The organism is Sphingobacterium sp. UBA5639, from assembly GCF_002421245.1.
GTDB classification, from domain to species: Bacteria; Bacteroidota; Bacteroidia; order Sphingobacteriales; family Sphingobacteriaceae; genus Sphingobacterium; species Sphingobacterium multivorum.
Map to the genome: position 1 here is coordinate 1 of NZ_DIJR01000030.1, position 82,697 is coordinate 82,697.

Annotated in this window: 62 protein-coding genes, 1 tRNA gene and 2 riboswitches; of the genes, 25 read left to right on the forward strand and 38 right to left on the reverse strand. The window is 40.0% G+C overall.

Features of this window, described 5'->3' with window-relative positions:
- The first annotated feature begins 299 nt into the window (after nt 1-299).
- Complete coding sequence (locus tag B4Z90_RS19250; protein ID WP_286803006.1) at nt 300-1,514, forward strand: transglutaminase-like domain-containing protein; 1,215 nt, start codon at nt 300-302, stop codon at nt 1,512-1,514.
- Between the two features lie 474 nt (nt 1,515-1,988).
- On the opposite strand, the gene B4Z90_RS19255 is transcribed toward B4Z90_RS19250, so the two are convergent.
- From B4Z90_RS19255 to B4Z90_RS19270, 4 genes are all read right to left on the reverse strand, one after another.
- Nucleotides 1,989-2,828, reverse strand: coding sequence for an AraC family transcriptional regulator (locus tag B4Z90_RS19255; protein WP_286766867.1), 840 nt, complete (start codon nt 2,826-2,828; stop codon nt 1,989-1,991).
- A 79-nt stretch (nt 2,829-2,907) separates the two neighbouring features.
- Complete coding sequence (locus tag B4Z90_RS19260; protein ID WP_286766868.1) at nt 2,908-3,609, reverse strand: peroxiredoxin-like family protein; 702 nt, start codon at nt 3,607-3,609, stop codon at nt 2,908-2,910.
- Between the two features lie 160 nt (nt 3,610-3,769).
- Nucleotides 3,770-5,068, reverse strand: a complete 1,299-nt coding sequence (locus B4Z90_RS19265; RefSeq protein WP_286766869.1) for a spondin domain-containing protein — start codon at nt 5,066-5,068, stop codon at nt 3,770-3,772.
- Nucleotides 5,069-5,170: 102 nt separating this feature from the next.
- Nucleotides 5,171-5,734: a dihydrofolate reductase family protein gene (locus B4Z90_RS19270; RefSeq protein WP_046672970.1), complete on the reverse strand. Its 564-nt coding sequence runs from the start codon at nt 5,732-5,734 to the stop codon at nt 5,171-5,173.
- Between the two features lie 290 nt (nt 5,735-6,024).
- Here B4Z90_RS19270 and B4Z90_RS19275 point away from each other — a divergent pair, with 290 nt between their 5' ends.
- Complete coding sequence (locus tag B4Z90_RS19275; protein WP_286766870.1) at nt 6,025-7,134, forward strand: serine hydrolase domain-containing protein; 1,110 nt, start codon at nt 6,025-6,027, stop codon at nt 7,132-7,134.
- Nucleotides 7,135-7,211: 77 nt separating this feature from the next.
- Here B4Z90_RS19275 and B4Z90_RS19280 read toward each other — a convergent pair whose 3' ends face one another.
- The 7 genes from B4Z90_RS19280 to B4Z90_RS19310 form a co-directional block, all read right to left on the reverse strand.
- Nucleotides 7,212-7,982: a tryptophan-rich sensory protein gene (locus tag B4Z90_RS19280; protein ID WP_112376248.1), complete on the reverse strand. Its 771-nt coding sequence runs from the start codon at nt 7,980-7,982 to the stop codon at nt 7,212-7,214.
- 53 nt (nt 7,983-8,035) lie between these two features.
- Nucleotides 8,036-8,503: an SRPBCC family protein gene (locus B4Z90_RS19285; RefSeq protein ID WP_070570553.1), complete on the reverse strand. Its 468-nt coding sequence runs from the start codon at nt 8,501-8,503 to the stop codon at nt 8,036-8,038.
- A gap of 174 nt (nt 8,504-8,677) precedes the next feature.
- Nucleotides 8,678-9,316, reverse strand: a complete 639-nt coding sequence (locus B4Z90_RS19290) for a hypothetical protein (RefSeq protein ID WP_070570550.1) — start codon at nt 9,314-9,316, stop codon at nt 8,678-8,680.
- A 202-nt stretch (nt 9,317-9,518) separates the two neighbouring features.
- On the reverse strand, nt 9,519-10,373 hold the full coding sequence (locus tag B4Z90_RS19295) for a GNAT family N-acetyltransferase (RefSeq protein ID WP_286766871.1): 855 nt from the start codon (nt 10,371-10,373) through the stop codon (nt 9,519-9,521).
- A gap of 333 nt (nt 10,374-10,706) precedes the next feature.
- Nucleotides 10,707-10,877: a hypothetical protein gene (locus B4Z90_RS19300; RefSeq protein WP_286766872.1), complete on the reverse strand. Its 171-nt coding sequence runs from the start codon at nt 10,875-10,877 to the stop codon at nt 10,707-10,709.
- A 109-nt stretch (nt 10,878-10,986) separates the two neighbouring features.
- Entirely contained in the window at nt 10,987-11,589 is a 603-nt protein-coding gene (locus B4Z90_RS19305; protein WP_286766873.1) for a GrpB family protein, read from the reverse strand.
- Between the two features lie 140 nt (nt 11,590-11,729).
- Nucleotides 11,730-12,620 (reverse strand): DMT family transporter, encoded by an 891-nt coding sequence (locus tag B4Z90_RS19310; RefSeq protein WP_286726792.1) that lies wholly within the window; start codon nt 12,618-12,620, stop codon nt 11,730-11,732.
- A 112-nt stretch (nt 12,621-12,732) separates the two neighbouring features.
- Between B4Z90_RS19310 and B4Z90_RS19315 the strand changes: the two genes are divergently transcribed.
- On the forward strand, nt 12,733-14,145 hold the full coding sequence (locus B4Z90_RS19315; protein ID WP_286803008.1) for a PLP-dependent aminotransferase family protein: 1,413 nt from the start codon (nt 12,733-12,735) through the stop codon (nt 14,143-14,145).
- A 65-nt stretch (nt 14,146-14,210) separates the two neighbouring features.
- On the opposite strand, the gene B4Z90_RS19320 is transcribed toward B4Z90_RS19315, so the two are convergent.
- On the reverse strand, nt 14,211-16,847 hold the full coding sequence (locus B4Z90_RS19320) for an alpha-L-rhamnosidase (RefSeq protein WP_286775247.1): 2,637 nt from the start codon (nt 16,845-16,847) through the stop codon (nt 14,211-14,213).
- 159 nt (nt 16,848-17,006) lie between these two features.
- A riboswitch (TPP riboswitch) is annotated at nt 17,007-17,102 on the forward strand.
- Between the two features lie 60 nt (nt 17,103-17,162).
- Here B4Z90_RS19320 and thiS point away from each other — a divergent pair.
- The 8 genes from thiS (at nt 17,163) to B4Z90_RS19360 (ending at nt 24,423) form a co-directional block, all read left to right on the forward strand.
- A complete protein-coding gene (gene thiS, locus B4Z90_RS19325; RefSeq protein WP_286753927.1) occupies nt 17,163-17,369 on the forward strand; it encodes a sulfur carrier protein ThiS in 207 nt (68 codons plus the stop codon).
- A gap of 46 nt (nt 17,370-17,415) precedes the next feature.
- On the forward strand, nt 17,416-19,230 hold the full coding sequence (gene thiC / locus B4Z90_RS19330) for a phosphomethylpyrimidine synthase ThiC (protein ID WP_286769879.1): 1,815 nt from the start codon (nt 17,416-17,418) through the stop codon (nt 19,228-19,230).
- Nucleotides 19,227-19,844 carry a thiamine phosphate synthase gene (locus tag B4Z90_RS19335; RefSeq protein ID WP_112376242.1) on the forward strand — a complete coding sequence of 206 codons (618 nt, stop codon included), beginning with the start codon at nt 19,227-19,229 and terminating at the stop codon, nt 19,842-19,844. The genes thiC and B4Z90_RS19335 overlap by 4 nt, the downstream gene beginning before the upstream one ends.
- On the forward strand, nt 19,805-20,422 hold the full coding sequence (thiE, locus tag B4Z90_RS19340) for a thiamine phosphate synthase (RefSeq protein ID WP_286803010.1): 618 nt from the start codon (nt 19,805-19,807) through the stop codon (nt 20,420-20,422). The genes B4Z90_RS19335 and thiE overlap by 40 nt, the downstream gene beginning before the upstream one ends.
- Entirely contained in the window at nt 20,419-21,189 is a 771-nt protein-coding gene (locus B4Z90_RS19345; protein ID WP_286766878.1) for a thiazole synthase, read from the forward strand. The genes thiE and B4Z90_RS19345 overlap by 4 nt, the downstream gene beginning before the upstream one ends.
- 9 nt (nt 21,190-21,198) lie before the next feature.
- Nucleotides 21,199-22,323 (forward strand): 2-iminoacetate synthase ThiH, encoded by a 1,125-nt coding sequence (gene thiH / locus B4Z90_RS19350; protein WP_070570527.1) that lies wholly within the window; start codon nt 21,199-21,201, stop codon nt 22,321-22,323.
- A 4-nt stretch (nt 22,324-22,327) separates the two neighbouring features.
- Complete coding sequence (locus tag B4Z90_RS19355) at nt 22,328-23,035, forward strand: HesA/MoeB/ThiF family protein (RefSeq protein WP_286767069.1); 708 nt, start codon at nt 22,328-22,330, stop codon at nt 23,033-23,035.
- A gap of 146 nt (nt 23,036-23,181) precedes the next feature.
- Nucleotides 23,182-24,423 carry a YaiO family outer membrane beta-barrel protein gene (locus tag B4Z90_RS19360; RefSeq protein WP_286767070.1) on the forward strand — a complete coding sequence of 414 codons (1,242 nt, stop codon included), beginning with the start codon at nt 23,182-23,184 and terminating at the stop codon, nt 24,421-24,423.
- Here the strand turns inward: B4Z90_RS19360 and B4Z90_RS19365 are convergent.
- The 9 genes from B4Z90_RS19365 to B4Z90_RS19405 all read right to left on the reverse strand — a co-directional run bounded on the left by B4Z90_RS19365 (nt 24,420) and on the right by B4Z90_RS19405 (nt 38,412).
- Nucleotides 24,420-27,842: a sulfatase-like hydrolase/transferase gene (locus B4Z90_RS19365; RefSeq protein ID WP_286767071.1), complete on the reverse strand. Its 3,423-nt coding sequence runs from the start codon at nt 27,840-27,842 to the stop codon at nt 24,420-24,422. The two genes, B4Z90_RS19360 and B4Z90_RS19365, sit on opposite strands and share 4 nt — an antisense overlap.
- Nucleotides 27,836-28,903 (reverse strand): hypothetical protein, encoded by a 1,068-nt coding sequence (locus tag B4Z90_RS19370; RefSeq protein WP_286767072.1) that lies wholly within the window; start codon nt 28,901-28,903, stop codon nt 27,836-27,838. The genes B4Z90_RS19365 and B4Z90_RS19370 overlap by 7 nt, the downstream gene beginning before the upstream one ends.
- Before the next feature lie 4 nt (nt 28,904-28,907).
- On the reverse strand, nt 28,908-29,264 hold the full coding sequence (locus tag B4Z90_RS19375; protein WP_070570518.1) for a response regulator transcription factor: 357 nt from the start codon (nt 29,262-29,264) through the stop codon (nt 28,908-28,910).
- Nucleotides 29,265-29,268: 4 nt separating this feature from the next.
- Nucleotides 29,269-33,189 carry a response regulator gene (locus B4Z90_RS19380; protein WP_286767073.1) on the reverse strand — a complete coding sequence of 1,307 codons (3,921 nt, stop codon included), beginning with the start codon at nt 33,187-33,189 and terminating at the stop codon, nt 29,269-29,271.
- Nucleotides 33,190-33,515: 326 nt separating this feature from the next.
- The gene (locus B4Z90_RS19385; RefSeq protein ID WP_112376237.1) at nt 33,516-34,670 is read right to left on the reverse strand and encodes a TIGR03364 family FAD-dependent oxidoreductase; all 1,155 of its coding nucleotides are present in this window, start codon (nt 34,668-34,670) and stop codon (nt 33,516-33,518) included.
- 32 nt (nt 34,671-34,702) lie between these two features.
- Nucleotides 34,703-36,043 carry a DUF5690 family protein gene (locus tag B4Z90_RS19390; RefSeq protein WP_286767074.1) on the reverse strand — a complete coding sequence of 447 codons (1,341 nt, stop codon included), beginning with the start codon at nt 36,041-36,043 and terminating at the stop codon, nt 34,703-34,705.
- A 184-nt stretch (nt 36,044-36,227) separates the two neighbouring features.
- Nucleotides 36,228-36,827, reverse strand: coding sequence for a helix-turn-helix domain-containing protein (locus tag B4Z90_RS19395; RefSeq protein WP_254667692.1), 600 nt, complete (start codon nt 36,825-36,827; stop codon nt 36,228-36,230).
- A gap of 144 nt (nt 36,828-36,971) precedes the next feature.
- On the reverse strand, nt 36,972-37,796 hold the full coding sequence (locus B4Z90_RS19400; RefSeq protein ID WP_286803013.1) for a glycoside hydrolase family 16 protein: 825 nt from the start codon (nt 37,794-37,796) through the stop codon (nt 36,972-36,974).
- A 130-nt stretch (nt 37,797-37,926) separates the two neighbouring features.
- The gene (locus B4Z90_RS19405) at nt 37,927-38,412 is read right to left on the reverse strand and encodes a nuclear transport factor 2 family protein (RefSeq protein WP_070565661.1); all 486 of its coding nucleotides are present in this window, start codon (nt 38,410-38,412) and stop codon (nt 37,927-37,929) included.
- A 363-nt stretch (nt 38,413-38,775) separates the two neighbouring features.
- Here B4Z90_RS19405 and B4Z90_RS19410 point away from each other — a divergent pair, with 363 nt between their 5' ends.
- From B4Z90_RS19410 to B4Z90_RS19420, 3 genes are read left to right on the forward strand one after another with little or no spacing between them, the layout of a single operon-like run.
- On the forward strand, nt 38,776-39,702 hold the full coding sequence (locus B4Z90_RS19410; protein WP_286803015.1) for a ring-cleaving dioxygenase: 927 nt from the start codon (nt 38,776-38,778) through the stop codon (nt 39,700-39,702).
- Nucleotides 39,703-39,740: 38 nt separating this feature from the next.
- Entirely contained in the window at nt 39,741-40,040 is a 300-nt protein-coding gene (locus B4Z90_RS19415; RefSeq protein WP_046672947.1) for a GNAT family N-acetyltransferase, read from the forward strand.
- Between the two features lie 24 nt (nt 40,041-40,064).
- The gene (locus tag B4Z90_RS19420) at nt 40,065-40,682 is read left to right on the forward strand and encodes an alpha/beta hydrolase (protein ID WP_070565331.1); all 618 of its coding nucleotides are present in this window, start codon (nt 40,065-40,067) and stop codon (nt 40,680-40,682) included.
- Nucleotides 40,683-40,767: 85 nt separating this feature from the next.
- Here B4Z90_RS19420 and B4Z90_RS19425 read toward each other — a convergent pair whose 3' ends face one another.
- Complete coding sequence (locus tag B4Z90_RS19425; RefSeq protein ID WP_070565333.1) at nt 40,768-42,051, reverse strand: Gfo/Idh/MocA family protein; 1,284 nt, start codon at nt 42,049-42,051, stop codon at nt 40,768-40,770.
- Between the two features lie 574 nt (nt 42,052-42,625).
- On the opposite strand from B4Z90_RS19425, the gene B4Z90_RS19430 reads away from it, so the two are divergent.
- Both B4Z90_RS19430 and B4Z90_RS19435 read left to right on the forward strand, forming a co-directional pair.
- Nucleotides 42,626-42,817, forward strand: coding sequence for a cold-shock protein (locus tag B4Z90_RS19430; RefSeq protein ID WP_046672944.1), 192 nt, complete (start codon nt 42,626-42,628; stop codon nt 42,815-42,817).
- A 186-nt stretch (nt 42,818-43,003) separates the two neighbouring features.
- Nucleotides 43,004-44,128, forward strand: coding sequence for a DEAD/DEAH box helicase (locus tag B4Z90_RS19435; RefSeq protein WP_070565335.1), 1,125 nt, complete (start codon nt 43,004-43,006; stop codon nt 44,126-44,128).
- A gap of 63 nt (nt 44,129-44,191) precedes the next feature.
- On the opposite strand, the gene B4Z90_RS19440 is transcribed toward B4Z90_RS19435, so the two are convergent.
- From B4Z90_RS19440 to B4Z90_RS19450, 3 genes are all read right to left on the reverse strand, one after another.
- A complete protein-coding gene (locus tag B4Z90_RS19440; RefSeq protein WP_286803017.1) occupies nt 44,192-46,459 on the reverse strand; it encodes a cation:proton antiporter in 2,268 nt (755 codons plus the stop codon).
- Between the two features lie 177 nt (nt 46,460-46,636).
- Nucleotides 46,637-47,359 (reverse strand): LytR/AlgR family response regulator transcription factor, encoded by a 723-nt coding sequence (locus B4Z90_RS19445; RefSeq protein ID WP_286803018.1) that lies wholly within the window; start codon nt 47,357-47,359, stop codon nt 46,637-46,639.
- A complete protein-coding gene (locus B4Z90_RS19450) occupies nt 47,349-48,089 on the reverse strand; it encodes a histidine kinase (protein ID WP_083295901.1) in 741 nt (246 codons plus the stop codon). Before B4Z90_RS19450 ends, B4Z90_RS19445 begins: the two co-directional genes overlap by 11 nt.
- A gap of 294 nt (nt 48,090-48,383) precedes the next feature.
- On the opposite strand from B4Z90_RS19450, the gene B4Z90_RS19455 reads away from it, so the two are divergent.
- The gene (locus tag B4Z90_RS19455; protein WP_046672939.1) at nt 48,384-48,602 is read left to right on the forward strand and encodes a hypothetical protein; all 219 of its coding nucleotides are present in this window, start codon (nt 48,384-48,386) and stop codon (nt 48,600-48,602) included.
- 123 nt (nt 48,603-48,725) lie between these two features.
- Here B4Z90_RS19455 and B4Z90_RS19460 read toward each other — a convergent pair whose 3' ends face one another.
- A complete protein-coding gene (locus B4Z90_RS19460) occupies nt 48,726-49,904 on the reverse strand; it encodes a thiolase family protein (RefSeq protein ID WP_286803021.1) in 1,179 nt (392 codons plus the stop codon).
- 318 nt (nt 49,905-50,222) lie between these two features.
- Here B4Z90_RS19460 and B4Z90_RS19465 point away from each other — a divergent pair, with 318 nt between their 5' ends.
- Both B4Z90_RS19465 and B4Z90_RS19470 read left to right on the forward strand, forming a co-directional pair.
- Nucleotides 50,223-51,398 (forward strand): acyl-CoA dehydrogenase family protein, encoded by a 1,176-nt coding sequence (locus tag B4Z90_RS19465; protein ID WP_204991081.1) that lies wholly within the window; start codon nt 50,223-50,225, stop codon nt 51,396-51,398.
- A 28-nt stretch (nt 51,399-51,426) separates the two neighbouring features.
- On the forward strand, nt 51,427-53,538 hold the full coding sequence (locus tag B4Z90_RS19470; RefSeq protein WP_286803024.1) for a 3-hydroxyacyl-CoA dehydrogenase NAD-binding domain-containing protein: 2,112 nt from the start codon (nt 51,427-51,429) through the stop codon (nt 53,536-53,538).
- Between the two features lie 201 nt (nt 53,539-53,739).
- On the opposite strand, the gene B4Z90_RS19475 is transcribed toward B4Z90_RS19470, so the two are convergent.
- The 11 genes from B4Z90_RS19475 to B4Z90_RS19525 all read right to left on the reverse strand — a co-directional run bounded on the left by B4Z90_RS19475 (nt 53,740) and on the right by B4Z90_RS19525 (nt 68,284).
- On the reverse strand, nt 53,740-55,191 hold the full coding sequence (locus tag B4Z90_RS19475) for a bifunctional 2-methylcitrate dehydratase/aconitate hydratase (RefSeq protein WP_070565347.1): 1,452 nt from the start codon (nt 55,189-55,191) through the stop codon (nt 53,740-53,742).
- A gap of 121 nt (nt 55,192-55,312) precedes the next feature.
- The gene (gene prpC / locus B4Z90_RS19480; RefSeq protein WP_286803026.1) at nt 55,313-56,464 is read right to left on the reverse strand and encodes a bifunctional 2-methylcitrate synthase/citrate synthase; all 1,152 of its coding nucleotides are present in this window, start codon (nt 56,462-56,464) and stop codon (nt 55,313-55,315) included.
- Nucleotides 56,465-56,474: 10 nt separating this feature from the next.
- Nucleotides 56,475-57,350 carry a methylisocitrate lyase gene (gene prpB, locus B4Z90_RS19485; RefSeq protein WP_070565348.1) on the reverse strand — a complete coding sequence of 292 codons (876 nt, stop codon included), beginning with the start codon at nt 57,348-57,350 and terminating at the stop codon, nt 56,475-56,477.
- Nucleotides 57,351-57,785: 435 nt separating this feature from the next.
- Nucleotides 57,786-59,297, reverse strand: a complete 1,512-nt coding sequence (locus B4Z90_RS19490; RefSeq protein ID WP_070565667.1) for a SusD/RagB family nutrient-binding outer membrane lipoprotein — start codon at nt 59,295-59,297, stop codon at nt 57,786-57,788.
- Nucleotides 59,298-59,342: 45 nt separating this feature from the next.
- A complete protein-coding gene (locus tag B4Z90_RS19495) occupies nt 59,343-60,173 on the reverse strand; it encodes a hypothetical protein (RefSeq protein ID WP_286803027.1) in 831 nt (276 codons plus the stop codon).
- 63 nt (nt 60,174-60,236) lie between these two features.
- Nucleotides 60,237-62,576: a SusC/RagA family TonB-linked outer membrane protein gene (locus tag B4Z90_RS19500; RefSeq protein ID WP_286803029.1), complete on the reverse strand. Its 2,340-nt coding sequence runs from the start codon at nt 62,574-62,576 to the stop codon at nt 60,237-60,239.
- 271 nt (nt 62,577-62,847) lie between these two features.
- Nucleotides 62,848-63,471: a peptide chain release factor H gene (gene prfH, locus B4Z90_RS19505; protein WP_115049285.1), complete on the reverse strand. Its 624-nt coding sequence runs from the start codon at nt 63,469-63,471 to the stop codon at nt 62,848-62,850.
- Nucleotides 63,472-63,476: 5 nt separating this feature from the next.
- Entirely contained in the window at nt 63,477-64,868 is a 1,392-nt protein-coding gene (locus tag B4Z90_RS19510) for an RtcB family protein (RefSeq protein ID WP_115049628.1), read from the reverse strand.
- Nucleotides 64,869-65,396: 528 nt separating this feature from the next.
- Complete coding sequence (locus B4Z90_RS19515; RefSeq protein ID WP_286803033.1) at nt 65,397-66,710, reverse strand: PDZ domain-containing protein; 1,314 nt, start codon at nt 66,708-66,710, stop codon at nt 65,397-65,399.
- A 642-nt stretch (nt 66,711-67,352) separates the two neighbouring features.
- Nucleotides 67,353-67,432, reverse strand: a tRNA-Leu gene (locus B4Z90_RS19520).
- Nucleotides 67,433-67,546: 114 nt separating this feature from the next.
- A complete protein-coding gene (locus B4Z90_RS19525; RefSeq protein WP_046674621.1) occupies nt 67,547-68,284 on the reverse strand; it encodes an SIMPL domain-containing protein in 738 nt (245 codons plus the stop codon).
- Between the two features lie 95 nt (nt 68,285-68,379).
- Here B4Z90_RS19525 and B4Z90_RS19530 point away from each other — a divergent pair, with 95 nt between their 5' ends.
- Nucleotides 68,380-71,199 (forward strand): S9 family peptidase, encoded by a 2,820-nt coding sequence (locus B4Z90_RS19530; protein WP_286803034.1) that lies wholly within the window; start codon nt 68,380-68,382, stop codon nt 71,197-71,199.
- Between the two features lie 175 nt (nt 71,200-71,374).
- Nucleotides 71,375-73,564: a glutamine synthetase III gene (locus B4Z90_RS19535; protein ID WP_070565356.1), complete on the forward strand. Its 2,190-nt coding sequence runs from the start codon at nt 71,375-71,377 to the stop codon at nt 73,562-73,564.
- A 108-nt stretch (nt 73,565-73,672) separates the two neighbouring features.
- Here the strand turns inward: B4Z90_RS19535 and B4Z90_RS19540 are convergent, their stop codons facing one another.
- A complete protein-coding gene (locus B4Z90_RS19540) occupies nt 73,673-76,123 on the reverse strand; it encodes a TonB-dependent receptor domain-containing protein (RefSeq protein WP_286803037.1) in 2,451 nt (816 codons plus the stop codon).
- A 342-nt stretch (nt 76,124-76,465) separates the two neighbouring features.
- Between B4Z90_RS19540 and B4Z90_RS19545 the strand changes: the two genes are divergently transcribed.
- The 4 genes from B4Z90_RS19545 to B4Z90_RS19560 all read left to right on the forward strand — a co-directional run bounded on the left by B4Z90_RS19545 (nt 76,466) and on the right by B4Z90_RS19560 (nt 82,650).
- Nucleotides 76,466-78,493 (forward strand): FUSC family protein, encoded by a 2,028-nt coding sequence (locus B4Z90_RS19545; RefSeq protein ID WP_286803042.1) that lies wholly within the window; start codon nt 76,466-76,468, stop codon nt 78,491-78,493.
- 182 nt (nt 78,494-78,675) lie between these two features.
- Nucleotides 78,676-78,788, forward strand: a riboswitch (SAM riboswitch).
- Nucleotides 78,789-79,043: 255 nt separating this feature from the next.
- Nucleotides 79,044-80,354, forward strand: coding sequence for an O-acetylhomoserine aminocarboxypropyltransferase/cysteine synthase family protein (locus tag B4Z90_RS19550; RefSeq protein WP_046674616.1), 1,311 nt, complete (start codon nt 79,044-79,046; stop codon nt 80,352-80,354).
- Nucleotides 80,355-80,387: 33 nt separating this feature from the next.
- Entirely contained in the window at nt 80,388-81,431 is a 1,044-nt protein-coding gene (locus tag B4Z90_RS19555; protein WP_286803047.1) for a homoserine O-acetyltransferase family protein, read from the forward strand.
- 37 nt (nt 81,432-81,468) lie between these two features.
- Nucleotides 81,469-82,650, forward strand: a complete 1,182-nt coding sequence (locus tag B4Z90_RS19560) for a homoserine dehydrogenase (RefSeq protein WP_046674614.1) — start codon at nt 81,469-81,471, stop codon at nt 82,648-82,650.
- The last annotated feature ends 47 nt before the right edge of the window (nt 82,651-82,697 follow it).

Here is an 82,697-nt window from a genome sequence, read left to right on the forward strand (position 1 = left end):
CATTGACCTCCGTTATAGACATTTGTTGCATTTTCCAGATAATTTCCGCTTAATATTCATTCTCCTAATCGCGCAGCGCTTAAATGGATTAAAGACGATATTCGATCACAGCGAATTAAGCGATAATTATTTAAAAAGTATTTGGATAATATTATACGAGCCAGATGTAATAATTCACATGGTATAACTGTCTTAAAGCAAATCCTATTTTATAAAATCATAGGACAACGCTTTTCAAGCACAAAAATTACAGTTGACATTGATATAATAAAACTATTTACTTTAACTAAAAACCTCCAATGAAACTATTTAACCTTCTTCTTTTCATGCTATTGACCACCTGTGTATCCGCGCAGACAGCTTCTACGACATGGCATAAATTCCTCTCAGACTTTAAGAAGTTAGAACAGGAATATAATAATTATTACCCGGCAAAGGATTATCAAAAAGCAGCCACAGTATTAAATGCCATATCGGCCAAAATGGACAGCTTACAGCTATCTGAAAAAGAAAAGCAGGAATATCAAACTACGATAAGTGAAATCAATGCGAATATAAACTTCAACCTTGCTTGTTTACAATCATTACTCAATCAAAAAAAACAAGCTGTTTCAAGTTTTGAAAAGGCAATTTTGTGGGGATATACCGACTATCGTAATGCTTTAAATGATCAGGATCTAGATAATATTCGAAAGGAAAGCAAATTTGTAAAAGCATTGGTCCAACTGAAGCAATACGATAAATTAACCCTGTTGCAGCAATCAGGAGGATACGTTTCAGCAAATAGTGACTCTTTGCCGATATTTACCTACGAGGTAGCGAGCGATCGTAATTTATTAGCAGTAAAAAATTTTTTCAACCTGGACTCGATAGCTGGTAATGGCGACGAAATTTCCAAAATCCGTAATATCATGTTTTTCGTGGCAAATAGCATTAAATATGACGGCAGCAATTGGGCGCTATGTGAATTTGACGCAATTGATTTTTACAACTACCACAAGGCAACGGGAAAGGGTATCAACTGTCGGCACAAAGCGATGACGTTAAATGAAATGTACCTCGCTATGGGATTTAAGTCACGCTATGTTACATGCATGCCAAAAGACGACAAAGATACTGATTGCCATGTGATCAATAGCGTATATGCTGAAACTCTAAAAAAATGGCTGTGGATGGATCCTTCCCATGGTACATTTGTGATGGACGACAACAACAATTTACTGAGCATTGAAGAAGTTAGGGAGCATTTAAAAAATAATCAATCGCTCAAGCTAAACGCAGAGACCAAAGTAAGCAAACTTTGGTATCTGGATTATTATATGGCAAAAAATTTATACTGGATTCAATGCACGAATAAAAGCCAGTTTAACACAGAAAGTAGATATAGGCCTGCCGACCCCAATCTGCAGTACATTTCTTTAGTTCCAAGTGGGTTTGACAAAAGCAATAACAAATATTTAAAACACAAGGTGATTACGTTTGATCCCGCCTACTTTTGGAGATCTCCGCAATAAATAACAACATACCCGTCTTTATTAACGATTTTTGCAAATTGTGCATTCGCTAATTGGCTTACTACAATGAAAATTAGTGCTAGGAGATTTTTGTGGTTCATTTTTTATCATATTATTGCTCATCATAATTTGGCAACGTTTCGAAATAGAATTTTAATTTCTCGCTCAGACTCATTCTGGTACGTCCCACCCGGATAAACCGAAATTGCAATGTACATAAAAATCAATGCAATGATCATCCCTATCAACACAAAATACCGTTTTAATAAATTCATTTACAGAATATTAATAATTTGTTATATTGGGCTTCAATTTTCTAGCGCCAGTTTACCAATGGCATATTTTTTATTGTAAGAGCAAATTCACTTATTTTTCATAAGGAAACCTTAATCGCATATTCATTAAAAGGTATAAAATCAAATTCCCATACAATATAGTCTTTCTCTAAACGGCAACCCGCGCCTTGAATTATGATCAAAGGTTCTTAAAAGCTGAAACATTTGTTCCAGAATACTTTTTGAAAAACCGGCTAAAATGGGCAGGACTTTCAAAACCAAGTTCGTAGGCTATTTCCTTCGCTGACTTCTCGGTATAATGGAGGTACCTTTTAGCCTCAAGAATTATTCGGTTACGGATAAGAACAGATGGCGCTGACTGTTTCAACAGACCAAATACATTGCTCAGTGTTTTTGGTGATTTGTTGAGTGCAGCGGCATAGAACCTGACTTCATGTTCCTCTTTAAAGTTACATTCCAGTAGCAATGCAAACTTTCTCACAATATCCATTTTTTCGTCGGGAAATAGCTGATAGCTTTCACTTTGGAGCTTTGCAATTCTTGTGGTATTGATAATAACTCTCTTAAGAAGGGTGCGCAGCATTTCACCCTGAAAATTATCTTTTACCATCATCTCATTGGAAAACACATTCTCCAGATGAGACATTTCTTCGACAGCAGTATCATTTAATACAATGAACATTGGATGTCGAATACCATAGAACAGAAAACCAACACAACCGACCTCAGCATCGTGGTCAACGATACAATAGAACTCCCTATTAAACTGCCAGGCAGTCAGCGCATCGGGCTGCTCAAATACAAAATGCTGATTGGAAACCAAAGGAAGTATACACCTTGCTGGCATCGTATAGCTAATCTCATCGATCGTCACTTTCTGTTCGCCGCCCTTGTTGTAGATAAATGTGTTGATAGGCAGACAACCCGCATTACGAAGTCCCCTACCTGAAAACTGGTTGTTGTCACTATGCATCACAAACCGTGCTGCGGTCACGTTATCATTATACTCCCTAATCATGTTGTCGTTTACTTACAGCATTTCAATTCGCTTAAATTTAATCATTTTCTTAAGAGTCTACGACCCAAAAACTAGAAATTTAAAGGTCTTCTTTAATGCTGCTTGCAGCTGCAAGCAGCAGATTGGAGGACAATCTCTGTTTAAAATTGGGATTGATAAATTCGAAGTGTATGGTTCCCATTTGATCGACTATAAAAACCGATGGCACTGGGAGCAATAACTCGCTGTCCTTACCTCCAGTTGTTTTCGGAAGCATCTCCCAATAGTCTTTTGGAGCTTTATATGCAATCCCCATTTGTTTCGACAGCGCAAGATCTGAATCCGATAAAAGTGTATAGCTTAATTTTTCTTTTGCTGCAGCTTCCATTAGTCCTTCAGATTCGTCTGTGCTTATGGCAATCAACTGATACCCCATTTCTTCCAATCCTGAAAAGGCCTCTTGTAAGCCCGAAAGTTGTCTGATACAATAAGGACACCAGCCACCGCGGTAGAAAACCAAAATGGTCGGTTTTTGGGAAATCGCCCTATTGAGATCAAATCGTTTACCGGAAACGTCAAACAATACGGCCATCGGTATTTTTTCTCCACACAATAGCGGGCTGATGTCTTCCGGATTTTGCGGAATATGATAAGGGGATTGCTTCATTTCGATTTTATGTATCACGCCGTCAGCTTTACTCATGCGAGAAGGCTCTTGCGCATTGGCTATGCCTGCGATGCACGTCGTGAATAACAGCAACGCAATAAACGCAGCTAATTTTGTTTTTATATAATTTTTCATTTTACAACACATTTACTACTTATTAAACTGAATCTATACTTTTTCCCATGGAAACTCAATCGATACTTTAGCCCCGCATGTAATAGGTTGCTGATTGTCCTGTCTCCAGTAAGGACAATAATATCCATGAGATTTTCGCCCGTATAACCGGACTCAAAAATTAGTTGATTGTTACTTTAATCATGCTGGAAATTGATGGCAGTGTGGTGAACCCATTTGGATTAGGCACTTCTATAACAGGTTTACGTTCTGTCGCAGGAGTGCCGCCTAATCCTGCTTGCCCATTGCCGGCTCCGGGAAACTGATTAATCGCTGTCCCATTGTCAAACAATCCGATTGAATAGGATACATCTCCTTTTACTGTTGCATCAATTCCATTATCTTTTGTGGCGAAGAACCAATCGTTGGAAAGCCCGTACATGCTTGCAATGGCAATTCGGTCTCCACTTGCTACACTTAACTGCTGCGAAACGCTACTTCCCGCCTGCGCTCCGATTTTAGGAAGTAATACAGTTGAGCTAGCCGCCGGAAGGATATAAACAGCTTTTACACCTGCGAGTGTTTTAAGATAAGTCGCCAGGCCTGATGCATCACCTTTTTGCGCTAAATCCTTCAGTCCTTTTCCACGGTCATTTTCACCGGTTTTATATATCGGGTTTTCGATGTCTTTATACAACACCACCAAAACCGGAGATAATGGTGTAAAAATACCTGTTTGTGTATTGATATAATTTCCTAAAACGCTATTGTCTCCCATTTCCGCAATATTTGTCATCCCATTTGCACTTGGTTTTCCTGCCTCAAATAATGGATTAGAATTTATCAGCTTGCCTCCTGCGATATATGAAATCGCCCAAACTCCGGGACTGAAGGGAGTCGGATTGCTCGTACCGCCAGAGGTATTCGTGATTATAAGTGTAAAATTGGAATTCCCTTCATAATGAAGTGTTGCCTTCATTAAAGTAGAAGCTGCAGCATAAGTATTGCCCTGTGCATCGGTTCCATTTACTTCGCTAATAGCTTTTGGAGCAGTTTCTGTGGTTCCCGGGTGCATTACAGCTGCGCCTGGTTTCTGATTGATACGAGTACCATTATCCCATAATTTGATCTGTACCGAAACATCGCCCTCAACCGGAGTTCCATTGTCCTGATACAGCTTTATGCCAGGATTTTCTGGAGCAAAAAACAAATCATTCGACCAACCATACATCGTTGCAAAGCTAAGCGCTTGTCCTTTGGCTGCAGAAAACTTAATTGAAATTGCTTCACCAGGCATAATCACTGGCGAAGCACCATTGTTTTTAAAACGACCAGACTCGACCAATGGTTTCGAATCCAATACATTTTCTATCGTGATGGTCGTCTCCGACATCGATGGCATAGCATCATTTCTTTTGCAAGCGGTAATTAGCGAGGGGAGTGCTGCTATAGCCCACAAAATTGAATGTTTATATTTCATAATGAATTCTTTTTAAATTACATTACAAATGTAAATTTCATCAGAGGAGCTGCAGGTATCTGGATTTCCCGCTGTGTTGCCGATATTTCCCGATGGAATAGTTTATAGGGAAGTAGGTGTTGGACTGTATTGATAGTACAAGAGGACTGATCCGCCAGAAAAAGGCTTTGTTTTTAATAATTTAAAAACTTTTCTATCGATTATATTTTCAAAAAGTGAAAGCCCCTGTCCTACAACAACTGGATAAATGCACAGCTGAAATTCGTCGATCAAATTGAGATTCAACAACTGTACAATTAAACTTCGACTCCCAACCAAAATATCCCTACCGGATTGCTGTTTCAATTTCAATAATTCATCTTTAAGTATACCATCGGCCAATTTTGCACTTGCCCAGTCTATATTTTTCAGGCTATTTGAAAAAACAACTTTTGGAATTTTATCGATAGCCAATGCAAAGTCATCCATTGATTTTTCACCTGAGGGACTTTTTACAAAAGGCCGCCAATATTCCATAAGCTGATAAGTAATCCTACCATACAAAATGACATCAGCGTTATTTAATAGATGCGTATAATGAAGATGTATTTCCTCATCGGGAATGCCTGCTGTATGATCACAAAACCCGTCAAGGGTCATATTGAATGCTGCAATTACTTTTCTCATATCCTTACGATAAGCTTCTTTTACACCATAAATCTAACATTTTATATATTGAAAAGACTTTGCATACGACAAGAAATAAAACTGATGTGCTATTTTACATTTTTCACCATCAAGATTATTATTTTAATTCTTATTTTCACAAGCGCAACAGGAAGCAAAATCCGTTAATCCTACTGTAGGATCAATGCTTTCGCAGGTGCAGTGGCGTCTGTTAGTGAAGTAGTAAAGAAATATACTTAGCAATGCTCAGACAGTTTCTGGATCTGAGATACACGTTTAGAAAAGCACATATGAAAAAAATCGTGTTATTAAATACCATGTTTATTCCATTAATCGGATGGGCTCAATTACAGCCAGTTTTTAAGCATAAAATAGATTCTATTTATGATAAAAATAAGGATGCAATCGGGATTATTGTTCATGTAGAAGCACCGAAACACAATATTTCCTGGAGTTATGCAAGAGGAGTAGCAGATACCAGCACGAACCAAGCGCTGGAAGACCAACAGCCTGTTTTGATTGCTAGCAACACAAAACCTTATGTTGCTGCAGCAATGCTAAGATTGGTAGAAAAAGGTGAATTTTCTATTGATCAACCGATTGCCAATTTATTATCAAAAAAAACACGTCACCTATTTGAAAGCGATGGCTATAATCTAGCGGGAATTACTATAAAGAACTTGCTGTCACATACTTCGGGAATTCAAGATTATGTAGATGAAGCTTATTTTGAATTCGTCAATCAGCATCCTAAATATAAATGGAAAAAAGACGAGCAGATCAAAAGATCCATCGATATCGGGAGCCCACAGCCTGTCGGGGAAAAGTTTAGTTACGCTGATATTAATTATTTGCTCCTCACCGAGATTATTGAGCAAAAAACGCATCTGCCATTTTATACAGCTATTCGAAATTTACTGAAATACAAAGAATTAAATCTTACAAAGACATGGTTTATAAACTTAGAGCATTATCCTGAAAGCACCTTGCCACTCGCCCATCAATACGCTAACAAATACAACTGGGACTCTTATGCTATTGATCCTTCCTGGGATCTGTACGGAGGCGGCGGAATCGCAGCAACAGCCAAAGAGACTTCCCTGTTTTTCCAATATCTATTTAACGGGAAAATCATTCAGGATAAAAAGCTTCTAGAAGCGATGCATACCTATGTTCTTTCGTCGGATAAATCTAAATATTGTTTGGGAATTTATCATTTTGACATGGGATTCAACGCCTACTATCATGGGGTTTGGTGGGGAACAGATGTGATCTATTCGTCGGAGTCTGATGCGACTATCACTGTCTTTACATTGCAAAAAGGATTTCAGCACGTCATCAATCCATTTATCGGAAAAGAATTTCAAAAGCTATTGATTGCAAAATCAGCAATAAAATAATAGTTGGTTTCGCTGCATTACTATGGAAAGCTTAAAATTCGATTGCCAACAGAATCATGCACTTTATTAGGCAAGGACTAGAAAGGCTGTCGCTTACGATATTGAATAAAGTACACAATTACATTTAGCAAAACAATAATGGCTGCCATTATAGCCGCTGCATATACAGTGCTATTAACTAATTTATTAGCAGCTGCAATGGCTATTAAAGCCCATACGGCGACAAGTCCAAATACCGGCAAATGACGTTGCCAGATCATCAATAAGTGAAGAATTAATGCAATTGAAAACATGATAATAGCCCACATGGTAGCTGATAATCCAAAACCTCCCCAGCCTATCTTCGTCAGATAGGCTGCAATATTGGCAATCAAAGCGACAGAAATCCACCCTGCATAAAGTTGAAAAGGGATCTTAAGAAATATACGCTTGCTGCGTGCAGCATGAAACGCAATAGTTTGTGTATAGTAAATTATCTTTAATAGCGACACAAAAAGTAAGACCATCAATAAAATAGTTAAAAAGGTATAGTCATACAACCAGGTAATGACCCATAAACTATTTGCTAGACAAGAAATCAAGAACCACCATCCGACTTTTAAAACTACTTTATCTTTTTCATTTGTCTGTCTGACAAAAGGACCAAAATAAATTACAAATCCAAACAACCCCAAATAAATGAGACCCCATATGGAAAAGGCATATCCCGCAGGTGTAAATAGATTTTGATATTTAGCAGAAATTGTTGCCATGGTCTCCCCATTAAAAATCCCCGTATTGGATAGGTAATTAATGATCACAGTGATGACCAAAGCAACTCCATTGCTTATTTGATAAAATTTCTTCATTGTAGACTACTTCTTTCTTTTCGGTCACGTGAACTGCAATAGATTCGTTACCACTAATTCTGAGTTTGATTAAATAATTTTTCTAAAACCTGATGACGGTAATCGAAGATTCGCTCCAACTTCCTTTTAACAAAAATTCCATGCGCAATTGTGCCTAGAATCCCCAAAGGCAATTCATAGTCAACCCTGTCTTTCATGAGTACCCCATTTTCGTTTGGAATAAATTCATGAAAATGATTCCAATAGGCATAAGGTCCCTTTAGTTGGAAATCAGTAAAACTTTTATTCTTTTCCACCTGCGTTATTTTGGTCTTCCACTTCAGCGGAAACCGAAGAATCGGAGATACCAAATAATCGATGATCATTCCTTCAAAAATTTCTTGTTGATCACAGTCTGAGGTGACTACAAAACCCATATCTTTTGGAGTAATTTCTGAAAGATTCATAGGTGACGAAAAAAATGCCCATGCGGTATCCATATCGCAGGTCAATTGCTGTTCTCTATATAATTTGTACCTCATCTGATTTGAGCTAACTTTATTGCTTGCCAATATAACAATATTAATGCAATTTAGTTTATTATTACACCATAAAACACCTTTACGAGGTACTGAATCGGTGTTATAAAGAATATTTTTACACAAATACATTATTTAAATTGAAGCTAGCTTTTAAAGCATACTTTTTATCAATGGCTATTTAGCAGCAATATCCTTTTCCAATGCTTTTACGAGCGCCTTTGTATAACTTTTAGAAAAATCTGCTAAGCTGGAAGGGTTGATCGTTTCAGACTGTACACTCCAAAGCAGTTGTTCGGAGCTAACATCATATAGATTGCTTTCCAGATAGTACATTTTATCCGTCGTGTAATAACCAGGATCGTATGCAATGGGGTACCAATGGGAGTAATAGCTCCAAAAATTACCATACCAACCAAATCTCGGATAAGGCATATAAGGCCCATTTCCCGGTACATATCGGGTCTCGCTGGCTTTGTCGATCAGGGTAACAGTGAAAATGGCATCTGCATTCAAACTGTGTACTGCTTTCATCACTAAATCTTTGTTTTGACTTTCATCTTTGGTAAACGTCCGTTTAAAAACGTCGCTGCTTTTAATAGCCTTGTAGCCATGCATGGAAGCTGCTTCTGCCAAATTGGATTCAATGACCTCCTTTGCTTTAGCGTGGTTTGTCATTGCAATAATGAATATTGTTTGATATTGTTTGGGAGTAAGGTCTCTATTTTTATAGATATCTGTTATCCTTGTTGAAGTGCTACAAGCCAACAACAATAAGCTTGAGACAATTGCGATTAAAAATGACTTCGATTTCATATGTTTTAAAAATTAGTGTCGTTTAAATTGTTGAAGAGCGTCTTTTCCGAGGGATGGTAAAATTACACCAGTAAATAGAATTATAATGGACAGTTTAATAGCACATCCTATCTAACCTTTTGTTAAACAACACTTTTACAACAACATTTGTTTTCACAATTATTGATCGTAAATGAAATACTTTAATTTTTAATTGATATTATCAGAAAATCATCTTGACCATTTCAATCTGGTTGATTGTGTTGACCAGGCCTTGTCTTTGTAGAAATAGTTGCAAGTTTTTGGCTTTTTCATCAACGTTAGTAATTTGTACCTTTGCGCTGGACACAAACACTTTCAGCTCGGATAAAAGCTGTGTTGCAATACCTTTCCGCCTATGCTGCTGTGCTACCGCAATTTGGTAGATCCGTCTATTGGACGAATTGAACAAGATATATCCCACCAAATCGGAGCCAATAAATGCCCCCAACCCTTTAAGCTGAATTAATTCACTACGCTCACTTCTATTTTGCCAGCTGGGTTCAACATCCCAAAAAGACTGCAAAATATCCCAAGAAAAGTCATGGATAGACTGTATACGGATAGGCTGTGTTCTGCCAGATAAAGCACCCATCTTTACATGAAGTTCTCCTCCAAAGCACAGTAATCTACGGCCTTTAACAAAACCATTTTTTTCATATACCCGAACAGCACGTCGATTACTTTCTATCACTTCCAATAGTAATTTTTTCACGCGATACTCTCTGAAGGATGGCTGCATAAATCTGTACATTTCACCGACTAATCCGCTGTTCCGATAGGCGGGCAAAACACCTGTACCAGCATTGTAGATCACTTTACTACCCTCAATTTCTCGCATGCCATGCATAATAAAAGCTACCAGTTGTATTCCGTCAAAAACACCAACTGACAAGTCCATTAAAATATCCTCGCCTCTGATCTTCGACTCCAATTGCAATGCGTCTAACTGAAATGGTACAATATAGTCGGCAAAAGCTCCATTAATTGCCTTTAATAAGTCAGCACTATCTCCCGCTTTCAATTTCCGTATCTCCATCCCTTATTTTTTATGGACTATTAAATTTACTGATGCCTGAACAAAGAGCTCTCATGCTATCCTTTCCTAAATTTTTTTATTCGGACAAAATCTGATTTCTGTGATGCTTCAAATGCACCACATAGTCAAGCATTAAAAATTCGAGGCTATGGTCATTACAAGTCCTTTGAATCAATTTGTTCGCAATTACCTGCTTAAACAAAAACAACAATTGTTCGTTTACCGATCGCCATAGATTGCATAATTTCTCGGTCTCAGCATGTTGGTAACCTGCAGATGCACAATAGGCTACCTGATCATAGTATATTTTTGGATTTTCTTCAAATTGAGCTCTTATAAACCGTTGGTAATTAACAAAGCGCTATCGACTAGATGACCCAGAATCTCTTTTTTGCTCCATTTATCTGGTCCTAATTTGCGATTAAAATCGTCATCATTTATTACCAAAATTTGCGAAGAAAACTTCTGAATAATATGCTCAAATTCTTCCAATAATGTATTCATACCTAAATCTAGCTAGTATAACCTTAATTTCTTACCAATTTAATCCGATGCATCCACGCTGCTTTATCCAAGGTTCTCATTGTAATACGATTCTATTGTTCCGCAACCTTTATTGTACCATTCCACTATTGTACCATTCCACAGCTTTTGCTTCATGCTCTTTCAAAAATTCATCTTTCGCATCATTATAATCGTTACCATCTTTCCATTGCTGCAGTACCAATTTTTCTTTGAGTGCCTGATAGCGATCTCTTACATTGTCGTGCGCACGCAGGTAATCGCGAAAGGCTATATGGCGCAACCAGTGTTTTGATTGCAAGGGTATGCTATGGATATGTGCTACTCGTAACGAATGGTCATGCAATCGTGCTGGAATTTCATCGCCAGGTGCGATGTGCTCTGGTAATCCTAATACTTCAGGACGATCAATCAGGGCGATAAAAAAACGTCTGTAAGGCATATCCGCATTGTATTTTTCATAATATACATAGCACTTGTCCCGCAACAGGAGCGGAATGCGATCAAGATCGTTTTCTTCCTCTAAACCGATCAATATATCAATGATTGGTTTGGCAGACAATCCCTCAACGGCCGTACTGCCTATGTGATCAACCCTCGACCTTATTGGTTTCAACAACGTAAAAAGTTCATGTTGAATACTGTCAAAATTCGCTTTCCATATCGGATTATAAGGTTCAAACGGTAAAATCATACGCTGTTGTCTTTGCCAATACAAGATAAATACACATCATTCGATCAAATACGCCTCGAATGATACCCTAAAAGTTAAAGTTAATAAATTTATCGTTTTCCGAGAGAGCCTATAATCCAGTTCTCTTTTTTCTAATGCATTTATCGGGCAAATCTCTTCGTTCCAACGACACAAAGAATAACAGCAACTGTTACGGCCAGCATGCCAACACCGACTTGTTCATGAAGAAGCCCGGCGGCTAAAGCCAGACCGAAAAAAGGCTGTAGTAACTGTAACTGCCCAATGGTCGCCGTGCCACCTTGGGCGAGTCCTTTATACCAAAAAACAAAGCCAATAAACATACTGAACATCGACACATAGGCTAAACTGGCCCAGGCCCCGATAGGCACAGTGTCAAAAGACGATGGAAGGTAGACAAAGGTAAGTGGCAACATCAACGGCAGCGACAAAACCAAGGCCCAGGAAATGACCTGCCAGCCCCCTAGCGTCTTGGTCAATTTTGCACCTTCAGCATAGCCCAAACCACAGAGAATGACCGATAAAATCATTAAAACATCGCCTAAAGGTGAGGCTGTTAGTCCTTGTGCCAGCGCATAGCCGATCACCAGTAGACTCCCTAAAGCAGAGAACAGCCAAAAAATTGGCTTCGGACGCTCGCCACCGCGTATAATACCAAATACGGCTGTCGATACGGGCAAAATACCGATAAAAACGATGGAATGCGCGGACGTGATGTGCTGCAGAGCCAAAGCGCTCAGTAAGGGAAATCCAACGACACATCCTATTGCCACGATGCATAGCGACCCCAATTGCTTTCTTTCTGGACGTTTTTCCTTAAAAACCATCAATGTTATCAGTGCCAATATGCCTGCAATGGAAGCCCTTGCTAGTGTAACGAATACAGGATCAAACGCTAAAACGGCCATGCGTGTTGCCGGCAACGAACCACTAAATAATACCACACCAATAAAACCATTTAACCAACCGCTTGTTGTATTTTCCTGTAATTTACTTATACTTAATTGCGCCATGTATCAATCTTTTACACAAAGTTCGTCCATTACAAGAATTAAGCACAGTCACAGTTTTTGATAATTCAATGGACACAGTTACCTTTAAAGACGAACACTAATCCTTATTTTGATGAAAAAAGATTATTTGTATAATGAAATAGCAGACAATATTGCCAATAAGATTAAATCTGGCGTCTTAAAAGCTGGCGAAAAACTACCTTCGGTGAGGAACCTAAGCGCTGAACACGGTATCAGTATAAATACCGCAAAAAGGGCATTTCTAGCATTGGAAGAACGTTCTCTTATACAGTCCAAGCCCCAATCCGGCTACTTCGTTAGTCCTCCAAACTATTTGCAACTTCCGTTGGCGGCAGCCAGTCAACCTATTTCAATCGCCAACAACCGAGAACCGGATCAATTGATGAATAAGGTGTATTCAACCATGGGACGTCGGGACTTAACCTTATTTTCAATCGGTGTTCCTTCCGGAAGTCTCCTACCTACCGCAAAATTAAAAAAAGAAATCGTCCTCGCTACACGGGAGCTCAGCGATGGTGGCACAGCATATGAACCCTTGCAAGGCAATATAAAATTACGTCGTATGGTGGCCGTACGTTCATTGGCCTGGGGTGGAAATCTAAATGAAGATGATGTCGTTACCACCAACGGCTGTATCAATGCTTTAGTTTTGTGTCTGATGGCCTTAACCAAACCTGGAGATACACTGGCTCTGGAAAGCCCCTGCTATCCGGGTATCCTCCAACTTGCCGTCAGTCTAGGGCTTAAGGTGCTGGAAATAGCTTCGGACCCCATCATAGGAATAGACATTGAAGCCCTCAAAAATCTATTGCCCCAAATTAAAGTCTGTTTACTGGTCCCCAATTTTAACACCCCTTTGGGTTATTGCATGCCGGATGAGCATAAGCGGGAAATTGTGGCATTGCTGTCAAAACACCAAATTCCGCTAATCGAAGATGACACCTACAGCGACCTCCATTTTGGCCCCCAACGCCCCAAATGTTGCAAATCTTTTGACCGGGATGGCAATGTCCTCTGGTGTGGATCCGTTTCAAAGACGTTGGCTCCAGGCTTCCGTGTCGGATGGGTTGCTCCTGGAAAATACAAAGAACAGATTATCAAACTAAAACTGATCCATTCCCTGTCATCTACGGCGATCATCAATGAGGCGGTTGGAAATTTTCTATTAACTGGAAAGTATGAAAACCACCTGCGTAAACTTCGTAGATCATTAACGGAAAACTACCAGCGCTACGCTGCTATCATTTCGGACCATTTTCCGGAAGGCACTAAAATTAGCCGTCCACAGGGTGGACTTGCCCTATGGGTCGAGTTTCCAAAACACATCGATACAGGCAAGCTATATAACTATGCGCTTAAACTACAGATTAGCATTTCACCGGGGCGGATTTTCACCTTGCAGGATCAATTTCACCATTGCATGCGTCTCTGTATTGGTTTGCCCTGGAGCAATGAACTCGCTTTAAAATTAAAACAGCTGGGCAAACTCGCGACAGCACTCTAATACATAACATGATAAGAGCATAATCCAACAGTCGGGGCAACGAAACGACAGGTCGGAGCCTATGATTACTTGAGTTCCAGCTCCAGCCTGTGTTTACCCGCCTCCAATTGGACGACATTGCTGCTGCTAACATTATCCGGTGGATAAAATGTCGCCGTGGCATTTGCGGGTATTTGGATATTATAAACAATCTTTTTATCCTTTAACTTCCATTCGGAAACAATTTTACCGTAGGGTGAATCATAAGAAATAGAAGATTCTTTCAGTTCCTGGGGAAAGATGGGTTTTAAAAGCACATGTTTAAATCCAGGTTGTTTAGGATCTGGCAGAATCCCGCCGATAGATTTAAAAAACCAACCACCGATTTCGCCAAACATCATGTGGTTGTCTGAAATATCACGGGTTGCTTTTAAATCCCAGTTCTCCAACAATGTTGTTGCGCCATTTACAATCCACCATCCCCAAGACGGATAAGTATCTTGTACCGCAACCTTATAGGCTGTCGTTGCATAACCGTTATCTTTTAACGCATTCAATAATGCTTTTGCACCCAATACTCCTACATCTAAGTGAAAGTTGGTCTCTTCCACTTTCTTATTCAGGTTGGCTGCAACCCGGGCTTTCATTTCGTCAGGTACCACACCCCAATAGAGTGGAACACTCAGTTCAGTCTGTGTTCCATTGCTATAAATACCCTTGGAAGCATCTAAAAATTTAGCGTTGATGGCCGTCTTAATTTTTCTGCTCAGCAGTTCATATTTTTGTTGATCTGCTGTGTATCCAAACAATTTAGCCGTAGCAGCCAAGATGGTCGCATCCACATAAAAATAAACCGAGGAGGTCAACTCCAGATTCGACTGTGACTTCACTGGCACCCAGTCTCCACGCCCAAAAGTCGTCAACCCAGATGGGCTGATTCCGTCGACATAATCGACATAGCGTTTGATATTAAGATAGCATTCTTCTAATGCACGTGGGTCTCCATAAAACTGATAGATCTGCCAGGGAATGATGGCAATGGTACTTGTCCAATCCAAACCATTCGCTGTACCATAACCCCATCCCCCAGTTGGAATAATATCGGGTAAGACACCGTTCTCCTGTTGCTCATCACGATGATCCGCCATCCATTTTTCATAAACTGTTATCCCGTCAAAATTGTACAAAGCTGTTTCAATCGCAAGGTGCCCATCCCCTGTCCAACCGTTCTTTTCGCGCTGCGGACAGTCTGTAGGATACCCCATCAAATTGGACAGGTAGGCATTGTTGGTCGCTTCCCATAGTTTGTTGACCAACGCCGATGATGTCTTGAGCTGTCCAATAGCATGCACATCACTGTGCATAAAATAGGCGGTCACCGCCGAACTATCCAATGCAATTGCTGCACTACTGCTAATTTCGACGTAACGAAAACCCTTGTAGCCGAACTTTGCCATAAACTCATCATCCCGACCGCTTAAAGTCAATATGTCCGTCTGAAAGGGCTCCTTTTCTTTATCGCCCCGATAATAAACATCAATATTGGACAGGTCAAGACGCCCATCCGCCTGCAATCGTTCACCATGCTTGATACGTAGCATAGTACCTGCAGCTCCCTTGACTTTAACTTTTGTAATCCCAGCCATATTCTGACCCATATCGAAAACATAAGTACGTTGGTCTATCTTTGTCACTGATTTGGGCTTATAGGACTTCACGAGCCGAATCGGTACCATCTGTTGGGATACGATATGTGCAGATGGCGTATTTCTGTACTGAACAGCCTCCCAAGTTGAATCATCGTATTTCGGTTTGTCCCAGTTGGGTATTTCCAGTCTTGCATCATAATGTTCACCAGTATAAATATTATTATAGGTAATTGGTCCTGAAGTTGTTTTCCACTGCTTATCTGAAACAATAGTTTCTACTGTACCATCTGTATAAACGATTTTCAACTCTAAACAGAATGCTGGCCGTGCCCGCCATGGTGCTTTATCAAAGTTCCAAACGGCCAGTGGTTGATGATTATACCATCCATTCCCCAAAACAACGCCAATAGCATTCTCTCCTTTTTGAAGCTGCTGGGTTACGTCCGTCACGACGTACAACGTGCGTCGGTCAAATCGAGTATACATTGGATCCAGTCGATGGTCTCCTACTCGCTGACCATTCATAGAAAGCTCATATAGCCCTGCTGTGGCAATATACGCGCGCGCAGACTTTATCGGCTTATTTATCTTAAATTCTGTTCTAAAATAAGGCGTTTCCTGCGCATGAATATCCCTATTGTCGCTAATCCATTTTCCTTTCCAAAGGTCCATTCCCATCATTCCCGTTTCGAAAGATGCTATTTCAGAATTTGTTGATACACCATCCTTATCCCATACTTTAACCTTCCAGAAGTACTTGGTCTGTGGCTTTAACTGTATACCATTATAGGGTACTAATATAGACGAGCTGAGCTGTTTGCCACTATCCCAGTTATCTTTCGTCTCCTTCAGCAGTGCCAGCGAATCTTGCCCTAGAAGGATCTGATAAGCCTGTTGTACCGCACCTTTCCGTTGATCCTCAAGTCGCCAGCTAAGTCTTGGATGAATTGCATCGATACCCAATGGATTGACCAGATGTTCACATGTCAACTGTACCGCGATGCAGTTGCTTTTAGGTTGGGCATAAGTGCTGTTCGTTATACACAACAGTATTGTCAATAAAATCCTACGCATGAAAAGATACTATTCTTGGTGGTTGTTAAATTGTTTTAGCTGATTTAAAAATCTAATATATCAAATATTTTCCACATGGTGACCTGTACTTTCCTGCACGATATACCTCAGGCAGCAAAATAAATTCTTGTAACTTTCATAAAAATAACCTTATATTAGTCGCAACTTTAGGGGTGTCTGCTCATGCAGGCTGAGATTTTACCCTTAGAACCTGATCCGGATCATACTGGCGTAGGGAAAAGTGAGCTGTCTACAAGGTGCATTGCTGCGCCTTTGTGTAGCCATTCCTAAAGTTTTACCAAAAAAAATTAAGGAATGGAACTTACAATAAACCATCAAATTCGATTTTTCGATCCCGCACTTACGTCACTAGAAGGCTTGTTACTTTTGGAATTATCTGGCAAAACCCAGGGTGTGGCTGTAGCCATCAACAACCAAGTCATCCCCAAAAAGGACTGGGCTACGACAACACTTAAACCTTATGATCAGATTATCTTAATCACTGCATCTCAAGGCGGCTAGCCTTTCAAAAAAAATCAACCGAGTAATTCACCACAATACAGAAAAAATGACAGCTGAAACAATTACGCAATCCCCCTTTCCAAATGCAAAGAAAATTTTTGTAGCCGGAAAACTATTTCCTATTCAAGTCGCTATGCGTCAAATCTCCTTGAGCCCAACCAAATTAACGAATGGACAGATCGAAATTAATCCGCCGGTAACAATCTATGATACTTCTGGGCCTTATACAGATGACACCATCCATATCGATATCCGCAAAGGACTCCCTCGCCTTCGCGAGCAGTGGATCTTGGATCGTCAGGATGTCATACAGTTGGCTGGCATCAGCTCTGAATATGGACAAAAACGACTTTCTGATCCAACGTTGGACGAACTCCGATTTGCCTATAGCCACAAACCGAAAGTAGCCTCCGCCGGCAAGAATGTCACCCAATTACATTATGCAAAGCAAGGCATCATTACCCCGGAAATGGAGTATGTTGCTATCCGAGAAAACCAACGTATTGAGCAGTTGGAAGCTAGTACCCCTGGAATGGATCATCAGCATCGGGGGCAAAACTTTGGTGCGAGAACACATAATAAAGCTATTACACCAGAATTTGTCCGTGAAGAAATCGCCGCCGGAAGAGCGATCATACCCAATAATATTAATCACCCTGAAAGTGAACCCATGATTATCGGACGCAACTTTCTTGTTAAAATCAATGCCAATATTGGCAATAGTGCCGTAAGTTCAAGCATAGAGGAAGAAGTTGAGAAAGCGGTATGGGCCTGTCGTTGGGGGGCTGATACCATCATGGATCTATCCACTGGCAAAAATATTCACGAAACCCGCGAATGGATTATCCGTAACTCGCCAGTCCCAATCGGTACAGTACCGATCTATCAGGCGCTCGAAAAAGTAAAGGGGGTGGCCGAGGATCTTACCTGGGAAATATTCAAAGATACCTTGATTGAACAGGCCGAACAGGGTGTTTCGTACTTTACCATACACGCCGGCGTATTGCTTCGTTATATCCATCTCACGGCATCCCGAGTTACTGGAATTGTCTCCAGAGGCGGCTCTATCATGGCCAAATGGTGTCTTTTTCATCACAAAGAAAATTTTCTCTATACCCATTTTGAGGAAATATGCGAAATTATGAAACAATATGATGTGGCTTTTTCACTTGGCGACGGTCTTCGCCCCGGAGCTATTGCAGATGCAAACGATGCAGCTCAATTTGCGGAGCTCGAAACCCTGGGCGAACTCACCAAAATCGCCTGGAAACATGATGTTCAGGTGATGATCGAAGGGCCAGGACATGTTCCTATGCAATTGATCAAAGAGAATATGGACAAGCAATTGGCCTGTTGTGACGAAGCGCCATTTTATACCTTAGGTCCATTAACAACAGATATTGCTCCAGGCTATGACCATATCACATCCGCCATTGGAGCGGCTATGATCGGTTGGTATGGCTGTGCAATGCTTTGCTATGTTACCCCCAAAGAACACCTGGGTCTACCAAATAAAAAAGATGTCAAAGATGGTGTAATCACCTATAAACTAGCTGCCCATGCGGCCGATTTAGCCAAAGGACACCCTGGTGCACAATATCGTGATAACGCCTTGAGTAAAGCCAGATTCGAATTCAGATGGGAAGATCAATTCAACCTTTCCCTTGATCCAGATACCGCACGGGAATATCATGACGAAACATTGCCGGCAGATGCGGCTAAAGTTGCGCACTTCTGCTCCATGTGCGGTCCCAAATTTTGCTCGATGAAAATAACGCAGGAAATCAGGGATAGTGCCGCCCAGGGGATGCTGGAAAAATCACAGGAATTCATCGCACAAGGAAAAGAGATCTATTCATGATTATTGCATTGACAGCAGCAGAAACAATCCGTTCTGAACAGGCGATTATAGCAGCGTTGTTTAAAGAAGGTCTTGATATTCTGCATTTGCGTAAGTATCATTTTACAGACTTACAAATGTCGCGATATATAGAAACTATAGCTCCTATATACCGCGACAGATTGGTTCTACACTCACATGCGCATCTATCGGCTGAGCTTGGGATTGCACGAATCCACCTGAACGATAAAAGTAGACTGCATGAATCTGCAAATCAACTGGGGCCTACAACAATCTGTTCAACATCTGTGCATGATATTGATCAATTCAATAGCCTTGATGAACGTTGGGCCTATGCTTTTTTCAGTCCATTATTTCCGAGCATCTCAAAAGTGGGGTATGGAACGCATAATGCAAGACTAGGTCAACTCCCGTCACGCGCCAACTTTGCTGTTCGTCTCATCGGTCTTGGAGGGATAAACCAAGACAACTGTCTTATTCCGATGCAGCAAGGTGCAGATGGAATTGCCTTATATGGCACTTTATGGAAACATCGGGATCCTATTCAAAATTTTATTGCATGCAAACAAAAACTATGGAAAGACTCCAATATATCTCACAAGGTAAAACTATAAGGGAACAAAAAAACAACATGCTGAAAGCGCTGGATTCGGGGGCCAAATGGATACAGATCCGATGGAAGGAAGCCGAGGAAAAAGATCTTTATGCGCTCGCCGAAGAGATCAGGCAGGCTTGTTCCGAATTTGGTGCCAGCTGTATCATCAATGACCATCCTGCGCTTGCAGCGGCTGTAGACGCTGATGGGGTGCACTTGGGACTGGACGACTGCAGTGTAGCAGCTGCCCGGCACCTATTGGGTGCAGGAAAAATAATCGGCGGTACAGCCAATAGCTTTGCCAATGTAAAGCAAAGAATAAGTGAACATTGTGACTATATCGGGCTCGGGCCATTCAACTATACCACGACAAAACAAAAACTAAGTCCCCTACTGGGGATTGCAGGATATGAAAACATCATCCAACAAGTCCGCCGAGAAGGCCTAACCCCTATTCCAATATTCGCAATTGGCGGTATAAGCCAACTTGAAGATATCCAACATCTATTAGAAATTGGCGTCTACGGTGTAGCACTCTCGGGAATCGTAACCAAGACTCCAAACATTGTTTCATCCATCAATAAAATTTTACTATGAGCAACCTACATATAGCCGATCGCGTATTTGAATCCAGATTATTTCTCGGTACGGGCAAATTCGGTAATCTCACGGAAATGAGCGATGCCATTGTGGCTTCGGCTTCCCAATTGGTCACCGTCGCCCTCAAACGAATCGACCAGACCGGCTCAGACGACAGCCTCATCAGCGCGCTCGATCTGGCGGCAATCCATTTGCTTCCCAATACTTCGGGAGCACGAACAGCTGAAGAAGCAGTACTTGCGGCTCAACTTGCTCGCGAAGCACTGGAAACAAACTGGGTGAAATTGGAAATTCATCCCGACCCACGTTATCTGCTGCCCGATCCTATTGAAACCTTACGCGCAACCGAATCACTTGCTAAATTGGGTTTCGTCGTCATGCCCTATATTCACGCAGACCCGGTACTTTGTAAACGTTTAGAAAATGCAGGCACAGCTGTCGTTATGCCTTTAGGTGCCCCTATTGGAAGCAATAAAGGGCTGCGTACCTTGGACTTTCTCGAAATTATTATTGAGGAAAGTAATGTCCCAGTGGTCGTAGACGCTGGAATCGGAGCGCCTTCCGATGCCGCTAAAGCCATGGAAATCGGAGCTGATGCGGTGCTTGTCAATACGGCAATTGCAGTCTCTAATAATCCGATACGTATGGCCGAAGCTTTCAGAGAGGCCGTTATCGCTGGACGGAAAGCTTATGAGGCCGGATTGGGAAAGATAGGCTCCCACGCAATCGCTTCGAGCCCCCTAACTTCATTTTTATTTGACTGATAATTCACTATGACAGATTTCAAAATGATACGCGATGAATACTCCTGGGATGAGGTCCATGCACAGATTTATGACGCTACCGATCAGGATGTACAACATGCGTTAGAAAAAGACCATTTAACGCTCTCTGACTTTAGAGCGCTCATCTCACCGGCTGCAGCACCATATCTGGAGCAAATGGCACAAAAAACCCAACAAATCACGCAACGTCGTTTCGGTAAAACCATACAGCTCTATGCCCCGCTTTACCTGAGCAATGAGTGCCAAAACATCTGTACATATTGCGGTTTTAGCATGGACAATAAAATCAAACGCAAAACACTGAGCAACACCGAACTATTACTGGAAGCAATGGCACTCAAAGCCATGGGAATCAATCATATCTTACTGGTCAGCGGAGAAGCCAACAAAACTGTCGAGATCACTTATTTCCTAAATGCTATTCGGCTTTTAAAACCTCATTTTTCACAGATATCCATTGAAGTACAGCCATTGGAAGAATCCGAGTACCGATTACTGCAGGCAGCCGGAGTCTATGCAATATTGGTCTATCAGGAAACCTACCATCGCGAAGTTTACAAACAATATCATCCGAAAGGAAAAAAGTCCAATTTTGATTATCGTTTGGATACGCCTGACCGTATAGGCCGGGCGGGAATCCATAAAATCGGACTGGGCGTATTACTTGGGCTGGAGGACTGGCGGGTGGACAGCTTTTTCACCGCGGCACACATCGCCTATTTACAAAAACGATATTGGCAAACACGCTATTCGATTTCCTTTCCACGCCTGCGACCAGCCGCAGGTTCTGTTGAGCCAAATTTTCATTTGGCAGACCGCGATCTACTGCAGTTGATCTGTGCATACCGCCTGTGGAATGAAAATTTAGAAATCTCCATTTCCACCCGAGAGAACGAAACCTTCAGGGATCATATCATACCTATTGGCGTAACGACCATGAGTGCCGCTTCAAAGACCAATCCGGGAGGCTATGTTGTTGATCCGCAAGCTTTGGAACAATTTGAAGTAAGTGATGAAAGAGATATGGAAACAATAAAAAATCAAATCCGAAAGATGGGCTATTCTCCAGTGATGAAAGACTGGGAGAGCAATTATGCCGGTATAGTACGTTAAATACATGAAAAATAACATTTTTGATCGCTATAGCAGACAGATTTTTATTGAAGAGATCGGCGTTGCCGGACAACGGAAGATTATGGATGCCAAGGTATTGGTCGTCGGTGCGGGCGGACTCGGGAGCCCTGTCGTTCAATATTTAGCCGCGGCCGGTATAGGGAAACTTGGCCTGGTTGATTTTGACAGGGTTGAAATCCACAATCTAAATAGACAGATCATTCATTCCGAAGATAATATACACCAGGCAAAAACAGAAAGTGCCACAGCCTATATACTGCAGCACAATAGCACAATTGATTTTGAGCCCTTTCAGGTAAAAATAGATGCAGACAACGCGCTAGCATTGCTCGCTCCCTATCATATCATTGTCGATTGCTGTGATAACTTTCCGACACGCTACCTGCTTAATCATACGTGCCTACAACTCGATAAACCTTTGGTGTACGGTAGCATCTATGGTTTTGAAGGACAGCTGGCTGTCTTTAACTATCAGGGTAGTAAAAACCTATTGGATATCTTTCCAACGCCCCCCGATCCGGAACAGGTTCCAAATTGCGATAAAAATGGGGTGCTGGGTCCTTTACCCGGTATTATCGGCAGTATGATGGCCATGCAGGTGCTTAAAATAGTAACCGGATTACCCGTAGACAGCAACCAGTTAACGGTTGTTGACACATTCCATTGGCGTTTTTCGAAACTCTCCTTCTAAGGATTATTTCGGAAGGCGTTCCGCAAAAAGAGATAGAACGCTTTAAAAGAGCTCAAAAATTTATTTTAAAACAAAAGCAGACAAACAAAATTTGCTAATTTTAGTTTATATATTAGCAAGCTTAAATGTCAACTTTACGATCTGGAATGAAAAAAGTAATTTATCCATTACTCTCCCTCTCTTTATTACCCTTATTTTCAATTGCGCAAGAGACGAAACTCACTGCTGACGATCTCTTTGTAAAAGCGCGAAAGGTAGCCTTTGATTCAAAAGATTATCCGCAAGCCATTCAATTATCCAAACAGGCGCTACTTCAAGCACCGGATTACACCGATATTAGCATCTTTCTCGGGCGGCTTTATACCTGGTCGGATAAAATTGATTCGGCAAGAACCATCTTCACAGAACTGGACAAAAAGAATACAAGTGATGAAGATTTCTTTTTAGCCTATGCCTCATTGGAATATTGGAATGATCAGACTGACAAAGCTATTGCAATTACAGACAAAGGGCTTAGCCTACATCCGCAGTCGCAGGATCTACTTCTGTTAAAAGGTAAAATTAGTTATGGCAACGATCATTATGAAGCTGCCGAAAAGGCAATTCATAGTTTATTGGCAATTAATCCTAAAAACACAGAAGCTCGAGCACTGGCAAAAAGTATTGAAGAATATACGGCTAAAAACGCAATCGGTCTGACCTACAACTTCGTCTATTTTGACAAACAGTTTGATCATAATTGGCACATTGTCGGCTTAAGTTATAAGCGGGCAACCCCCATAGGGTCAGTTATTTTCAGGACCAACTATGCAAATAAATTTGCAGAAAACGGCGTACAATTCGAGATGGAGGCTTATCCGCGTCTTTCAAAGATATTTTACCTCTACGTGGGTGCTGGATACTCCAATAATGTGGGGATTTTTGCGAAATATAGAACTGGCGTGTCTCTCTATGCCAATCTTCCGAACAGCTTTGAGGGAGAGATCGGATATCGTCAGCTTTATTTTAGTGACAACATCTGGATGTACACGGCTTCAGTAGGAAAATATTACCAAAACTTTTGGTTCAATCTGAGGACTTATCTTACACCGGGCGAAAAGAATATTTCCCAATCCTATACCGGAACAGTCCGCTATTATACAAAAGGAGCAAACGATTACTTCGGATTTAGTGCCGGAACGGGTCTGAGCCCCGAAGAAAACCGAAATAATCTATTGGACAACGCTTCCTATAAATTAAAGACATTCAAAGTAGGTGCCGAGTATAACTTCTCGGTGAAACAAAGTAACCTATTTTCAATTTCGGGCACCTATTATAACCAAGAATTCAGGCCAAAAGAGAAAGGAAATCAATTGGACATCATCCTTGGTTATATTCGAAAATTCTAGTTCTTCTTTGTTCTATTAAAGTAATTTGTATACACACTGTCTGGAAGAAGTCGCTTCTGGGTATAAAAGAGTTTGTTCTTGCGCTTAAATAGTTCAAAGCGCTTGGACAATTCTTCTTTCGCATTATCCGCGGTGGCATCTTCATTGAGTATTCCATCCAATTTATACAGTTGTCCATCGGAAAGATGGTAACTGCCCTTTACAAAATCTATCAATTGATTTTTACTCTGCATCATGGCAATGCCATCACCCTGAGCTGAAGTGCCCTTGTCAAGCCCCTGACCGATCCAGGTAACTTGTGTAGGAGTTTTCATCCCAAAATTCTCGCGATAGTAGGCCAATATGGAAGGGGCGACATCAAAATGGCTAACAAAATGATGAAAAGTCTTTGGCCCTTTCAAAAGTGGTGAATAAATCAACAGTGGAACATGATAACGATCGATTTTGCTTTGCAAGGGTATCTCAGGCATCGCGTGGTCCCCAGTTATGACAAAAATAGTATTTGCAAAATCTGGTCTCTTTTTATATTCATTAAAGAACTGCTCCATCGCATCATCCAGATTCAGCACCGAAACAAGCTGGGTACGGTTTTCCAAAGCCCACTTTTTTTGTTCGGGTGTAAGGTTCAATGTTGCGATACGTTGATCAAATAGTTGCTCATAATGAGCCGCATTATTAATCAAAAACGGATTATGGGTTGATAGTGTCAAAAGAACATGGAAATAAGGGTGTTCCTGTACCTTCTGTACTTCAAGAAGTTTGCTAAAGACAGCTTGATCTTCATATCCCCAGCTCTCCCCACCCTTTTCGGGCAATTTTTTATAAGGAGGTCCGAATGTGGCTTGGTCCATGAGCATATCTATTTTATTATAATCCATGAACTTTTTCATGAAATCAAAATTAGAATGACCGCCATAGAAAAACCCAGTATTGAATCCATTACTCTTCAGAATATTAAATAGATTAAAGTTGTCAGGCAAGGTGTCTTGTTCCAGGAATCCATGTGTTGCAAAAGGCAACGAACCTGTTATGGTCGGCAAAACGGAAAATGTCCGACCCGAGGAACTCATATTATTATCCCAATACAAAGACTGTTGCTTCAATGTACCTATAAAAGGTGTAAAGTTGCCAATATAGCCATTTTCAGCACTATAGGCATGTCCTAAACCCTCGATAACAAGAATGACCAAATTGGGTACTTTCGCCGTTTTCTGCATGTATGCCCCTAGGAAATCTTTAGTATCCTCTTTTTTCAAAAAGGGAAATTTAGTATCTACCACTTTTGCATCATCGTCGTCTTTATTGAACATAGCGAGCATCCCAGGGTGCTCATCCACGTAATTAGTAAAATTGGAATCGAAAAAATAACGCCACTTACTCCGGCTTGCGTTGGCGACGAATTCATCTTTTTCGGAGCTCCCCCCCAAAAGCGAAGCCGAGGAGACAAAAAACGATATGATCCCCAAAGATAACAGTGCAATACTCGCATAAGCCTTTTTGAATGTCTGTTTATTGGCTACCCAAAGGGGAACCCAAGAAATTACGATCAATAATAAAAGTAAAGCAATATTGGTAAAACTCAACATACCACTGGCCTCCAAAATTTGCTTCATCTCTTCCGAACTGTAATAGAACATATCAGCCCCAAGCAAATTTCTCGATTCGCCAAAATACAAAAACAAGATGAATTGCATAACGACAATAAACGAGAACGATATGACCATAAGAAGTCTTGCCCAAAAACTGCTGATGAACTGAAGCAATAAATAGCCGATTCCCAAACAGGCCAAGGATTGAAAGATAAACAAGATGTTATCCAAAAACAGGTATTTCCCGGCATGTGACTCCGAAAGCTGAGAAAATCGACGACCGTACCACCACCACTCGACACCAACAGATAACATATACAAGGCAAAGACAACCAACATAACAGGTCCTAAGCTCTGTAACGACAGAGTTAATCGCTGACCAAGGTATTTCCAAACCGACTCATTGGCATCTTTTTGTTGAAAGCCTTGCCGTGTCATTTCTCCCCAGCCATGCTGCTTGCGAAAGTAATCAACAACCCCCTGTACCCCAGCTTTAACAACAATGGGATGAAAGTATAAAGGTTCTAGTATCGCGGTAGTTATCAGGGTGGAAAGATCTCGTTTCTTCGAATAAACCTGATGGCTAACAAGATCAACCAAGATGGCATAGATCGAATACAAAATTCCGGAAGCAATCACCAGTGCAAATAGTGCAACGAAAAATGGCCAATTGATTATTCCTAGAATTAAAAAGATTAGAAAAACAATATAGCCCGTAAATTCGACAATGGGTCCCAAGAATTCAAAGAAAAACCAATAAGGCATACTGAGCATACCAAAACGGCCGTATTTGGGATTGAACATGAGTTTTCGATGTTTCCATAAGGTTTCCATCGTGCCCCGCATCCAACGATTGCGCTGCTTACGCAATACTTCTTTTGACTCGGGTACTTCCGTCCAGCACAATGGATCAGGAATGTTGACCACCTCGTAGGCTTGCTTTTGCTCCTCCATATAGCGGCGCATACGAACAACGAGTTCCATGTCTTCTCCCACCGTATTTCGGTCATAGCCCCCGCACGCTAATACAATCTCCCGGTCAAAAGCGCCAAATGCCCCGGAAATAAGAATTAATCCCGAAGCCCTGGACCAAGCCATACGGCCTAAAATAAAAGCGCGGATATACTCCAAAGCCTGCGTACGTCCCAACCATGATTTTGGTAGATTAACGTCGACCACCGAACCGTTCACGACATTACAGTTATTAGCCAAACGTATAACTCCGCCACAGGCTATAACCCGTTTGTCGGTCTGCTCCAAAAATGGCTTTGCTAATTTTAGAATAGCATCCTGTTCCAAAATGCAGTCCACATCAATACAGACGATATAATCTCCCGAAGAAATATTAACGCCGACATTGAGCGCATCAGCCTTACCGCCGTTTTCCTTGTCAACAACAATCAGCTTCTTAAAAGCTGGATTTTTGCTCTTATAGATCCCCCTTATATCCTTGGTCTCAATAGTTCCCTGAACAAAAAAGGACGTTGGTTCAAGTTCATAAGAAGCTATCAATTTCAAAATTGAGTCGTCTTTACTACCATCATTAACGATAATAATTTCCAGATTATGATAATACAGCGACAATAATGAACGTACGTTTTCAACGATGGTCATCCCTTCATTGTATGCTGGCGCAATCAGACTGAATGTTGGCGCGTTGGGGTTGGTGGCAATAATACTATAATCCGTAAATGTATTATTGTGTTTGTAACGAAACACCGCTCCATAAGCGTATAGCCCTATCCAAGTATAGATAATGAATACTGCTGCCGAATAAAGCAAAAATAACCAAACTATAATTTCGTATACGATATGGGAAAACTCTAACATTTTTTCTCTTGCAAAGCGTGTTTAATAATTTGTGTAAGTTCGTCGTATGTATCTTCACGTTGTGAAATCTCGCGCAAATACTGTTCTTCGCCCAGTACAACGAGTACTTCTGCTGCAGAAATTTTAATTGACACTTGGTTATGATTCCACAGTTGATCCTTTAGAAAATACTCACTTTCTCTACTTTTGGCAATCTTCATTGCTTTAAGGATTTCGATCTGAACTTCTATTGGTTGCAGATCAAAATTTTGCATAAATTGCTGAATTGTCCCACTGTTCTCAATAGCCTGCAACGTTCGTATGGCTTGTACACGAACCTTCGTAGATGGATGATCCAATAGGCTAAAAACTTCGGTATAAAAAGTCATCAATCTAAATTTTCGGATCAAACGCAATGTAAATACGACGACAGAATCATTTGAACTCTTAAGCCAGGTATCCACATGTAACTCCGAAAGCTCGGGTATTTCATGAATAGAAAACAATAAACGCAATTGTTGCCAGTCAGATAAGGGACGATCGAAATGGTCCAAAAAACCAAGTCCCTCATATCCCTTAAAACTTACGATCGCATATTGTGCTTCTTGATATACCGTAGTACGGGGATCATTAAGCTTGGCTGTTATCTCAGGGATTGCCGGTTCAACATTCATCGCGGCAAGCTCTTGAACCCCACCCGCAACCAGATAAGCTTTTCTATGCCGAAGCTTTCGCCAAGCCTCATCCTCCAATTTAAAATCATGAAACAACCTATTGATCGATTGTTTCGCTCCACCAGAAAATTTTCGATCCGAGTCAACTAATACATCCAAAAAAAGAGCCCGAAAAGAAGGTTCCTTCAGGTATTTCGCAAACTCCAGGTCTCGATCGCCATTCTCATCGCCACCTACTATAGTTTCCATAATTTTGTACTCGATGATCTGTCGCCAAGATTGCCTATTATGAAGGATTCTATAGCTATAAAAGCTGTATCCCAGTACTGTGATAATCAATAATAGTACTAAAATCAATACGATAACAATCGCCAGAATAAGCTCATGTAGCTCGATATGGTGGTGCATAATTTTATTTATTTATCAGGCGTTTTATCCTAAGAATCAGTTCGTTTGGACTAAATGGCTTAACCATAAAATCAGATGCGCCTAAATCAAATGCATCCACCACGACCTCCTCTTGGCCCATACTCGATAATACAATAACCGGGATTTTCTTTCCGATACTCTTTATTGCCGAAAGAATTTCAATACCAGAAGCAAAGGGCATCATAATATCCGTTACAACTAAATCCAAATTCAGTTCATTAATTTTCTCGATGGCTTCACGGCCATTTCTGGTCAGCACCACTTCGTGTCCTTCTTTCACTAATTTGTGTTCAACAGTACGTAGTATCAATTCGTCGTCTTCCGCTATTAAAATCAACATATCATTATTTATTTAAGATTTTTGCAATTAATTCCAATCCGATATCCATTTCTTGTTCGATGGCAACAAAAGCGATCGCAAGGTCTGTTTCAATCGTTGGGCTGATCTCAAGGTCCTTGGTCATTTGAGCCAATTTAATAAGTCCGGCTGTCGATGAAGTTCCCCGCAACTTATGAAGGAGTTCTTTGATGCGTACAATATCGTTTGTATCAATGGCCTCCTTTAACTGCTTTCTAGACCCCTTTATTTCCCGGACGACCAAATCCAGAAAAAAGGTTAAAAATGCGGGATCATCGCCAGCCTGTTCTTCCAGCCTTCGCATATCCAGATGCTCGTCCAAATCTTCCAGATCCGAGGCTTCGGCAGCACTGGGTTTAACCGATAACATGGCTTTTTCCAAGGCCTTGAATAAATCCTGTTGACGAATAGGTTTAGCTAGAAAGTCTGACATTCCCGCTTCCAGACAGCGTTCCTTTTCGCCTGAAATATTACCGGCAGTAACACCGATAATAGGTGTCTCAGCATAGGAGGACATTTGCCGGATCTGCTTGGTTGCTTCAATACCATCGACCTCGGGCATCTGAACATCCATCAAAATAAAATCAAATTGTTTCTCTTTGCAAGCACGAATGGCTTGGGCTCCGTCAGAAACTTCGGTTAACTGGGCGCCAGGCATGATGCTAGCCATCATGCGTAAATTAAGCGCCATGTTAACGGCATTGTCGTCTGCCAAGAGCACCTGAACGTCTTGACCGTACGATTCTGATGATAACGATAAGTTTGCATTCGCCTTTACTTGCACAGCATCTTCCCTATTTTGTTGTATCGCCCTTCTTAAAGTCGAATACAGTTCTTCAGATTTAATCGGCTTAAGTAGACAGAATGACCGCTCCTCCTGTCTAAATGCAGAAATCACCTCATGCTCTTCCGAGGAAGTATGTAATACAATCAATGGAATGCCTTCTTCTTGTTTTCTAAAGAGTTCCTTAATCTTTTCTATCGTTTCCAGACCCGATAAGATAGGCATATGATAGTCCATTAAAATCACATCGAATCGTTCACCTTTCATCAGCAACTGTAAGGCTTCCATACCGTTTTCTGCGAGGACAGACTCAACATTTTTATAGGCCAACATATGTTGAAGGATAATCCGATTATTAGCATTGTCATCGACAACGAGGACACGATTTAACGGTAAGTCTGTATCTTCCTCCTCCATTTCTTCGCATCGGACCTCGATATCAAAATAGAACGTCGATCCGACGCCCAGTTCGCTTTCCAGATTCAATTTACTACCCATGTATTTCAGGAGGTTGTTGGAGATTGTCAAGCCTAGTCCCGTGCCGCCGTATCGTTTACTGACGGAGCTATCTTCTTGTGTAAAGGCATCAAAGATGCGTTGTTGTTTCTCTGGTGGAATTCCTATCCCCGTATCTCTAACCGAAAAACGTAAGGTCAATTTATCCTCATCGTTGCGAAGTTTACTGATCTTAAATTCAATCTCACCTTTTTCCGTAAACTTAACGGCGTTACCTAATAGATTCACCAATACTTGCTTAATACGTGCCTCATCAATCCAAACAAAAGCCGGCAGCCCCTGTTCAATGTTCAAAAGCAGTTCGACTTCTTTGCGTTGTGCTTGATAGAGAACAACATTAATAACCTGATTCGCTACATCATATACATTATACTTATCGACAAATAATTCAAGCTTACCGGATTCGATTTTTGAAAAGTCTAAAATATCATTAATAATATTGAGTAAGCTATTTCCAGATTCATTGATATAGCCTAAGTATTGTAACTGTGTGTCATTTAATGGTGTTTTTAATAACAAATCGGAGAATCCAATCACACCGTTCAATGGTGTTCGAATTTCGTGACTCATATTGGCGAGGAATTCGGACTTTGCCTTACTCGCCAGATCGGCCAACTCTTTCGCTAATTTTAATTCATCATTTATTTTAACCGATTCAGTGATATTTTGTGTAAAAATAATGATCCCACCTATACTTCCATCAGCGAGATGCCACGGTCTTACTTCCCAATTGAAATGTTGTGCTTCGGCAAGTCCACCAGCCTGTATGACTTCATCCGTATTCTTATACGGTATTCCCTCCAGCGCATCAAGGTAGATTTTTTTTCTATTTTCCGGTATATTTGGAAACAATTGAAAAAAGTTACTATTTGGCGGCAAACTTACTCCTTCGTGAAAATCTTCCAACCATTGATTACTCACCGAAATATAGTTAAAGTCTCGGTCAAACATAGCAACCGAAGCAGGAACATAATCCACAAAAGCCCGTAACATAGATTCTTTGCGTTCCAGTTCCAAGAATAGCGATTTACTTTTATCAATATCCTGAATAATTCCAAAAACACGTTTACACACATCATTTTCAAATTCGGGAATGCCTTTTACCCGCACCCAAATTGATTCACCATCTTGTTTTAATAGACGCAATTCGGTATCATAGGGTGTTCTTGTTTTAACGGCGTTTTCAAAAATTCCACGCAAAATAACCTGGCTTTCTGGCTCATAAAATCCGATTGCATGTTCAAAATCAGGTGTAAAATCAGGATCCACACCATGAATTAACTTCGTGGAGTCGGACCAATAAACCTTGTTTTCAGCTAAATTGACCTCCCATCCGCCTACCTGAGCGACAGCATTGGTCTGCTCCAGGATTTGTTTGGTATGCAAAAGATCATTTTCAAGGCGCAGTCGATCCGTCATATTCAAGGCCGTACTGACAACATAAGATCGTCCATTTTCATCCGTTTCCAACATATTATGGTATAGCCAAGAAATGTCTTCACCATCTTTTGTTTGAAGAACCATCATTCCCGAGTCCTCTTTGTTGCTTGCAATACGTTTGAGATATTCTTCAACAAGACCGACATGATGAGACGGCACCAATTTCTTGAGGTTAAGTCCTTTTACCTCTTCTTTGGCATACCGCAATATCTCCCTTCCTTTTTCATTAACGGATAGAATATTACCGTCCAAGTCATGCATGCTCATCAGACCGATCGCATTTTCAAAAAAGCTACGGAATCTACGTTCAGAATTCTCCAACTTGAGTTTTTCTTCGCGCTCTTTTGTTACGTTTCTGCCAAAAGCCAGAATATCATGATTTATTGGATCATATTTGAAATGCCATTCAATTTCAACAACTTGGCCATTCTCTATTTTAGTCCTACTCGTTGATTGAACGCCGTATTTGGTTTCCTCAACCCGACCTAAGTCCGACACTAATTCCCTTTCAGTATCTCCCAATAAGGTAAAAATAGATTTGCCTAAACTATTCGACCTGGACAATCCCAGGACTTTACTAAATGCGGGGTTAACTTCTTTTACCTTGCGCGCCTCATCCAATACACAAATAATATTGTTCGTCAAGTGAAAAATTTCGGAGAAATAACCAGCCTGAACTTTTCGTTTTTTTCCCAATAATATTTTGGTTACTGCCTTGCCCAGCTCCTCCAACGAGTCTTTTTGTTTATCCGAAAGCGTTTTCGGATGGAAATCAATGACACAGATCGTTCCAAGCGCATCGCCATCATCATCCAGGAGCGGAACGCCGGCATAAAAACGGATATTTCCCTCGCGAATCAATGGATTGGAAGACGAGCGTGGGTCTTCAAAAGTATCTTCAATGACGAGGACCTCCTTACTCATTATGGTGTATTGACAGACTGTATTCTTCCTGTCAACGGTATCCAACTCCATACCAACGCAACTTTGAATACGTTGTGTGTCTTGCTCCATCATGGCAATTAACGCTGCGGGACAATCTGTAATCAGACAGGCCGCCTGCGCAAAAACATCCAGCTCAGGGTCTTTCCCGAGTCCCATTAACTCATAGGACTTTAATTTTTCTATCCTTCTTAACTCATTTTCAGGAAAAACATTATTTGCCATTCACTTCTACTATTTAGATCTGGTTTATTGTGACCGTGAAGTTAATAAAAACATTGTTTAACGCCTAAACAATAAGGAAATATTGCTCAGATAAATGTTTTATAAAGAACAATCAACTGCAAAAATAATTGGTGCTATAAAAAGATTATCCATACACCTTCTTCATAATTTAGTTATTTACTAATTGAATTTTATATCGTTTTTACCTTATTAAGAAAGCGGGAACTTTAATTCTACAGTGCATTTGGATAAATTGATCCAGAAAATAGCTTAAAAACGAAAGAGCCCCGCTAAATGTGATAGCGGGGCTCTGCGATAGGTATAAGTTAAAAAAGTTTTTCAATACTCTGTTCGGCATAGCCGGCACTTGCTGTCATTCCCTTCCCTCCGATACCGGTTCTAACATGTATCTTTGAGCTAACGTCGATTTCAAGAATATGATCTTTGTGCTGCGAATAATAACCTGCCCAAGAGGATGAAATCGAGGCACGCTCCATCGGCATGATACGGTTGGCTTCTGTAATCATCAATTCATTGATATAGGAATTCACAGCGAAGCCCAATTCATCAAGTCTGTTGCCCGCTGCATATTCGTGCGAATCACCGATAATAATACTACCATCCGTGGCCTGTTTAAAAAGTATATGAATTCCATAATTGCGTAGCTCCTGATAGTGATCAGGCAATGGAATTGTTTGAAAAGATGGGCAGTATTCTTCAAAACTCTCGTATCGACGAATGGTCAGTCCTGTTAAAATATTCCCTGGCAAATGGATATGGGCCAAAGGTTTCGTTCGCATCATTTGCAACTTGCTAATTTCAAGTCCACTATTGTCAAATAAGGAACGATATAAAATTTTAAACTCGTATCCATTGCAAATAAGCAATTTCTTCCCTTCAAAGTTTTGCAACGTACTGCTTGTGACAACAACAGCATCATTTTTATCCTCACAGGCCACAATTGTCGTATCGTATTTCAACGTATAGTCCACAAACTTATTTTGCATATAAATATGCAGCTGTCTAATCATTGACTCGGGTTCTACACTGAGTTCCTGCGGAAAAAAGATGGCCTCTTTAACATAACTAGCATTCATCACAGGATATTTCAATAAAACCTGTTCCTTCGACCAAAGTTCATGTTCATATCCTTTCGCTTGATAATGCTTAGATAACTCATGAAGTACCTGAACTTCATCATTATCTGAAGCAATATAGATACTACCATTTTTTCTAACGGATATATCCATCTCCCGCTGAATAGATTGATATATTTCAAGTCCACGTACACCATAATCAAACCATTCACCGGCCATCCCCGATGGCACTACTTGTCCAAAATTACGAACGGTAGATCCCACGGGAAAATTATCCTTTTCGAGTTGGAGCACACGTAACCCCTTTTGTAACGCATGATAGGCATGAAAGGTCCCTAAAATCCCGCCCCCAACAATAATTAAATCATATGTATTTGTTTTCATCTTTATAAATAGAATATCATAAAAAAGTATAGTTAACTAATTTGTACTTCTCCTTTTGTCGCATGCCAAGGAGCCAACAACTCATCGTCGCTTTCTTTCATCTGTTCTTTTTTTCGAATAAAATAAAGTAGGGAGAAGATGCCCAAAATCGCTCCGATAATAGACGCCGAAAAAACCAATTGAATAAAGTAATTTCCACAGGTAACAGAATTTGGCATAAACTCTTTGTTCACCAATATCAGAAAACTACCCAAATAGCCGATTGAATCAGCCATATACATCACAAAACCAATATTACTTTTCATACGATATGTAGCGATCATTCTTTCAAAAAATATAGCGTTATAAGGAATGTATGCCATATATAACCCCAAACCGACAAGCAACATCCAACTTAAACCATCAATCCATTGCCTCGTAAACAAATAGGTAGAAATACCTGCAGTAAGGAACCCCATAATGATCATATAGTGAATCAACTTAAACGCTTTAAGATTGTTTTTAACCATGATAAGACAACTCACCAACAGCAATACAATTAAGGAAATAGTCCCATCAACTTTTGCAAAAATACCCGCTCCTTTTACATGTAACATCTGCCAGATTTCTACCTCAAAGTTATCCCGCACGTCACGTAAAATAGTAAGCATCGTGTACACGATAATAGTCAATACAATCCCGGGCATAAAGGTTTTAAAAAAGTGTTTTCGCATTTGACTGTTCATTGCAACGCGTTCTGTCCGTAGCTTCTTATCCTCCGTTGTAGGTTCTGGGGCATTTTCAAGTATCCATACGCACAAAATAAAGGGTAGAAAAAAAAGTAAACCCGTCAAAAATGGCATCCAAAATTCATTAATATGAAAAGAAGACATCAACCACCGTCCAACAGTTTTTATCAGTCCAGAAGCAAAAATCAGACTCACGGACATTACTGCCCCCATAATCTCTGTAAAACGCCTTCCTTCTAAATAACTAAATACCAATCCCCAAACCATTCCCAATGGAAAACCATTGATAAAAAGAAAGACAACATTCCAAGGCCTTGGACAAAGTGCAAATGCCAAAAGCCCTATCCATGAAATACAAATCAATGCGATTAAATACCGTCCTCTATTACGTTGTTTACTTTCAGAAATAAATTTAATGCCATAGAACTTTGACAACAAATAGCCCAGCATTTGAATGACCACCATACAGACTTTATAATCGACACCAAAAATAGTATCATTTGCAAAGGCAGATGCCGTAAATGACTTTCTAAATGAATACATACTCGTATAACATAAAAATGCTGTAACAGCCAGAACAATAGCCACAGATTTCTCATCCAGTCTATTTATGCGTCGTTTTATTCGTTGGTTTAACTCCATCATCTAAACTTGTTAACAGACCTCATCGTCCGCAATCAAAAGTAAATTTTGGAAATTAACACAAGACTAAACTTTTGTTAAGTATTTATAAACAAATATAATTATCCATTTGTAATACGAAAAGTATAAAATAAAAAAAGCATCATTGAATGATTCAATGATGCTCTAATACTTAACGTGTTATTATCTATTTCTTATTTTCAAAAAAGTATACAATTAGCATGACGGCCTTTCCATTTCCAACATTGCGCGGTGTATGTGATAGTCGTCCATTAAAGAAAATCGAATCGCCCTCCGCTAAGCTAATTTTTTGATCATTGAAGATATACTCCACCTGTCCGCTAATGATATATTTATATTCATAGGCTTCGGTCTCCACCATGGGGCGTTCTGCATCTGGAAGCAACTCCAAAAGAACAATATCCATGGTCGAACTATCCATCGCAGTTGTAAAAATCCGTTTATAATGAAAACCTATCGCCGACTCTTTTTCAAACGGACTATACGTATCTTTTTTCCGAACGACCACAGGGCCTGAATCCAATTCAGAATTAAAATCTTTAAAAAACTCGTTAAGATCAATATTCAGTGCATTGATGATATTAATCAATACGAGTAAGGAGGGTATTGTTCTGTTATTTTCAATCTGCGAAATAAGCCCCTTGCTTACACCCGCTCTATCGGCAACTTCCTGTATGGTAATTCCTTTTTCTTTTCGAATTTCCTTAATTTTATTGCTAATCTTGAATATCGTATTATCTTCCATAACTTGGCCAAAAGTAAACATTTTTATGATGTCGTGTATATTAAGTTTTTATCACTTAAACATAGGTCACCTATAAAATTATGATATTTTACTGTTCTCAGAAAACTGAGGTTCAATAACAGTAGATTTTTTTTCATCATTCATTTTGCTCAGCATTGGTGAGTACTATTGGTAAACTTTAACCCAGTCAACACGCATCTCAACGGGTAGCTTGTCTTGATTCACTTCACCAACCCAGCTTCCGCCCAACTGTTGGTCAATCAAAAGATAAAAGGGTTGATCATAAGGCCACTGAGAGGGATCTACACCATCAACTCTTGGGTAAGTAAAGGTGTCAACACCATTTAACTGAAATACGATACGGTCGGGATACCAGCTTATACCATATATATTATACGCGTCAGTGTTGACCGAAGCGGTACCAAAATGTTTCGGATTCTCCTTTTGCCCCAGATCCAACGTATAATAGGAATGCGTGGTCTGGTATATGATATTGTCAAAATTAAGATGCTCCATAATATCGATTTCACCATTTCTAGGATATTTCCCATACTTGTCCAACTCCGCCAGCATCCACATGGCAGGCCATGCTCCTTTTGCACTTCCTAGCTTGGCTCTGATTTCTATGCGTCCGTACTGAAAAGCAAACTTCCCCTTGCTCCATATCCCGCCTGTCAAAAATGGTCTTGAATCGCTATTTTTGTCTGTATTTTTTATTCCTTTGAGAATTAACTCACCATTTTCCCATCCAAAACAGGCGTCATCCATGCTCATATGCCGATTCCAATCGGCTTCCCCTGCTGGAATCCGGGACCATTTACTACTATCTAGCTTTGGGGAATTGAAGTTTTCTTCCCATACCAGCTTCCATTCTTTAAGCTCACGATCCTTCTTTTGCATATACACATAAGGATATTCTTTTGGACTATAATAAACACTACATGCAGAAAATAGTAAGAAAAAACAACTTAGGCTTAGGACTCTCTTCATAATTAAAATAGTGGTTTCGCAAAAAATGATTTAGGCCTAAATTTAGACATAAATTACCATAACCGACAACTCCGCTAAAAATTAATAGAAACAAAGATTCAAACGCAAAAAATGAGATTGCGCAAACTCCTTAAAACATAGGGTGAGCATTTGCCGCGTTCTTAGGTACATCTTGCTGCGCGTCCCAATGCTCTACGATTTTACCTTCTTCCAATCTGAAGATATCGATTGTCGATTTAAGGCTACCATCTGGATTCTTATTTTTTAGGTGTATGAAGACCAAGTCGCCGTCCGAAGCAATATGCTGTACATCAATCTTTGTCTTAGGCTGCCCTTCAAACCACTTTGTCGCAGCGAGCTTAAACGCTGCTGCCCCATCCGCAACAGCGGGATTATGTTGGATATACTGAGGAGAAATGTACTTGTCAACTGCAGAAATATCCTTATCACCAAACATTTGCTGATAAAAATCTAAAACGATTCTTTTATTCTCTTTGTTTTCGTCAAGTTGTTTTTGCGCAGCTTCTTTGGATTCATCTGTCGAAGGTTGCTGACAACCCAGCGTTAGCAATAAAACAGAGAAAGTCATAACCTTAACCATTATTCTATTTTTCATCTTTAAATCCATTTTAATTGAAGTCATCGATTCACACCTCACCTTAGCACACTCCAATTTACCTAATTTATACAATATAAACAGCTTTTATCTGAGGTCTTTTACTTTATAAATATTGGCATGATAATTGGATTTATTCCTATAGTATAATATTCAGAAATATACATTTCATAAATTTAGGTTAATAATTGGTTAGGTTAAACACCTGAAGTCCCCAACTTCAGGTGTTTTTTATATATTTTCGAAAATCAGTATTGCTATAAAAACAAAAATGACAATTATCGCTTTTATTAATCTAGTTCAATAAAATTCCTTATTGCGCGATGTAACTTTACGTCAGTTAAGAAAATAAAATTATCAGCTATGGAAAATAAAATATTAGGACTACATCACATTACGGCGATAGCAGACAATGCAAAGCGAAATCTCGATTTCTATACAAAAGTACTGGGCGTACGCCTTGTCAAAAAAACAGTTAATTTCGACGACCCAAGCACCTACCACTTCTATTTCGGTAATGAACAGGGCGAACCAGGAACGATTCTTACGTTTTTCCCTTGGGAAGGTATCGGAAAGGGTACTCCAGGAGCGGGAATGGCGACTCATATTGGCTATGCCGTACCTCAAGGGAGTTTGGATTTCTGGAAAAATCGCTTAGCGGAACATCAGATTAGTTTACAGGAAAATGAGATTTTTGGAGAGAAGCTGATTTCATTTAATGATCCCGATGGATTGCAACTTCAGTTTATTGAAACTAACGACCCTAGAAAGGCATGGACAACTACCGACATCAATGCAGATCATGCGCTAAAAGGATTCCATAATGTCACGCTTTCATTAAAAGAAGCAGATCCAACTATACGCGTATTGACCGATATTTTAGGTTATTCGTTTCATCAGCAGGATGAGAACCGCTATAGATTAACAACTGACAGCATTGAAACAGCAAACATTGTCGACATAATAGCGGATAAAAATCTGCCCTATGGCAAAAATGCGGCCGGCACAAACCATCATATCGCATTCCGGGTAAAGGATGATAATGTATTGATGGAGTATCGCGAAAAGGTCCTTTCGGCAGGGCTGAATATCACAGAAAAAATAAATAGAGATTACTTTTTCTCACTCTATTTTCGTGAACCTGGCGGTGTCTTATTTGAAATCGCGACAGACAATCCCGGGTTTACAGTAGATGAACACTTATCCACTTTAGGAGCGGCACTCAAATTGCCAAAACAATATGAAAGCTATCGTTCGCAGATTGAACAGACATTGCCAAAAATCGATTAATAAAAGTTTATAAACATCATTTTACAAAAGAAAAAGTTATGGAAAGAACTGAAATTGTATTAGACAAAAATCAACGTGGGGAGCTCCAATTATTCTCCGACGATCACAAAGCAGGTTTAATGAGCATCGCTATCATTGACGGAAATTTAGTTGTTTACCATACAGAGGTAGACGAAGCTTATGAAGGCCGAGGATTTGCCAAAATACTTCTTGAGAAATTGGTATCTCATGCGCGTGAAAACAACATGAAAATTGTTCCTTTATGTCCTTATGTAAATGCACAGTTTCATCGTCATCCAGAGCTTTATCAGGATGTTTGGTTTAAAAAAACGGTATAAATTACCATAAAAAGAAGGGACAAAATGAGTCATTCAATCAATATTAAAACGGCTGGGCAAAGTTTGGAACAGGCAAAAAAAGCCATCGTCATGATCCATGGTCGTGGGGGAAGTGCAGAAGACATCCTTGGTATGTCATCCTATCTTCATGTCGATAATTTTGCGTTACTTGCACCACAGGCAGAAAATCATAGCTGGTACCCCTATTCTTTTATTGCTCCCGTACAAGAGAACGAACCCTGGTTGAGTTCTGCAATTGATCTGATCGATCATACGGTCAAACTAGCTTTAGCCAATGGAATCCTCACCGAAAACATCTATTTTTTTGGTTTTTCTCAGGGTGCCTGTTTAACACTAGAATACCTTACAAGGCATGGTCAACGCTATGGTGGTGCTATAGCAATTATTGGCGGAGTAATCGGTGAAGAAATTAACAGGGATAATTACAAGGGTGACTTTGCTCAAACACCTATTTTTATAGGCACTAGCGATCCAGATTTCCATGTTCCTCTTGAACGGGTGGAAGCTACAGTAGCCATCTTAGAACAAATGAATGCCAATGTAAAGCTCATGGTATATCAAAACGCAGGCCACTCCATCAACCGCGAGGAGATCGATCTTGCAAACGAATTCGTTCTTTAAGAAAGACAGAAATGATCCATTGGTAAGAGTGATCCATTGGTTGTTGATTAACTATGATTAATCAACAACCAATTTTTTCAACACATTAGACTTTAGGGTATTTATAGCCATTATGATAAACTGATGCCAGGTACCTATTCGCTTTCTGATCCGTAAAATGCTGTTGTTCTTTATCCCAATAGAGTTTTTGTCCTGTCCTAAATGCAATATTTCCCAATTGAGAAAAGATGGCAATATGGGCTCCTACTTCAATTGGTGCATGGAGTATTTGTGGATTACGTTGGCGAATGGCAGCCACAAAATTTTCCATATGTTTATCCAAGCCATTGTCTAAAGAAGGTTGGATAGAGACCGCTTCCATCCTTCCTTTTTCTGGAATGACCTCCCATCCCGATCTATTCAACACCAGCGTACCATTGTTACCAATAAATGCGACACCATGATTACGATTATAAGGTCCGAGATCAATACCCTTAGCATGCTCCCATTGGATGTTGAAGCCCTCAAACTCATATACGGCAGTCATGGTATCAGGCGTTTGGCCAGCATCGTCCGGGAATGCGAACTTACCTCCTGAGGCCATGATGGATTTTGGATCAGAAACTTTCATCCCCAGTAAAGCATAATCCAACATATGCACGCCCCAATCTGTCATCAAACCACCCGCATAGTCCCAAAACCAGCGGAAATTAAAGTGGAATCGATTCGAATTAAATGGTCTTTTTTGTGCCGGGCCTAGCCATTCCGTATAATGCACACCTGCGGGAACCGGTTCATCGGGTACAATGGGAATAGCACTTTTCCACCCCTGATAAGACCAAGCTTTCACCAATCGTATTTTACCTAATTTACCCGAATGAACAAAATCAATGGCGTCCTGGAAATGTTGCTGGCTCCGTTGCCACTGTCCAACTTGCACAATAGCCTTATTCTTTTTTGCCGCCTGAACCATTAATTGACATTCAAGGATAGAGTTACCAATAGGCTTTTCGACATAGACGTGTTTCCCCGCATTTACGGCATCGATCATTTGCAGGCAATGCCAATGATCCGGAGTTGCAATAATGACCGCATCCACCATTGGGCTGTTGAGCATTTTTTTATAATCTACAAATGTTTCGACATGTATGTTTCTTTTTTGAAGTTCTTCCGCTCTCTTTTTAAGAATATTTTCATCCACATCGCAAAGAGCGGTACAAACCAAGCCATCATTCTTTAACAACGCATTCAAATCAGCCCAGCCCATACCATTTACACCAATTAATCCAACCCGGATGGATTGATCTAAAAAGGTTGAACCTTTCGCATTTAAAAAAAATGTTGAAGCAGCTAAAACAGTAGACGTTTTGATAAAATCTTTTCTATTCATTGGATATTGGTTTAAGTTTTGTTTTTAACGGATATCATCTAAATATCAAATACGAATAGACTACATATGCTTGGATGAATGCCATTTAACAAGAATTACGTTCTTTATTATTAAAAACAAATTGCTTCGATGAAAATACAAAAATGAATTTAGGTGCTCGCAAAAAGCATTGTAAAATATATATCGACAATTGTTGCGGAACCTTATGGACAAAACGAAAAAATGGTCGAGTTAGAATCACTCGACCATACATCTACCTATGAAAAACATGCCCTTGGGAGGGGCGCATGAAGTTAATACTAATTTCACGAAGAACAAACATTTAAAAAAATATTTATCTAAATAATTAATAATACCATTAACAATGGAATTATTAATTGATCATGTTACATTGGTTGGAGGGATTGTGTTTTATTAGGCATTTATGTTCAATAATTTCCTTCCTCTAGCGCTGTTCCAATCAACATCTTCTTCAAAAAAAGCCTCAGTTACAGAACACATTTTATAATTCATTTAAAAAAAATAAAAGATTAATCATTTATTATGCCTACCTTGCCGCACTTAATTAAAAATAATGAATACAGGTAAAATTAAATTTTTCAATGAAACTAAAGGTTTTGGTTTTATTACACCAGAGGATGGTAGTGCAGATGTTTTCGTACACGTTTCTGCGCTTAAAAACCAAGTATCTGAAGGCGACGTTGTAACTTATGATGTAGAAAGAACTCCAAAGGGGATCAGCGCTACAAATGTAAAATTGGCGTAATCCAAAAAATACACTTTCTTGTTAATGGGGTAATTCTTAATGACTTATCCCATTTCTTTTTCCTATTCTTCCTTTACAATTTTTCAGCAATCCTTTACTTTTCCGTTGAAGACTTTTAGTTTTCAAATAAAAGCATAAAAAGGATTCTCAAAGGTTTTATTTAAGACAAATTCGAACATACTATTTATGGAATTTAAACAACTCAGTTTAATCGCTCCGCTTTTAAAAGCAATAACAGAAACAGGCTACACACACCCCACTGCAATTCAACAGAAAGCCATTCCAGTTGTATTGCAAGGCAACGATCTTATTGGTTGTGCACAAACGGGAACAGGCAAAACCGCCGCTTTTGCACTTCCGCTTTTACAACGTCTTGAAGAAACTAAGACTTCAGGTAAGCTCGTTCCGATTAGGGCTTTGATCCTTACGCCAACACGTGAACTAGCCATTCAAATTGGAGACAATATAAACTTATACCGGAAATATCTAAAACTAAACTACTGCACTATTTTCGGTGGTGTAAGCCAAGAAAAACAAGTTAAAGAAATTAAAAAGGGCGTCGATATTCTTGTAGCTACCCCAGGCCGCTTACTGGATTTAATGAATCAAAAAATAGTTTCTCTAGATAAAATCGAAATCTTAATATTGGACGAGGCGGACAATATGCTGGACATGGGCTTTATTCATGACATCAAAAAGATCCTGGCCAAAGTTCCGTCAAAACGACAAACATTATTCTTCTCGGCAACGATGCCACCCAATATCCGTAAATTTGCACATGGCATATTACATAAACCTATTGAAGTTGACGTCACCCCGGTAAGCTCAACGGCCGAGAAAGTCAATCAATCTGTATTTTTTGTTGAAAAGAAGGATAAGATCAAATTATTGACGAGCATACTAAAAAAGCTGAAGCATGAGCGTACCATTGTCTTCTCCCGAACAAAACACGGAGCGGATAAAATCGTTAAGTTACTTGCGAAAAATGGTTTGAGAGCAGCAGCCATTCACGGAAATAAATCTCAAAATGCGAGACAAAAAGCGCTAGGTGAATTTAAGGACAGTCATCTTAAAATATTGATCGCTACCGATATTGCTGCAAGAGGAATTGATATCGAACAACTCCCCCTTGTGATTAATTATGATCTCCCTAATGTACCAGAAACCTACGTTCATCGCATCGGAAGAACAGGAAGAGCTGGCCAGGAAGGAAAAGCCGTTTCTTTTTGCGATGTAGAAGAAAGACCATATTTAGCTGATATTGAAAAATTAATCGGACTAAAAATCAAAATAGAAAAGATCAATAAATAGATCTTTATAAAACCTCAAGTAAAAGGCCCTAAATTATTGGATTTAGGGCCTTTTATGTTTTATTTATGGTTTGCGATCTGCCATCAACAGTGTCGATGGCGTGAAAGGAAGCCAATGTACTTTTTTATTGACAATTTTGTTCCAGCTGGGAAGGCTGATCAACATTAAGTCTTGCTCCTGCCAGGTCTCACGGTTTAACTCTTTTTCAGTTAGTGTAAGATGATTTGGTACAAGTTGTTCCAATTGCCTCAATTTCTCTTTAAAGCTCTCATTGGTTTTCAGCACTTGGTTGAGATCCCACACAATGACTTGAGCATCGGAATGCTGTATTAGACGCTGTATCATTTCACCAAGAAATTCATCGTTTTTTAAGACAACAGGAACAACCACACGCTTTGCCTTTAGAAAATTTTTATCGATTAAGATACCTACCTGTGCATTTACTTTAGCATTGATTTGCTGATTTCGATCGAAAGTCATGAAAGGAGACTCTGCATTTGTAACCGTATGGAATAACTTTTCGGGATTCACAATCCGGGTAGTAAAATCTAAAAAACGCCCCAGTAAGCTTCCCTCATAAATTGATTCACTGACACCCAACAATAATAAGTCCTGATTGCGCTCATTGGAAGTTTGAACAATCTCGCTGTCAATATCACTGGAGATTTTAAAAATTGTCTGGATCGGTTGCTCAAGCTGCATCGCCACCTGCTTAATTTCACGGAAACTATCCAGCTCCTGGATTTCCACTTCATAATGATGTAATTCGTTGGCAGGCTCAATATGTAATGCCGTAATTTCAGCGTTCTTTTTTGATTTCAACGTTAAAGCATCAGCCAGATACAATAGTGAAATCCCCGTGTTACTTTTCGCAAAAGACAGTAGAATCTTAAATTTTGATTTATCACGGAAATCTTCCTGTAGTGAATTTTTCTTAGGTCGATAGAGGAAATTGATTAAATCTAAAGATGGTCCCGTCATAAAAGTAGTGACCAACGCCATTACAACCATCATCGAAAATAATTCAGCACTTAAAACGCCAAGATCGTATCCAATATTGAGGACGATAAGTTCCATTAGCCCCCGCGTGTTCATTAAGGCACCAATACTCAAACTATCTTTCCAGCTTTGACCAACAAAGCGCGCCGCTAACGTACTACCTGCAAATTTACTAATAACCGCAACCAAAATAATCCCAATGGTAATCATCCATAACTGAGGGTCATTAAGCAGACCGATCTGCGTGCGGAGACCTGTAAAGACAAAGAATAAAGGTAATAGTAACAAGGTTGAAACATCTTCGATTTTTTCGATAAATGCTGTCCGGAATCGACTCCCTTCGGGCATAATAGCTCCGGCCATAAATGCTCCAAAAAGTGCATGGATTCCGATTACTTCGGTCGCATAAGCCGACAATAACAGCACAATAAAGAAAATAGCAACAACAGGCTTACTTAGTGCTTCTTTACTTCCTTTTACCTCTCCAACGCGCATCAAAAATGGACGAACGATCTTAATCATGATGAGCACATAGGCAACAGCCAGCCCGATGGTATATAATGCACTAGCAAAATCACCCGCTTTGACAATTGCTATCACGACAGCCAGAATACACCAAGCTGTAATATCGTCTGCAGCAGCGCAGGTAATCGCCATTGCACCTAACTTACTTTTTTGCAATCCCCTTTCTTGTATAATTCTAGCAAGAACAGGAAACGCTGTTATACTCATGGAAATACCAATAAACAAGCTGTAGGATAGAAACTCTACATTTGTGGGTGGATGGAATAGGTATAAAAAATAAGCCAGTGAAATTCCCAACGTAAATGGGATCACAATGCTTGCATGAGAAATGACAACAGCATCATGCGCTTTATTTCGCAGCACATTCAGGTCCAGCTCCATGCCAATGATAAACATAAATAAGATTAGCCCAATTTGGCTCAGAAACTGCAAGTTACTAAGCGATTCTACAGGAAAAAGTGTATGCGAAAATTCGGGAAAATGGAGTCCCAGCAACGATGGCCCCAATATGATACCGGCGAGCATCTCTCCTATGACGATAGGCTGCTTAATCTTTATGCAAATCCAGCCCATGATACGTGCAGCGATAATGATTGTCACGATTTGCGCCAGTAATATCGCTAGCGGATGCTGCAGACTATGGAATAAGGTTGATGTAAAATCGTTCCAGGCACCTTGACTTGTTTTCTGTCCACGCAGCAGCTCTGGAGCCTCCAGCTGTGTCCCCAAATGAATCACCCAATACATCACACCGAGTAATGTACCCACTAACACTACGTAGAAAATTGTATTCCTATATCTCCTCATCTTCAATGGCAATTAAAATAAATATAATGACAATAGCATACTAAGTCCCGACCAATATTCTTTAAATAAAGGGGGGATAAAATACATTCTCAACAAAAATATAATTCTGTTGCAGTTTTAATGCCTTTCAGCAGGTAGGTCTAAGAAAATATGTAATGAACCAAAAGAATTTTGTAATCAACTGAATTTCTCGAAAAACATTTTCTTGTACGATTCGCCCAAATTAAAAACAAGGGGTAGATTTTGTTCGTCCAACAAAGTGCTTGTAATTTCATCAGCCGAGAAAAATTTGACGATCTTGGCTGCAATGATCTCTTTTTTATTGATACGGATAAAATCCTGTTCAGGCAAGATCTCCATCAGCTTATCAAAGCTTATATTTTTCAATAAAATAAATGAACCATCCGCCAAATAAACTGTTTTATCCCGGCTGTCTACTTCAGCTATTTGAACATAGTTAATCTGTTCGAAATACAATACTGTTTTTCCTTTATTCGTATTAAATTGCGCAAATGAGACAGTTTCAGATCGCTTGCTGATTAGCTGCTCAACCTTCATAATGGCTTGTTGAAGACGTTCCAAGGACAGTGGTTTACGCATATAATCTACTGCGTTGATGTCAAATGCCTCGCTCGCATATTGTTTATATGCGGTAGAAAACACAATTGGAAAGTCTTTTAGCTCTATGGCTAGATCAAATCCGTTAAATTCCGGCATTTCAATATCCAGAATACAAAAATCAAAACTCAACTTGCGGTATTCACTCAATAATACAGTTGGATCATTAAAAGTTTTCACCACCTCCAAGCCAGGAATCTGTTCACATAGCATTTTCAAAAATCTCAAGCTTGGTATTTCATCATCCAAAAGAATACATTTCAATTTTTTTTCAATCGGCATACAATCTAATTTGAAGATGGGCAGTATAAACATCATTTTCTACAAATCTGCGCAGATGATGTCTACCTGGATAATACAACATGAGACGCTCTTCCAAGGTTTTGCTACCTATTCCACTTTTAGACTTTTGCAATGGTGAACGTTTTGATATTCGATTGTTTACAACTAATTCGAATAAACCGTTCTTAAAGGTCAACATGATTGCGATAAAAGAATCCGGACCGTGAAAGTCCGCATGCTTAAACGCATTTTCAATTAAATCAACCGACATCAGAGGAACAAAAGAAGGTGTGTTCAATATAGCGTCATTTAGTTCATCAATATCAAATTTTACGCGGATATCAAATAAAGGGCTTAATTTAACTTTATTAATCTCAATGAGATTGCGGGCAAATTCAATTTCGGCCTTTGGTGAAACGAGCTCATCTTCGCTTTCATACAACACGTAATCCAATACCATGGCCAATTTGTCCATCGTATAATAGGTTTGATAAGCATGGGAAAGTATTCCGTTCAACGAATTTTTAAGCAAATGTGGATTTAATTGAGCCCGATGGAAATGTGCTATCTTTTGATTGTCCATACGATTAAAAAGATCTTTTTGTCGTCTATTTTCGACCTCCAATTTCCGGTATTTTTGTCTTAACAATAGAAACAAAACCAATACTACAGCAACAATGGTCAGCAATAATAGAATGATTATATTCGAGATTTCAGTCGTCATGTTCATCCAAACTTAGTTAAAATTTCATTCTAAACGAAAAACCAGTTGCAGAAAACCTGGATAATCAAACTCGTTAACGATCAAATGAAATCTGAGCAATCTAAACAAAATACAGCACTGTAAAATTCTCATGTATTTATTACAAAAATTAACAGTTTCATTACAATTTAGTCACTTTGAAACATTAATTTCAGATTATTTTCCTTATATTGAGACTATTGTAATTAGCCGATCAAATGATTGTCTACGCTATTTTGGTTAAACCCGCCTGATTTTTAATCAGGCCTAATATGAAACACTATGGAAAAGCTCATTTTCGAAACTAATGCACAACATCCCAGTCTTGTAGACAAAATTAAACAAGCTGTTGAAAAACTGAATGGCATCCACGAATGGAAAATCGACTTGGATTCTATTTACAATCTGTTAACCATAGAAGGCATTCGATTAAACCCGACGGAAATCGAATCGGAGCTTGCGCTCCATGGCGTCGAAGCAAGTCGTCTATATGAAGAGTAGACAAACGACTTGATAGCAAATAAAATAAGTTTCTTGGAAGCTAGATGGTTAATAACAACCGAATTCAATAAAACTGAACTTCTTCCAGCATAAGATTAATGCATTCTTATGCTGGAAGAAGCATCAAATCTTTTTAATAACCATGGCAGAGGCACCACCGCCACCATTACATATCGCAGCCAGTCCTAATGATCCCCCTTCCTGTCTTAAGATACTACTAAGTGTTACCACAATTCTAGCTCCCGAACTTCCCAATGGATGCCCTAAAGATACCGCCCCCCCATAAACGTTTACTTTGTTCAAGGGTAAGCCTAAAATTTGTGCATTTGCCAAAGCGACAACAGAAAAGGCTTCATTAAATTCGAAATAATCAATATCATCAATGGTAAGGCCTGCTTTTTTTAATACTTTATTTGTGGCAATACTAGGCGTTGTCGTAAACCATTCTGGCACTTGTTCAGCATCAGCATAAGCAATAATCTCGGCTAAGGGGACAAGTCCAAGTTCTTCCAATTTTTCACCAGACATGAGCAGTACCGCAGCAGCTCCATCACTTATCGTCGATGCGTTCGCTGCAGTTACAGTCCCCTCTTTTTTGAAAGCGGGTTTAAGCTCAGGTATCTTGTCAAAATTAACCTGAGAAAACTCTTCATCCCGCGAAACAAGCACCTCTCCTTTTCGACTCTGTACCGTTATAGGTTGGACTTCGCTCAAAAACTTATTTTTTTGCCAAGCATCGAGACTTCTTTTATAGGAACTTATTGCATAATTATCCTGTTCTTCACGACCAATATGATATTTTTCGGCGCATAGTTCCGCGAAGACTCCCATGGCATCATTTGAATAAGCATCACTCAAGCCATCGCGTTGCAAGCCATCACTCAGGCTTTGAGCACCAAACTTAGCACCCCAGCGCATAGCATCTGCATAGTAAGGTACCCTGCTCATGCTTTCCATCCCCCCTGCAATCACAACATCCGCATCTCCCAATAGAATACTCTGCGCAGCAACCGCTATGGCTTTCATGCCACTTGCACATACCTTATTGATGGTTGTTGCAGTTGTATGATCTGATAAACCGGCGAAACGAGCAACCTGTCGAGCCGGTGCTTGTCCTAAATCAGCTTGCAAAACAGCCCCCATAATAATCTCGTCGACTAAATCACTGGCAATTCCAGCTTCATCAACAACCGCTCGGACAACCCGGGCTGCGAGCTTCGTGGCTGAAATTGACGATAGCGCTCCACCAAAGCTTCCAATTGGTGTACGTTTCGCTGCAACGATAAATACGCTTTTTGACATGATATAAAAATTTATAATTGTTTTGCTAAAATTAGGAGGCCTATCCTAAGCGTATCCGCAACAGCCCTTCCTCATCTTAAAGATAAAAAATATAACAGATACCCCACAACAAGTCGGTTTTATTTTTTTTATAAAAACAGAATAAATAGAAAAAAAACAACCCAAAAACTTCCCTACTTAAACTATTAAACGAAAAATAAAGAATAAAAATTTGCAAAAAGCCAAGCCTTTTCGTTAAATTCGTTTAGATAACATCCTAATGGACGGGCATTCAAGAGGCCCCCTTACATAAGATAACCAGAAGCAAGATAAACGATTATGCAGACAATCCGGTTTACAGCTGAACATCAGATTTTTCGCGATACACTTCGCGCATTTATTCGAAAAGAGATTACACCTTACATCGATGATTGGGAAAAACAGGGGGAGATCGACCGGAAAGTGTGGAAGAAAATGGGTGATATGGGATTTATGGGTCTCAATTATCCAGAAGTGTATGGCGGACTAGAACTCGATTTTTATTATTCCTTGATACTCTGCGAAGAATTATCGTATTGTTTTTCTGGCGGATTTACCATTTCCGCGCTTGTCATTCAGTTTATGTCGGCTCCATACCTACTGAAATATGGATCAGAAGATCTGAAAGCACGCTATCTTAAACCGGTTATTGCTGGTGATATGATCAGCGCTGTTGCTATTACTGAACCTGGGGCTGGTTCTGACGTAAAGCAGATCAAAACAACAGCTGTCCGCGACGGAGATTTTTATATTGTCAACGGATCTAAAACATTTATTACCAACGGTTACTACGGTGATTTTTTCATTACAGCAGTCAAAACGGCTCCTGACCAAGGAACAAAAGGAATAAGCTTGTTAATTATTGACAGAAATGCAAGCGGAGTCTCTTCAAACAAAATCAATAAATTAGGTTGGCACGCCTCGGACACTGCCGAACTAGGTTTTAATAATGTGCGAGTCCCTATTTCTCACCTTGTTGGCATTGCCGGAGAAGGATTTCGCTATTTAATGGATGGACTTCAGTTGGAAAGGCTTACCGCAGCTGTTCATAGTCTCGCTACCGCAGAATCCGCATTTCAGTATACGCTTGATTATATCGCACAACGCGAAGCCTTTGGAAAAAAGATCCAGGAATTTCAAACCATACGGCACCGGATCGCACAAATGGCAGCCAATATTGCTACCACGAAAGCCTTTGTCTACCATTGTTGTGATCTCCAAGACCAAAACGAATATGCAGTCCAAGAATGTTCCATAGCGAAGCTACAAGCAAGTGAGCTCGCCGTCAATGTCGTAAACCAATGTCTCCAATTATTTGGCGGTTATGGCTTTACAGAAGATTATAAAATCGCACGTTTATATCGCGATGTCCGTGTCGGCACCATTATCGGAGGAACCTCAGAAATCATGCTCGAAATTATCGCGAAAATGACAATAGATCATGTGACTTATCAATCCGGAAAGTCCAAACAATAGAAAGCTTTTAAAAATCAGGACCAATACAATGGATGAAAATAAATCTTATAGGACACACCCTCTCTTTCGTGTAGAACAGGATAATCATCATATCATTACAATCCAACCTCTATCGGCAGCAGCTCCAGAGCAGTTGGATATGATAGGCTATCTCACACAATTTGTCGATTTGGTTACGTTCATTCTCGAACGGGAAGATACGGTAGGCGTCGTATACACTTGCCCGATTCAAGACGAAAAAATTGAGTATGCGCAATTATTTAGGCAGTTCTCTTCGAGCCGCTCGAGCCCTTCGGACTTATTCGAGCTTACATCAAAAGTTTTGCGTTGGGAAACGTTTAAAAAGCCAATTGTCTCTCTTTTCACTAACAATTGTACTGCGATTGCCCTAGCGACTATGCTATGGTCTAATTATCGTATCGCCTCCGAAAAACTTCAGTTTGGCTTTCCGGAAAGTAGGTATGGTTTGTTTACGGCTTTTGGTGCAACGATCTATTTGCCAGCATTGATAGGTACTGAAAATGCCCTAAGTCTGCTGACACAAAACAAACCTGTGAGCGGTGAAGAAGCACATCAACTTGGGTTAATCAATGAATTGGCGCAGAAGCCGGACGATTGCCTATCTTTAGCAAAAAACTGGATTCTTCATCCTCCCAGCATTGATGCCAACCAGCACACAAAACAAATGGACGAACTGGGGCCTGAAGCAATTCTCGCTATCCAAAAAAAAGCACGCGGCTTATACCCCGGTACAAATGCAGTTATTGAATTATTACAAAAAAAACAATTATCTACACCGTTTGAGGCCGCCGAGCAGGAAGCAAACTTGTACCTGCACGTATTAAAACGTCCCGAGCCACTCAGCATGGTCCGTACACTTCATTATGGTGTCCAATTGGCGAAATCACCCAAAAGTATAAGCCATTTTGAGGATTATAGCCTAAAAAAAATAGGCATTCTGGGTGCCGGAATGATGGGTTCGGGGATTGCTTATGAGGCGGCCCGGGCGGGAATAGAAGTTGCTTTAAAAGACGTTACAATTTCCCAAGCCCAACGCGGCAAAGCTTATGCTAAGCAGGTTTGTGAAAAATCACTGGCTTTAGAGGCCATGACCGCATCCCAAGGGGAGCAATTGCTTGCACGCATAAAACCAACGGAACAAGTCAGTGATCTGAATGGATCTGACTGTATTATTGAAGCTGTATTTGAAGATTTCCACCTAAAAGCTAATGTCACACAAGAAAGCTTACCCTATTTAAGTGAAAATGGGTTCTTCGCGACAAATACGACATCATTGCCCATTACGGAGCTTGCGAAAGCAAGCACCGAACCTAAGAGTTTTATCGGCATGCATTTCTTTTCTCCTGTTGACCGCATGCCCCTTGTCGAAATCATCTGTGGTAAACTAACCGCGCAAAAAACGTTGGAGAAAGCACTCGCCACAGCTTTACGCCTCAATAAAATTCCGATAGTCGTACAAGACGCTCCAGGTTTTTTCACCTCGCGTATTTTCTTCAACTATTTACTGGAGGGTATTACAATGGTATTGGAAGGAATCTCTCCAACTCTTATTGAAGAGGAAGCGATAGCTGCAGGTTTTGCCGTAGGTCCCTTAGCGGTATTAGACGAAATCTCCTTGGAGCTAATGCTCCATGTATATGATCAACTTCCACAACTACATGCCAGCCAAAAGCGCGCATACAATTACCTCAAAGGTATGGTGGATCAAGGAAGAAAAGGAAAAAAATCAGGCGCCGGATTCTACGATTATGACACTGAAACCAAAAAGAAGAAAATTTGGAAAAACCCTATAATTGCATCTGTAAAGGAAAATATAACGGCTACAATTATCCGTAAGCGTTTATTGCATGTTATGGCATTGGATAGTTACCGATGCCTCGCAGAAGGTGTACTTCATCAACCCATCGATGGCGATATTGGTTCCATCTTAGGGGTTGGTTATGCAAGCCATACAGGGGGGGTATTCGGTCACATCGATCTCACAACACTTCCTCTATTCGTTTCGGAATGTCAACTATTTCAGCCCTACGGTGAACAATGGGATATTCCAGCATCTTTAAGAGAGCTGGCAGATAAAGATTTCAGATTTTATAATGGTTTCGACTCAAACTGGTCTTAAAACCGACCTGTGCTCAACTGAAGAAGTTGTCTAGCACCTATTAAATGCTACCCTAACAGATAACCATTAAAGGGTTAAAAAACTACCAAACAAAGGATTACATCTTTAAAACTAAATATTCTATATAATTGCGTAATGATGTTATAAAGTACTAAACAAAAGCTAGGGCGACAAATAGGCTGAGTCGCCCTAGCTATATCATTAGCGCACAAACAAATCCATGAGACGCGAAACATCCTGTTCGAGGAAAGTATCGTAGTCCAAGGTAGCTGCAAGTATTTCCTTTTGCTGTTTTTCAGAAAATACCCGAGCAAGATTTGTTTTGTATTTTTCAATTAACTTAGGTATTCCTTCTGCCCTCCTTCTTGGATGACCTATTGGGTATTCGACAACTACCTCAGGCAATAAGGTCCCATCAGTCAATTCAATGGTCAAAGCATTTGATATCGCCCGCTTTTGTGGATCGTGATAATCAAGGGTGAATTGAGTATCTTCGATACAATAAATTTTATCGCGCAGTGCATCAATTCTTGGATCAGAAGCGATATGATTTTCATAATCTTCAGCTGTTAGACGTCCAAAGATCAGCGGCACAGCAACCATATACTGAATACAGTGATCACGGTCTGCAGGGTTGTGCAAAGGCCCCTTTTTATCGATAATCCGGATAGCCGCTTCATGTGTACGAATGGTAACACGGGCAATATCCGAAGTACTTTTTCCAAATTCCTTCAATTGCTGATGAAGTAACATTGCTGCTTCGGCTGCAGTCTGTGCATGGAACTCAGCGGGAAAAGAAATCTTAAAAAGAATATTCTCCATCACATATGATCCGTAAGCACGTTGAAATTTAAATGCACTTCCTTTAAAGGATACATCGTAGAATCCCCAGATTGGAGCTGTCAAAACAGATGGATAGCCCATTTCTCCTGTTTTTGCGATCATGGCCAGTCGAACAGCACGTGAAGTTGCATCTCCGGCTGCCCATGATTTTCGGCTACCTGTATTTGGTGCATGCCGATAAGTGCGTAAAGCTTGTCCATCGACAAAAGCCAAAGAAACCGCGTTGAGCAATTCCTCTCTTGTGAGACCAAGGAGCCTACCTACCACCGCTGTTGAAGCTACCTTAACCAAAATAACATGGTCCAAACCCACTTTATTAAACGAGTTTTCAAGCGCCAAAACACCTTGTATCTCATGAGCCATAATCATTGCCTCGAGCACCACTTTAGTTTTCAATGGTTTTTGACCATGCGTAATATTAGTTCGGCTCAACCAATCTGCGACAGCTAAAATTCCCCCTAAATTATCGGATGGATGGCCCCATTCTGCAGCTAGCCAGGTATCATTAAAATCCAGCCATCGAATAATCGTGCCGATATTGAAGGCAGCCTGAATGGGATCCAATTGAAAATTTGTACCCGGCACCCTTGCACCATTCGGTACAACGGTCCCTGCCACAACTGGCCCCAACAATTTAGTACAGGCAGGATAAGTCAATGCTTCCAAGCCGCAGCCGATGGTATCGAGAAAACAGTAAAATGCTGTATTCCAAGCAACTTTTTCCTCAATTTTATAATTTAGGACATAATCCACAATGTCCACTAAAACCTGATCCGGTTGTGGTCTTTCATTTGATATTGCTGAACTCATTCGTGTATTTCGTATAAGACTATCGTTCTATTTATTAATATAATTCGTTTTTTTTATGCGCTAAATTCTTCCTCTCCCCCCTGTTCAAAAAGCACTTTAAACACCTTTCATTAATCCAAATTTACCGTTCGGAAAGAGGTACAAAAGGTCTATCATCGGGACCAATGTAGTTTGCACTCGGCCGGATAATTTTTCCATCCTGACGTTGCTCAAAAACATGCGCTGACCAGCCTGTTATACGTGAGAGAACAAATAAGGGCGTAAACATCTCCGTTGGAATCCCCATAATATGATAGGACACGGCGGAGTACCAATCCAGGTTCGGAAACATTTTCTTTTCTTCCCACATAACTTTTTCCAACCGCTCCGCGATCAGGTAGAGTGTCATGTCTCCTGCTTCTTCCGACAGCTCTCTCGCAACTTGTTTTATCACTTGATTTCTTGGATCCGAGATCGTATACACCGGATGGCCAAATCCAATAATGACTTCTTTATTTGCCAATCGTCTTCGGATATCCTCTTCCGCCTCATCAGCATTTGCATAACGACTCTGAATTTCGAAAGCGACCTCATTGGCTCCGCCATGCTTAGGTCCACGTAGCGCACCTATTGCCCCTGCTATACAGGAATACATATCTGATCCTGTTCCTGCAATTACCCGAGCGGTGAATGTGGATGCGTTGAATTCATGCTCCGCATATAAATTAAGTGAAATTTGCATCGCTCTCACCCAAGACGGCGATGGGACCTTTCCGTGCAGGAGATGTAGAAAATGTCCGCCTAAAGTGGAGTCCGAAGTCTCAACCTGCAACTCACGTCCATGCTGACTAAAGTGATACCAGTACAACAGTGCTGAAGCCATCGATGCCATCAGACGAGTTGCAATATCCCGTGCACCAGCAATGGGATGACTATCCTTTTCTGGCGATACACTACCGAAAAACGAAACATAAGTCCGTAAAACATCCATGGCATGGGCTGTAGATGGCAACTGCTTAAGGACTTGTTGAACAGTAATAGGTAGGCCACGTTGACTGATCAACTGACTTTGATACGTGACGAGCTGCGCCTGTGTTGGTAGACTTCCATAAATAAGTAAGTAAGCAACCTCTTCAAAACTTGCCTGATGCGCCAGATCTAAAATATCATAACCCCTATAATGCAGATCATTACCACTTTTTCCGACAGTACTCAAAGCCGTATTACCAGCTGTTACACCAGAAAGTGCTACACTTTTTTTAGGCTTAAAACCTGCGCCGTTTGTCTCTTCCATCTGAATATAATTATTTGTTAAACAATTGATCCAATCGATTTTCATAAGCATAATAATCGATACTTCTGTATAACTCCTCTCTCGTCTGCATATCGTCGATCACATTCAGCTGCCCCCCATCTTCCCGAATATGACGATAAACAGTTGTAGCGGCTTTATTAGCTGCACGGAAGGCAGATAGCGGATAAAGGACAATAGAAACATCCGCTTGACGAAGTTCATCCAGGCCAAACAACGGTGTTTGTCCAAATTCGGTGATATTCGCCAAAATCGGAAGGCCTGTTGCCGCACTAAATTGAACGTATTGCTCCAAATGATGCACCGCCTCGGCAAAAATAAAATCCGCTCCGGCTTCTTTATAAGCCACTGCCCTTTCCAAAGCAAGCTCAAGGCCTTCGGAAGCCAGTGCATCTGTACGTGCACCAATGGCAAAATGTTCATCCGTGCGTGCATCCACCGCCGCTTTCAGACGGTCAACCATTTCAGATCGAGAGACGAGCTCTTTCCCAGGCCGGTGCCCACAACGCTTAGCTCCCACCTGATCCTCCATGTGTACTGCCGCCGCGCCCACTTTAATTAAAGACTTTATTGTACGTGCCACATTGAATGCCGAAGGACCGAAGCCAGTATCAATATCCACCAGCAAAGGAAGCTTACACACATTTGTAATGCGATCCACATCAATCAAAACATCCTGAAGTGTTGTAATCCCAAGATCCGGAATCCCAAGAGAACCTGCTGCAACACCACCTCCAGAAAGATAAATAGCTTTAAAACCGGCCTGTTCAGCCAAAAGAGCATGATTCGCATTGATCGCTCCAACAATTTGTAATGGTTTTTCATTCTTGATCGCTTCCTTAAAAAGGAAGCCCGGGGATTTTATCATAATATCGAATTTGAAATTCCATGCCCTATAACCTCCTTTAGATGCAGGTTACAGCGACTACTTAAGTTTACTTAGTCTGAAGGAATTCTTTTGAGGCCCTTCCTCTTAAAGATACTAATTATCACCGCAATAAAACAAATTATTTTCTACATTAAAGGTCAATGACAGAAGAAAATACGGTAATAGTCCCTATTAATTATAAATAAATTATTTCAGCGGCTAAAGCTTTCCCGCAGTCTGCTAAATGGCCTTAACAACCGTGTACTATTTTTTCTAAGGGAGGATACATTAGCAATCAAAAAGCCCCAACTTTTGATTTTGAGGCTTTATCAGAAAGGTTGGCAGGACGTCTTGCACCGAAGGGGTAAAATTGTCATTAAAACGAGCAAAAAAAAAGCGGGATCTTTCGATACCCGCTCAATAAAGCATTTTAAACTAGTTTTTACCGTTATTTTTAGCCCACCATAAGCGTTTTCCCCAGTTATAATCCACAGTCCCTTGCGCAGCTGCTGTAACGTTATCCGTATTATATAGGTATTCATTATTCGGATAAGGCAGGCGAAATGGTTGGTCTGTATGTGGAGTTGCTGAATTTTGAATTTTTGAAGGATAATTGGTGCTAGGAATTCCCGTCCTTCTATACAAACTCCAGGCTTCAAAATTTTCTTTAAATAAAGCGACCCACATATCCCAATAGATACGATCCTTCGACCCATCAAATTTTCCCGCTCCGGCTAAATAAGCATTCACAGCTGGTTCAGCAACTTCGTTATCTTCCATAGATAGCCTAACTGCTGTTTCATAGGCTGCTTTAGCTGTAATTCCAACATTATAACCTAATAATGCGGCTTCAGCCAACATATAATAAGTTTCACAGGCTTTATAAAAAGGTACTGCCCCAGCAGGGTTATTGATATAATGGAGTCCAATCCATGAAATTGATGTTGAAGGGGAAGGATTAGTCAACGAACCATTAACAAACCCAACATATTTACCGGCATTATTTTTCTGCGCAATGGACTCAATCCGAGGGTCGTTCGTTTCCGTTAAATGATTGATAAAAATATCAAACATTCCCCAATTGTTGATGCGTTTACCGTAAATGCCAGACTCATACCAAGGTTCCATATAAGGCAGATTTCCAGGGAAAAACATTTGACAACTTTCCGCATTGGTCTCAATTAATGGATATTTTGTCTTATTTCCAGCAATTTCCTCAATTGTAGATTTAGCTAATGCCGGAGCAACGGAAGAAATGCGTATTGCCATCCGCAAGCGTAGCGAATTACAAAACTTCTGCCACCTTAACATTTGTGTTTTTACATCCGGACTACCACTATTAGCCTCTCCATAGATGACGTCATAGTTACCAACATCATCCGTTCCAATACCAGCCGCCAATTCATCAGCAATTGATTTGAGATCCGCTAAAACTGCGGGAAAAACATCCTCCTGTTTATCATATTTGGCTTTCAATACCGAACCATCTTCTGGCCGTCCTTTAAATGCCTCTGAATATGGAATATCACCCCAGCCGTCCAATAAATAAGACCACATGTAGTTATTCCAAATTCTTGCTATAGCCCTTGTATTTTTATACCCTTCAGCATTGGCTTCTGTCTTTTTAAGCAGGTCTTTCATTTGGGTGATATTATAGTAGCAAGCAGCCCAACGATTGCCATAGGTATTATTTGTCGGAATCAATCCACTCAGGTTATCCGGATATTGAATTTTAACAATATATCCAGCAAATGTACCATAACCATCAACGTCACCGCCAAACTGGTCTCCGGCATTTCGCATCACGTTGACCAACATATTTTGTGGTGGAACGTCATTTAAAGCATCCGGATCGGTATTAATTTTCTCAAAATTTTTGGTACAACCTGTCACCAAAAGAACGGCTAACAAAGGCGTATATTTAAATTTTTTAATGAAAGTATTCATAATCATAATTTTTTGGGGTTCTATATCTTAAACTTTATGTATTAATTAAAATGTAAAACCAAGTTTAAGACCTATACTTCTTGAGTTTGGAACTGTCGCTTGCTCAAATCCTACACCTCTAGAATCGCTAGATACACCTCCCGCTTCGGGATCTAACCGCATCGTATTTGATTTATGCACCCAAAGCAAGGCTAAGTTGGTACCCGTTACAGAAATATTAGCCCGCTTAATCCCTTTTATTTTACTATATAAATGTTTTGGTAAATTATACGAAATATAGGCCTCTCTTAATTTCAGGAAAGAACCATCAAAAACATACATTTCGGCAATCCCGCCATTTTCGTACCAGTCCTGCGCTGACGTTTCTATGGTATTTGCAACCCAGCCTCCTTTTCCGTCCGACATTGCAAATCGTTCATTCTTCATCACGTCCCGACCTGCTACAATTGCCCTTTCACGAATGCCATCCGCAGCAGTGATTTCAGCTATACCCGTCGCATAACCATGGGACATCGTTTGTGACCAAATATCTCCCCCCTTACGAAAATCGAGCATAAAGCCAAATCTAAAATCTTTAAAGGTGAAGTCATTACGCATCGAAGCCAAGAAGTCCGGCACAGCATTACCAATCACTTGACCATCAAGCGGTGTAGAAACCAGACCGTTAGAACCCACTTTAATAGCACCTTTCATCGGTCCATCTTTTACACGATCGTAACCGGGGCCAACCAAGCTTCCCCAAGGGCGCCCCACAGAAGCCATATTGGAGATCCCCCAAGTCCAACCCTGTCTGTAATCTTTCAAGCCCAATTCAGGATAAAGTTCAACAACCTTATTATTATCTTTTGAGAAGTTGACAGTTGTTGTCCAATTCAATCCGTCTTCACGTTTCAGGATATCACCGCGTAATTGAACTTCAATACCCTTGCTTCGAATTTCTCACGCATTTAAGAAGATACTACTAAACCCAACCACATTGGAGGTCGTCACTGGAAGCAATTGTTTTTTATTTATTTTTTGATAATAGGTAAGGTCTAAATGAAGACGGTCTTTGAATAATCCAAGCTCAGTACCGATTTCATAAGAAGTGATAGCTTCAGGTTCCAGGCCTTCGATCGCATAGACCATACTCTTGTACATTTGCGCTAGGTTATTATAAGCATCTGTTTGTGCATAATAATAGTTTCCATTTTGATAAGGTTGTGTAGCGTTACCTACTTTCACCAAATTAAATCGCATTTTCCAAAAATTCAAATAATCACTTTTCAGACCTTCAAATGAAGCTGTCGGAATCCAGCTTAAACTTGCCGAAGGATAGAAAAAGGATTTCCGTAGTGTCGATGACCAGTCATTCCGTGCTGTCAGATCCAAATATAATTGATCTTTCCAGCCCAAATTTGCCTGAGCGTAAACCGAATTGGATCGGCCTTTCGAATGATCCATAAACGTGTAGGCATCTCCTATTTTATTCGCAATCGTATAAACGCCTAATACATTTAATCCTTTGGCCCCTAGTGTACTTGTTTCATATTGATAATCGCGGTAGTTAGCACCCAAAATACCTGTCAAACTCAAATCCCCAAATTGTTTATTGAAATTCGCGATAAAATCTGCATTAAAATCGGAATTGCTATTTTTTATGTCATTGAACTTACCATCTTGGTTATCAAAGTTAAAATAAGTCGTCTCAAACATATGTGTGTTATAGTAATCCAATCCTACACGTCCCTCAAATTTCAAAAAATCAAAAGGTTGATAATATAAGGATGTCTTACCGAAAACACGGTTCATCTTCATCGCATTACGGGATTCATGCATCGTATAAAAAGGATTCATATGATAAGCGGAATTCCAATTGTAATAGGTATATTTCCCTTGCGCATCTTTTTGATCCCAATTATTTTTCAAGTCTTGCATATCCACCTGGCGACCAAACCAGATCAGGCCGTTCATTGGATTTGCTGCATCATATCCCTGCGTGACCAAGTTGTTACTTTCTGTACGCGTAAAGTTACTCATAATGTCATAAGACACTTTATCGCTAACCTTATATTCATTGTTCAGCTGGGCAGTATATTTTTTCTGATCTGTATTAGGTACTGTTCCCTTTTGATCCCTAAAGGAAATAGATGCACGTGTAGAAGATCGATCTGATTTGGAAAGCAATGAAACATTATGGTTTTGGGAAAAACCTGTCTGGAAGAACTCTCTAACATTGTTTTTATGTGAATTCCATGCTGTTGCCTGGCGTACACCATTCACAACCGGACTGTTAAACTGTGGTATCAACAAACCAATGTCCATGCGAGGCCCCCAAGATTCATCGATATTATCATTAACACCAATGTTTCCTGTGCCATCAACGTAACTGAATGAATTCTGCGTTACATAATCCTGATAAGATAGATTTCCACCAAATTTCTTAAAACTGTATTCATCCCCCCGTGATCCTTGACCATATAAATTTTGGTACTTCGGTAAATTGGCGGCTCTGTCGATGGAAAAATTACCATCGTATGAAATCTGGACTCCGTTTTCGGCCCGTTTTCCAGATTTTGTGGTAATCATAATAACGCCTGTACCAGCACGCATACCGTATAGTGCTGCTGCCCCACCTTTCAGTACGTTGATGCTTTCGATATCATCTGGATTAATGTCGTTTAGACCCGAACCGTAATCCACCCCAGTATAGGTATTATCTCCGGAACGCTGAGAGTTATTTGTAATAGGAATACCATCCACTACGATAAGCGGTTGCTGGTTTGCCTGTAACGACGTGTTTCCGCGGATCGAAATACGCGCTGAAGATCCGATCGCTCCACCAAATTGGTTTATTTGGACACCTGCAACTTTACCCGCCAATGCTCCTGTTAGACTATGTTGTCCGGCATCTGTCAATTCCTTGGCTTTAACCTCCTGCATGGCATAACCCAACGATTTCTTCTCTCTTGTGATACCTAATGCGGTAACCACCACTTCGTCTAAATTCTCCGCTGAAGATTCTAATGTAATGCTTAAATTCGTTTGATTATTCAGTTGAAACTGCTTGGATTTATAACCAACTGCAGTGACATTTAAAACTCCTCCACCTGTATATGTTAATGAAAATCCACCATCAATTCCTGTCTGCGTGCCGGCACCGCCTCGAATGGTTACCGATACCCCTGGTATTGGTTTGCCATCCTGATCCAACACTTTACCTTTAAGTGCTGTTTGGGCATAAAGCGCAGAACATACTAGTATATTGGATGCTAGTATTGCAATACTTCTTTTGTTCATAAGCTAGTCTCTGTTAGTTAGTTTAAAATGCTTTTATAAAATCTAAATTATGCAAATGTTAAAACAGAGCACGCTATGATATTGACCAATATTACCCATATTTTAACATCAAATGTTAAAATATTACAAGTCTAACACAGCTAAATCCCGATCATTGACTTTCAACAAATAAACCGCGAGCATTTTTCAAATAAAAAAATTAACGCTAAAAAACAAACCCTTGCCAAAATACTAGCAAGGGCTTTCGCTTCAGTAAAACAGTAAAAATAACTTACTTTTCAATAAATTTTTGTCCATGAAAGACGCGTTTTGCCTGTCCCCGTGACACCTCGATTTGATTTTTCCATTTTTGTGCTTTGGCCGCATTTAACTTGGCCTGCCCTAAATCCCGAAGACGTGCAGCCAGGCGCAGCATTGCAATCTCCTTATTCTGCAATTGGGATCTCGTATCCATCACCTGAACACTTACACCTGTCGGTGCATGCGTAGCTCTGACGCCAGAACTTACTTTATTGACATGCTGCCCACCTGCGCCGCTACTCCGCATTGTTTGGAAATATACATCCTTCAAATCCAACAGCCTTTCCTTTTCCCCAGGATGGTACATTTTAACGTCGACAAACCAATTCTTCCGTTTGTGTAAAGGACGAAAGGGGCTTTTACACACCCAACAGATTGTACCAACCCAATGATCAATCAATTGTTCCATATCTCTTCCGCTCAATCTGACGATTAACGAACAAGGAAGTCCATCAACGTCTTCTCTTTCTATTTCCGTGACTTCTACACCAACTTTACGGCTTTCAACAGCGAGTCTATCGAATACTAGCCGGACAGCCATATTACATTCCTTAGGACCTCGTCCCGAAGAAACCTGTAAATACCTTTCTTCCATCACCTTTATTTGTCCATGCGTACAATCTTCGGACTAAACGTTCCGAGAACATTCACCAGTTCCTCCTGCAATTTCATCACCCGATGAATATCTTTATAAGCACGTGGCGACTCATCCAACGCGCCCCCGATCAACTCTACACCACATGCTTCCAGATCTTTCAACATGGCGCTTTTTGTTAAATTATTTTTGCAGGCAGATCTCGACATAACCCGCCCCGCTCCATGGGATGCCGACTGTAAACTTAAGGGGTTTCCCCTCCCTTCCACAATGAACCCCGGTGCTGTCATCGAGCCGGGAATCACCCCCAATACACCCTTTCCAGCAGGAGTTGCTCCCTTCCGATGAACGATATATTCCTCACCATTCACGAATTCCTTCCATGCGAAATTATGATGATTTTCGATCGTTACCACGGGGTTACATCCAAGTGCTTTAGCCAAACGTCGGTGGATATCCGTATGACAGGCCTGGGCATAGTCCCCTGCCAAATTCATTGCCATCCAATATTCTTGTCCTTCTTGGGTTGATAAATCCAACCAGGCCAAATGCTGCACATGACGAGGTAATGGACACAGTTGGGCAGCCAGACTCGTATAGTGTTTAGCGATATGTGCTCCCAGGCCGCGAGAACCACTATGGGATAAAATCCCCAAATACTGCCCTGGATCCATCCCCCATTCGTTCCGCACGGTATGAAGCTCAACAATGCCCATTTCGACAAAATGATTTCCGCTGCCAGAAGTCCCGAATTGCCTATAAGCTTTCCCCAACAGGGATTTTAACAGCGGGATTTCCTGAAATTCCGCCCTACTGAAAATGATGTGATCAGACTTCTCACGATGCGTGTCGGTTAAACCAAATTTGGTATTTTCCTTCAATATATTTCTCAGTTGAAATTCTCGTCCTTTAAAATAACTGCCAGGTAAGTCGAATATCGACAGGCTCATCCGGCAACCGATATCCACCCCGACACCATAGGGTATAACGGCATTTTCTGTAGCCAGCACCCCACCGACGGGAAGCCCATAACCTGTATGTGCATCTGGCATCAATGCACCTTGCCTTGAAATAGGCAATTGCAATGCATCGTACAATTGTCTTTTCGCCTGCTCATCAATTTCATTTGCACCAAATATGTTAAATGGAGCTCCATGCGCGCTCAGCTCCCGGACACGTATTTCTATGGGCTGCACCAGTCCTTCAGAAAGCTTTCCCCATATTTTATGCTCCATAAATCGCTCCGGAGCTTCTAAAAGCTCAGCAAGTTCAAGAAGAATGGTTTCTTTATTTTCTTTCTTTCGATACCTTGTGATCAGTCCCAAAGCTGTGTTAACTATATTATTTTGTGGAAAACCTATTTTTATTAAGTCTTTTCCAGATAATTTACTTCCCATTTTTTGTAAAAAACATACATAATTAGCCACCAATTCCATCGTAGAAATCGGCAGCATTTTTGAAAAAATTTCGGGAATATTCTTTTAGAGATAAAGAATCTATTAAACAAATGCTCTTCATTATGCACAGTTAATTCGTGCGAAAGAGCGGATTATAAACAGCTTTTCAGAAAGCCATATGCCCCTAAAGTGTCTAAGTTGTATGAATAGAAACGAAAATCAGGAAAAATAAAAAGCCCGAATGAACTTCGGCTTTTTCATCTGTATTAATTGGTTTTCCAAAAGAAGTGAAGCGATCCGATTATTCATTCCAGCGGATTGAACAAACACGATGTGCTCCAATTTTGAAGAATGTCTTAAATATGACAAAAAGCACGAAGATTGCTTTCAGCAAATCCATTTGCCTTAAAAGCTTGCGGTGTTATAATCTTGGCGACCAACATATCTCTTCGTGTTTAATTGTTATAATACTATTCTTGACAGCAAAGATAAATAAGTTTTATTTAAACTTTTCATATTTGCAAAAATTTAATTCGGGTTAAATGGAAGTGGATCCTTTAGCACAAATTTAAAGTCGCGTGTATTCCCGCCTCTGGTTACGCGGAAACGCATTTCCTTTCCCTCTTCTGATTTAAAAAGATTGTGGATCGACTCCAGGGAAAATGAAGATGCAGGTCTACCATTGATCCTTATAACCTTATCTCCCGGCATTAGTCCTGCGATTGCCGCAGGCGAACCATCACGAACCGTCGCAATTTTGTACATATTCCGTAGTACAAAGCGATACTGCACACTGTTGCCCATTCTTACCTCTGTACCGCCATCTTTTTGCAGAACCACGGGTATTTCTTCTTTTTCGTATTTAATGCCATCGTGGATAATTTCTAAACCACTCATATTCAAATAATAAAAGCGATCAAAATCTTTATTCTTATGAAGGTATATGGATTTGTTGGGGTAATCGAATACGACCTTAAATCGGCGTAACAACTCATTTCCAATGGAACCTACCCTTTCGCTCACAAATGTTGCATGCTGTAACGAACTCAATTCGGGATAGGCTACGAGGGGATAATCCATTGTAAACGGCCCAAGTTCGAGCGATCGGATTCGATTTCTTTTTCCATAAATCTCACCGTTAAATCCTTGCCCTATGTAGTCATCAATAAATGGAGGCTTAATATCAAAATTATTTAGCTTGGAAGGAATAAGCATTAAGGCATCGCTATTTCCCATGTCGATCAATACACGACCATCAATAGCCACATCGCCCTGTTTAAAAGCAACCGAAGTATAGGGGCGACTGTTTAAAATATCCAAGGGCAAACGCTGCATCTTCTCAAGCCCCTTAGGCTTGTTCGCTCTAGGATATAAGGTGATGCGATGTTTTTGAAAATCCATTTCGATCATTTGGTTTTCAAAAAAACGACTACCCATAATTCCATTCACTTCCACGCCGATCCGGGTAGAAATATCAATATGAGCGTTTTGAAGAATATAGATCGGTTGATCCGAATCTTCATATACGCCTGCAATATTCACGTGATTGCTGATGGATAAATAGCCATCCAAACCCTCTTCCCGACCCAAGCCCTGAAACTTATTAACAAAAACAGCGCTATCAATTGACTTTAATGTTTCCCCAAATATCATGGTTTCTTTAACACCTGTATCCAACAGGAAGTTCATCATATACCCGTTTACTTGCACAGGTATAATGACTAGGTTATGAACAAAAAGAAAAGGAATTTTGACATTCTTTTTCCCGTTCAAGACAAACCCCACTTGTCCCTGCGTCATGAAAAAACACAACAGTGCCAGCGATAAAAAAACTGTTTTCATCCAAGTTTATATTTGGTATTTCCAATTTAAACAAGAAAATTCAGATTAAAGAAAGTTTATAAAAAAAAGCCCGTCTTACTGCCAATTCAACGGTAGGCAATTTATCTTTCTTATCTACAAGTCTGGTTGAGGATTACACCTACGTTACCGTTTCTTTGCTCTTTTATTGCTCTTTTATTGGCATTTTATCGTTAAAACACCAAAGAAAGACCAGAGAAACACCAAAGAAAGACCAAAGAAATACCAAGGAAACACCAAGGAAACACCAGAGAAATAGCGAACGAATACCCAGGAAGGTCTAATGAAAGTCCCTATAATAAGCGAAGAAACACCAAAGAACAAGCTATAGCTATTGTAGCAAATTCGGATCAAAGAGCGATCAGATTAGCTCTTTAGACACTGCTTGTTCAGTGCTTGTTCAGTGCTCGTTCAGTGCTTGCTCAGTGACAACTGAATAAGTAATGACTAATCACTGTCTAAAAACTGCTTAAAAACTGGTATTAGGTATACGTTGGTATTAGGATATATCCGTTATATTGTGTATCTTGATAAGTTATTATCCGGGTATTGTCGAAATCATCAGGTCAGAAAAACATAGGTGTATAAAAAAAGCCTCTTTACGTATCGTAAAGAGGCTTTCAGTACCCGGAGCCGGAGTCGAACCGGCACGGTTTCCCACTGGTGTTTGAGACCAGCGCGTCTACCAATTCCGCCATCCGGGCATATCCGTTTGGGATGATGCAAAAGTAGGTTTTTTATTGAAAAGGAGAAAACTTTTTGAATAAATTTTCAATCAAAACCAATATAGGACTGAGATTCAGTCAAATAATTTTTCATTAGTTACTCAAAAAACTTGCTTTAACTGTGATATTAGCTGTTTTTTTTCTTGATGCTGTATTAAATGCACCACCTGAAGAGTACTCTTCGTTGTCGTTTTGTCCCGTTATCTGAAAAATTCCCAGATCGGCCTTTACCAGATTACCCAATCCGGCATTCGATTCCTTTGCGATATTCTCTGCACGTTGATGTGCATTTTTCGAAGCCTGTGAAATAAGTTCCAGCTTTAGATCCTCTAGCTTGGAGTAATAATAGTTAGGGGTACTGGAGCTAAGTTCTATCCCCTTGGAAATTAATGTCGATATTTCTCTTGAAGCATTGTCAACTTTATTTAAGTCTTTTGATTCGACACTGACGGCCTGCGATAAGGTATAACCGGAAAAAGTATTATAACCATTGCCTTTTCCATCGGTATGATATTCAAAGTCTTTGGCAATATTAACAGCCTCGAAACGGATCTCGTCAGCCTTAACCCCCTGTTGTACTAAAAAGTCCCGCACCAAATCTCTATCGGTAGCCAATTGTGCTGAAGCAGCACTCAATTCATAATTCTTTCGGCTAAAAGTAGCACTCCATTTGACTAAATCGGATTCAAAATCTTTTTTGGCATTACCATTAACAGTGATTGTCTGCGTCGATTTAAACTTATAGCGATAAGCTGTACCCAATATCCAGGTGCCGAGCAAGAGCACAACGCCCATTATAATCGAAATAATAACAGCGGATGATGATTTCATAACCAGTTTTTTATGTTTACGTAACAATGAATATACCAAAAAATCGATGTTTATTTATTTTTTATGAATAAATTGCGACAAAAAGGTTTAAAAATATGAATAAGAAAAGTATCTGTATTCCATTTTGTTTTCTGGCTGCATTCGCTGCCCATGCGCAAAAGAAACCATTGGATCATACGGTATATGATAGTTGGCAAAGCGTATCATCACCCTATATCAGTAAATCGGGAAAATTTATCCTATTCCAGGTCGTTCCACAAGAAGGCGACAATCAGCTTTTTCTCAAAACCAAAGAGAACAAAGAAATCATTCAAATTCCCCGTGGGTATAATGGAAAACTAACAGATACCGAAAATCATCTGTTAAGTTTAGTCAAAGCGCCATTTGCCTTAACCCGCGAAGCCAAGATCAAAAAGAAGAAAGCCGAAGATCTCCCAAAAGATTCATTGGCAATCTACAATGTAACAACGTCATCCCTTGTCAAATTTGCGCAGGTAAAATCCTATAAAATTGCTGATCAAAACAACAATTTCGTCTCTTTTCTTTTCGACAAGGAAATAAATGAAAAACCTGATTCAAAAACGGCTACTGATGCCACACAAGCAAAGAAAGGCAGCGATAAAAAGAAAAAAACAGTGGCAACGCTTGCTTTATATGATCTAAATTCTGGTGATTCGGTGCAATTCTCATCTGTAGATCAATACGAATGGAATAAAAATGGATCAAAAATCGTTTTTTCAAAAAAAACAGATTCAAAAGATAGCCTATCAAAAGAATCTGGAGTCTACCTTTACGAAATAGCAACTAAAAAGCTTAAAAAGATATCAAATGGAAAAGGTAATTATAAAAATTTCAAATTTGATGAATCAGGTAATCAGCTCGCTTACCTGGGGGATCTCTCCAATGAAAAGGCATTACTAAAAAATTACAATCTATATTATTATGCCAATGGTATAGATACAGCCCAATACCTCGCAACAAAAACAAGCAATGGTATACCTAAAGACTGGGCCGTTAGTGGGGATGGCGATATCCGTTTCAGCAAAAATGGGGAGAAGCTATTTTTCGGCATAGCACCAATACCACGTGTCAGAGACACCACTTTGGTTGATTTTGAGCATGCTAAAGTGGACGTTTGGAACTGGCAAGACGACTATTTACAGCCCATGCAGTTGGTCAATTTAAAGAAAGATCTTGCAAGAAATTTCTTAGCGGTTACTTACCCCAAATATAATCGCAACATTATTCCCCTTACGGACCAAACATTTAACTCCACCGCACTTACACCGGACGGAAATGAAGAGTATATCTTAGCTCGCACTGATTTTGGCAAGCGCATCGCAAGTCAATGGGAAGGCAGTACACGAGACGACATTTATCTGGTTTCAACAAAAACAGGAAATAAAGAGTTAATCCTTTCAAACTTTTCAGGAAATGCAATCTTAAGTCCTGACGCAAAATACATCGTATATTTCGACCAAGATAAAGGTTCCTGGAATTCCTATCAGGTTAGTTCAAAGAAAAAGATGGTGCTAAATGACGGTATACCAGCGTCCTTTGCCGACGAGGAAAATGATATGCCTACTGCCGCGCAAGGATATGGCATGGCAGCATGGAGTCCGGACTTTAAAGGGATTTACGTCAATTCGAGGTATGATATCTGGTATTTTAACTTGGACGGTTCCAACAAATCCATCTTGACCAACGGCTATGGAGCTGCATCGCAGACAACTTTCCGCTACTTACCGCTAAAAAGAGAAGAGGACCGCGAACAAGCCACAACACTCGACTATAAAAAGGGTGGTTTTCTAACTTCCTTTGACAATAAAACCAAAGAATCTGGTTTCTACCAGTTCAAGGGGCAGCATAGCGATCCTAAAAGTCTTTTGGTGGAGGCAAAAACGTTCAGGAATATCAGCTCTTCAGCGGATCAACAAACGATACTGTACAGTAAAGAGGATTATATGAATTCGCCTAATATCTACACCAATACCATAAAGTTCAAAGACGAATTACAACTATCCAATATTAATCAGCAACAGGCTAATTACAACTGGGGGACAGCGGAGTTAGTCCATTGGACAACGCCCGAAGGAAATCAGGCTGAGGGAATTCTTTATAAACCAGAAAATTTTGATCCTGCAAAAAAATATCCCATTATAGCTTACTTCTATGAAAAGCTTTCAGATGGATTATATACGTATCAACCCCCTGCTCCTACGCCATCGCGTTTGAACATCCCCTATTTTGTAAGTAACGAGTACCTGGTATTTGCGCCAAATATAAGCTACAAAACAGGTCATCCGGGTAAATCAGCTGAAGAATACATCAATTCTGGGATGAGATACCTCGCTCAGAATGCATGGGTTGATAGCACAAAGATGGGAATACAGGGCCAAAGTTGGGGCGGTTATCAAGTTGCTCACCTCATTACGCGGACCAATATGTACGCTGCAGCATGGACTGGTGCTCCTGTCGTCAACATGACATCTGCCTATGGCGGAATACGCTGGCAAAGTGGTATGTCCCGCCAGTTCCAATACGAACATACACAAAGCCGCATCGGAAAAACCCTGTGGGAAGCTCCAGAACTATATATCGAAAATTCACCTTTATTCCATTTGGATAAAGTTAAAACTCCTGTTGTCATTATGGCTAATGACAACGACGGGGCCGTGCCATGGTATCAAGGTATTGAAATGTTTACTGCGTTACGCCGATTAAACAAACCTGTATGGATGCTGAATTATAATGGTGATGAACATAACCTTATACTTCGACAAAACCGTAAGGATATACAAATTCGCGAACAGCAATTCTTCGATCATTTCCTAAAAGGTGCCCCCGCTCCTTCTTGGATGAAGAAAGGAGTACCTGCCACCGAAAAAGGAATAGACTGGGGATTCGAATTATAACACAAAACAATAAAAAAGGTGTGATTTATATAAATCACACCTTTTTTATTAGCCAAAAACCATAATTTTTGAATTATTTCACAAAAAACATCAAAAAAAATTTCAGTTTTCAATAAAAACACAATATTTTTGAAAAACAAAATCAACAAAACTGTAATTTAACTACAAAATACAAATGTCGAACCTAAGATTCAAAGCAGTAGAAGCAGCAGGCTCACGCCAAATTGCTTCATTTGAAAAAGTTGAAACTAAAAAAGCAACTGACATTTACGGAAAGAATGTTTTTTCCGTAAACAAAATGAAAGACTACCTTCCTAAAAATTCATACAAGGAGTTAGTTGCATCCATTGAAGAGGGACAGATTATTTCAAGAGATTTGGCTGAACACATTTCACAGGCCATGAAAACTTGGGCACTTAACCACGGCGTTTCTCACTACACACACTGGTTTCAACCTTTAACGGGTTCGACTGCTGAAAAACATGATGCTTTTTTTGAGCCAGACGAAAACGGTGAAGCCATTGAAAAATTTACTGCTGACGCATTAGTTCAACAAGAGCCCGATGCATCTTCTTTCCCAAATGGTGGTATCCGTAATACATTCGAAGCTAGAGGATATACAGCTTGGGATCCATCTTCTCCTGCATTCATTTACGAAACAGGTGCTGGTAAAACATTATGTATTCCAACAGTTTTTGTTTCCTATACGGGTGAATCATTAGACTATAAAGCTCCTTTATTGAAAGCCATCAACGCAGTAGATAAAGCGGCAACGGATGTTGCTCAATATTTTGACAAATCGGTCACTAAAGTAAACGCTTCTCTAGGTATTGAACAAGAGTATTTCTTGGTTGACCTTTCCTTATATAATGCTCGTCCAGATCTTCAGTTAACGGGCCGTACGTTATTTGGCCACATGTCGGCCAAAGGCCAACAATTGGAAGACCACTATTTTGGTGCGATTCCAGAGCGCGTATTAGCGTACATGGTGGACTTGGAAAACGAAGCGCTAAAATTAGGTATTCCTTTAAAGACTCGTCACAACGAAGTTGCACCTTCTCAATTTGAATGTGCTCCAATGTACGAAGAAATCAACTTGGCCATCGATCACAACCAATTGTTGATGAATGTCATGGAACAAGTTGCTTTAAGACACAACTTCAAAGTATTGTTGCATGAAAAACCATACTCTGGTGTCAACGGATCTGGTAAACACAACAACTGGTCTTTAATCACAAATACTGGTGTAAATTTATTATCTCCTGGAAAAACACCTAAAAACAATTTGATGTTCTTGACTTTCTTCGTCAATACCATCAAAGCTGTTTATGAATACGCTGATTTGATGCGCGCTTCTATCGCTAGTGCAAGCAACGATCACCGTCTGGGTGCAAATGAGGCTCCACCAGCAATTATTTCAATTTTCTTAGGCTCTCAATTGGATGAGCTTTTGGAAGAAGTTGAATCTGCTCGTGTTGCTAAAAAAGTAAAAGCAGAGGCAAACTTATGGCATGGTATTCCTAAAGTTCCTGAATTAAAACTGGACAATACAGACCGGAACCGTACTTCACCATTTGCCTTTACCGGTAACAAGTTTGAATTCCGCGCTGTTGGTTCTTCTGCAAACTCCGCTTTACCGATGACCGTGTTGAATGCGATCGTTGCAGCGCAATTGATCGAGTTCAAAACAGAAGTAGATAAACAAATCAAAAAAGGCACGAAAAAAGATCTTGCGATCTTAAATGTTGTCCGCAAATACATCAAAGATTCAAAAGCTATCCGCTTTGAAGGCAATGGATACAGCGAAGAATGGGAAAAAGAGGCCGAAGCACGTGGTCTTTCTAACATCAAATCGACACCTAAAGCATTAGATGTTTATGTAAAAGAAGAATCTTTAGCCCTGTTTGAATCACTAGGTATTTATACCAAACGTGAATCAGAAGCTCGCCACGAAATTTTGCTTGAAAACTTCTATAAAAAATTACAAATTGAGGCGCGTGTCATCGAAGAGATGGTTAACAACCAAATCGCCCCAGCATGTTTCATTTATCAAAATGAATTGATTGAAAACGTCAAAGGATTAAAAGACCTGGGTCTGGCACAAGCAGCATTCAGCTCTCAATTGAACTTTGTAGAACGTATTTCAACACACGTAAATACCATCTTGGAGCAAGCTGAAGCAATGCGTCAAGAACGTAAAAAAGCAAACCAAATTGATGATGTACGTGAGAGATCAATCGCTTACGATGAATTGGTTAAACCATATTTCGATGTGATCCGTTATCATGTCAACAAATTGGAGAAAATTGTTGATGACAAAAAATGGCCTCTTCCAAAATTGAGAGAGATCTTATTTTTAAGTTAAGATAACTTCCCAATAAAACAAAAAGAGCCGGCGATATTGCTGGCTCTTTTTGTTTTAGGGGAACGTTCGTCATCTCTTGCTCCTTACCTCCTCTCACAACAATAGCTCCTATTTTTTTAATCGATTATCTTCGTCATTATCCCCCCCCTTTTTATTGACTGACTTAATATTCATATTACCAAAACGATAAGAAACAGACAATCGGATAACCCGACTATCATATGCATTTCGTATACGATAGTATCCATTTTCCTGATAACTCGACAGTCTGCGCTGGCCTCTTGTATTCAAGACATCATTTATACCCAACTTGACATTCAATTTTTTGTCAAGAAATGTTTTACCTGCACCTAGATCAATGCCATAGTAAGACTGAAAACTAAATACGCCATATACTGCTGGCGAGAAATAATTGCCCGTCAGCTCCAGGTTTGTTGTTTCCCCAATTCGGATATCATGATTGGAACTTACCTGAAACGATAACTTTTCCAATTGGCGTTGCGCTCCGGAGTGCTCATCAAAACTAAACTTATTATAAAAAGCGCTGGCATTGTTAGAAATACTCCACCATTTAAAAAGCTTAACGGGTATATTGACATTCATGTTGTAATAATCAAAATAAGCCAAATTTCGATCGGTCTGTGCAATAGCTTTGGTCTCTGAATTACTTTCTATGACCTGAGTGATTGCATCGTTGGTCCTCTTATAGCCCAAACTCAGTAAATAGCGATCTTTAAAGGTATAATTTACTTCATACGAATTGGTATATTGTGGATTTAAATAAGGGTTGCCATACTGATACGTGTATTGATCCAAATAATACACAAAGGGATTCAATACCCCATAATCAGGGCGGTCAATACGTCTGCTATAACTCGCACCAAGCTTGTGATTATCATTAATCTGTTGCTGTACAAATATTGATGGAAAAAAATCGGTATAGGTACGTTTTGTTTGTTGCCCAAGCGTCACTGAGTTTCCTAGGGAGTTCGTATTTTCAACACGCAGTCCAGTTTGTACCGAAAACTTTCCGAACGATTTATTTAAACTGAAATAAGCTGCTGCTATATTTTCATTGTACAAAAAATGATTACTTTGACCATTATTTTGCACAAACTCGCCTTGCTGATCCTGATCTTCGTACAACAAATTATTATCTGTTTTTACGCGGCTATATTTTAACCCCGCCTCGAGTTTCGTCGTTTTATTAAAAGGATGCACAAAATCGGTTTTAAAAACTAATATTTTTGCCTTAGAAAGCATATCATTCCGGAAAATATGCGGTGATTTAAATTCTTCCCAGTTTGCGTCCAAAAAATGGTTTCCAACAGTGCTATTGTCATTATTTTTCGAATATGAATAATCCCCATTAAACGTCAATTCAGTCCCTAAAGTATCAAATGTCTTTTTGTAATTCAGATTATAAGTGAGGTAATGGTATTTAAAATCTGACAAATTACTTCCTAATACTACCGAATCAAGCTTTCCTTTTTGAGAAGCGATCAGATTGCTTCCCTCCCGTGTTGAATGACCATTGCTTACATTACCATTAACCACAAATCCAATGACCTCCTGTTTCCCCAGGTTAAAATCTGCCGCAAATTTGAAATTATGACCTCGATAGCGGAATTTCGAATAAGAATCCGAATTGAAAAAAGTCGTCCCGCTTTTGGTATCTACAGCCCTATCGATATCTAAATCATTAAAGCCTAAGGCAGTTGCATAGTTATAGGAAGAAAATAAGTTCACCCAATTATTACGATGGTTTATGAGAAAGCCACCATCAGCCTTTGTATATTTACCCTGCCCTAAATTGAGGTTTAAACTAACATTACTTCCAAATTGCGTATTCCTCTTCGTCTTAATATTAATAATTCCTGCATTCCCTGCCGCATCATATTTTGCAGGTGGATTGGTGAGTACTTCGATCGAGGCTATTGCATTTGAAGCTGTATTTTCCAATAAGCGCGACACTTCATCTGCAGAAAGATAAGTAGGCTTACCATCAATCATGATGATCACATTACTTTTTCCACGAAGGTTGATCTTTTTGTTGTCTAAAGTTACCCCCGGGACCTTTTGCAAGAGTTCCAATGCGTTATTTCCGGTTGCCAAAATACTGTTCTCGACATTGAGCACAACTTTATCAAGGTGACTTTCAATTAATGGCTTCTTGCCAATTACCTGCGCCTCATCCAGCACTTTACTTTCCAGCTGTAATCGAATCGTATCCAGCACCTTGAAATCACCCGCACGCAGCATTATTTCCCCAGAACGATAAGTACCATAACCCACCGTGGACACCTGTAAGCTGTACTTCCCCTCGGGTATCGCAAACAACACAATTTCTCCATTTTCGTTGGATAAGGTTCCTTTTAACAAGACATCATTGGGTTTACGAAACAGTGAAATATTTGCGGCAGCAATGGGCTTGTTGTCCTGCCCAACAACGACAGTACGTAATTCCCCCCCGTCAGACTGTGCTGAAACGGGTCCGGCATTAGAACACAGGAATAAAACAATAGAAAATAAGAGCAATTTAATTTTTTGTGGTTTCATAATGTAATTTCTTTGGGCTATCGATCGGATAGTCAACTTCATAATAATGACAACAAACCTCGTGTATTCATTACACGTTGACTAGCAGAAATAGACAGGTAGTGCGATTCACTCGGTAGACAACCAAATAATATCGGTAAACCCTATCCTTCGCTGATCGCTTTTACAGCGGATAGGATCCTGCGAGCTAATTTTGAATCTTCTGAAACATATCGTAGGAAAATGACATCGAATCAAAATAAAAATTCAAAAAACAAATAAAATTCAAAACAAATAAATTGTATACAAAAAATATTAAGCATAATATTTGTATTTTTGCATCGAAAATTAGTAAACTGATTCATGAGCACTGTATCATTGAAGAAAAGACTCTACCGTATTTATATCCTTATGATACGATTTATGCATGGCGAGCATGCTGGAGACGCATTACGTAATGTTGCCATCAGTATTTTGCCAAGTTTGGCGATCTATTTATTGGGAGCGCAAGCGAGCACGGCTATCGGAATCGGTGTCGGATCGTTGTTAACGACACTCACCGATCCTCCTGGCAACAGAAAAGATAAACTTTCTTCAGCTCTGGTATGTATTCCCACCTTCTTTGTTGCATCATTGTTTACAGCTATTGTATTTCCCTATCATTGGCCCTTGGTTATCGTGCTAGCGGCAGCCGGTTTTATATGCACCTTATACGGCATTTTTGGAGCCCGCTATGCTGCAATTGGAAACATGACATTGATTCTCATGAGTTTTGTGATCGGAATGGCCCCACAACACCCCTTTGCGGTTGGCTTACAGATTACAACAGGTTCCATAATATATTACTTTTTTAGCCTTTTACAAGCCTATATACAACCTTATCGCTCTTTGAAACATGCCATGGCTAATGGCTTTCATGGATTGTCCCAATTTCTATTGATACGATCACAGTCTTACGATCCCGATATTCCTTTGAATATTACGTACAGTCGCGTAGGAAAAATTCATGGCCAGATCAGCGAACAGCAGGAACAAATCAGGTCTCTTCTGTTTCGAGAAAAAAAAATCATAAGCCAACAGTGGCATAAAAGCAATTATTGGCTTAGTCAGGTTTATGGATTAATTGACCTCCATGAGTTAATTATTGCGCTTGATCATGACTACGATGCAATTCGCAAAAATCTTGCAGACACGGGCAGCCTTCCCATAATTCGTCACACAATCAAATTATTAGCGTTAGAAATCGATAGCTTTTCACAACCCGACAAGAGGTTCCGGTATGCACATCAATTATACCATAATAACTTTAAAATTAATGCCCTCTTACGGGATTTAAAAGAAATTCAAGAACAACAGGCCGATCCAGCAAAAGGTATATTATGTTCTATCATATGCAACATCGAAGCAATTATTGATGTACTCAACAGAATCCAGGTCGCTTTTTATCAAAATCAGGAAATTCAGGATAAGATTGACACCAGCGAGTACCAACAATTTATCAGTCGACCATTACGTAATCTCGCTGATCTAAAAAGTAAACTCCATCTGAATAATCCGCTTTTTCGATTTGCGGTTCGGATGGCTCTTCTTTTTGGAACAGGTGCATTGATCGGTATTTTATTTTTGGATTTTAAATATACCTATTGGATCTTACTGACGATCGCTATTGTTGCCAGGCCAGCATTTTCAATGACAAAAACCCGTAATATAGAACGTATTGTCGGTACATTCTCGGGTATTATAGTTGGTGTGTTCTGCTTAATTTCTATTCATTTTCTTCCAGCACTCCTAACCATAGCTGCATTGGGTCTTTTTGGATTCTTTTTGTTCAACCGATCTAATTATATGGTCAGTGTCATCTTCATTACCTTGGGAATTGTGATTGCGCTCAATCTGTTCGAAGGGAACATCAATCTCATTTTAGGCAGCCGAATACTTTTCACACTGATTGGAGCATTCTTGGCTATAGCGGGTTATTTCTTGATACCTGTACGCCAGAGCACAGGCATGGTTCAGCTGGCAAAAGAGGTATCCCTTTACAACGCGCATTATTTCCAGATCATCAATAACCGTCTGTCGGACGAACGACAAAGTTCGTTTGATATACGACTGGCTCGTAAAAAGGCGCAGACCGCCATGGCCCTGTTTTCAGACGCCATCAATCAAATGAAACAAGAACCCGAGCACAAATGGATGGATTGGTCACATATTCACCATTTTCAAGCACTCGCATATCAGGTCAATTCCCATTTGGTGGGCCTCTCGCTATCTTTAAACAAAAAGACGAATCGCCACCTCGCCTATGATATCCATAGTAGAATCGATGCGCTTAAACCTCTTCTAACAGATTTAAATCAAACTGCAGAACGGATCAATTTAAAGAAATCATAATACCCGATTGACAGTTACTTTTGCGGTTTCATCGGAAGATATGCGATTCCAATCGGCATGTTATTCAAAATTCCTTTAACTAAAAAATAGCATTTCTTTTGCTTTAATAAAAAAAGAGTTTATATTTGTGTCGTCTTCGAAAGAAGATTTCTAATCAACACCTCCCTTCATCAGTAGGTCTTGATTTATAAAGAAGTGGCGAGAGACTGGCTCAATGACCCACTGGCAACCTTCAATTTGTTTGAAAAGGTGCCAATTCCTGTCCAAAACAATATCGTTTTGGAGCATATAAATGACATAAGACAATGATTATTAAATTACTGAAGTCCATTAAAAATTCAGGTTCAACACAAGTGAACCGCACGATAAGCGAAAGTGTAACCCATCGTACAATTGTATCGATGCGAATGCGTATGCATATGCACTTCCATGCTTGTTAAAAATCATTTCCGTTTTCTTGGATAAAGATTTAACAGACCCTTCAAGGAGGTGTGTATGCTTCTCTTTTTACTTTGCAATTTCTTTTTGAACCCTTAAAATCTGATATATTATGTCTTCAAACAAAAATTTAAAATTCGAAACTCTTCAGGTTCACGCTGGCCAAGTCGCTGACCCTACTACGGGATCTAGAGCAGTTCCTATATATCAAACAACATCTTTTGTATTTGAAAATGCCGAACACGGCGCAAACTTATTTGCATTAAAGCAGTTCGGTAATATTTATACACGGATTATGAACCCTACTACGGATGTTTTCGAACAACGTATTGCGGCACTGGAAGGTGGAGTTGCAGCTGTTGCTGTTGCATCCGGCCAGGCGGCACAGTTTATAGCTTTAAATAATATTTTGGAAAGTGGTGACAATTTTGTTGCGGGATCCAACTTATACGGCGGTACATTCAACCAGTTTAAAGTTTCTTTTAAGCGCCTAGGCATCGAAGCTCGTTTTGCAACAGACGCCGAAGCAGATAAAATTGAAGCGCTCATTGATGATAAAACAAAAGCAATCTATGTTGAAACAATCGGAAACCCAAGTTTCAATATTCCCGACTTTGAAAAAATTGCTGCCGTAGCAAAAAAATATGACTTACCATTAATCGTCGACAATACTTTTGGAGCCGGAGGTTATTTATTTAAACCTCTGGAGTATGGTGCAAATGTGGTTGTTGAATCGGCAACTAAATGGATCGGTGGACATGGCACAAGCATTGGCGGTGTCATCGTCGACGGCGGAAACTACAATTGGGGCAATGGAAAATACCCGCAATTTTCCGAACCATCTGAAGGCTATCATGGTTTAGTATTTTCCGAAGTTTTCGGTGAAAGCGGACCATTCGGAAATATTCAATTTGCCATTCGGGCGCGTGTGGAAGGGCTCCGGGATTTCGGACCAGCACTCTCCCCTTTCAATTCATTTTTATTATTACAAGGACTTGAAACCTTGTCTTTGCGGGTGCAACGCCATGTAGACAACACTTTAGAGGTCGCAAAATGGCTTGAGGCGCATCCACAGGTAGAAAAAGTAAACTATCCGGGATTAAAAAGCTCTCCGAGCTTCGCTAACGCACAAAAATACCTTAAAAATGGCTATGGCGCGGTACTTTCTTTCCAGCTTAAAGGTGACGCAGCGCAAAAGGCCAATAGCTTTATCGACAGCTTAGAATTGATCAGTCATTTAGCCAATGTTGGTGATACGAAGTCATTGATTATTCATCCAGCAGCTACAACCCATCAACAATTGAGTGATGAAGATCAAGCCAATGCCGGAGTCTTCAAAGGCTTATTACGTCTTTCTGTAGGAATAGAGCATATTGATGATATCAAAGCTGATTTACAACAAGCTTTTGATAAAATTAAATAATCAGATTTTTTCGGCTTAAAACTTAAACGTGAAATGAGTAAGCATATATATCTGCACCCGGAGCCTTTTGTATTTGAAAATGGAAGAGAGCTTAATGATTTACAAATCAGTTATGAAACATTTGGCAAACCCAACGCAGATCGCAGCAATGTGATCTGGGTTTGCCATGCATTAACGGCCAATGCAGATGTGCTGGATTGGTGGTCCGGTCTTTTTGGAACAGGTGAGTTGTTTGATGCAAACGATTATTATATTATTTGTGCCAATGTCATAGGATCAGCATATAATAGCAGTAATCCGCTATCTGTAAACCCAGCAACCGGACAACCCTATTACCTATCTTTCCCCGAATTCACAGTGAGGGATTTGGTTCACGCACATCAAGTCCTTGCGGACCACCTGGAAATCAAACAAATAGAGATCCTTATCGGGGGGTCATTAGGCGGTCAACAAGCATTGGAATGGGCCGTATCGCACAGTATAGCCATCAACCATCTCATCGTGGTTGGAACAAATGCCGTCCACTCACCATGGGGTATTGCATTCAATGAAAGTCAACGTCTGGCCATTACAACTGATCGAACCTTTTACGCCAATCACCCTGATGGTGGAGCTAAAGGATTGAAAGTTGCACGCGCTATGGCACTGTTGTCTTACCGCAACTATATAACGTATGCCAACACGCAAAAGGAAGATGATAACGAAAAACTCGATCATTATAAAGCATCCTCCTATCAGAACTATCAGGGTGAAAAATTGGTGAAACGCTATAATGCGTACAGCTATTACTTCCTGACCAAAGCAATGGACAGCCACAATTTAGGTCGTGGAAGACGATCTATTGAATCTGCTTTGGCGAGCATTGATTGTCCAACTTTAGTCCTGAGCGTTAATACAGATTTGTTGTTTCCGCCACAAGAGCAACAATTCATCGCGCAACATGTTCCCAATGCCCATTATCAAGAGATTGAATCGACCTATGGCCACGATGGCTTTTTGATCGAAACAAAAAAACTCACAAAAATCATTAGCAGCTTTCTGCGGGAACAAAAAGAATACATAAACGAATTAGTATAAGAGAGTAAATAATATATAAGAGAATTTAAGAAGAGATATGAGTAATAAATTAACAATAGGGATGTTTGGGTTTGGTGTCGTAGGCCAAGGTCTTTACGATATCATCAAAACCAAAGATCTTAATCTGGAGATCAAGAAATTTGTCATTAAAAACGGAGATAAAAAACGCTCGCTACCAGCAGATTTATTTTCTACCGATGCCGAAACAATTTTAGGTGATCCAGAAATTAATACTGTTGTCGAACTAATCGATGATGCCGAAGCAGCATACCAACTAACTGTTCGTGCCTTGAAATCGGGGAAAAATGTGGTATCTGCCAATAAAAAAATGATTGCCAGCCATTTGGAAGAGCTGGTTGATATCCAACATGAATACGGGACCAGTTTATTATATGAAGGTGCCGTTTGCGGAAGTATTCCCATTATACGGAATTTAGAAGAATACTATGACAATGAATTACTGCATTCTGTCAGCGGTATTTTTAATGGATCTTCCAACTACATTTTATCTAAAGTTTTCAACGAAAATCAGCAATATACAGATGCTTTAAAGAAAGCACAAGAACTTGGTTTTGCAGAAACAGATCCAACGCTGGATGTAGGTGGATTTGATCCCAAATTTAAGGTATGTATTGTTGCTTCGCATGCGTACGGTATCTATGTCAAACCAGAAGATGTGTTCAATATTGGTATTGATAAATTGGGACAGCAAGATATTCGTTTTGCGAAAGAAAAGAACCTCAAGATCAAACTGATACCGACGGCAAAAGAGATCGACGGCGACAAAGTTGTACTTTATGTATTACCACGCCTAGTAGGCAAAGACAGCATGCTCTATAATGTAGAAAATGAGAACAATGGAGTATTGGTGAAAGCGGCCTTTGCAGACGAACAATTTTTCTATGGTAAAGGAGCAGGTGGCCACCCAACAGGTTCTGCTGTGCTATCGGATATCGCGGCTCTTCGCTATGGATACCGCTATGAGTATAAAAAACATTTAGAATCCAGCACATTAAATTATAGCCAAGATTATTTAATTAAGGTTTATTTGAGATATACAGATGATACACTGATTGAAAAGTTAAATTTCAGTGAAATCACAGAACGATATTACGCACCAGATTTCAAATATGTCATCGGACATATTAATCTTCAACAAATCGCAGCCCATAAAGCTGATTTGGATCAAGAGGGCAATTTTATTGCTGAAATCGCGTAGGCAATCAACAAACCAACCTACCTTGAAGAAGCTGTCTCAAATTTATT

What these genes read in the sequence shown, in the direction of transcription:
- B4Z90_RS19450 (WP_083295901.1), bottom strand. Translation starts at nt 48,089, where the DNA reads ATGAACATGACGACTGAAATCTCGAATATAATCATTCTATTATTGCTG.
- B4Z90_RS19500 (WP_286803029.1), bottom strand. Translation starts at nt 62,576, where the DNA reads ATGAACAAAAGAAGTATTGCAATACTAGCATCCAATATACTAGTATGT.
- B4Z90_RS19295 (WP_286766871.1), bottom strand. Translation starts at nt 10,373, where the DNA reads ATGGAGATACGGAAATTGAAAGCGGGAGATAGTGCTGACTTATTAAAG.
- B4Z90_RS19510 (WP_115049628.1), bottom strand. Translation starts at nt 64,868, where the DNA reads ATGGGAAGTAAATTATCTGGAAAAGACTTAATAAAAATAGGTTTTCCA.
- B4Z90_RS19335 (WP_112376242.1), top strand. Translation starts at nt 19,227, where the DNA reads ATGATTATTGCATTGACAGCAGCAGAAACAATCCGTTCTGAACAGGCG.
- B4Z90_RS19280 (WP_112376248.1), bottom strand. Translation starts at nt 7,982, where the DNA reads ATGAAGAAATTTTATCAAATAAGCAATGGAGTTGCTTTGGTCATCACT.
- B4Z90_RS19315 (WP_286803008.1), top strand. Translation starts at nt 12,733, where the DNA reads ATGAAAAAAGATTATTTGTATAATGAAATAGCAGACAATATTGCCAAT.
- B4Z90_RS19540 (WP_286803037.1), bottom strand. Translation starts at nt 76,123, where the DNA reads ATGAAACCACAAAAAATTAAATTGCTCTTATTTTCTATTGTTTTATTC.
- B4Z90_RS19300 (WP_286766872.1), bottom strand. Translation starts at nt 10,877, where the DNA reads ATGAATACATTATTGGAAGAATTTGAGCATATTATTCAGAAGTTTTCT.
- B4Z90_RS19555 (WP_286803047.1), top strand. Translation starts at nt 80,388, where the DNA reads ATGAGTAAGCATATATATCTGCACCCGGAGCCTTTTGTATTTGAAAAT.
- B4Z90_RS19390 (WP_286767074.1), bottom strand. Translation starts at nt 36,043, where the DNA reads ATGATGGAGTTAAACCAACGAATAAAACGACGCATAAATAGACTGGAT.
- B4Z90_RS19545 (WP_286803042.1), top strand. Translation starts at nt 76,466, where the DNA reads ATGAGCACTGTATCATTGAAGAAAAGACTCTACCGTATTTATATCCTT.
- B4Z90_RS19375 (WP_070570518.1), bottom strand. Translation starts at nt 29,264, where the DNA reads ATGTTGATTTTAATAGCGGAAGACGACGAATTGATACTACGTACTGTT.
- thiH (WP_070570527.1), top strand. Translation starts at nt 21,199, where the DNA reads ATGACAGATTTCAAAATGATACGCGATGAATACTCCTGGGATGAGGTC.
- B4Z90_RS19400 (WP_286803013.1), bottom strand. Translation starts at nt 37,796, where the DNA reads ATGAAGAGAGTCCTAAGCCTAAGTTGTTTTTTCTTACTATTTTCTGCA.
- B4Z90_RS19290 (WP_070570550.1), bottom strand. Translation starts at nt 9,316, where the DNA reads ATGAAATCGAAGTCATTTTTAATCGCAATTGTCTCAAGCTTATTGTTG.
- B4Z90_RS19380 (WP_286767073.1), bottom strand. Translation starts at nt 33,189, where the DNA reads ATGGCAAATAATGTTTTTCCTGAAAATGAGTTAAGAAGGATAGAAAAA.
- B4Z90_RS19530 (WP_286803034.1), top strand. Translation starts at nt 68,380, where the DNA reads ATGAATAAGAAAAGTATCTGTATTCCATTTTGTTTTCTGGCTGCATTC.
- B4Z90_RS19415 (WP_046672947.1), top strand. Translation starts at nt 39,741, where the DNA reads ATGGAAAGAACTGAAATTGTATTAGACAAAAATCAACGTGGGGAGCTC.
- B4Z90_RS19455 (WP_046672939.1), top strand. Translation starts at nt 48,384, where the DNA reads ATGGAAAAGCTCATTTTCGAAACTAATGCACAACATCCCAGTCTTGTA.
- prpB (WP_070565348.1), bottom strand. Translation starts at nt 57,350, where the DNA reads ATGATAAAATCCCCGGGCTTCCTTTTTAAGGAAGCGATCAAGAATGAA.
- prpC (WP_286803026.1), bottom strand. Translation starts at nt 56,464, where the DNA reads ATGGAAGAGACAAACGGCGCAGGTTTTAAGCCTAAAAAAAGTGTAGCA.
- B4Z90_RS19410 (WP_286803015.1), top strand. Translation starts at nt 38,776, where the DNA reads ATGGAAAATAAAATATTAGGACTACATCACATTACGGCGATAGCAGAC.
- B4Z90_RS19465 (WP_204991081.1), top strand. Translation starts at nt 50,223, where the DNA reads ATGCAGACAATCCGGTTTACAGCTGAACATCAGATTTTTCGCGATACA.
- B4Z90_RS19550 (WP_046674616.1), top strand. Translation starts at nt 79,044, where the DNA reads ATGTCTTCAAACAAAAATTTAAAATTCGAAACTCTTCAGGTTCACGCT.
- B4Z90_RS19305 (WP_286766873.1), bottom strand. Translation starts at nt 11,589, where the DNA reads ATGATTTTACCGTTTGAACCTTATAATCCGATATGGAAAGCGAATTTT.
- B4Z90_RS19515 (WP_286803033.1), bottom strand. Translation starts at nt 66,710, where the DNA reads ATGAAAACAGTTTTTTTATCGCTGGCACTGTTGTGTTTTTTCATGACG.
- B4Z90_RS19365 (WP_286767071.1), bottom strand. Translation starts at nt 27,842, where the DNA reads ATGTTAGAGTTTTCCCATATCGTATACGAAATTATAGTTTGGTTATTT.
- thiE (WP_286803010.1), top strand. Translation starts at nt 19,805, where the DNA reads ATGGAAAGACTCCAATATATCTCACAAGGTAAAACTATAAGGGAACAA.
- prfH (WP_115049285.1), bottom strand. Translation starts at nt 63,471, where the DNA reads ATGGAAGAAAGGTATTTACAGGTTTCTTCGGGACGAGGTCCTAAGGAA.
- B4Z90_RS19470 (WP_286803024.1), top strand. Translation starts at nt 51,427, where the DNA reads ATGGATGAAAATAAATCTTATAGGACACACCCTCTCTTTCGTGTAGAA.
- B4Z90_RS19535 (WP_070565356.1), top strand. Translation starts at nt 71,375, where the DNA reads ATGTCGAACCTAAGATTCAAAGCAGTAGAAGCAGCAGGCTCACGCCAA.
- B4Z90_RS19560 (WP_046674614.1), top strand. Translation starts at nt 81,469, where the DNA reads ATGAGTAATAAATTAACAATAGGGATGTTTGGGTTTGGTGTCGTAGGC.
- B4Z90_RS19320 (WP_286775247.1), bottom strand. Translation starts at nt 16,847, where the DNA reads ATGCGTAGGATTTTATTGACAATACTGTTGTGTATAACGAACAGCACT.
- B4Z90_RS19445 (WP_286803018.1), bottom strand. Translation starts at nt 47,359, where the DNA reads ATGCCGATTGAAAAAAAATTGAAATGTATTCTTTTGGATGATGAAATA.
- B4Z90_RS19360 (WP_286767070.1), top strand. Translation starts at nt 23,182, where the DNA reads ATGAAAAAAGTAATTTATCCATTACTCTCCCTCTCTTTATTACCCTTA.
- B4Z90_RS19435 (WP_070565335.1), top strand. Translation starts at nt 43,004, where the DNA reads ATGGAATTTAAACAACTCAGTTTAATCGCTCCGCTTTTAAAAGCAATA.
- B4Z90_RS19370 (WP_286767072.1), bottom strand. Translation starts at nt 28,903, where the DNA reads ATGCACCACCATATCGAGCTACATGAGCTTATTCTGGCGATTGTTATC.
- B4Z90_RS19395 (WP_254667692.1), bottom strand. Translation starts at nt 36,827, where the DNA reads ATGTTTACTTTTGGCCAAGTTATGGAAGATAATACGATATTCAAGATT.
- thiC (WP_286769879.1), top strand. Translation starts at nt 17,416, where the DNA reads ATGACAGCTGAAACAATTACGCAATCCCCCTTTCCAAATGCAAAGAAA.
- thiS (WP_286753927.1), top strand. Translation starts at nt 17,163, where the DNA reads ATGGAACTTACAATAAACCATCAAATTCGATTTTTCGATCCCGCACTT.
- B4Z90_RS19440 (WP_286803017.1), bottom strand. Translation starts at nt 46,459, where the DNA reads ATGAGGAGATATAGGAATACAATTTTCTACGTAGTGTTAGTGGGTACA.
- B4Z90_RS19475 (WP_070565347.1), bottom strand. Translation starts at nt 55,191, where the DNA reads ATGAGTTCAGCAATATCAAATGAAAGACCACAACCGGATCAGGTTTTA.
- B4Z90_RS19425 (WP_070565333.1), bottom strand. Translation starts at nt 42,051, where the DNA reads ATGAATAGAAAAGATTTTATCAAAACGTCTACTGTTTTAGCTGCTTCA.
- B4Z90_RS19430 (WP_046672944.1), top strand. Translation starts at nt 42,626, where the DNA reads ATGAATACAGGTAAAATTAAATTTTTCAATGAAACTAAAGGTTTTGGT.
- B4Z90_RS19255 (WP_286766867.1), bottom strand. Translation starts at nt 2,828, where the DNA reads ATGATTAGGGAGTATAATGATAACGTGACCGCAGCACGGTTTGTGATG.
- B4Z90_RS19310 (WP_286726792.1), bottom strand. Translation starts at nt 12,620, where the DNA reads ATGGCGCAATTAAGTATAAGTAAATTACAGGAAAATACAACAAGCGGT.
- B4Z90_RS19525 (WP_046674621.1), bottom strand. Translation starts at nt 68,284, where the DNA reads ATGAAATCATCATCCGCTGTTATTATTTCGATTATAATGGGCGTTGTG.
- B4Z90_RS19460 (WP_286803021.1), bottom strand. Translation starts at nt 49,904, where the DNA reads ATGTCAAAAAGCGTATTTATCGTTGCAGCGAAACGTACACCAATTGGA.
- B4Z90_RS19285 (WP_070570553.1), bottom strand. Translation starts at nt 8,503, where the DNA reads ATGAGGTACAAATTATATAGAGAACAGCAATTGACCTGCGATATGGAT.
- B4Z90_RS19270 (WP_046672970.1), bottom strand. Translation starts at nt 5,734, where the DNA reads ATGAGAAAAGTAATTGCAGCATTCAATATGACCCTTGACGGGTTTTGT.
- B4Z90_RS19385 (WP_112376237.1), bottom strand. Translation starts at nt 34,670, where the DNA reads ATGAAAACAAATACATATGATTTAATTATTGTTGGGGGCGGGATTTTA.
- B4Z90_RS19490 (WP_070565667.1), bottom strand. Translation starts at nt 59,297, where the DNA reads ATGAATACTTTCATTAAAAAATTTAAATATACGCCTTTGTTAGCCGTT.
- B4Z90_RS19355 (WP_286767069.1), top strand. Translation starts at nt 22,328, where the DNA reads ATGAAAAATAACATTTTTGATCGCTATAGCAGACAGATTTTTATTGAA.
- B4Z90_RS19265 (WP_286766869.1), bottom strand. Translation starts at nt 5,068, where the DNA reads ATGAAATATAAACATTCAATTTTGTGGGCTATAGCAGCACTCCCCTCG.
- B4Z90_RS19420 (WP_070565331.1), top strand. Translation starts at nt 40,065, where the DNA reads ATGAGTCATTCAATCAATATTAAAACGGCTGGGCAAAGTTTGGAACAG.
- B4Z90_RS19260 (WP_286766868.1), bottom strand. Translation starts at nt 3,609, where the DNA reads ATGAAAAATTATATAAAAACAAAATTAGCTGCGTTTATTGCGTTGCTG.
- B4Z90_RS19275 (WP_286766870.1), top strand. Translation starts at nt 6,025, where the DNA reads ATGAAAAAAATCGTGTTATTAAATACCATGTTTATTCCATTAATCGGA.
- B4Z90_RS19405 (WP_070565661.1), bottom strand. Translation starts at nt 38,412, where the DNA reads ATGAAAAATAGAATAATGGTTAAGGTTATGACTTTCTCTGTTTTATTG.
- B4Z90_RS19345 (WP_286766878.1), top strand. Translation starts at nt 20,419, where the DNA reads ATGAGCAACCTACATATAGCCGATCGCGTATTTGAATCCAGATTATTT.
- B4Z90_RS19250 (WP_286803006.1), top strand. Translation starts at nt 300, where the DNA reads ATGAAACTATTTAACCTTCTTCTTTTCATGCTATTGACCACCTGTGTA.